Raw genomic sequence first — 98,999 nt, 5'->3', positions numbered from 1 at the left:
TAAGAGCGGAACCATAGGCGGCCGTTACCTAAATAACGGATAAACACACCCACCCAGCTCCACATTTTTGATAAGCGTATGTCAGGCGTGTACGCGAACCCACACGCTGACCAACACCGTAGCCGCCATCAACCACGCCACCGCTGCCACCGCCAGCGACGCCTCCAGCCGCATCCGGTCCACCATCACGTACAGCGTCGCCAGGTACACAAAGTACGGAATGATCGACCACATCCCGAACACGATGGTGGTCTTCAAATCCTCCACCGAGCGGCCCTTGCCGACGATGTAATGGGCGATCAGCGCAAACGTCGGAAACAGCGGTACCAAGCCTGCGATGTAATAGTTTTTGGTCTTGGCCAGCGCCGCCAGAATCAGCACCACCCCCGCACCCAATGCCGCTTTCAGCAATAAATCCACACTGCGCTCCTAGTGGCTCAAGCCGTATTTCTTGACCTTGTCGAACAACGTCGTCTTGGCCATGCCCAGTTCCTGGCTGGCCTGGGTCAGGTTGCCGCCGCTGCGTTGCAGGGCGTCGTTGAGCAGGTTGCGTTCGAAGGCTTCCACCGCTTCGGTGAACGCCAGGCCGTGGTTACCGCTGCTGTTGCCGCTCTTTTTGAACGCTGGCAACCCCAGGGCAAAGCGCTCGGCCACGTTGCGCAGTTCACGCACGTTGCCGGGCCAGTCGTGGCTCATGAGGTTGGACAAGGTCTGGTTGTCCAGGTCGGGCACGGTGCGGTCGAAACGCAGGGACGACTGCTGCAGGAAGTGTTCGAACAGCTGCAGGATGTCTTCGCGGCGTTCCCGCAGGGGGGGCAGTTCCAGGGTCACCACGTTGAGGCGGTAGTACAGGTCGCTGCGAAACTGGTTGGCGCGGCTCAGGTCGTCGAGGTCGGACTTGGTGGCGGCGATCACCCGGCAATCCACCGCCACGCTTTGGTTCGAGCCCAGGCGTTCCAGGGTGCGTTCCTGCAACACCCGCAGCAGTTTGATCTGCAGGTTCATCGGCATGCTTTCCACTTCGTCGAGGAACAGCGTGCCTTCGTGGGCGTGTTCGATCTTGCCGATGCGGCGTTTGCCGGCGCCGGTAAACGCGTTGGCCTCGTGGCCGAAGATTTCGCTTTCAAACAGGTTTTCCGGCAGGCCGCCGCAGTTCAGGGCGACGAACTGGTGGGAATGGCGCCGGCTGAAATCATGCAGGCAGCGGGCGACCAGTTCCTTGCCGGTGCCGGTCTCGCCTTCGATCAGCACGTTGGCCGAGGTGTCGGCGACGTTGGCGATCAGCTCCCGCAGGTTCTGCATGGCGGGGGAGCGGCCGATGATCCGGCCTTCCAGGGAGTCGCGCTCGGCCAGTTGCCGGCGCAGCGACCAGACTTCCCGGGCCAGGCCGCGCTGTTCCAGGGCGCGGCGGGCAACCTCTACCAGGCGCTCGGGGGAGAAGGGTTTTTCCATGAAGTCATAGGCGCCGTTGCGCATCGCGCCCACCGCCATGGAGATATCGCCGTGCCCGGTGATCAGCACCACCGGCAGGCTTTTATCCAGGGCCTTGAGCCGGGTCAGCAGCTCCAGGCCGTCGATACCCGGCAAGCGGATATCGCTGATGACGATGCCGGCGAAGTTTTCCCCGACACGGGTCAGGGCTTCTTCTGCGCTGGCCACGCCCACGCTGGGGATGTCTTCCAGGGCCAGGGCTTGCTGGCAGCCGAGCAATACATGGGGGTCGTCTTCGACGATCAGGACGGTCAGGTCGGTATTTTTTTCTGCGTTCATGTCGACTCGACGTGTGGAGGGCTTGCCAGCGGCAAACTCAGGACAAAGGCAGTACCACCGCTGGCCGGGTGCTCGACGGCGAGGTTGCCGCCGGTGGCGGCCGCAAGGCTGGCCGACAGCGTCAGGCCCAGCCCCAGGCCTTGCTCGCCGGGTTTGGTGGTAAAGAACGGTTCGAACAAATGCTTGCGTGCCTCGGGGTCGATACCGTGGCCGTTGTCGCGCACCTGCAGGCGGTATTTGCCGTCGACGATGTCGCCTTCCAGCCACAGTTCGGGGGCGGGTTGCGCCTGCATTGCGTCCAGGGCATTGCCGATCAGGTTGACCAGGATCTGCTCCAGGCGTGTCTGGTCGATCTGTAACTGCGCGTGGCTGAAGTGACGGTGCACCGTCAGCGGCAGGGCCTCCAGGCGACTGCCCAAAATCTGGAACGTGGCGTCCACCGCCTTGCACAGACTGGCTTCGCCCTGGTCATCCCCGCGCCGCGCAAAGGAGCGCAGGCTGGCGGTGATGCGGCCCATGCGGTCGATCAGTTCGTTGATGGTCTTGAGGTTGGCGCTGGCGGTGTCCAGGGCGCCACGCTCCAGGAAGCGCACGGTGTTGCCCGACAGGGTGCGCAAGGCGGCCAGGGGCTGGTTCAGTTCGTGAGCGATGCTGGTGGACATCTGGCCGATGGCCGCGAGTTTGCCGGCCTGTACCAGTTCGTCCTGGGCCCGGCGCAGGGTTTCCTCGGCCTGGCGCCGCTCGCGAATCTGGCTCTTGAGCCGCTCGTTGCTGGCCCGCAGGTCAGTGGTGCGTTCGGCAATCCGTCGCTCCAGCTGGTTGTTGGCTTCCTGCAAGGCTTCCCGGGCGGCGAGGCGGGTGGCGATCACCTTGCGGCGCTCGTTCCAGGCAATTAGCAGGAACGCCACCAGGGCGAAGGCCACGGCCACCAGGATGCCCTGGTTGATGGCGGCCCGGCGCAGGTCATTGAGCGGGGTCAGCAGGGTGAAGTTCCAGGGGGTGTCATTCAGCGGGCGGGTCTGGGCCAGGTAGCTCACCTCATGCTCGTCTGCCACCACTTCGCTGTTGGCCGGGAAGGTCAACTTCTCGGTGCCTTCGTTGAGGCGCTCGCGGGCCAGGGGTTCCAGCTCGTTGAGGGTCGCCCAGTAATATTGCAGGCTGTGGGCGAGGCGGTCCTTGGTGTCATCGCTCAGGGGGCGCACGGACTTGAGACGACGGGCCGGGTCACTGGAAAGAATGATGATGCCGTTCTCGTCACTCACGAAGGCCTCCAGGCGCGCCCGCTGCCAGCGCTCTTCCAGCGCTTCCAGGCGTACCTTGACCACGGCCACGCCGATGATCTTGCCGTGTTCTTCCAGGCCATGGGCCAGGTAATAACCGGGCTCGCCGTTGGTGCTGCCGATGCCGTAGAACCGGCCGGGCTGGCCGCGCACGGCATTCTGGAAATAGGCACGGAAGGACAGGTCTTCACCTTGGTAGCTGTCGGCATCGCGCCAGTTACTGGTGGCCAGCACACGGCCGGTGGTGTCCATGACGTAAATCGCCCGGCTGCGACTGCGCCGGTTCAGGCCTTCAAGGTAGTCGTTGACGGTTTTGCGGGTTTCCTGATTCGGGTCGGCCAATAGCCTGGAGACGCTGGATTCCAGCTCCAGGAGGCTGGGCAGGTAGGTGTATTTGCTGAGTTCGCTCTCGACGGTGCGGGCGTGCAATTCCAGCTGGCGTTCGCCGGTGTCGGTGAGGGTGCGGATCCCATAGAACTCACTGATCCAGAAGCCGACGTAACCCAGTCCGATCATCAGAGCGATGATCAGCGGCGGCAGGAACAATTGGCGAATCAGACGAGGCTTCACGGCAAGTGATGGCGGCGCGGCGCGAAAGAGGTTGGGGTCGCATTTCATCACAGATGCCTTGGGTCAGCTATCGCTCACTTGCCCGCTGTAGGAGCGAGCTTGCTCGCGAAAAACTCAAGGGCACCGCGCTCATCCAGGATGCTCGCGTTATCGTTGACGTCTTTCGCGCGCAAGCTCGCTCCTACAGAAGAGCAGCGAGCTGCGGCTTTTTAGTGCTGCAGGATTTTCTCAAGGAAGTGCTGCGCACGCTCGGAGCGGGCGCTGATGTCGCCGAAGAATTCCTCTTTCGGACAGTCTTCGATGATCTTGCCAGCGTCCATGAAGATCACCCGGTCAGCGACCTTGCGGGCGAAACCCATTTCGTGGGTCACGCACATCATGGTCATGCCTTCGTGGGCCAGTTGCACCATCACGTCGAGCACTTCGTTGACCATTTCCGGGTCGAGGGCCGAGGTCGGTTCGTCGAACAGCATGACGATCGGGTCCATCGCCAGTGCGCGGGCAATCGCCACACGCTGTTGCTGGCCGCCGGAAAGCTGGCCCGGATGCTTGTGGGCGTGGGCCGACAGACCGACGCGCTCCAGCAGTTGCAGGCCTTTCTTGGTGGCTTCTTCCTTACTGCGGCCCAACACCTTGATCTGCGCGATGGTCAGGTTTTCGGTGATGGTCAGGTGCGGGAACAGCTCGAAGTGCTGGAACACCATGCCCACGCGCGAGCGCAGTTTCGGCAGGTTGGTCTTCGGGTCGGCGATGGACGTACCGTCGACGACCACGTCACCTTTCTGGAACGGTTCCAGGGCGTTGACGCACTTGATCAGGGTGGATTTGCCCGAACCGGACGGCCCGCACACCACGATCACTTCGCCTTTTTTAACCTCGGTGCTGCAATCGGTCAGCACCTGGAAGTCGCCATACCACTTGTTGATATTCTTGATAGAGATCATACGGCAAACCTTTTTTGCAGACGCTTGACCAGCAGCGAGGCGGAAAAGCTGATGATGAAGTAGACGACACCGGCGAAGATCAGGAACTCATTGGAGCGGCCAATGATGTCGCCGTTGGAGCGGGCGGAGTTGAGGAAGTCCACCAGGCCCACGGTGTAGACCAGCGAGGTGTCCTGGAACAGGATGATCGACTGTTGCAGCAGCAACGGGGTCATCTTGCGGAACGCCTGGGGCAGGATGATCAGGCGCATGGTCTGGCCATACGTCATGCCCATTGCTTGCGCGGCGGCCATCTGGCCCTTGGGGATCGACTGCACGCCGGCCCGCACGATTTCACAGAAGTAGGCCGCCTCGAACATCATGAAGGCCACGACGCAGGAGGTGAACGCACCGATCGGGGTGTCTTCGCCGGTGATCCAGCGCAGCACGAACGGCACCGCCAGGTAGAACCAGGTGATCACCAACAGCAGCGGGATCGACCGGAAGTAGTTCACATAGGCACCGGCCAGGCGCGACAGCAGCTTGTTGGACGACAAGCGCATCAGCGCCAGTATAGTGCCGATGATGATCCCGCCGATCACGCCCATGACCATCAACTGCAAGGTCATGACCATGCCGTTCCACAGGCCCGGGATGGCGGGGATGATGCCACTGAAATCAAATTCCATTATTTACCCCCCACGGAGATCAGGCCGGGCACGGCGACTTTCTTCTCGACCACGCGCATCAGCAGCATCAGGCTCATGTTCAGGGTGAAGTAGATCAGCGTGGCCAGGGTGAAGGCCTCAAACAGGTTGGCCGAGAACTCGGCGGTCTGTTTGGTTTGCGCCAGCAGTTCCATCAAGCCGATCAGGGACGCCACGGAGGAGTTCTTGAAGACGTTGAGGAATTCGGAGGTAAGCGGCGGAATGATGATCCGGTAGGCCTGGGGCAGCAGCACGTTCCAGTAGATCTGTGGCAGCTTGAAGCCCATGGCGCGTGCGGCAGCTTCCTGGCCACGTGGCAGCGCCTGGATGCCGGTACGCACTTGTTCGCACACACGGGCGGCGGTGAACAGGCCCAGGCACACGACAACGCTCAGGTAGGCCGAGGTGGTCGGGTTGAGGTCTTGTTTGTACCAGTCCTGCAGGTTCTGCGGCAGCATGTCGGGTATCAGGAAATACCAGATGAACAGCTGAACCAGCAGCGGTACGTTACGAAACAGTTCCACGTAGCAGGTCGCGATGCCCGATACGATGCGGTTTGGCACGGTGCGCATGACGCCGAGTACGGAGCCCAGCAGCAAGGCGATAATCCATGCCACGACGGCGATGGCGATGGTCCAGCCCAGCCCGGAGATGTACCAGTCGAGATAAGTCTCGCTGCCAACGCCGGTGGACTTGAAGAATACGCCCCAGTCCCAGTTGTAATTCATTAGGGTCTCCCCTCGAGATCGATCGATGTACAAGCACCCGCTTGGGGAAGATCCTTTCCCGCCCGGCGGTGAACGCCAGGCACACGCGATCGGCTCGAAAACCGCCAGGTCGAGTGTTCCAAAATTAAAGCCAGCAGGTAGTAACAGACGCCTGGGGGAGTGTTGGCTCCCTCAGGACATAAGCTTAGTCAGGTATCAGATTTTTACGTCAGGCGCTGGCTTGTCGCTCGGAGTGGCGATCAGATCCTTTACCTTCTCGCTCATCGGGAAGTTCAGGTTCAGGCCTTTTGGTGGAATCGGGCTTTCAAACCACTTGCTGTAGATCTTGTTGATCTCGCCGGATTTGTACAGGCCAACGATCGCGTCATCCACGGCCTTCTTGAAGGCCGGGTCGTCTTTACGAACCATGCAGGCATAGGCTTCGAAGGACTGTGGAGTACCGGTGATCACCCAGTCGTCCGGCTTCTTGGCCTTGGCTTCTTCACCAGCCAGCAGGGCGTCGTCCATCATGAAGGCTACGGCGCGGCCGCTTTCCAGCATCTGGAAGGATTCGCCGTGGTCCTTGGCGGAGATGACGTTCATGCCCATCTGCTTGTCGGCGTTCATCGCCTTGATGATGCGCTCGGACGTGGTGCCGGCGGTGGTCACGACGTTTTTGCCTTTCAGGTCAGCGAAGTCGCTGTAGGACGGCTTGCCATCCTTGTCTTTCTTGACCAGCAGGCGGGTGCCGATTTCGAAGATGTTGACGGTGAAGTCAACTTGCTGGGCGCGTTCGGCGTTGTTGGTGGTGGAGCCGCACTCGATGTCCGCGGTGCCGTTCTGGATCAGCGGGATACGGGTTTGCGAGGTGACCAGGTTGTACTTGGTCTTCAGGTCGGGTTTGTTCAGGTCTTTTTTCAGGGCTTCAACGATAGCCAGCTGAATGTCGTGGGAGTAGCCCACGGGTTTGCCCGAACCATCCGCGATGTAGGAAAACGGAATGGAGCTGTCGCGGTGAGCGAGAGTGATCGTGCCGGAGTCGTTGATTTTCTTCAGTGTGCCGGTGAGTTCGGCGGCGAAAACTGGAGTGCTGATCAGAGCAGCAGCGATAGCTGCGCCCAAAATATGGGGAACGATACGCATCAATACTTCCTCGACATTTGTTTTTTTTATGAGACCGGTTAGGGCGGCCACGTTTTTATATAAACAGTACTGCGAAAGCCCGTGACGGCTCCTGAGGCGCCTCAGGCAATCGCCTACGAGTGTAGAGCATGACTCGTGCCATACCGGGGATAAAAGGTTAACTACATGATTTATATGCAGATTAACTTTGTGTGACGGGCTTTTTCGATCGACTTGGTCCGGCAAACCGAATAGCCAGGCGGATGGTGTTCGGAAAACCGAATGGAGGGATAACCCTGTATCACTCATGAAAAAGCCCCGGGCGTTTGGCGCCCGGGGCTTTTTTGGTAGGGCTCTGTCAGAACGTGTAGTCAGCCGACACGACCGCGGCGCGCCCATCACCCGGCACCGCCCAACCGTTGTTGCGGATGCGGGTGAGGTACTGTTTGTCGAACAGGTTGTTGACGTTCAACTGCAGGTTCAGCTGTTTGTTGACCTTGTAGCCGAGCATCGCGCGCTGCACCGCGTAGCCGGGTGACGTCGGTGCACCGGCGGCACTGGCCAGGTACTGCTTGGTTTGCGCCGTGATGCCGTAGCCCACCTGGAAGTCGTGCGGCAGGTCGTACACCGTCCAGATACTGGCGGCATGTTTAGGGGTGAAGGTCAGCGGCTCACCTTTCTGCACGTCGATGCCGGTGGTGGCCAGGGTGTAATCGCTGGCGCTGCGCAGCACGCGGGTGTTCAGGTAGGTGTAGTTGGCGAAGACCTTCCAGCGGTCAGTGATCGCGCCGCTCAGGCCCAGCGCCACGCCATCGGCACGGGCCTTGCCGTCGAGGGTTTGGGTGCCGCTGAGGTTGCTCGGGTCGTTATCGGCGACTTTGTAGTTGGTGCGGTCATTGCGGAAGATCGCGCCTGTCAGCGACAGGGCATTGTCGAGCAAGTCCCATTTGGTGCCGATCTCATAGCTGACGGCGGTTTCCGGGGACACGTCGCAGTTGTTGGTGGCGATGCTCGAGCTTTTGGCCGGGGTGTAGCAGCCACCATTGACGCTGGCTTGGGACGGCGTCTTGCTGTTGCCGTAGGCGATGTAGAAGCTGCCGTTTTCCGCCGGTTTATAGACCAGGGCCATGCGGTAGGACGTCAGGTCATCCGCCTGGCCGTAGCGTATGCCAGGCGTCTCCACGCCGGTGCTGGAGTAGGCATTGGTCACCGAGCTGCCCGCGTTGTGCTCGTAACGCAAGCCGCCATTGATTTCCCATTGCGGGTTGAGCTTGAGCGTGTCGAAGGCATAGACGGCACGGTTGTTCAGCGCACCATCGATGTGGGCCGCGCGGGTAAAGTTGACGGGGCCGGACCATTCGGAATTGGGATCGCTGTAGCTGACCGGCGGCGGGACGATCGTGCTGCCGTTGGCGTTGGTCAGCCATTTTCCGGTATCCGCCTCGTATTCCTCGCGGCTGATGGCGATGCCGGTCACCAGTGTGTGGTCGATGAACCCGGTGCTGAAGTGGCTGGTGACGTCAGTCTGGTTGGTGAACATTTTGTTCTGGGTGTTGCGCTCGTTGCCCAGTGAGCCACCGCTTGGCTGGAAATAGCCCGGCTGCAGGCCCGCGGCGCAAGGGGCGCCCGTGATCTGGGTGCCGCTGGCCAGGCAGCCGGTCAGCGCACCTTCAGGGCCCGAGGCGCGCAGGTCCTGGCGAACCCGCTCGACCCGGGTGAAGTTGCGTACAGACACCGCGTCGGTGAAGTCGTGCTCAAGCTTCAGGCTGAACGAATCCGAGGTGATCTGCTGGTCATTGATGTTGTGGTAGCCGTAGTAATCGCTCCAGCCCACACCCGGCATGGGTTTGCCGTTGTAGATGGGGATACCGTATTGCGGCGTGTTGTCGTCTTTCTGGTGCTCGTAACTGACGGTGACGCGCGTCGGCGTGCCCAGGCCAAAGGCAATAGACGGCGCGATGCCCCAGCGCTCGTAATCTTCATAATCGCGACCGGGCACATCGTTACCATGGGCCATCAGGTTCAGGCGGAATGCGGTGGTGTCGTTGAGCGTCTGGTTGGTGTCCAGGGTGGTGCGCTTGTAGTTATCGGTGCCGATGCCGGCACTGATGGTGGTTTTGTCGCGCAATTCTGGCTGCTTGCTCACCAGGTTGATGGTGCCTCCCACTGCGCCGGAACCGGAATACACCGAACTTGCGCCGCTGACGACTTCCACCTGTTCCAGGTTGAACGGGTCGGTACGGCTGTATTGCGCGCTGTCGCGCACGCCGTCCACGTAGATGTCGCCGCTGGCGGAAAACCCGCGCAGGTTGATGCTGTCGCCGTAGCCGCTGCCACCTTCGCCGGCACCGAACGTGATGCCCGGCACGGTGCTGAGCACGTCGCGCAGGGTCAGCAGGTTCTGGTCATGAATCACTTCCTTGGGCACCACCGTGATCGTCTGCGGCGTGTCCCGCAGGGCTTCGGTGTACTTGGGAGAAGAGGGGGCCACAGGGTTGTAGGTGCTCTGGGCCTGACCTTCGATGCTGGTGGCGCCGAGCTGGATGACGCCTGTGTTGTCATCTGGTGCGGTCTCCGCCGCATAACTGAATCCTCCCTGCGCAGCCACTGCCAGGCCCACTGCCGACGCGAGCAAATGCCGCGATGAAAGGGGGGCAGAACTGATCCCGGTAGCCATTGAGTAATCTCTTGTTGGTGTAAGTGAGATGCGATCGTAATTGATAAGCAGTCTCAAATGTAATACTTTGTAACCAAATAATTCATGAAATTTTTGCGGTCCTTGATCGCCACGCGGGGCAGTAATGCAGAGTGGGCAGCCAGGCAACGAGTCGTCTGACATCGGTGATAACCCGCGTGCCTATGTGCGTTGGGTGATGCATGCCGCTCAATTGGGTGATGCCGACGCGCAGGCGACCCTGGCCCAGCTGCTCCTTGACGGCCGCGGTGTACAGAAGGATGAGGCGCTGGCGTTGAGCTGGTTTCGCATCGCCGCCCGGCAGCGCCACCCCATGGCGATCAACATGATCGGGCGCTGTCTGGAGAATGGGTGGGGCTGCGAAGTCGATTTGGAAGACAGCGCGCAGCATTACCGCAAGGCCGCCGATCTGGGGCTGGATTGGGGTTTGTATAACTACGGCCAGTTGCTTACGCGCGGTCGCGGTGTGGAGCGTGACCTTGTTGCGGCCTACGAGCTGTTCGCTCGGGCTGCGGGCAAGGGGCACGCCAAGTCGATGAACCTGTTGGGGCGGTTCCACCATGAAGGCGTTGTGGTGCCCAAGAATGTTCAACTGGCGCGCCAGTGGTACCAGCGCTCGGCCGAGGCCGGGGATTTTCGCGGGCAATACAACCATGCCTCGGAGCTGGCTGAAGACGGCGACGAAGCGCAGGCCTGCCTATGGCTGGAGCGGGCGCTCACAACCGCTACGCCGGGTTTTCTGCAGGCGGCTTATCCGGTGCTGGTGGCCTCTGCCCTTGCCGGGATTCGTGAGATGGGCCTGCGCTACCAGCGCCATCTGCAGGCATGAAAAAGCCCCTGGACCTTACGGTGCAGGGGCCTTTTCACAACGGGTCGATCAGGCGGCTTCGATCTTGCCGCGATTGTGCTCAACCTTGGACAGGTAACGCTGCACGTTTTCCTGTTCTTCCGGTGTGGTGAACAAGCCCAGCTTGCTGCGGCGCCACAGGATGTCCTGGGGCTGCGTGGCCCATTCTTCGGCGCACAGGTAATCGACTTCGCGGGTGTACAGGCCGCCACCGAGGTGGTCGCCCATGTCGGCCAGCGACTGCACGCCTTCCAGCAGGCGCCAGGTGCGGCTGCCGTAGGTGGTGGACCAGCGCCGGGCAATCTCGCTCGGCACCCAGTCGAACTTGCTGCGAATCGCATCGGCCAGGGCTTCTGGCGTGCTCATGTTTTCGCCGCCGGGCAGGGTGGCCGTGGCGGTCCAGCTTGGGCGCATCTGGGTGAAGTACGGCGCCAGTTGCGCCATCGCCGATTCGGCCAGCTTGCGGTAGGTGGTCAACTTGCCGCCGAACACCGACAGCAACGGCGCCTCGCCCGAGGTGCCGGACAGCGCCAGGGTGTAGTCGCGGGTCACGGCCGACGGGTTGTCGGATTCGTCGTTGCACAGCGGGCGCACGCCGGAATAGGTGTGCACGATGTCATCGCGGCTCAGCTGTTTCTTGAAGTGCGCGTTGACCACGTTGAGCATGTAGTCGGTTTCACCTTCGGTAATCGCCACTTTTGCCGGGTCGCCGGTGTATTCGCGGTCGGTGGTGCCGATGATGGTCAGGTGGTTCAGGTACGGAATGGTGAAGACGATGCGCTGGTCTTCGTTCTGCAGGATGTGCGCGTGGGCGCCTTCGTACAGCTTCGGTACGATCAGGTGGCTGCCCTGAATCAGGCGGATGCCGTAGGGCGAATCCAGCTTCAGGTCATCCTTGATGAACTTGGCTACCCACGGGCCAGCCGCGTTCACCAGTGCCCGGGCGCGGATCGAGAACAGGCTGCCGTCGGCACGTTCCATGTTCATTTCCCACAGGCCTTTGCTGCGGTGCGCGCTGACGCAACGGGTCTGGGTGTGGATATGCGCACCCTTTTCCCGCGCGGCCATCGCATTGAGTACGACAAGGCGGGCGTCGTCTACCCAGCAGTCCGAGTATTCAAAGCCTTTGGTGATTTCGCTTTTCAGCGGGCTGTCGGGGCCGAACTTGAGGCTCTTGGAACCTTCGAGTTTTTCCCGCTTGCCCAGGTGGTCATAGAGGAACAGGCCGGCGCGAATCATCCATGCCGGGCGCAGGTGCGGGCGGTGTGGCAATACAAAGCGCATCTGCTTGACGATGTGCGGGGCCTTGGCCAGCAGCACTTCCCGTTCAGCCAGGGCTTCGCGCACCAGGCGGAATTCGTAATGTTCGAGGTAACGCAGGCCGCCGTGGATCAGCTTGCTGCTGGCGGAGGAGGTGTGGCTGGCCAGGTCGTCCTTTTCGCAAAGGAATACCGACAAACCGCGCCCGGCTGCGTCTGCTGCAATGCCGACGCCATTGATCCCGCCACCGATAACGGCGACGTCATAGACTTCAGCAAGCGGTGGGGCAGGCAAGGTAGAAGGGTTCATCGGCTGGCCTCGCGATCTTTTTCATATTGGAATTCGAACATAAATGTTCATTTGCGAAAATGGTAGCTTATAAACGCGGGCACAGCCAGTCCGCTTCGATTGAAAATACTGATCGAAGGGCGAATAAAGGAATATTTGTGAACTGATAGTTCCCACGCTCTGCGTGGGAATTCAGCCTGTGACGCTCTGCTTCGAACAGCGGACGCGGAGCGTCCAGCGAGGCATTCCCACGCGGAGCGTAGGAACGATCAGATAGGCTTACACCACTTCCAGCCGAATCTTGTGCTGATTCAACAGTTGCACCAGCGCCGGAACCGGCTGCTGATCGGTGACTAAACAATCAATCAAACTGATCGGTCCCAGGCGAATCATGGCGTTGCGCCCGAATTTGCTGGAGTCCGCCGCCAGGATCACCTTGCGTGCATTGGCAATGATCGCTTGAGAAACCCGCACTTCCTGATAATCGAAGTCTAACAGGCTGCCGTCTTCATCGATCCCGCTGATGCCCACCAGGGCAAAATCGACCTTGAACTGGTTGATAAAGTCGACGCTGGCCTGGCCCACCACACCGCCGTCACGGCGCACGTTGCCGCCGGTCAGGAGTACGTCGAAGTCGTCTTTGGCGCTGAGCATCATGGCGACGTTGAGGTTGTTGGTGATGATTTTCAGGTGGCTGTGGTTTAGCAGCGCACGGGCAATGGATTCGGTGGTGGTGCCGATGTTGATAAACAGCGAGGCGTGATCGGGGATTTGCGCGGCGATAGCTTCGCCGATGCGTTGTTTTTCATCACGCATCTGATCGGCACGCATGGCGTACGCGGTGTTTTCAACGCTGGAGTCATAGGCTGCGCCGCCGTGGTAGCGGCGCAACAGATTGGCTTCCGCCAGTTGATTGATGTCACGGCGGATGGTTTGCGGGGTGACAACGAAGAGCTGCGCCATTTCCTCAATACTCACATAGCCGCGTTCGCGAACCAGTTCGAGGATTTGTTGCTGGCGGGGAGGCAGATTCATGGTGCGTCCTTTGGGCTGCCGTAAAAAGTGGCCCATGATGACGCAGGAATCAGCTCCCTGCCAGTTACAACCCTATGAGGGTCCGGCGCTTGGCTTATTCAGCGCCTTCGTGAGGTTCCCAGTCGCGGGTGCGGCTGACTGCTTTTTGCCAGCCGGCGTAGAGTTTTTCCTTCGCCGCTTCTTCCAGTTGTGGTTCGAATTGACGCTCGATCACCGCCTTGCCGCGCAATTCGTCCAGGCTGCCCCAGAAACCGCACGCCAGGCCCGCCAGGTAAGCGGCGCCCAATGCGGTGGTTTCGCGCATTTGCGGGCGCTCTACCTGGGTGCCGAGAATGTCGGCCTGGAACTGCATCAGGAAGTTGTTGGCCACCGCGCCACCGTCTACCCGCAGGGATTTAAGGCGTTCGCCGGAATCCTGCTGCATGGCGTCGAGTACGTCGCGGGTCTGGTAGGCAATCGACTCCAGGGCGGCACGAATGATGTGGTCCACACGTACGCCACGGGTCAGGCCGAACAGCGCGCCACGGGCATACGGGTCCCAGTAGGGCGCGCCCAGGCCAGTGAAGGCGGGTACCAGGTACACGCCGTTGCTGTCCTTGACCTTGCTGGCGAAGTATTCGGTATCGGTAGCGTCGGCGATGATCTTCAGTTCGTCACGCAGCCACTGCACGGTGGAGCCGCCGTTGAATACGGCGCCTTCCAGGGCGTAGGCCACTTCGCCACGGGGGCCGCAAGCGATGGTGGTGAGCATGCCGTGCTTGGATTTCACCGCCTTGTCGCCAGTGTTCATCAGCAGGAAGCAGCCGGTGCCGTAGGTGTTTTTCGCCTGGCCCGGTTCTACGCACATTTGGCCAAACAGCGCCGCCTGCTGGTCACCGGCGATGCCGCCGATGGCGATGCCGCTTTTGGTACGGCCGTAGATTTCCGAGGAGGACTTCACTTCCGGCAACATTTCCCGCGGCACGTCGAGAATCTCCAGCATCTTCGCATCCCACTCCAGGGTGTGGATGTTGAAGAGCATGGTGCGCGAGGCGTTGGTGTAGTCGGTGACGTGGGTCTTGCCGCCGGTAAATTTCCAGATCAGCCAGCTGTCGATGGTGCCGAACAGCAGTTCGCCGTTACGCGCACGCTCGCGGCTGCCTTCGACGTTGTCGAGGATCCACTTGAGCTTGGTGCCGGAGAAGTACGGGTCTGTTACCAGGCCAGTGGTGTCGTTGATGTATTGCTCGTGGCCGTCGCGCTTGAGCTGCTGGCAGATCTCGGTGCTGCGGCGGCATTGCCAGACGATCGCGTTGTAGATCGGGCGGCCGGTGACTTTGTCCCAGACGACGGTGGTTTCACGCTGGTTGGTGATACCGATGGCCGCGACCTGGTCATGGTGCAGGCCGGCTTGTGCCAGGGCCTCGACCATCACGGCGCTCTGGGTGGCGAAAATTTCCATCGGGTCATGTTCGACCCAGCCGGCTTGCGGGTAATGCTGGGTGAATTCACGCTGGGCGGTGCACACCACGTTGGCGTCACGATCGAAGATGATCGCCCGGGAACTGGTGGTGCCCTGATCGAGGGCAATGATGTAGTTCTTATTCTGAATGTCGGTCATGTCGATTGCCTTGGACGGAGAATAGGGAAGTTAAGTAAACAGCCTGGGCCGCAAAAGGGCAGTGGGCCCAGGCTATCGCATCAGGACGTACGGGTTTTGCCGGTTGCGGCCGTTTCGGTGGCATCCGTTGTAGCCACTGCGGTGCTCGGCAAGTGGCGGGCAATCAACCCGCGATACGCGGCTGCGCCGAGGCAGGCACCGACAATCGGTGCAAAGATCGGAATCAGGAAATAAGGAATATCGCGCCCGCCCGTGAAGGCCATTTCACCCCAACCGGCGAAAAAGGTCATCAGCTTGGGGCCGAAGTCACGCGCCGGGTTCATCGCAAAACCGGTCAGCGGGCCCATGGCACTGCCGATCACGGCGATCAGCAAACCAATGAGCAGCGGCGCCAACGGGCCACGGGGCAGGCCGTTGTTGTCGTCGGTCAGGGCCATGATCACGCCCATCAGGATCGCGGTGATGACCATCTCCACCAGGAACGCCTGGGCAGTGCCGAGCAGTGGATGAGGGTAGGTGGAGAACACCGACGCCAACTCCAGGCTGGCCTGGGTGCCGCGAATCATGTGGTGGGTTTGTTCGTAATCGAAAAACAGGTTGCTGTAGAGCGTGTAAACCAACGCCGCCGAGCAGAAGGCGCCGGCGACCTGGGCGATGATGTAGAACGGCAGTTTACGCTTCTCGAAATCGGCAAAAATGCACAGCGCGATACTGACCGCAGGATTGAGGTGAGCCCCGGAAATACCGGCACTCAGGTAGATCGCCATGCTGACGCCGATCCCCCAGATGATACTGATTTCCCACAAGCCAAAGCTGGCGCCCGCGACCTTGAGCGCAGCAACACACCCGGTACCGAAGAAGATCAGCAGCGCAGTGCCCAGAAATTCGGCCATGCATTGGCTTGAGAGTGAAGGCTGTTGAAGAGCAGTTGTCATGGAAAACCTCTGTTTTTGTTGTTGTCTGGCGTTTTGCCTCAGCGGGCAATCGGCGATTTTCGCCGTGGCCAGGATCCCCATCCTGTTCGCGGCTTACTGCTTTGAATCCGTAGGTCTATTCCTACAGTATTCGTAAACGAAAAAATATAGACAAGAATGACGGCTGTCAAAGGTCGAAAGTGAACGATCGGTCATTTTGTAATTATTGGTGTGGTGAATGATCGTGGCGTGGACGCAGGGAGTGGCGGAAGAGGGTCGGGTGGGGGCGTCGCAGAGGGCATCGGACTAGAGCCTTTTGACGCGTGTTGGCCTAGAATTGGCCGTCTGTTTTTTTCACCGTTTTGCCAAGCCTGGAGCCCTCATGACGCCCGCATTGGACCTGTTGAAAAAAGTTCGCGCCGAACATCGAATCCACAGTTACGAACATGATCCCAAGGCGGCGTCTTATGGCCTGGAGGCCGCGGAAAAATTGGGGCTCGATCCGGCGCAGGTGTTCAAGACCCTGCTGGCCAGCAGTGAAAAAGCTGAGCTGCTGGTGGCCGTTGTGCCGGTCGTCGGAAGTTTGGATTTAAAAGCGTTGGCGCAGGCGGCGGGGGTGAAAAAGGTCGAGATGGCAGACCCGGCCGCGGCGCAGCGCGCGACCGGTTATTTGTTGGGTGGCATCAGTCCGCTGGGGCAGAAGAAGCGCCTGCGCACCTTTGTCGATGTGACGGCGCAGTCGTTTCCGACCATTTTTATCAGTGCGGGGAGAAGGGGGCTTGAAGTGGAGTTGGCAGCAGCGGTGCTGGCCGAACACACCCAGGCCAAGTTCGCGGAAATTGGCCGGGCGTGATGCTTTCTGTAGGAGCGAGCTTGCTCGCGAAAATCGTTTACGGTAACGCGGTTTTCCTGAATGAGTGTGGTGCTCTCAGGTTTTTCGCGAGCAAGCTCGCTCCTACATGGCTTGGAACAAGACCAGGTGCTCGGCCGCGACGCGAATCCCCACATCGGCACCGACCAAGTGGTCGGCATGGCTGGGAAAGATCGATTCCAGCTGCGCGCCTGTCGGCAGCTGCAGGCGATACAGGGTCGATGCACCGAGGAATGTCTTGCCGACAATCCGCGCTTTCAAGGCGCTGTCCGGTGCATAAACAATGTCGTCGGGGCGCAGCAATACATCCACGGCGCCGCCTGTAGGCCAGGTGTAGGCACGATTGCCGCGCAACTCGCCCAGTTCGGTGGTGACCGACTCCGGCGTATTCAGCTGCCCGCGAATGAAGTAACCCTGGCCAATAAAGCTGGCGACAAAGGGTGTCAGCGGTTCGTGGTAGAGGTTGTAGGGCGTATCCCACTGCTCCAGGCGACCTTCCTTGAACACACCCACATGGTCACTCACCGCGAAGGCTTCTTCCTGATCATGGGTCACCAGAATCGCACTGGTGCCCCGCGCCTTGAGGATGTCGCGCACTTCATGGCTGAGCTTGCGCCGCAGTTCACCGTCGAGGTTGGAGAAGGGTTCGTCCAGCAGCAACAGCTGTGGTTCCGGCGCCAGGGCACGGGCCAGGGCGACGCGCTGTTGCTGGCCGCCGGAGAGCTCGTGGGGGAAGCGTTTGCCCAGGTTCTTCAGGTTCACCAGTTCCAGCAGTTCGGCGACGACCCGCTCTTTTTGCGGGTGTTTGCGAATGCCGAAGGCGATGTTGTCGGCCACGCTGAGGTGTGGAAACAGCGCGTAGTCCTGGAACACCATGCCGATCCGACGTTTCTCCGGCGCCAGTGTGAAACCGGCACTGGAGATGACTTCGCCCGCCAGGCTGATCTCGCCTTCGTGCACTGGCTCAAACCCGGCTATGGCTCGCAGGGTGGTGGTCTTGCCACAGCCCGAGGAGCCCAGCAGGCAACCGATGTCGCCGGCGTTGAGGTGCAGGTTGAGGTTCTGCACCACCCGTTGGTCCTGATAACCGCATGCCAGATTGCGCAGGTTCAGCAGTAATGGCTGGCTCATGCAGGGCGGTACGCCGGTGCAACCAGAAATTCGAGCAGGGCCTTTTGTGCGTGCAGGCGGTTTTCTGCCTGGGCCCAGGCCACCGAGCGTTGATCGTCCAGCAGGTCGAGGCTGATTTCTTCACCGCGGTGAGCCGGCAGGCAGTGCATGAACAGCACGTCCGGTGCGGCCGCATCGAGCAGCGCGCGGGTGACCTGGAACGGTGCGAACAACGTGAGGCGTTTGGCGGTTTCTTCTTCCTGGCCCATGGAGGTCCAGACGTCGGTGCTCACCAGGTGCGCACCGATGACCGCCTCGCGCGGGTCGCGGACGATAGTCACGCGGTCGCCGGCCTGGGCCAGGAATTTTGCGTCCGGCTCATAGCCTTCAGGGCAGGCAACGCGCAACTGGAAGTCGAACTGGATCGCCGCTTCTATATAACTGTTGCACATGTTGTTGCCGTCGCCGATCCAGGCCACAGTCTTGCCCTGGATCGAGCCGCGCTGTTCGAGGAAGGTTTGCATGTCGGCCAGCAACTGGCACGGGTGCAGGTCATCGGACAGACCGTTGATCACAGGCACGCGGGAGTTGGCGGCAAATTCGGTGAGGGTGCTGTGGGCGAAGGTACGGATCATCACCGCATCCAGCATGCTCGACATCACAATCGCGCAGTCGCTGATGGGTTCGCCGCGGCCCAGTTGGGTATCGCGAGGCGACAGGAAGATGGCCTGGCCGCCGAGCTGGATCATGCCGGCTTCGAAGGACACACGGGTGCGGGTCGACGACTTCTCGAAAATCATCCCGAGCACGCGGTTTTTCAAAGGCTCGAACAGTACGCCGCGGTTACGCAGGTCTTTAAGCTCAATGCCTCGACGGAGCACGCTGACCAGCTCTTCGGGCGTGCAATCCATCAGGGAGAGAAAGTGCCTTGCGCTCATCATTAACTACCTTTTTGCAACAGACCGCAGATACTCAAAGCCTTGTTTATTTTGAAAACGGGCGAGACCTGCGGCGAAAGCCGCACGGGGCGACGAAATAGGGGAAGGCGCGATCTTATAATTAAATGTCGCGTCTTACCAATAGGGTGCTTGATTTATAGGGAATCTGGCTGGGCCAATGATGGGCCCAAACGACGAAATTACAGCTTGCCCGGTTCGGTCCCGTCGGAGGTGGAGCTAATCCACTTCGTATAGGTCGAGAGCAACATTTGTACACTGTGACCCGGCTGGTTTGCAATAAGCCCCGCGTTCCGGTTTGGCATCAGACGCGTCGTTGCCTGTGAACTTGGTGCAGTTACCTCTGAGCTTTCAATGCGGGCCCACCCTCCAGCCTTGGGGTGGTCTCAAATGATGATCCACTAGAGCAGTTTGGCACCCTTCAGGAGGCAGAGGTCGCAGTTTTCTTCCGGTGTCCGGCTGTTGATCTTTGGCGGCCTCAGGTCAAATTGCGAGTCGGCCAAGACCCACTGTGCTGGTATTTGCAGATGACAGCTGTTTTCGATTCGGCCGTGCAGAAACTGGCCACAGGGTTGGGCAAATACTCGCGCTTGCGGATCAAGCTTCGAATGGTTCGCCCTTATAGCTGGCGAACCCAGCCTGTATCGAAGTAGAACGGCAGCTGGGGTGTAGGTGCCAACCTACATCCCGACCGCGGTATCGGTAGATTTAACGTAGCGTTTGCAGTCCTGTACCCGACCGGATAGCGAATAAGAACGAGATAAATATCAGATGTGGAACGATGTTGTACACAACCTATAACTCAAGCCGCTGTGCCGTACAGAACCAAGTCGGCACCGTCGATGCCGTGGTAACGCAGAGTGATGCGGTAGCCGAGACGATGCAGTGACAGGGGGATTTCAATCATGTCCGGAGCGTGGTGGTACACGCTGACTGCAAGGATTGGTTTGCGGTCCCGCAGCAAGTCCTGAGAATGCTCAATAATTGAAGACTCGGCGCCTTCTACATCAAACTTCACATAACAAGGGTCGCCCACCTCTTTCATGAAGTGCTCCAGTGTGTAGCTATTGACAGTGATCTGCCCTTTTTCAGAGAGGCGCGCTGCCATGTCGCCGGTCGCATCGAATTTCAGGACGCCTTCCACCCCGTCCATCGCCGCATGATGGCTGCTTTGTTCGATGTCGAGTCCGTCCATGTACTCCTTAAGCTTGGCGTAATTAGTCGGGTCTGCTTCAACAGCAACTATTTTTCCAGGGCGTGGGAAGTGCTGGAGGAACAACTTCACTGTGTCGCCATCATAGGCGCCGGCGTCAATAAAGTTAACAGGGCTATCGAATGGAAGGCCGATGTCGTTCGGAAAGTATGGCGGTTCGGTGAACTCGCTGAAGTTCCATTCGAGCGTGAGACGGAAAGCCAGTTGTTCCAGAAACGTGCGGCGTGAGGTTTCGTCAGCGAGTGCTTCATACACTGCGATAATATCGTTCCGGTATTGTCGATAGCTATTCGGATGTGCAGCGTGAGCGATTGAAAGCTCCGGAAAAAGCCACGGGATATGCATGAACGAAAGTGTTTTTTCGCCAAACCTGTCCAAGGTGTTTTGATAGTTGTGGTGAGGATTATGGATGCATACAACGATAGACGAAGAGGCAGACACAGGTGCGCTAACGACCGGCAAGCCGTCGATCACCGTGCCTTGTTTGGCGGGTGTGTCGTCGATAAAGCCACGGGGCTCACATCCAACCTTGCGAAATAGGGCGAGTACCGCACGCCCCATGTTGCCGGAGCCATACAGATAAAAGTCGTTGCTGTCGAAGAACGCAATCTTGTCTGCTAATTCGCGAGAAGAACGTTCGAAGAGGGCGTCAATAGTTTCGCTGATATTAGTCATGGGCGGTCTATCCGGGATTGGCGCCATTCAGTGGCGGTGGAGGCGACCCCGCGTCCCTGCCCGAAAAAAACTCGCTCTTCGGACGTAGTAAGCTTGTCGCCGATCATGTTCGTGAAATCATATTGTTGTGCCATGAACGGCGGTACCAGAATATGGTTGATAGCGCGACGCTTGGCGTGGGACGAGTTCTTGCCGGTGCGGTGGTATAGCATGCTGTCGAATAGAATCCAGTCGCCCGGTTGTGCGTGTATGCACGTCTGGTTTCTGCGCACATAGCGGTCGGAAGGGAATTTCTCAACCTTATGAGTGGCCGGCAGTACATAAGTGCCACCCGTCACTGCGTCAAAAGGGTCAATGCATAACAAGGCACTTAACGCCAAGCAACGTGAAGAAGTCCAGTGCTGGTAATTAAGGTCGCGGTGCCAAGTAAATTGATAGTGATTTGTTGACGGTATATTAATAATTGCATTCTGAGAATACAGAATGAAGTTCTTTCCAAGAAGCGCATTTGCGACTTTGTGCATCTTGGGGTCCATTGCAATTTCTATGAATTCATCGAACTCAGCACAGGGAGCACGAGCGATATTGGCATCGTTGATCTTTAAGAGGTTCTGCTCGCCGCCAAGCTTCTCGCACTGCATCTCATAGGATAAGTCCGCGTACTGCGAAACTTTCGCTATCATCGCAGCGTCGAAGCTACTGCGTAGGATGGTGTAGCCCTTGGTTAAGATTTCCTCGACGCAGAAGTCTGTTTCGGTTTCACATGACCACCGTTCAGTAATGCCATGGCATATCACATGATCATCTAGCTCATTCATCGCAGCTCCATCCATGGGGACTAAGGTCATTTCAAAGATCTACTGACAGAACCGCCAAAGGCGTAATGGCACCGTTTCAGACTGAGCGTTACTTGGCAATGCCGAGCCGTTCAATTATTTGAACGCAGCCTGCAGCGAGGCGAAATACACACCCCCTGTGAGATCGCTTGGTTACTACATGTTGTGGGTGTGTATTACGCCATTTTTCGCTCTCGCTTTCGCTGGCTTAAGACGAGGAGAGTATCTATTAAGTTAAAGATATTCAAGATGAAGATGCGACCCTAAACCAGCCTGGAAACCGTGTCATGAGGGATCATCAAGGGACCTATTTCCTATCGCCTTGAAGGCGACGCTAGTGGAGCTTCTTCGGTTTAAGCCACGACGGCGTTTATGGGCAATTCGAACTCAAAGGCCGATCGCCCTGGCGATCTTGTAAATGATCAATAGGTCTACAGTTTTTAGGGCAGTTAAACGACGAGGGGGTGGGGCGCTGAAACGTTTCCTGATGTTTCCTCATGCCCTGGCCTGATGCCGCTGGATTCACACGACGAACGTTGCTGGCGCTGCTGCCGAGGGCGGGCCATAGTTTTTGTCCGAAGCGCTCAGCCCACAATAAAGAGACTGGCCATGACCAAGACTCTCCACCACCGTGCCTGTCATCTGTGCGAAGCCATCTGCGGCCTGACACTGGAAACCACCCAGGGCGAAGACGGGAGCCTCGCGATCACCTCGATCAAGGGCGATCCTCTGGACACCTTCAGCCGTGGTCATATCTGCCCGAAGGCCGTGGCCCTGCAAGACATCCAGAACGACCCGGACCGCCTGCACCAGCCCATGTTGCGGGTAGGCAGCGAGTGGCAACCAATCCCGTGGGACGACGCCTTTGCGCTCGTAGCCGAGCGCCTTGCGGGCATCCAGGCACGTCATGGGCAGAACGCGGTGGCGGTGTACCAGGGCAATCCGAGCGTGCACAACTATGGCCTGATGACCCACAGCAACTACTTCCTGGGCCAACTCAAGACCCGCAACCGTTTTTCTGCCACGTCGGTGGATCAGTTGCCCCACCACCTCACCAGTCACCTGATGTACGGCCACGGCCTGTTGCTGCCGATCCCGGACATCGACCATACCGATTTCATGCTGATTCTTGGCGGCAACCCGTTGGCGTCCAACGGCAGCATCATGACGGTGCCGGATGTGGAGAAACGGTTGAAGGCCATTCAGGCCCGGGGTGGCAAAGTGGTGGTGGTTGATCCGCGTCGCAGCGAGACAGCGGCGATGGCGGACCAGCATCTGTTTGTGCGCCCGGGCGGCGATGCCGCGTTGTTGTTCGGGTTGCTCAATACACTGTTTGCCGAGAACCTGACCCGTGACAGTCACCTGCCGGTGGACGGCCTGGAGGACGTGCGCCACGCCGTGGCCGGATTCACTGCCGAGGCCATGAGCCGTCAATGCGCGGTGCCTGCCGAGCAGATCCGCCAACTGGCGCGGGATTTCGCCGCGGCTGACAAGGCGGTGTGTTATGGCCGCATGGGCGTGTCGACCCAGGCGTTCGGCACCCTGTGCCATTGGCTGGTGCAGTTGATCAACCTGGTCACCGGTAACCTGGACCAAGTGGGCGGCGCCTTGTGCACCACGCCGGCGGTCGACCTGGTGGCTTCCACCTCCGGCGGGCATTTCAATCGCTGGCAGAGCCGGGTTTCCGGGCGGCCGGAATACGCTGGCGAGTTGCCGGTATCAGCACTGGCTGAAGAAATGCTCACCGAGGGCGAAGGGCAAATCCGCGCCCTGGTGACGGTGGCGGGTAATCCGGTGCTGTCCACACCCAATGGCCGGCAACTGGAGCAGGCGCTGGATGGCCTCGAGTTCATGGTCAGCGTCGACCTGTACATCAACGAAACCACGCGCTATGCCGACCTGATCCTGCCGTCCACCTCGGCGCTGGAAAACGATCACTACGACACCACGTTCAACATGTTCGCGGTGCGCAACGTCACCCGCTTCAACCGCGCGATCCTGCCCAAACCCGAGGGCGCGTTGCACGACTGGGAAATCTTCGTCGGTCTCGCCCAGGCGTTTGCCGAAAAAACCGGCAACGCGCTCAAGCCGACCATGCCACCCGCGCAGATGATCGACTTCGGGCTGCGGGCCGGGCCCTATGGCGACAGGTTGTCCATTGCCGCGCTGGCGGATCATCCCCACGGCCTGGACCTTGGGCCGCTGAAGCCCAACCTGGCCGGGCGCATGAAAACCGCCAATGGCCGTTTGCAGGCCGCTCCACCGGTGATCCTCGCCGACCTGGCGCGCTTTGCGGCGCAGCCAGTGCCCGAGGTGAACGAGCTGCTGCTGATCGGCCGCCGGCACGTGCGCAGCAATAATTCCTGGATGCATAACTACCACCGGTTGGTGAAGGGCAAGCCCCGCCACCAGTTGCTGATGCATCCCGACGACCTCGCCCATCGTCAGTTGAGTGACGGGCAACGGGTGCGGGTCAGCTCGCGTATCGGCATGATCGAAGTGGAAGTATTGGCCAGCCTGGACATGATGCCCGGCGTAGTCAGCCTGCCCCACGGTTGGGGCCACGGCCGCCCGGGCGTGCAGATGACCATCGCCAGCGGGCAGCCTGGGGCGAGCGCGAATGACCTGACGGATGAGCGGCAACTGGATGAGCTGTCGGGCAACGCGGCGTTGAACGGCGTGCCGGTGCAGGTGGCGGCGGCGTAAGGATTGTCTGTCGGGGAGTCCGAGCGTCACGCTAGGGTTTGCGTTACAATGCGCCACCGTGCCGACCCATGAGTCGGAAAGTTCCAGCCGAGGTGTTCCATGGATATCATCGAAACGATCAAAGAGCAGATTGCCAACAACACTATTCTGCTTTACATGAAGGGCGCACCTAACGCGCCTCAGTGTGGCTTCTCCGCAAAGGCTTCCCAGGCAATCATGCAATGTGGCGAGAAGTTCGCCTACGTGGATATCCTGCAGAACCCGGAAATCCGCGCCAACCTGCCGAAGTACGCCAACTGGCCTACCTTCCCGCAGCTGTGGGTAGCCGGTGAGCTGGTCGGCGGCAGCGACATCATCACCGAAATGGCGGCTGATGGTTCGTTGCAGGCACTGATCAAAGACGCAGCAGAAAAAGCCGCTGCGAAGACCGAAGCCTGATTTGTTTTAGGCTGCGGCAATAAAAAGCCCCGCTTCTCGACAGAGAGCGGGGCTTTTTAGTGGCCGGGAATTGAGGGTTATTCACCCATCTGCGATTGCAGGTAATTCTCGATAGTCACTTTGTCGATCAGGCCGATTTGAGTTTCCAGCCAGTCGATGTGCTCTTCCTGATCTTCAAGGATGTCTTCCAGCAGCTCGCGGCTGCCGAAGTCGCCCTTGGTCTCGCAGTGCGCAATGGCGGCCTTCAGGTCGGTGTGGCTCTTGCGCTCGAAGTTCAGGTCGCAGTTGATCATTTCCTGGGTGTGCTCGCCGATGTTCAGCTTGCCCAGGTCCTGCACGTTCGGCAGGCCTTCCAGGAACAGGATGCGCTTGATCAGCGCGTCAGCGTCCTTCATGGCCTTGATGGATTCTTTGTATTCACGCTTGCCGAGCTTTTCCAGGCCCCAATCGTCATACATGCGGGCATGCAGGAAGTACTGATTGATCGCGACCAGTTCATTGGCAAGGATTTTGTTGAGTTGCTGGATGACTGTAATGTCGCCTTTCATGATGGGGGTCCTGCCCTGTATTCGCTGTATATAGGGCGGAGTTTGAGCGGCGCATTGACTGCTGTCAAACCTAAGTTATTGAATAATAAATGAAAATTAATCGGAATAAGAATGTTTGTGTTCCGCGTCTTGGCGCTAACTATTTGAATTGCAGGCATAAAAAAACCGGACACTAAGTCCGGTTCTTTAAAACACGCTTATTAAGCGTGTGTAAATTCTGCTGAGTAGGGGATCGCAGCCTGGGCAGTTTGCAGCTGCGTCAGGGTTTCCCGTACCACTTGCTTGGCCAGGCAGGCACATTTGCCGCATTGGCTGGCAACGCCGGTGGTTTCACGTACTTCCTTGTAGCTGCAGCAACCTTCATAGATTGCTTCGCGGATTTGTCCGTCGGTGACGCCAGTGCAGAGGCAGACATACATAAGGGAGAACCATCGCGGTTTAAGGCTTAAGTGCGACGGATCTTAATGTTAACGAGAATGATTGTCAAAGTAGTTTCACAAGCCTTTGGTGTTTACGCGCGGGCTCACTGACGAACGGTTTTTTTCCGGTATGATGGTCGGTCTTCACGAAGCGTGATCGCGTCACAGGCCTGTCGTTTAGCTGCGGCACACTGGGGCGGATCCTTTTACTTCAGTCATCACCATCAGGAGATACCCAATGAGCGTACTCGTCGGCAAACAAGCCCCGGATTTCGACGTACCTGCCGTCCTCGGCAATGGCGAAATCGTAGACAGCTTCAAACTGTCTGAAGCCATCAAAGGCAAATACGGCCTGGTGTTCTTCTACCCGCTGGACTTCACCTTCGTCTGCCCTTCGGAGCTGATCGCTCTGGATCACCGCATGGACGACTTCAAGGCACGTAACGTTGAAGTGGTAGCCGTTTCCATCGACTCCCATTTCACCCACAACGCCTGGCGCAACACCGCCATCAATGATGGCGGCATCGGCAAAGTCAAATACACCATGGCTGCCGACATGAAGCACGACATCGCCAAGGCCTACGATGTTGAGTCCGAAGGCGGCGTGGCATTCCGTGGCGCGTTCCTGATCGACGACAAGGGCGTTGTGCGCTCGCAGATCATCAACGACCTGCCGCTGGGCCGTAACATGGAAGAGCTGATCCGCCTGGTCGACGCGCTGCAATTCCACGAAGAGCACGGCGAAGTCTGCCCTGCCAACTGGAAAAAAGGCGACAAAGGCATGAACGCTTCGCCAGAAGGCGTTGCGGCTTACCTGACCGAGAACGCTGGCAAGCTGTAAGCCAGATTCGCGGCACAAAAAAACCGGCCTGAGAGGGCCGGTTTTTTTATGCGCGGGGTTTAACTTCAGTCGCCGAAGTCTTCCCAGCCGCCCATCTGTTTCCAACGGTTGACGATGCCGCAGAACAGCTCGGCCGTCTTCTCGGTGTCGTAGCGGGCCGAGTGGGCCTCACGACCGTCGAAGTCGATGCCGGCAGCCTGGCAGGCCTTCGCCAGCACGGTCTGGCCATAGGCCAAGCCGGCCAGGGTCGCCGTGTCGAAGCTCGAGAACGGGTGAAACGGGTTACGTTTCATGTCCAGGCGCGTGACGGCTGCGTTGAGGAAGCCCAGGTCGAAGCTGCTGTTGTGACCTACCAGGATCGCGCGTTTGCAGCCATTGGCCTTCAACGCCTTGCGCACGCCACGGAAGATGTCGGTCAGCGCCGCTTCTTCACTGACCGCCATACGCAGCGGGTGATCGAGCTTGATCCCGGTGAACTCCAGGGCGGCCGCTTCGATGTTGGCGCCTTCGAACGGCTCGACGCGGAAGAAGTGGGTGTGTTCCGGGAACACGAAACCCTGCTCATCCATGCCGATGGTCGTGGCGGCGATTTCCAGCAATGCGTCGGTGGCGCAATTGAATCCGCCGGTTTCTACGTCGATGACAACCGGCAGGTAGCCACGGAAACGCTCGGCCATCGGGTGACGGGAACCGCCGCCACCGCCGCCGTGTTCCTGGTCGTCGTCGTAATGGTCTTCACTCACGGGTGTTCCTCCAGCAGGCGCCAGCGCAGTGTTTCACCGGCGCGCAGCGGGATAACGGTCAGCTCGCCAAACGGCAGACTGGTGGGGGCGGTCCAGTCTTCACGGACCAGGGTAATGCGGTCGGTATTCGCCGGCAGGCCGTAGAAGCGCGGGCCGTTGAGGCTGGCGAAACCTTCAAGCTTGTCCAAGGCGTTGCGTTGTTCGAACGCTTCGGCATACAACTCGATCGCCGCATACGCGGTGTAGCAACCGGCACAACCGCACGCGGCTTCCTTGGCGTGTTGGGCGTGGGGTGCAGAGTCAGTGCCGAGGAAAAACTTCTCGCTGCCACTGGTGGCGGCGTCGAGCAGCGCCACCTGGTGAGTGTTGCGCTTGAGAATCGGCAGGCAATAGAAGTGCGGCCGAATCCCGCCCACCAGCATGTGGTTGCGGTTGTACAAGAGGTGATGCGCGGTGATGGTCGCGCCGACGTTGGCCGAAGCCTCCGTGACGAACTGCACGGCATCGGCCGTGGTGATGTGTTCGAACACCACCTTGAGGGTCGGGAACAGCTCGACCACGCGGCGCATATGCTCGTCGATGAAGACCTTTTCACGATCGAACACATCGACATCGCCACGGGTAACCTCGCCGTGGATCAGCAACGGCATGCCCACTTCGGCCATGGCTTCGATGGCCGGCAGGATCTTGTCGATACTGGTCACGCCGGAATCGGAGTTGGTGGTCGCGCCGGCCGGGTACAGCTTGGCGGCGTAGACGAAACCGCTGGCTTTGGCCTGGCGAATTTCTTCGGGCTGGGTGCGGTCGGTCAGGTATAGCACCATCAGCGGTTCGAAGCGGCTGCCGGCCGGTCGTGCAGCGAGAATGCGCTGGCGATAGGCGTCGGCTTCCGCGGCGTTACGCACCGGAGGTACCAGGTTAGGCATGATGATGGCGCGGCCAAACGTGCGCGCTACATCGGCCACGGTTTGGGGCAACGCAGCACCATCGCGAAGATGAATATGCCAGTCGTCGGGACGCAGCAGGGTCAGGCGGTCGGACATTGGGGATTCCAGGCGGGTCAATCTGGTGGGAATGCTACCGGAAAAGACTCTTGCAGGCACTCGCTATCAAGTTTTGCAGGATGCGACCGATATCCCTGGGTATGCCTTAACGATGTATGACGCCTTGATGTGTTGTAGAAACCAGTGGAGCCTCCCGTGCGCCAGCATTATCTAGCCCTGCTCAGTGTGTTCGCCAGCCTGCCCGCGATGGCCCTCACGTTCCAGACACGTCTGGAGAATATTGAGTGGAAAGTGGAGGGCGACAAATTCGAGTGCCGCTTGAGCCAGCCGATCACCGATTTCGGCTCGGGCGAGTTCGTGCGCCGGGCCGGCGAGCAGGCGACATTTCGTCTCAAAGCGTTTAACGGCTCGTTGGGCGCCGGTTCCGCCACCTTGCTGGCGGCCGCCGCGCCCTGGCAGCCGGGGCGTGGTGATATCAACCTGGGGGCGGTGCGCGTCGGCAGCGGCGACGTGCTGTTTAACAGCTCCCAGGCCCAGGCCGGGCGCTTGTTCACCGGCTTGCTCGAAGGTCGCAGCCCGACGGTGCGGCACTATGGGCGCGAAGGCGGGTACTCCGAGATTCGCCTGCTGCCGGTGAAGTTCAGCCAGGCCTACAACGACTATCAGTTGTGCACCACCAAGCTGCTGCCGATGAACTACGAGCAGGTCAAACAGACTGAAGTGGGCTTCCCGGGCGGAGGGATCGAACTGGACGCGGCGGCCAAGAAGAAACTGTCGGTGATTATCGAGTTCATGAAAGCCGACCCCACGGTTAACCACATCGAGTTGAGCGGCCACTCCGACAACAGCGGCAATCGCCTGACCAACCGGGATGTTTCCCGGCGTCGCGCACTGGCGGTGATGGACTACTTCAAGGCCAATGGCATCCAGGAATCCGAGATCACCCTGCGTTTTTATGGTGAAAGCTACCCGTTGGCGCCGAACACCAACCCGGCCAACCGGGCGAAAAACCGTCGGGTGAATATTCAACTCGAACGGGTAGCCGCCCCCGAGAAACCGGCGCCCCAGGCCAAAGCCCCCGGCAACGCCGCCGCCACCTCATAAGGTGCGGCGTTTCGTCGCCCGCTCGACATAATCTGTCGCTTTATCTTCATTTGCTGTCGCGCCTCTGTAAATTCACGGTTTTGGTCGGTAGAATCGACGCCTTTCCGTACAACCCCGTGGAGTGATGGCATGGCCGACGTAAACAAGGTCGTTCTCGCGTATTCCGGCGGCCTGGACACTTCGGTGATCCTCAAGTGGCTGCAGGATACTTATAACTGTGAAGTGGTGACCTTCACCGCTGACCTGGGTCAGGGCGAAGAGGTCGAACCTGCACGTGCCAAGGCGCAAGCCATGGGCGTGAAAGAGATCTACATTGACGACCTGCGCGAAGAGTTCGTCCGCGATTTCGTTTTCCCGATGTTTCGCGCCAACACCGTCTACGAAGGCGAGTACCTGCTGGGTACTTCCATCGCACGTCCGCTGATCGCCAAGCGCTTGATCGAAATCGCCAACGAAACCGGCGCTGACGCCATTTCCCATGGCGCCACCGGCAAGGGCAACGACCAGGTGCGTTTCGAACTGGGTGCCTACGCCTTGAAGCCAGGCGTAAAAGTGATTGCTCCATGGCGTGAATGGGACCTGCTGTCCCGTGAAAAGCTGATGGACTACGCTGAAAAGCACAACATCCCGATCGAGCGTCACGGCAAGAAGAAGTCCCCGTACTCGATGGACGCCAACTTGCTGCACATCTCCTATGAAGGCGGTGTGCTGGAAGACACCTGGACCGAGCACGAAGAAGACATGTGGAAATGGACCGTCTCCCCGGAGAACGCTCCTGACAAGGCCCAGTACCTGGAACTGACCTACCGCAACGGCGACATCGTCGCGCTGGACGGCGTCGAAATGACCCCGGCCACCGTATTGGCGACCCTGAACCGTATGGGTGGCGAACACGGTATCGGCCGCCTCGACATCGTCGAGAACCGTTACGTGGGCATGAAGTCCCGTGGCTGCTACGAAACCCCGGGTGGCACCATCATGCTGCGCGCTCACCGCGCCATCGAATCCATCACCCTGGACCGTGAAGTGGCTCACCTCAAAGACGAGCTGATGCCCAAGTACGCCAGCCTGATCTACACCGGCTACTGGTGGAGCCCGGAGCGTCTGATGCTGCAGCAGATGATCGACGCTTCCCAGGCCCACGTGAATGGTGTTGTGCGCCTGAAGCTGTACAAGGGCAACGTGATCGTGACCGGTCGCAAGTCTGATGAGTCGTTGTTCGATGCCAATATCGCCACCTTCGAAGAAGATGGCGGCGCCTATAACCAGGCGGACGCGGCAGGCTTCATCAAGCTGAACGCGTTGCGCATGCGCATTGCGGCCAACAAAGGTCGCAAGTTGTTCTGAGTGTTTTAAGTTGTAATGAAAAATGGCCCCTTTAAGGGGCCATTTTTTTTGGGTTGAAAATACAACGACGGTCGTTCGGCGTCTCGGGATGTTTATTCTTTAACTTAAAAACTCTGCGTGCTTCAGGATCTGGCAGCGATGTTTATGTTTTTACGGTGGCAATGTTTATTAATTTTTGTTGATGAGTGATGCAATGTTGAAAGCGACTTTTTTCTTTTGCTCAGGAACTATGTACTACAGAAATTTCACACATAAGTGTACGGCGAATATGTCAGGTGCTGACATGGCGGTAGGATTTATGGAGCGAAGTTAAGCATGTCGAATGGAACTTTTAGAAAGTGGATTTCAGCTCGGTCTCACCGGCTTTTCGATGGGACACAAGGGGCATTTCCTGAAACTTGTGTGCGGCGCGTTTACGCTGCCCCCTGTAATCCTAGGATAATTCACTCAAAATATGTTTGCGCTCGGAAAGTTCTGAAAGCCTCAATAAAGCTGGATACCTCCTGGATGGCGTTTTTTTGTAGGTTAAATCCGATGTCTTTGTGGGTTGCGTCTCTGCTTGCTGTTGCTTGGGGGGGAACGCTATGCCAAGCGGGAAACGACTAGGCTATTGTGTTTGCTCTTAATAATTCGAACAGCGAAATTGGACTTACCCATGAATAAAGTGCTGATCGTGGATGATCATCCCGTCATTCGCCTTGCTGTGCGTATGCTAATGGAACGTCATAGTTATGAGGTCGTTGCCGAGACTGATAACGGTGTCGATGCCTTGCAACTTGCACGGGAGCATATGCCGGACATTGTCATACTGGATATTGGAATCCCCAAACTCGATGGCCTGGAAGTTATATGCCGACTGTCGTCTACCAAACAGGCCCATCCCTTCAAGGTGCTGGTGCTGACGTCCCAGGCCCCTGGGCATTTTTCGATGCGGTGCATGCAGGCGGGTGCCGCCGGCTACGTATGCAAGCAGCAGGACCTCACCGAGCTGTTGAGCGCCGTCAAGGCGGTGCTGTGCGGGTACAGCTACTTCCCCAACCAGGCGCTCAATTCAGTGCGTTCCACAATGGGCAATGCCAGCGAAGCCGACATGGTCGAGCGCCTGTCCGGCCGGGAGATGATGGTGTTGCAGCAACTGGCCCGCGGCAAGACCAACAAGGAGATCGCTGATGGTATGTTCCTGAGCAACAAAACCGTGAGTACCTACAAGACCCGCTTGCTGCTCAAACTCAACGCGCGCTCCCTGGTGGACTTGATCGAACTGGCCCAGCGCAACGGGTTGGTGTAGCCAGCCACAGGCTGGCATGCAGTCAGAAAAAAGCCTCCGTCAGGGAGGCTTCTGTTTGTCGTTGGGTCGATTAGAGGTCGAAGTCGTAATCGGCCAACTGTTTTTGCAAGCGCCGCTCTTCCAGAAGGTTGTCGATGGTGCGGCGTTTGCTCAAATTGGTCTTGGCCACCTCTACCGGTGCTTCCGCTGCCTCATCGTCGGATTCACCGCCAACAACGTCGTCTTCTACATCCAGTTGTTCTTTGCCAGTGCTCATAAGGTTAACTCCAGGCTAAGACTGCCGTTGGCGCTCCTTATAACGATAATCTCGGGCCCGGTAAAAAAGATTTTTTCAATCGACTCATCGAGAAAAGCAATGATGGCTCAATCGTCGGAAGTCTTTTCCTTGTATTCGCACAGGTCTTCGATGCGGCAACTGCCACAGCGTGGCTTGCGGGCCTGGCACACGTAGCGTCCATGAAGGATCAGCCAGTGGTGTGAATCCAGCAAATAGGGCTTGGGCACAAACTTCATCAGTTGTTTTTCCACCTCCACCACATTTTTTCCGCGGGCGATGCCGGTGCGGTTGCTGACCCGAAAGATGTGCGTGTCCACCGCCATGGTCAATTGGCGAAATGCGGTATTGAGCACCACGTTGGCGGTCTTGCGACCGACCCCGGGCAGGGCTTCGAGGGCTTCCCGTGTTTGCGGCACTTCGCTGCCGTGCAACTCCACCAGCAGTCGGCAGGTTTCGATGACGTTCTTCGCCTTGCTGTTGTAAAGCCCGATGGTCTTGATGTACTCGGACAACCCCTCAACTCCCAGGGCGTAGATCGCCGCCGGCGTATTGGCCACCGGATACAACTTGGCCGTGGCCTTGTTGACGCCGACGTCTGTGGACTGGGCCGAGAGAATCACCGCGATCAGCAACTCGAACGGCGAGGAATAGGCCAGTTCGGTTTTCGGTTCCGGGTTGTCTTCGTGAAGCCGGCGGAAAATTTCCAGGCGTTTTGCGGCGTTCATGGGGCGAGCGGTTCCTTGCAGACAGTCAGTGTGGTTATGAAAAACGGGCCCAGGCGTGTTGCTCGGCGGGCAATAACCGCAGCAGGATAAACGCGGCGGTCACCAGCAGTACATGCTTCATCGCGTGCGTCTCATGATCAAGGGGTTCAGGTGCGGGCATCAGCCACCACCAGTGCTGCAAGCGCCTGCTCTGCTGTTTCGAAGTGCTGTTGCAGAATGATCAACTGCGACTGCTGTTCAAAGGTCGGCGGGTGGCCAAAAGCTTTCAGGGATTTGTGCAACTGGGCACGGCTCATGGCCAGGTTGATCTTGGCCTTCTTCAAGGCGGCGTCCAGGGCGGCGGCTTTTTGTGCACGAACCCGCTCAATGGCCGCCTGGACCGGGTTAACCGTGGCCGCAGCTACCGGGGCGGCGCGCTTGATGCGTGCCAGGCGTTCGGCAAGTTGCCGTTCCTCCTCGCGTTGCAGCCTCGCGTTGCGCTGTTCAAACCGTCGGCGGGCCCGATCGCGCTTGAGGCTGCGTGCGTGGCGCTCATGATCATTGGAGGCCAGGCCGCCGACAATCGGTACCACCGTGGTCAACGGACGCATTTCGATGCAGTCCACCGGGCAGGGTGCCACGCACAGGTCGCAACCCGTGCACTCGTCGACAATCACCGTGTGCATCAATTTGGCAGCACCGACGATAGCGTCCACCGGGCAGGCCTGGATGCATTTGGTACAGCCGATGCACTCCGCTTCACGGATAAATGCGATCTGTGCGGGCGCCTCACCTCGGGATGTGTCCAGCTCCAGCACCGGGACCTTCAACAGGTGTGCCAGGCCGGCGATGGTTTCCCGGCCGCCCGGTGGACACTTGTTGATCGCCTCGCCTTGGGCAATGCCTTCTGCATAGGGCTTGCAACCAGGATGCCCACATTTGCCACATTGGGTTTGCGGCAACAGGGCGTCTATGCGTGAAATCAGGCTCATGGTTTGATCATTGCGTTGGAACCCGGAAAAGCCACGGTCAGCAGCATCTGCAGCGCGAAGTCGCTGATCAAGGCTGTGTTGACAAGGAGTAGCGGTGTATCGGTCATGGTCGTGCCGGGTTAAGCCAACAGAATCCGATTATCCGGCAAGCGAGGAGGGGGTACTAGCTGAAACCACCCCATGGCCGAGACCATGGGGCCGTTCGCAGTGTTACTTGATGCGCTGACCCGGCTTGGCGCCGCTGTCCGGGCTCAACAGGTAGATCTCTTCACCGCCAGGGCCGGCCGCCATCACCATGCCTTCGGAGATACCGAACTTCATTTTCCGTGGTTTGAGGTTGGCGATCATCATGGTCAGGCGACCATCGAGCTTGGACGGGTCCGGATAGGCGCTCTTGATCCCGGAGAACACGTTGCGTTGCTCGTCACCGATGTCCAGGGTCAGGCGCAGCAGCTTGTCGGCGCCTTCCACGGCTTCGGCCTTGATGATCAATGCCACCCGCAGGTCAACCGCGGCAAAGGCGTCGAAGTCGATTTCCGGCGACAGCGGATCTTTCGCCAGTTCGCCATTGCCCGCCGGGGCCGTTTCGCCGGTGTCGGTCTGGCTGGCCTCGAGGTCTTCCTTCGATGCGTCGCTCATGGCCTGGACTTTTACCGGGTCGATACGGGTCATCAGCGGCTTGAACTCGTTCAACTGATGGTTGCCGAGCAAGGTTGTGTGGTCATTCCAGGTCAGCGGCGGCACGTTGAGGAATGCCTCGGCGTCGGCCGCCAGCAGTGGCAGTACCGGCTTGAGGAAGATCACCAGTTGGCGGAACAGGTTGACGCCCGTGGCGCAGATGGCCTGGACTTCAGCCTGCTTGCCTTCCTGTTTGTTCAGCGACCACGGTGCCTTGTCGGCGATCCAGGCGTTGGCGCGGTCGGCCAGGCCCATGATCTCGCGCATGGCGCGGGCAAAGTCGCGGGCTTCATAGGCGTCGGCGATGCTTGGCGCGGCGGCCAGGAACGCGTCGGTCAGCTCCGGTGCGGCGTTTTCCGCCACCAGTACACCGGCATTGCCCTTGTGGATAAACCCGGCGCAACGACTGGCGATGTTGACGACTTTACCCACGAGGTCCGAGTTGACCTTCTGCACGAAGTCTTCCAGGTTCAGGTCCAGGTCGTCGACGCCACGGCCCAGCTTGGAGGCGTAGTAGTAGCGCAGGTATTCCGGCGACAGGTGGTCCAGGTAGGTACGCGCCTTGATAAAGGTGCCACGGGACTTGGACATCTTCTGGCCATTGACCGTCAGGTAGCCGTGAACCGCAATGCCGGTCGGCTTGCGGTAGCCCGAGCCTTCAAGCATTGCAGGCCAGAACAGCGCATGGAAGTTGACGATGTCCTTGCCGATGAAGTGGTACAGCTCGGCCGTGGAATCCTTGTTCCAGAACGCATCGAAGTCCAGCTCCGGCGTACGGTCGCACAGGTTCTTGAAGCTGGCCATGTAGCCGATCGGCGCGTCCAGCCACACATAGAAGTACTTGCCAGGCTCGCCCGGGATCTCGAAGCCGAAGTACGGCGCATCGCGGGAGATGTCCCACTGCTGCAGGCCGGCGTCCAGCCATTCGGCGATCTTGTTGGCCACGGCGTCTTGCAGGGTGCCGCTGCGGGTCCAGGTTTGCAGCATCTGCTGGAAATCCGGGAGCTTGAAGAAGAAGTGCTGGGAATCCTTGAGCACCGGGGTGGCGCCAGAGATGGCCGACTTCGGATTCTTCAGGTCGGTAGGTGCATAAGTGGCGCCGCATTTTTCGCAGTTATCGCCGTACTGGTCTTCAGTGCCGCACTTCGGGCAGGTGCCCTTGATGAAGCGGTCGGCCAGGAACATTTTCTTTTCCGGGTCGAAATACTGGGTGATCGAGCGCGTGTCGATGTGCCCGGCGTCTTTGAGACGCAGGTAAATCTGGCTCGACAGCTCGCGGTTTTCTTCGGAGTGGGTCGAGTGGAAGTTATCGAAGTCCACCAGGAACTCGGCAAAGTCGGCGCTGTGTTCAGCCTGAACATTGGCGATCAGTTGTTCCGGGGTGATGCCTTCCTTCTCGGCGCGCAACATGATGGCCGAACCGTGGGCGTCGTCCGCGCAGACATAAATGCATTGATTGCCGCGATGCTTCTGGAAGCGCACCCACATATCGGTCTGGATGTACTCAAGCATATGGCCAAGGTGGATAGAACCATTGGCATAGGGCAGGGCGCTGGTGACGAGGATCTTGCGTGGCTCGGACATGGGGCTCGGCTACTTGATGAAACGGAGGTCGGCCACTATAAAGCGCCGGGAAATTTATTTCACCCCGTGCGGCTGTTTCAGGATTTTCCTGGCGGCCGAAAGCGTGCCGCTGGAGCGCTGGAACGGTTAGGATAGCCGCCTGTTTTAGTCAGTCTTTTTCGGGAGTAGCCCATGAGCGCCGTCAATCGCGCAGCGGTGGAAGCCGTTCTTCGCCAGTACACCGACCCCTACCTGAACCAGGACCCGGTCAGCGCCGGGTGTGTGCGGGCCATCGACGTACAGGGTGACAAGGTGTCGGTCCAGCTTGAGCTGGGCTATGCCGCCGGTCTGTTCAAGAGCGGCTGGGCGCAGATGCTGCAAATGGCCATAGAAGGCCTGGACGGCGTCGGCTCGGCCAAGGTCGACATTCAGTGCGTGATCGCCCCGCACAAGGCCCAGGCGCAGATCCCGGGCCTGGCCAACGTCAAGAACGTGGTGGCCGTGGCCTCCGGCAAGGGTGGCGTGGGTAAATCCACCACCGCCGCCAACCTGGCCCTGGCCCTGGCCCGGGAAGGCGCGCGCGTCGGCATTCTTGACGCCGACATCTATGGCCCGAGCCAAGGCGTGATGTTCGGCATCGCCGAAGGCACCCGGCCGAAGATCAAGGACCAGAAATGGTTCGTGCCCATCGAGTCCCATGGCGTGGAAGTCATGTCCATGGCCTTCCTGACCGACGACAACACGCCGATGGTGTGGCGCGGCCCGATGGTTTCCGGCGCGTTGCTGCAACTGGTCACACAGACCGACTGGGGCAACCTGGACTACCTGGTGATCGACATGCCACCGGGCACCGGCGATATCCAGCTGACCCTGGCGCAGAAAGTGCCGGTGGCCGGTTCGGTAATCGTCACCACGCCCCAGGACCTGGCGCTGCTGGACGCCCGCAAGGGCGTGGAGATGTTCCGCAAGGTCAATATCCCGGTGCTGGGCGTGGTGGAAAACATGGCGGTGCACATTTGCTCCAACTGCGGCCACGCCGAGCACCTGTTCGGTGAAGGCGGCGGCGAGAAGCTGGCGACCCAGTATGGGGTTGAACTACTGGCGTCGTTGCCGCTGTCCATAGGGATTCGTGAGCAGGCCGACGGCGGCAGGCCGACGGTGGTTGCCGAGCCCGATGGCCAGATTGCCATGGTCTACCAGGAACTGGCCCGTCATGTAGGGGCGCGCATCGTCCTGCAGGAAGCCGAGGCCCAGGCGATGCCGACCATCACTGTCAGCGACGACTGATCCATCCGATGGGAAAGAAGCCTCGACTCTGTCGGGGCTTTTTCTTGCCCGGCGAATCCTTAAGGATCACTTTTTACCCTTTTGCGTAATTGCTGGTGTAAGCATTCACTTACTTTTTCGTAAGTGTTTGGGGGTTTTCGCCGGTGCGGACGCCTCGAATCAAGCGCCTATATTTCTATCTTATTGAAATATAACAATTATTTATTGTTTGTTGAGCGCAGGAACTTGTCGTTCCACGATTTGGATCCCGTTGAACTTCCCCGGGAACTCTCTAAGATCAGCCCTGTGTCCACGGATTGACACAGTCATCACGGAACGATGATTCAGGGAACCTCGCAGGATGCGATTCATCAGGACGATGAAAAGGAACACAGGGACTAGGGAAAAAATGTGGGCGGGTCATACCGCCCCTTTTTTTTGCCTGTAGAAAAGTGAAACCCGCTCCCTAGAAACGCAAAAAGGCCCGCAAGGGGCCTTTTGGAGGACGTCGAGGCTATCAGCGCTCGAGTTCAGCGATCTTGCCTTTTTTGCCATCCCACTCTGCCGCATCCGGCATCGGGTCTTTGCGCTCAGTGATATTTGGCCAGATTTCCGCCAGATCAACGTTCAGCTGAATAAATTCCTGCATCTCTGCCGGGACTTCGTCCTCGGAGAAAATCGCGACGGCCGGGCATTCTGGCTCACACAGGGCGCAGTCAATGCACTCGTCCGGGTGGATGACCAGGAAGTTCGGGCCTTCGTAGAAGCAGTCCACCGGACACACTTCTACGCAGTCGGTGTACTTGCACTTGATGCAGTTGTCGGTGACGACGAAGGTCATTTCTAATTTTCTCCTCAGGCGGCGGCAGCGAAACCCCTTGTGGCAGGGCTCGCGAGGTTCGGGAGCGATAGTCTGCAGGCCAGGCTAAAAGCCCGCAGCATCCCAAACCGCGCGAGAGTCTACCAGCTTGCAAGCGTCTGCGTTATATCCGAGTCTTCAGTGCATATAACATTTCGAGCGCTTTTCTCGGCGTCAAGTCGTCCAGATCAAGCTTAGCCAACTCATCCAGTACCGGGTGAGGCAGGCTGGCGAACATATCGCTCTGGTGCGGCGCGCTGGGTTTGTTGCTGGCTTTGGCCGGGCTGGCCACGGGAATCTCGTGGGGCAGGGCGGTTTCTTCCAGGCGGCTCAGGTGCTCGCGGGCGCGGGTGATCACCTCTGCCGGTACACCCGCCAGTTGCGCCACGGCCAGGCCGTAACTCTGGCTCGCCGGGCCGGGCAGCACGTGGTGCAGGAACACGATGCGCTCGTTGTGCTCGGTGGCATTGAGGTGCACGTTGGCCACCAGCGGCTCGTTTTCCGGCAGCACGGTCAGCTCGAAGTAATGCGTCGCGAACAGCGTATACGCCCGCAGGTGCGCCAGCCGCTCGGCCGCAGCCCAGGCCAGGGACAGTCCGTCGAAGGTGCTGGTGCCGCGGCCCACTTCGTCCATCAGCACCAGGCTGCGTTCGGTGGCGTTGTGCAGGATGTTGGCGGTTTCGCTCATTTCCACCATAAAGGTCGAACGGCCACCGGCCAGGTCATCGCTGGAGCCGATCCGGGTGAAGATGCGGTCCACCAGGGACAATTCGCAGCTGGCTGCCGGCACGAAGCTGCCGATATGGGCCAGCAGCACGATCAAGGCGGTCTGACGCATGTAGGTGGATTTACCGCCCATGTTCGGACCGGTGATCACCAGCATGCGGGTGTCGTCGTCCAGCGACAGGTCGTTGGCGACGAACGGCGTGGTCAACACCTGCTCCACCACCGGGTGGCGACCTTGCACGATGCGCATGCACGGTTCGCTGACAAACCGCGGGCAGTTCAGGTCAAGGTTCAGGGCGCGCTCGGCGAGGTTGCTCAGCACATCCAGTTCGGCCAGGGCGGCGGCGGTGTCCTGCAACGGCGCCAGCTTGTCGATCAGGCTTTCGAGCAACGCTTCGTAGAGCATCTTCTCCCGAGCCAAGGCGCGACTCTTGGCCGACAGGGCCTTGTCTTCGAAGGCTTTCAACTCTGGCGTGATAAAGCGCTCGGCACCCTTGAGGGTCTGGCGGCGCTGGTAATCGATCGGCGCCTGCTCGGCCTGCTTGCTCGGCAACTCAATAAAGTAGCCGTGCACGCGGTTGTAGCCGACTTTCAGGTTGGCCAGGCCCGTGCGGGCTTTTTCCCGGGCTTCGAGGTCGATCAGGAACTGCCCGGCGTTCTCGCTCAGGGATTGCAGTTCGTCCAGCTCGGTGTCGTAACCGGTCTTCAACACGCCACCGTCACGGATGATCGCGGGTGGGTTGTCGATGATGGCTTTTTCCAGCAGCGCCGCCAGTTCCGGGTAGGTGCTGGTGGTGACTGCCAGCTGCTGCAGGTGCGGCGCTTCCAGTTCGGTCATCGCCGCTTGCAGTTGCGGCAGGGCGCCAAGGGCATCCCGCAGGCGTGCCAGGTCCCGGGGCCGTGCGTTACGCAGGCCGATCCGCGCCAGGATCCGCTCGATATCGCCGATTTCCTTGAGCTGCGGTTGCAGCTTTTCAAAGCGATAGCGATCCAGCAGGCAGGTAATAGAGGTTTGACGGGCTTGCAGCACCGTCAGGTCCCGCAGTGGGCGGTTCAACCAGCGGGTCAACAAGCGGCTGCCCATGGCGGTCTGGCAACGGTCGACCACCGATTGCAGGGTGTTGTCGCGCCCGCCGGCCAGGTTGGTGTCCAGCTCCAGGTTGCGCCGGCTGGCGCCGTCCAGCACCACCGTGTCGTCCAGGCGCTCATGGCGCAGGCTGCGCAAATGGGGCAGGGCGGTGCGCTGGGTTTCCTTGGCATAACTGAGCAGGCAGCCGGCGGCGCCGATGGCCAGGGTCAGGGTTTCGCAACCAAACCCCTTCAGGTCTTGCACGGAGAATTGCTGGCACAGGCTTTTCAGCGCCGAATCACGTTCGAAATCCCACGGCGCGCGACGCTTGGTCCCACGGCGACGTTCCGCCGGCAGGTCCTTTGGCCAGTCATCCGGAATCATCAACTCCACCGGGTTGACGCGCTCCAGTTCCGCCAGCAGGTTTTCCCAGCCCTTGATCTCCAGCACCGTGAAATTGCCACTGGTGATATCCAGCACTGCCAGGCCGAACAGCCGCTCGTCCCCCAGTACCGCTGCGATCAGGTTATCGCGACGCTCATCCAGCAGCGCCTCATCACTCACCGTGCCCGGAGTAATAATGCGTACCACCTGACGCTCAACCGGGCCCTTGCTGGTGGCCGGGTCGCCGATCTGCTCACAGATCACCACCGACTCGCCCAGCTTCACGAGTTTAACCAGGTAACCTTCCAACGAATGATAGGGAATCCCGCACATCGGAATCGCCTGCCCGGCCGACTGCCCGCGCGCGGTCAGGGTGATGTCCAGCAACTTGGCGGCCTTCTTCGCGTCTTCATAGAAGATCTCGTAGAAGTCGCCCATGCGATAGAACATCAACTGATCAGGGTGCTGGTTTTTCAGGCGCCAGTACTGCTGCATCATCGGAGTGTGGCTGGAAAGGTCGGTCATACGGTGGTTTCAGCTCTGCCTGTCTATTTGAAGATGTACATCTGTCTAATACTACAGGGAAAATTTTCCGCATGCCTTGCCGGTCATGAGACGGCAAATCTGGTGTGTACTCCGGATTCATTCAGTCCATTGTGCACGACTCGCTTCGCTACACCAGGCACCGCGAGGTACTTCGCCTCGATCAGGCCGCGTGGGATGCCGTGCAGGACTTCCCGCAACACAACATGTCAGCCCTGGACTACGACCAGGCGGTCGACCGGCAGATCTCGCGCTGGCGCCAGACTCAGCACCCACTGGAACTGCAGCGCCATGGGGAAGAAAAAGCCCGGGCCGACCAATTCGAAACGACTGTTGAGCAGTCAGCCGAGCGCCTTGAACGTGTGAATTGAATTAATGCCTCGAGCGGCTTGATCAGGTCAGGTACTTGATCTTTGAGATCGCCGATTTGGTAACTACCAATTAACTATTGAATCATTTCAAAGCCCTAATAGATATCCAGCGATCCTCAACGCCATCATGGCAGTGAATAGAGTAAAAGTTATAAGCATCGGAATGATTAATAGTCTTTTGTAGAAAACGGGCAGTCTATTCATCTCGTTGATATCAATTATGCCTTTTTTGGCGCACAGATTCGGCATCATCATGACTATTGTCATCACCCCACCTCGAATAAGCTTTCCGAGTACGCCGCCACCTGACCATGCCTCTCTAATGGTTGATACAAAAGAGCAGTTTGGTAGATGGCTTTCTATGGTCTCAACATATTTATGCGCAATCACAGCTGTTACAATTAGATTAATAATCATCGGTAATATTATAAAAATACCAATCAGGCCTATTGGGATGTTTGTCATTCTGTAACTTTCCCATAAATATACTTTCCAATTTTCTCGCCGATCCACTTACCCCCTTCGCCTCCCACCCATCCACCCGCTGCACCTCCTATAACGGTGCAGGCCAATGCACCTGGACCTGTTGTGATACCTAGCCCCAGCAAACATATGCCTCCTGCTATGGGGCCGCCGAGAGCTCCGCCTCCCCCCGCTCCGGTTATACTCCCGACCAGAGAGCTCCCCTCAACATATTTTGCTCTCTTGCATTGCTCCTCGCGCCCTAACGCACAAGCTTTATGAATTGAAATTGCGGTGGAGCCTACTTCAAGCGCGGTCCCAATATAGGCTCCCCGTTTTATCCACTTGGAGGCCATTGCCACACCGGATACCTTATCTGTGTACCCCGCGAGTTCTGCAGTATGCATATAGCTTTTGGTTGAAAGCCCGAGCAGTCTTTTGATCGAGCCTTCCTTGCGCAGTCCGGAACCGTAGGCCAGAAAATTATCCAGCTGTTTATCAAGCTTCATGAACAACTCTGTTCGCTTCGCATAGAAAACGTCTCGTTGAGTAATGGTGCCTGAGCTGACGTGTCTCCGATAAAGATTTTCAATGTCCTGAAGCGTTTTTTTAATGTCGTCCATATGTTTGGCCCAGCTATCACTGGCCGCGCCTATCCCCATGGACGTGTAGGAGATCGCCTGCTTAAGCAGCTCAAAATGCTCAAGAAAAAAGTCATCTGCTCCCACCCCGTTAACCAACAACGCCGTATGCACTTCGGCAGCTTTTGCCATCAGGAAGGCTTCCTGAGCGGTAGACGATGGAGTGGAGGCGTCCCCGACGATCACGACCTCACCGGCAAGGACAACTCCGCTCGAGATGTGGGAGTTGAGGGAAATGAACTTGCCCTTGGTATTCTTTGGTAGTGCAAGGCTAGCTTTCTGAGAGTCGAAGGTCTGCGTTCTGGAGTTGATAAAGGAAAGTGCTTCGGCCATGGTCGAACCTCACGAATACTTTTTATTGCTGATTCGGTCCCATCCGCCGGTCGTGTTACCGCCTGCTGTGCCATCGACGCGCTTCTGCAGGGTATAGGTTGTTTTGATGCGACCGTAGTTGAGTTGTACGATTTCCATGGGGATGCCGGAACTGGCGCTCTGGGTGTAATCAGCGATGATCACTTCTTCAAGCACTACCTCGTAGTATTTGAGTTTATCGGTGCTTGCGCGGCATAACACCAGTTTCACTTCCTTCAAGTGCTGACCCGCGCAGCTGGCCTCCATTAGCTTGCAACTGGCGCTATCCAAGTGTTTTGTGAAGGTGAAATTGGTCATGGTGGTACGACCGGATGATGCGCCACCAGAGGAGCTGGCAGTGGCGGAGGTGCTTTGACTAACGCCGAAGTTATAGCCGGTAATTTCTATCCATTTATTGTACTTTTCGTCTAGCGCTTCGCCAGGGATATCTGCGATCTGAATAAAGGCGTCGAAAGCCATTTTGTACCTCTCCTTGGTAGCCAATGGGTTACTCGCTAATGTGGCGTAGAGCCAGCGTACGACAGTAAATCACGGCTGCAGTTCAGAAGTGATGCTGCTCAACTTGTGCGATCCAGGCGAATACCCGGTTGATCTTTTCGCGATATCGCAGCCGGCCGAGGACGTCGACCTATCAGTTTTGGTGTTAAGGCATGCCTCACCACTTGCTACGACAAGAAATCCGCCTGGGGCATCCGTAATTTTGGCGGTTGTGGTCAAACCTACACCTTGATTCTGGTTATCGGTCTCGTAGCCAACATTGGCTCCACGATTGCAGCTGACGCGAACGTTCAATGCATTAAATATGCAAATTAGCATTTGCCAAGCATCAAAACTGCCTGCACTATCCGCGTTATGCAAAAACGCAACGTTTCTATCGTCTTAAGAGAGCTGCTGGACCGCGACCGGATCTCCCCCACGGAGCTTCACCGGCGTACCGGCGTGCCTCAATCCACGCTGTCCCGGATCCTCAGCGGCAAGATCGTTGACCCGTCGGACAAGCACATCTCGCGCATCGCCGATTACTTCCAGGTCAGCACCGACCAGCTGCGCGGGCGCGCGGCCCTGGTGCCGGCGCGGTCGGACGAGCGCGACCCGATGCATTCGGAACTCAAGGACATAAGCCTGTGGGACGACGACACCCCCGTTAATGATGACGAGGTGTCGATCCCCTTTCTGCGCGAGGTTGAATTGGCTGCTGGATCAGGAAGATTCGTCATCGAGGAAAGCGAGAAGGCCAGCCTGCGATTCGGCAAGCGCAGTCTGCGGCATAACGGTGTGCAGTTCGACCAGGCCAAGTGCGTGACGGTGCGCGGCAACAGTATGTTGCCGGTGCTGCGTGATGGCGCGACCGTCGGCGTCAACGCGGGCAAGTGCGGGATCGGCGACATCGTCGATGGCGACTTGTATGCCATCAATCACAACGGCCAACTGCGGGTGAAACAGCTCTACCGCCTGCCCTCCGGGATTCGCCTGCGCAGCTTCAACCGCGATGAACATCCGGATGAGGACTACAGCTTCCAGGACATCCAGGATGAACAGATCAGCATCCTCGGTCATGTCTTCTGGTGGGGCATGTACGCCCGCTGACCCATTCGCGTAAGACAAAGCCCGCCCATGAGCGGGCTTTTTTTCGCCCATGCAAAACCTCCAAACCCCTTGCCCATCAGGCTGGAAATGCACTCATGCATAAGTCGAGCAAAAATAAATGCATTTGTGCATTGACTGTATATGCATACATGCATATTCTTCATCTCAAGCCAGCCAAGAAGGCCTGGTGGAGGCGGCAAGGATGCTGCCAAGGAAGACAAGGACGTTACGCAACACCGGCAAGGACGCCATCGAAGCGATGGCACGGATGCCAGGCAACACCGGCAAGGATGCCGACGCTCTTTAGTTTCAAACCGCTTCAAGAACAGGCAGCGATGAACCGGCCTTAACGGTTCAGAGGGTTGGCAACTGGCCCGGGTGTGCAGCGTAAAGCACCAGAAGCAGTTATCCGGCAGACAGGGATCGTGGTCGGAAAAACATTGAGGAAAGAACCGTACCGCGCCAGTAGCGCCGAACGTTCGAGGACATCATTACTGAAAAGCCCGGGCAACCGGGCTTTTTGGAATGCCTACCTATAAATGGAATTACCCAACACCCGGCACTGCGCCGGTAATGCTCAGCCAGGAGGCGTGACATGACAAACGAGCAGCAAGCGTTAGCGGAAATGCCTATCTGGCTGGTGATCGCACTGGCCCTGATCGGCGGTGTTTCCGGAGAAATGTGGCGCGCCGACAAGGAAGGCGCTCGAGGTTGGTCGCTGATACGGCGCCTGGCCCTGCGCTCCGGGGCGTGCATGGTCTGCGGGGTCTCAGCCCTGATGCTGTGCTACGCCGCCGGCATGTCGATCTGGACGGCCGGCGCCATTGGTTGCCTGACCGCCATGGCCGGCGCCGACGTGGCCATCGGCCTTTATGAACGCTGGGCGGCCAAGCGCATCGGCGTCAACGAAGGCACCCGTCAGGACCCGCAGTAACCGTTGCAAGGACGCTACTTAAATGACGCTTATCGAAAGACCCTCCCAACTGCCCCAGGCCATTAAAGATGCGCTGCAAGTTGCCTTCCCGGACCTTAAGGTCGGCAATCATCAGGACTTCCAGGGCACCGGGGATAACACCGGTGTATTGATCACCGTCGAAGGCAATGGCCCGGGCGTCCGTTCCCGTGAAGGGCGCAAGGCTCATGCCCTGGGGATCTCACTCAAGGCCATGGTCGCCCCGGGTGCCTTGCCCTTTGATGCCTGCGACCTGGCCAGCCAACTGATGGACCTGGTGCTGGATAACCGCTGGAGCCTGCCGCAGGACCAGTGCGACCTGCCGGCCAATATCGTCGCCGCGCCCTCAGTACGCACCACCGCAGAAACGGACTACGACACCTGGACCGTCACCTTCACCCAAACCCTCTATATCGGACCGCCGTTGCTCAACGATCCCACCGGCAAACCCCTGTTCGCCTGCACCTGGGAAGTCTCGAACATCGATGACCCCGACCAATACAAACCACTGGCGGAGTAGCCCATGTTCGACGCGCTGTTACGCATGCAACTGGGACCGATCATCGAGCGCCTGGCTGAAATGGAATCTCAGCTCGAAGACCTGTATCGCCGCGCCGACAGTTTCTGCCGCATCGGCGTGTGCCAGGAGGTCGACGCCGCCAGCAATACCTGCAAGGTCAGCCACGGCGACTTGCTCACCCCGGCGATCCGCTTTTTCAACCCCAGCGCCGGTGCACAGACGGAAACCCGCATCCCGTCAGTGGGCGAGCAATGCTTGCTGCTCAATTACGGCGGCGGGGAGGGCGGGGCGCAATCGGTGGCCTTGTTCGGTTTGAACAGCGACCGTTTTCCGCCGGTCTCCAGCGTTCCGACGCTGACCCGGCGGCGCCATCAGGACGGTACCCAAAGCGACTACGACGACGCCAGCCACACCTTCAACTGGGTCAATGGCCCCACCACGTTCATCGGTTCCCGCGAACAGGTCGACATCAAGGTCGGCGCCGCCGGCCTCACGATGAGCGCCCAGGGCATCACGCTGCAAGTCGGCGGTACGAGCCTGTTGCTGGATGCCGGCGGCGCGCACTTCACCGGCCCGGTGGTGGACCACCAAGGCCGGGTCATCAGCCCCTGATAAGGACATCCCATGATTGGAATCGATCGGAACACCGGGGCGGCCGTTGATGACTGGCTGCAATTCGTCCAGCGCGCCACCCGAGCGCTGACCACGCCGTTAGGCACCCGCCAGAAGCGTCCGCTGTACGGCTCGATGATCCCCCAACTGCTCGGGCAAAACCTTGGTGATGACTTGCTGATTCTCGCCCAGAGCCATGCCGCCCAGGCGTTCTACAACCCACAGAACGGCATCGCCGACTTCGAGCCGCAAGTCATCGTTGCCAACCGCCAGGGCGCCGGCCTGTTGTTGCGCTTTGCCGGCACCTGGAAAAACCGCAAACAATCCTTCGAGGTGGTGACATGAGCATGCTGATACCCGGCCAGAACCAGTTGGCCGAGCCGGCGATCATTGCCGTCGACGAGTTCGAACCGCTGTTGGCGGAGTTCAAGGCGTTTGTCGTTGATTACGTCGCCACCCGTGCGCCGGAAAATGCCGCCAAGCTCAAGGTCAGCCTGGAGAACGAAAGCGAGTTGCTGACGTTGGCGCTCGAAGCTTTTTGCGTTCGCCTGCAAACCCACGAGCGCAAATACAACGCCCGCATCAAGCAGATGCTGGCGTGGTGGGCCACCGGCAGCAACCTCGACGCACGCCTGGCCGACATGGGCCTGGAGCGCCAGGTGCTGGACCCCGGTGACCCGGCGGCTTTCCCGCCAGTGCCGCCGACGCTGGAGAGCGACGATGACGCCCGACTGCGTTACTACCTCGCGCCCCATGCTCCAGCGGCAGGCTCGCGCATGCAGTATCGCCGGGAGGTTTTCACCCTGGGTGAGCGTCCATCGGTGAAAGTGCAAAGTGCTACGCCCGGGGTGGTGACGGTCACTTATACCTTCGACCCGGACGGCTATGCGGCTCGGGTCAAGGATGGCAACGGCCGTCGCACCGCGCCGGGTGAAGTGATGGTGACGGTCTTGGCCCGAGACGGCGATGGCACGCCACCTGCTGATCTGCTCGACGGTGTACGCCGGCATTTCGCCCGGCCTGATGTGCGGCCGGAAACGGATCTCGTCACGGTGCAGGCGGCTCAGATCCTGCGCTACAAAATTCGCGTAGTGGCGAAGATCAACCCCGGCCCGGATTCCGGGCTCACTCAAGTCGCCGCCCAGAAACTGCTGCAAGACTATGCAGAGTCTTGTCATCGCCTGGAAGGCCGGGTGGACCCGAGCTGGATCGACTACGCCATCCACTCGGCAGGCGCTGCCCAACTGCAAATCCTTGAACCGCTGGAGCCGATTGTCAGCACGGCATTCCAGGCCCCGTATTGCACGGGTGTCGAGGTGGAGGTGCGCACGCTATGAGTGAGCGAAAAAGCAGCTTGCTGCCCGCTAACAGTTCGCCGTTGGAGAAGGCGCTGGACTTGGGGTTCGGGCAGTTGCTCGACCGGGTTACTCCGCCCTTCCCGGCATTGATGAACCCGTTGCAGACGCCGGTTGAATTCCTTCCCTACTTGGCCGCTGATCGCGGCGTCAGTGAATGGGATGCCGATGCCAGCGAATCGGAGAAGCGCCTCACCGTGGCCTTGTCCTGGCAGATCCAGCGTCAGGCCGGTACGCCCAAGGCGTTGAGCTACGCCGTCGAATCGCTGGGTTTCACCCCCAACCTCAGCGCCTGGTATCAACAGCGGCCAACCGGTTTGCCTTACACCTTTGACGTGCAGGCAATCATCGGTCGCAGTTGGTCCAGCGGTGATCACAACCGTTTGATCCGCCGCATCAACGCGGCCAAGAGCGAGCGGGACCTGGGCACGATCACCATCGTGCACGAGACCTCCCAGGGTTTACGTGTTGCCGCGGCCGCTGATCCGGCGTTGAACATCGGTGATGAAAGCCCGCCCGGCGCACTGCCCGAGGTGAAGTTACAGGGGGCACTGGTGTGCAGCAGCGTGGCTCACACACCACTAAGCGATGGTGAGTTGCAGCTGTGTGGCGTGCTGCCTGAATTCGGGCTGGCGGCCCGGCTTAACAGTGCCGGGGTTGCCCGGCACTACACCCTTAACGACTACGACCTCAGGGCGCAGACATGACAGATGAAATTACACGCCTGGTGCGCTTCACCTCCAAGGGATTGGATGAAGTGCTGCAGGCAAAGAACCAGGGCTTGAAAGGCGAAATCACCCACATCGGCGCCGGCACCGGCCGGTACAACCCCGACGGCACTGAAGTTGCCCTGCGTGATGAGCGCCAGCGGGTGGCGATTGTGGACTACGAGGACTTGGGCGACCGGCAACTCAGGATGGCCGCGCTGTTTGATGGTGAGGCTGAGTATGAGATTGGCGAGTTCGGTTTTTACCTTGCCAGTGGGACTTTGTTGGCGGTGTATTCCGTGGCGGGGAAGTTGCTAACGTATAAAGCTGCGGCGGCTCGGGTGCTGCAGAAGTTCACGTTGGATATTTCGCCGTTGCCGGCGGATAGCGTGATGATAGTTGTGGGGAGTGAAAACCTGAATGTATTGATGGCTGAAGAGATCGCAATCATGGCGGCGGCTTCGGTTGGCAATATGTCTCGTCACGTTGATCTGATGTTGCGGGTTATGCATCTCGAAACGAAGTAGCTGCACTGACAAAAGTGCTGGAAAGATTAATTGACAGGGAGTGGATGATGGGAATTGAAACGACTATCACGAAAGTTGTAGATGCGTGTAATAAGCTGACGGAAACGGTGACTAACCAGATTGGAAAAATTGATGCGCAAGTAGAGGCTGCATCGAGTCAGTTCACAGCTTGGCGTAATAGTGTGCAAGCCAAAGATATTAATGGTCGCGCGCTTTATAAACAGGAAATTGATCTAACAGGGCTACCGACCGATACGTTTTATCCTGTCTGGTGGACGATGCCAGGTAATGAGAGTGGTGAAACAGAAATTACTCTTTCCCGGATCTACAGTCGTGATCAAGAGTTAGAACCTTTTGGTAAGGGTGTCTATCATATCGCGGGGCTGAATTTGCAGATGGAGGGTTGCGGTTACATCTGGAACGGCGACGGTAATTTATTGAGTATTAAGCGTATTTCTCAAACTTACCGGGAGTCGGTTCGAGGTGTAAGTTTCGGGATGATCTGTGTTGCACGACATATCACGGGCGTCAGGCCGTTGTATCAAGATGTAGCAGACGGTCAAGTAATTCAGGCGGCAATGCATTCCGGTGTTTATTTGCGCGGAGGATTGGGGTACACGGTGACTAAATCGTTTGCCGGCGCTGTTGGTTTCAGCCGCTCCGATAGCGAGGTGGCTATTGGCGAAAGTACTCAAGGTGATTGGGAGATTCGTTGGTGCGTTCGACCGTATCGTTTGGTAGATGCTGACGCGGTCTTGGGAGCAACGTTGCCCGAGAAGCGGTTGGCGTACTCCTACGACAACGACAAAATCTATGCATCGAAGGGGGTTTGAATGACGCTTTCTATTAAAACTGCCGTGACACCTGCAGGTGAGCAGCTGATCAATATTCCAGCGGATGTTGAGATTCTCAAAAATCTTGGTTTTTCCGTCGAACAAGCAGAACAGCTTTGCATTGAGGCCGCGAAAACCACTCAGCTAGAGAGTTCCATCGCGGCGCGTCGCACCCTGTATGTGACTGAAGCTGACCCGCTGTTCCTTGAATGGCAATACGACGAAACTCCTGAAAAAGAAAAGGCGTGGCGCGACAAAGTTGCGGAGATCAAAGCACTTTATCCATTGCCTGATCGCACCTGAACCACACACCGCGAAAGCGGTTTTTTTTCGCCCGCCCAAAGCCCCTCTTCCAGGGGCTTTCGCGTTTTGCGTCTGGAGAATTTCGCAAATGCCAAACCGTCAGAAATACACCGTCCTCATCCCGTTCCCCACCGGCGCCGGCCATTGGTCCACCGTCGGTCAGGAACTCGACCTGCTGGATGTCGAAGCCTGCGCCCTGCGCACCGCTGGCCGCCTGGAGCTCACCAGCGTCCTCAACTCCACTCCCAAGAAGGCTGACTGATCATGGCTGAGGTTTTGAACTTCGAGCACAACGGCATCACCGTGAATGCCACTGAATCCCCCGAGGCCATGGGTGGCCTGGGTGATAACGTGATCGGCCTGGTGGGCACTGCCCCCAATGCCCACGCGTCGATCCCGAAAAACGCCCCGTTCCGCATCAACAGCTTCACCACCCAGGCGTTGCTGGACCCCACCGGCGCCGAGACCGGCACGCTGTTCCACGCCGTGTACCAGATCCTCAAAGTGGTCAAGGTGCCGGTCTACGTGGTGATCGTCGACGAGGGCACCACCCCGGCCGACACCCTCAATAACGTGATCGGCGGTGAAGAGCCGGTGACCGGCCGCAAACTGGGCCTCGCCGCCCTGGCCAGCGTCCCCGAAGACCTGACCATCATCGGCGCCCCGGGCTTCACCGGCACCAAGGCCGTGGCCGGCGAATTCGCTTCCTTCGGCAAGCGCATCAAGGCCCGTGTGGTGCTGGATGGCAAGGACGCGTCCGTTGCCGACCAAGTGACCTACAGCGGCGAACTGGGCGGTGCCGACCTCGGTTTCGACCGTTGCCTGCTGGTGCACAACATGCCGTCGGTGTACTCCAAGGCTGCGAAGAAAAATGTGTTCCTGGCGCCGTCGTCCCTGGCCATCGCGGCACTGGCCAAGGTCAAGCAATGGGAAAGCCCGGGCAATCAGGTGACGTTCGCCGAAGACGTTTCCCGCGTGGTTGAGTACAACATCCTCGACACCTCCACTGAAGGCGACCTGCTTAACCGCTACGGCGTGAGCTACTACGCCCGCACCATCCTCGGCGGCTTCTCGCTGCTGGGTAACCGCTCCATCACCGGCAAGTTCATCAGCTACGTGGGCCTGGAAGACGCCATCAGCCGCAAGCTGGTCAAGGCCGGCCAGAAAGCCATGGCCAAGAACCTCACCAAGTCCTTCATGGACCAGGAGGTCAAGCGCATCAACGACTGGCTGCAAACTCTGGTGGCCGACGAAACCATCCCCGGCGGCAGCGTGTACCTGCACCCGGAACTGAACAGTGTCGAGAAGTACAAGAACGGCACCTGGTTCATCGTCATCGACTACGGCCGCTACGCGCCGAACGAACACATGATTTATCAACTCAACGCCCGTGATGAAATCATCGAGCAGTTCCTGGAGGACGTTCTCTAATGTTTACCAACCGAGTCAGACAGGCCATTGCGGCCACCCTCCAAGGCCTGCCGTTGTCGGCCACCGTGGAAGAATTCACCCCGCCGAAAATCGAGTTCGACATGGAACTCATGACGGGCGGGCGTTTTATCGTCGAGGAAATGGCCAAGAGCGCCAAGGCGCTGGGTGCCAAGTTGATCCTGCAAGGCGCCGGCCCGGAAATCATGCTGGCCTTGGGTGTGCGGCTGGGTGACGACATCCTGCTGAACGTGCGTGAAGCCGGCCAGGATCAGGATGGCCGGACCTATTTCACCTATCACACCGTCGGCGGCAAGCTCAAAATCCTTGAGGAGGGCAAGTTGAAAATGGGTGAGAAAGCAACCACCACCCTGGAGCTGTCCTGCCGCACCTACACCCGCCTGGAAAACGGCATCCCGGTGATCGACATCGACGTGCGCACCCAGAAGTTCGTGCTCAACGGCGTCGACATCCTCGGTGATGCCCGCCGCGCAGTGCTGATGCCCTAAGCCTCCACGGCGCCTGAAGTGAACACCGACAGGGTGGGGGCGGGCTTGCTCGCGAATGCGCAGGGTCAGTCAATACAGGTGTGACTGACAGACCGCATTCGCGAGCAAGCCCGCTCCCACATGGACCGGTGTTGCTTTGCAGATATTTTCTCATCAAGGAATAGCCCCATGGCCTGGATGCCACCGCTGCACATCCTGCTGTCCCCGATCACCGCCGACACCGGCGCGACAATCGAGCAGGTGCAACTCAAGCCGCTGTACTACGCCGCGCAGAAAGACGCGCTGGCCCGGGCCGGTGACGACGAGGACGGCCAGTTTTTTGAACTGGCGAAACTCGCCACCGGCCTGTCGGAAAAAGAGCTCGACCAGCTCAAGCGCCCGGACTACGTGACCATCGCCCAATACGTGCATGACATGTCAACCCGTCCGGCCTCGTTCTTCCTGGACGAAGCCCGCGAACCAAGCGACTCAATCACCACCGAACAGGTGAAGCTGCTGCTGCCGCTCAACGCGGCCGGCCGCACACTGACCGCGGTGACCCTGGAAATGCCCGCCCTGCGCGCCACCAAAGTGATGAAAAAACTCACCACGGCCAAAGAGCGCGCCGAGTTCATCACCGCTCATTGCAGCGGCTTGATGATCCCCGACCTGGCGGACCTGACCGTGCCCGACTGGACCGAACTGCAGGAGCGCATCGACGATTTTTTAAATCAACCGGCGGCCTTCTTTCGGAGCGCGATATCGAAGTAATCCTCGACGTCGTGCCGCTGGTTTACTTGGTAAACGAAGCGGAGATCCTGGACTGGGAAGTCGGAAAAGCCTTACGCCGCTACGACATCGCGATCACTCGCCTTGGCATCAAACAGGAGTAGAGCGGGATGCAAATTAACTATGCACTGGCGTTTGCCGGGCAGACGTATGACCGAGGGCTTTCGGCGGACCTGTCACCGGCGGCCCAGGACTTGACTGGACCCTCCTCCCTTGATGCGGTGCCTGCCGGGCAGACTGATCTTGTCCTGGCGCTGGCCAGCGCCAGCCTGGAAATCAACGGCTTGGCCCTGGAGCAGGTACGGCTGCGCGAGACCCTGGAAACCCTCAACAGCACGTTGTTCATTAACGGGGATTCGCTGGCGACCAAGACAGCTGATGCCGCCTCTAATGCACCGAAAAGCGAACAGAAAGAACCGGCACTGACGACCAATTCCTGGGTGGACAAGGGCCTCAAGGCAGGGGCCGATCTCGGGAAGGACTTGGGGTCGAGCCTGTGGGATACGATCAAGACCCGAGTGATGGGCAATGTGGTCGATGTGACCCTCGGCAAGATTCCCGGAGTCGGGAAACTGTTCAAGGACGGGGGGCTTGATAAAGGCAAGGACAAGGGCGGCGACAAGCAATGTTGCCCTGGCACAGCCGGCCTCCTTGAAACGGCGACTGCACAGCTTCCCGAAAGCATTGGAGAGACGCTCCGGAAGAAAGACAAAGCTCGCCCCCCCGGGAATATGAAGAACCGGCGCGTCAAGCTTCCCAAACCAGGGCAAACAGTTCCACGTGGACCGGCGGCATCCGTCGATGGCAAGTTGGCGGATCTCAAGCAGCAACGTCTTCCTCCCTCGGCAACTGCCACACCCCAGCTCAACGCCATGGGCCAGCCGCTTGCTCCGTTCTCTGCCAAACAGGCGGCCCAGGCGTCGACCCATCTCCCTGGCAGTTCGTTTGCCTCCTACGCGGCGCCGCCGGCCAGCCGGCCTATGGCGCGCGGTGCGGGCAAAGGGCTCGCCGCGAGTTTGTCGGGAGCGTTTGCCAAGCTGGAATCGGCAGGCACCCGCCGCCTCGGTCCGTTGAAGTACGTCGACACCGCCATGGATGTGGTACAGGGCGTACGCAATGGCGACGCAAAAGCGGTCGCCTCCGGCCTCAGTACCGCAGGCGGTGCCTGGGCGGGCGCCTCCGCTGGCGCCGCTGTCGGTACCTTGATTTTCCCTGGTGTCGGCACCGCTGTCGGCGGTGTAATCGGTGGTTTGCTGGGCAGTGAGGCGGGCACTTGGCTTGGCGACAAATTGTTCGGCCCAAGCGATCGTCTGCCAGCGCCGAATGCGCTGAGCAAGGAACTCAACAGCGCCAGCGCCGACAACCTGCAGATCACCCTCGCGCCTAGCATCCAGATCAGCGGTGTAAACCTTGCCGATGCCCAACCCATCATCGATGGCGTGATTCAGGCGCTGCAATACCAAGCCATACCGACACTGACCGACGCCTTGAGCACACGGCGTAACGCGGCGCTGACAGATTTAGGGGGATATGCCTGATGCGACAGCAAATGGTACTGGGGGATTTTATCTTCGGGTTGTCACGCGGGTTTGCCTATTCCGGCCTCAACCGACTCGCTGACGGAGGCTGGGAAAATCTGGAGATCATTGCCAGCAAACCCCTGTCGCGGCAGAAGGGGCAAAGCCTGGAAAAACTTACGTTCACAGGTAAAGCCGCCTATGCCGTGGGCATGCAACGGCTGGATGAGTTGCGTGCCTTGCAGAATGGTCGAGCGCCACTGCCGCTGGTGGACGGTATCGGTCGCAACTGGGGCTTGTGGCGCATCATGACGGTGTCGGAAGATCAGTCCTGCGTGATCGATGACGGCACCGCGCTGGTGATCGGCTGGACACTGGTGCTGGAGGAATTCGTCAATGCGTAGAGTACGAAGTCTTGCCGGTGATTCGGTCAACCTGCTGCTCTACCGTGAGCTGGGTCGCTGCGACGACATGGCTGAAGAAAACCTCTGGCGCTTGAATCCCGACCTCGCCGAGCAGGGTCCGGTCTTGCCGGCGGGTGTCTGGGTCATCGTGCCCGAAGTGGAGTCCCGGCCGGCGGCAGTGCGCCCGGTTCTGGCCTGGGATTAAGGAGGTTTCATGGCAATGGGATTTACCCCGGTCGTCGAGTTCTACGGCGCCAATGCGGCGCTGCTCAACGAACGAATCATGCAGTGGAACCATACGGATACCACCGGCATTGAATCTGACCAGTTGGAACTGACCCTCAACATCGAGGGCCTGGAAGGCTTGCCGAGCCTGAGCGGGAAGATCGGTTTCCGGGCCGGCTACCTGGAAACGGGGCTGGTGGAAAAGGGCGAGTTTGTGGTGACCCATCTAACGCCGTTCCTCTTTCCCATGCGCCTGGTGGTGGGGGCCACGGCAGCCCCCTTCAGCGTGCTGGATGAAACCGGCTACCGGCAGCGCCGGTCTGCCAGTTATGGGCCGACAACCCTGGGAGCACTGTTTCGCCAACTGGTGACCCGCCACGGCTTTTCACCCCGTGTTGCGCCGAGCCTGGAGGGTATTTTCATTCCCCATATCGATCAGTCCAACGAAAGCGACATGGCCTTTATCACGCGGCTCGCCGGGAAATACGGTGGGGTCAGCAAGCCCTTCAACGAGCTGTATGTATTGGCCGACAGCGGGCAGGTCAAAACGCTGTCTGGCCAGATGCTGCCGGAGGTAAAACTCTCCGTGACCCAGAGCAACCGTCCCGGCGAGCAGGCCTTTATCAGCGCCAAGTTTGAGGAAAAAGCCCGCGCCAAATACGCAGGCTGCCAAACCAGTTGGTGGGATGCGGCGGCAGCAAAACTGCGGGTGGTCCAGGTTGGCGTTGCCCCGTTTACCGTCTTGCGCCAGCGCTACCAGAGCGAAAATGAAGCCCGGGTGGTGGCGGAGCGCGAGTTGGGTCGGGCCAGCCTTAAGGGGCGAACACTCACCATTGATTGCCCGGGTAACCCATTGCTGGCGGCCGAAGGCCTTTTGCTGCTGGACGAGACCTGGCCGACGTATATGCAAGGGCGATGGTCGATCAAAACGGTGACGCATAGCGGGGTGCCGAAGACGGGCTATCGCAGTTCGATTGTCGCCAGTGGCTTGACTGTCTAGCGGCACTGCTTCGGCAAACCATCCGCGAGCGCTTTGGCGAGGTGCTACTGGCAACCTCAAGAAGCGGAGGCGGTACCGAGTCGCGTTGAACCGGATTGACCAACAGTTTCCTGCGGATGTCAGTTGGCCGGTAGCACCTGCCTGAGATCCTCATATCAGTTAGTTGGGAAATTCATGTCAATGACACAACAGCAACTCCAGCAGATATTCCAGAACGCCGGCCGCCTCGCCGGCGTTTTTGTTTCTGCTCTAAACGAGGCAATGGTTAAACATCAGATCACAGGTCCAAAACGCATCGCCGCCTTCCTCGCCCAAATCGGCCACGAATCCGGCGAACTGCGTTACTTGCGTGAACTGGGTAGCGATCAATACCTCAGCAAATACGACACCGGCACCCTGGCAGCCCGCCTGGGCAATTCACCTGAAGCCGATGGCGACGGCCAGAAGTACTGCGGCCGCGGTCTGATCCAGATCACCGGACGGCGTAACTACCTGACGTGCAGCCAAGCGTTGTTCGGTGATGAGCGTCTGTTGCAGCAGCCGGAGTTGCTGGAACAGCCGCAATGGGCGTGCGAATCCGCCGCGTGGTTCTGGCAGAGCAATGGCTTGAACGAGTTGGCTGACAAGGACCAGTTCACCACCATTACCCGGCGCATCAATGGCGGCCTTAACGGTCTGGAGAACCGTATGCAGTTGTGGGCGCGAGCGAAGGCGGTGCTATGGGTAGCCTGAGTTCGTATCGCCTGCTGGGCTTTTTGCTGTTGTTGGCTGTGTCGGCGGGTATTGCGTGGCAGGTGCAAGCCTGGCGGTATGGCCTGCAACTTGAGCACCAAGAGGCGCTGCACGCTGAAATCCTCAGCCAGCAAAACGAGGCGGCGGTACGTCAACACAAGGCCGAACAGGACAAACGGCTAGCACTGGAGCAACAGCTCAGCGCCAGCGACCAACAACACACCCGGGAGCTTTCCGATGCGCAACGCGATCAGGCTCACCTGCGGGATCGCCTGGCCAATGCTGATGTGCGGTTGTCAGTCCTTCTCGACCCCAACGACGGCTGCCCAATGCCAGCCACCACCACCCCCGGCAGCGTGGTTCATGCAGCCACGCGAGCCCGACTTGACCCGGCGCATGCTCAACGAATTATCGGCATCACCGACGACGGTGATAACGCGCTGATCGCCTTGCGTGCCTGCCAGGCGTATGTCCGGGCTGTCGCGCGTTAGTCTCTTGTAACTTGCATGGCCCATCGTCTCCTGTAGGGTAGGCAAACGCCCGCCCACTCCAGGAGACGACCGTGAAGGAAATTACTCAACTCGCCGCAGAACTTGGCCGACGCTTGCAGGTACTCAATGCCCACGTCACCACGGCCGAGTCCTGTACCGGCGGCGGTATCGCCGAGGCGATCACGCGGATTCCCGGGAGTTCGGCCTGGTTCGAAGCGGGCTATGTCACGTATTCCAATCGGCAGAAGACCCGGCAGTTGAATGTGCCGGAAGCCCTGTTTCCCAAAGTCGGGGCCGTCAGCCGCGACGTGGTGGAGGCCATGGTGCGGGGGGCCCAGGAGAAAAGCCTGGCGCGTTTTGCCGTGGCGGTCAGCGGTGTGGCCGGCCCCGATGGCGGTTCGCCGGACAAGCCGGTGGGCACGGTATGGCTGGCCTTTGGGGTTGGCGAGGAGATAACCGCCGAGCTCGAACACTTCCCCGGCAACCGCGACGAGGTCCGCCGACAAACGGTAAAGGCCGCGCTAGAGGGCTTGTTGCGACGAGCTGCAGCAGAAATAGAAAATCAGGGGTAGGCGATCACGGATCTTTGTGGAACAATACTGTCTACTTATACAGGTGTTGGCCGCCAGGCCTTATTGATTACGTGAGGACTTTAATGGACGACAACAAGAAGAAAGCCTTGGCTGCGGCCCTGGGTCAGATCGAACGTCAATTCGGCAAGGGTGCCGTAATGCGTATGGGCGATCACGACCGTCAGGCGATCCCGGCTATCTCCACTGGCTCTCTGGGTCTGGACATCGCGCTCGGCATTGGCGGCCTGCCAAAAGGCCGTATCGTTGAAATCTACGGTCCTGAATCTTCCGGTAAAACCACCCTGACCCTGTCGGTGATTGCCCAGGCACAAAAAATGGGCGCCACCTGTGCGTTCGTCGATGCCGAGCACGCCCTGGACCCGGAATACGCCGGCAAGCTGGGCGTCAACGTTGACGACCTGCTGGTTTCCCAGCCGGACACCGGTGAGCAAGCGCTGGAAATCACCGACATGCTGGTGCGCTCCAACGCCATCGACGTGATCGTCATCGACTCCGTGGCAGCCCTGGTACCCAAGGCTGAAATCGAAGGCGAAATGGGCGACATGCACGTAGGCTTGCAAGCGCGCCTGATGTCCCAGGCCCTGCGTAAAATCACCGGTAACATCAAGAACGCCAACTGCTTGGTGATCTTCATCAACCAGATCCGGATGAAGATCGGCGTGATGTTCGGCAGCCCGGAAACCACCACCGGTGGTAACGCGCTGAAGTTCTACGCTTCGGTCCGTCTGGACATCCGTCGTACCGGCGCGGTGAAGGAAGGTGACGAGGTTGTCGGTAGCGAAACCCGCGTTAAAGTCGTGAAGAACAAGGTGGCTCCGCCGTTCCGTCAGGCCGAGTTCCAGATTCTCTACGGCAAGGGTATCTACCTGAACGGCGAGATGATCGACCTGGGCGTGCTGCACGGCTTCGTCGAGAAGTCCGGTGCCTGGTATGCCTATAACGGCAGCAAGATCGGCCAGGGCAAGGCCAACTCGGCCAAGTTCCTGCAGGACAACCCTGAGATTGCCACGGCGCTTGAAAAGCAGATCCGCGACAAACTGCTGACCCCGACTGCCGACGTCAAATCGACGGCCACCCGGGAAACGGCTGACGACATGGCCGACGCTGACATCTGAGCCAAACGATGAGCGTTGTACTGGATACACCCGTCGCCGTAAGGCGCACTGCAATGGACCTGCTCGCACGACGCGAGCATGGTCGAGTCGAGTTGACGCGTAAACTGCGTCAGCGCGGCGCAGATCCCGAGATGATCGACGCAGCCCTCGACCGCTTGACGGAAGAAGGGCTGCTGTCGGAATCCCGTTACCTCGAAAGTTTTGTTTCCTACCGAGCCCGTTCCGGCTATGGCCCTGCGCGAATTCGCGAAGAGCTGAGCCAACGTGGCCTGCAACGTGCTGATATCGAACTTGCCTTGCGTGAGTCCGGCATCAGTTGGCAGGCGCAATTGGAAGATACCTGGCGTCGCAAGTTTGCCGGTCATCTGCCCATTGATGCGCGGGAACGGGCGAAGCAAGGTCGCTTCCTGAGTTACCGTGGATTCTCGATGGAGATGATCAGCCGCTTGTTGAGCGGTCGGGATATGGATGACTGAAGGCTGTGCCTGGTAAATGGTTGCTCTGATTATTACGGGGCTTGGTGTGGCGAGGGAGCTTGCTCCCGCTGGGCTGCGCAGCGGCCCCAACCTGCGCATCGTCCTACCTGACACAACCCAAAAGGCCCGCTACGAAAGTAGCGGGCCTTTTTTGCGTTTCAGGGTCACGCCGTCTCCGTCACCCGCTGCTGCGTTTTCCCCTGAGCCTGGGCCCAGTTTTCCGGCAAGTTGATGTAGTCCACCAACTCCCGCAGCCGCCCCTGGTCGCGCCCATTGAAGTTGAACACCAGCCGCGTCAGGTGGCTGAAGCTTGGCTCGTCATGCTCCTCGCCAACGTACGCCGTTTGCTGGAACTCCCCACTCAGCCGCAGGCTGGCAAACGCCTCCTGCAAGTGGGCCAACGCACGGTCACTCAGCGGATGATGCATGCGAATCACAAACTGACGCTTCAGCCAGCGAGTGGAGTGGAAGTTGGCGTAGAACTGGTTGATCTCTTCCACCGCCGCTTCAGCGCTGTATACCAGGCGCACCAACTTGAGGTCGGTGGGCAGGATGTAGCGATTGGCTTCAAGCTGGCTACGGATAAAGTCCAGGGCACCTTGCCAGAAGCTGCCACCCGGTGCGTCCAGCAGTACCACTGGAACCAGCGGGCTTTTGCCAGTCTGGATCAGGGTCAGCACTTCCAGCGCTTCATCCAGCGTGCCAAAGCCGCCCGGGCACAAGATCAGGGCGTCGGCTTCCTTGACGAAGAACAGCTTGCGGGTAAAGAAGAAGTGGAAGGACAGCAGGTTCTCGGTGCCATCGATGGTCGGGTTGGCATGCTGTTCAAACGGCAGGGTGATGTTGAACCCCAGGCTGTGTTGCAGGCCGGCCCCTTCGTGGGCCGCCGCCATGATGCCGCCGCCGCCACCGGTAATCACCATCAGGTCCGAGCGGGCCAGGACCGCGCCCACTTCTCGGGCCAATGCGTACAGTGGGCTCTCCACCGGTGTACGCGCCGAACCGAACACCGTGACTTTACGTCGGCCCTTGAACTGCTCCAGCACGCGGAAAGCGTGGTCCAGTTCCCGGATCGCTTGCAGGGTGATCTTGGCGTTCCAGCGGCTGCGGTCGTCTTGCGCCATGCGCAACACGGTGAAGATCATGTCGCGATAAAGGGGGATGTTCGGGCTGCTGGGCGCAATCAGGTTGAGTAGCGCGTCGACCTGCTGCGTGAGGTCGGTGCCGTTTTCTTGAAATTGGCGGATCAGGAGTTCATTCGGTTCGTAAGGCATTCAACTTCTCCTTCTTCACAGAACCCTGGGTGCCGGCGAGAAATTCGACGGGACCACGACACTGCATGTGTCGTTGCCTCTGATTAACGAGGTGGGCGAAACCGGTTCTGTATATTCCTTATGTTTAAAAACCTTTGCACTGCACGCACAGAAGGGCAACCTTCTTTTGCCCTGAAAATGTTACAGAACGGTGTGAAAACCCAATGTTCCGGGCTTTCCGGATGAATTGATCATGAGCCCATAAAGTCTTGGCTGGCAACCGCTTATTGATCACTTGTAAGGGAGTTTAGACGCTGCCGCGAGCGGGCGAGGCCGGAGGGTTCAGAGGGGCATAGTGCGCGCCGCTGATCAGCGGCGCGCGACAGGGAGCATCGCTTACTTTTTCTTTTTGGCGGCAGCCGGCGCCGGGCAGTCGGCTTCCTGGAACTTCACCGACGCCACTGGGCGGTTGGTTTTGTTCTCGGTGATTTCGTAGCGCATCACGGCACCTTTGGCCATCAGCTCGCGATAGCCCTTGTTCAGGCACACGCTTTGCCCCAGCTGGAAGTACACAGCCTTGGGGTTGGCACGCATTTGCTCTGCACGGTCTGGCTGTACGCTGAGATGGTCAATCAGCTGCAAGCCTTCAACGGTGTAGGCCACTTCCAGGGTTTTTTCGTCAATTTCCCGTGGCAGGTCTTTGTTGCTTTCTTGGGCGACGCTCTGCAGCTTCTTGTTCAGTTGAGCCTCCAGCAGCGAGGCTGCCTGGGCACCCAAAGGCAAGGCCAGCGCCAGGGCGACGGACGGAACGACAACACGCAGCATAAAGCGTGGCATAAGACGCAGCATGAAACTCTCCTGATTCGGTTACTGGTGCATAGACCAGCCACTGCGCTGTGCGTTCAGTGGCGCGGGATTATAGGTGACCCCGGGCCACTACGGCCAGCGTATTGCCGGGAAGTGCAGGTGGGTACGGGCGCCTCTGGTAAACTGCGGCAACTTTTTGCCTTCCCGAGTTCTATCCGTGTCGATTTCCACGTTCCTGCGGCGCCGCCGATGAGCCATGCCGTCTCCCGTTTGCGCACCCAGCGCCTGGCGCGCGCCGTAAAACCGTTTGTTGCACGGGGCTCGCGTGCCGAGCGCTGCCCCGGCTGCAGGGTGATTCCCGAGTATTGCCTGTGCGCGTGGCGGCCCAAAGTTGAGGCGAAATCCGGCATGTGCTTGTTGATGCATGACGTAGAGCCCATGAAACCCAGCAACACCGGCTGGCTGATTGCCGATGTGATCAACGACACCACTGCGTTTCCCTGGTCACGAACGGAGGTTGAACCGGCGTTGTTGGCCTTGCTGGCCGACCCGCAATGGCAGCCCTACATCGTGTTTCCCGGCGAGTTTGTGGCGCCGGAGCGGGTGGTTAACCAGGTCAGCCTGGAGGAGGGCAAGCGCCCGCTGTTCATTCTGCTGGACGGGACCTGGAGCGAGGCGCGCAAGATGTTCCGCAAGAGCCCGTACCTGGAGCACCTGCCGGTGCTGAGCCTGGCGCCGGAGCAACTGTCGCGTTACAAGCTGCGCCGCTCCAAGCGCGATGATCACTTCTGCACGGCCGAAGTGGCGGCCCTGTGCCTGGAACTGGCGCAAGACCTGGCCGCCAGCGAAGTGCTGGACGCCTATCTGGACGTGTTCAGCACCCATTACCTGGCCGCCAAGTTTCAGTTGGTCCTGGACCCGGCCGACATCGTCCATACTCGCCTTGCACCTTATCTATAGGGGTCATGGCCAGCCGACCTTTGCATGATGGCCGCGTAAACGCGCAGCCCGCTAAAATAGCCACGGGCGTAGCGCTTGACCACCCAGGCTACGCTGGGCATGCTTGGCGCCGATTGGGGCGCTGTCACAGATTGGATACGTCGTTTTTTGACGTTGAGCGCGCCCTTGGGTGACTGCTGGCCTGGCAGCCACCTTGCGTGTTGGCGGGCACTGAACCCATCGGTGCCCCCATAAAAAACAGGATCATTTAATAAATGGCCACATACGAAATCCTGATTGCCGATGACCACCCGCTGTTTCGCAGTGCGCTGCACCAGGCGGTCACGCTGGGCCTGGGGCCGGATGTACGCCTCGTCGAAGTCGCCAGCATTGCCGAGCTGGAAACCCGCCTCACCGAAAAATCCGATTGGGACCTGGTCCTGCTGGACCTGAACATGCCCGGCGCCTATGGTTTTTCCGGGCTGGTGCTGCTGCGCGGGCAATACCCGCAGATTCCGGTGGTGATGGTCTCGGCGCAGGAAGAGGCCTCCGTGGTGGTGCGCTCCAAGGAGTTCGGTGCCAGCGGCTTCATTCCCAAGTCCAGCTCCATGGAAGACATCCAGAACGCCGTGCGCACAGTGCTGGATGGCGATGTCTCCTGGCCGCCGCAAGCCTTTGAAGAGATTAATGTCTCCGACGAAGCCAAGGCCGCCCGTGATGGCCTGGCCAGCCTGACGCCCCAGCAGTTCCGCGTGTTGACCATGGTCTGCGAAGGCCTGCTGAACAAGCAGATTGCCTACGAGTTGAGCGTGTCGGAAGCGACCATCAAGGCTCACGTCACGGCGATTTTCCGCAAGCTGGGTGTCCGAACGCGGACCCAGGCAGCGCTGCTCTTGCAACAACTTGAGTCAATTTCGCAGCATTAAGACGCTGTTCATTCACGTTTTTTTGACTTTGCTTACTCTAGTTTCCCCACACCTTTTTGCTCAGTTGCCTACTCTATGTCGCCTTTCAAAGGTCAAACCGGTATCAAACGTATCTTCAACGCGGGGGGATATTCCCTGGATGGCCTGCGTGCGGCTTTCACCGGCGAGGCGGCTTTTCGTCAGTTGGTGTTGCTCAATGTCATCCTGATCCCGCTGAGCTTCTTCCTGAATGTCAGCCGGGTGGAGCGGGCGTTGTTGATTGCAGTCTGCCTGCTGGCATTGATCGTTGAGTTGCTCAACTCGGCCGTCGAGGCGGCGATTGACCGGATTTCCCTGGACCTGCATCCCTTGTCGAAAAACGCCAAGGACATGGGCAGCGCCGCCCAATTCGTCGCGCTGACCATGATTACCCTGGTGTGGGCCGTTATCCTAATTTAAGCGATGGTTGGCAGCACGATCTCGTCGCTGCGCTGCACCCCGGCGGTAAAGGAACGGCACAGTTCAAGAAACTCACGCATCGCCGAAGTCTGGTACTTCTGCTTGTGCCAGATGAAGTAGAACTGCCGGGCCAGGTCCAGGTCCGGTGTTTCCACTGGTACCAGGCTGCCACGCCGGAAGGCGTCGCGCAGTGCCAGCCGGGAGATGCAGCCAATCCCCAACCCTGATTCCACTGCCCGTTTAATCGCCTCGGTGTGCTCCAGCTCCAGGCGAATATTCAGCGCGCTGCGGTGATGACGCATGGCCTGGTCAAAGGTCAGGCGTGTGCCGGAGCCTTGTTCCCGCAGGATCCACGCCTCATGGGTCAGTTCTTCCATGGTGGCCTGGCCGCGCTTGGCCAGGTGATGCTGGGGCGCGCAGAACACCACCAGCTCATCTTCCACCCAGGTTTGCACCTCGATGTCGGGGTGGCTGCAGTCGCCTTCGATTAGACCCAGATCAATTTCGTAGTGCGCCACCTGATGCACGATATGCGCAGTGTTCTGCACATGCAGCTTCACCTGGCTCTCGGGATGCTGCTGCATGAAGCTGCCGATCAGCAGCGTCGCCAGGTAATTGCCGATGGTCAGGGTGGCGCCCACCGCCAGGGAGCCGAAGCCGGACTTGCCGTTGAGCAGGTCTTCGATCTCCTTGGCCTGGTCCAGCAGCGCTACCGCCTGGGGTAATAGCTGGTGGCCAAGGGCGTTCAGGCTCAGGCGTTTACCGGCGCGGTCGAATAATTGGCAGCTGGATTGGCGCTCCAGCTCGGTAATCGAGGTGCTGGCGGCGGATTGAGATAAGGCCAGAAGGCCAGCAGCGCGCGAGACGCTTTCCTGCTGGGCGACGGCGACGAAGACTTGCAGTTGACGTAGAGTAAATCGCATATCGATATAACCGATAACCCTTATCTTAATAATCCAGTTAACAGATATTGTCGCCGCCATTAGAATGCTGTGCAATTGCGCATCCAACAGTTGGCGCAGACCCATTTCCAGGAGTCCCCCGTACATGAGCAACATGAACCACGAGCGTGTCCTCAGTGTTCATCACTGGAACGACACTCTGTTCAGCTTCAAGTGCACCCGCGATCCGGGCCTGCGCTTCGAGAACGGTCAGTTCGTGATGATCGGCCTGCAACAGCCTAATGGCCGCCCGCTCATGCGCGCTTACTCCATTGCCAGCCCGAACTGGGAAGAGCATCTGGAGTTCTTCAGCATCAAGGTGCCTGATGGCCCGCTGACTTCCCAATTGCAGCACTTGAAGGAAGGCGACGAGATCATCATCAGCAAAAAACCGACGGGCACCCTGGTGCTTGACGATTTGAAACCTGGCAAACACCTGTACCTGCTCAGCACCGGTACTGGCCTTGCGCCCTTTATGAGCGTGATCCAGGACCCGGAAACCTACGAGCGTTTCGAAAAAGTGATCCTGTGCCACGGCGTGCGTTACGTCAACGAAGTCGCCTACCGCGAATTCATCACCGAGCACCTTCCGCAGAACGAGTTCTTCGGCGAGGCCCTGCGTGACAAGTTGATCTACTACCCGACCGTGACCCGCGAGCCGTTCGAAAACGAAGGCCGCCTGACCGACCTGATGCGCAGCGGCAAGCTGTTCAGCGACATCGGCCTGCCGCCGATCAATCCTGAAGACGACCGTGCCATGCTGTGCGGCAGCCCGAGCATGCTGGATGAAACCAGCGAAGTGCTGAACAGCTTTGGTCTGAAGGTTTCCCCGCGCATGCGTGAGCCGGGCGACTACCTGATCGAGCGTGCGTTCGTCGAGAAATAAGGGAACCGATTTGCTTTTGTGGCGAGGGAGCTCGCTCCCGTTGGACTGCGAAGCGGTCCCGGCGAGGCCACCTGGTTGTTCCAGATAAAATGGGGGGGCAGGTTTTGGGGCCGCTGCGCAGCCCAACGGGAGCAAGCTCCCTCGCCACATGACTTTGGTGCGACTAAAAAGCCCGCGTTGCCTTCACAGGCAGCGCGGGCTTTTTCGTTTCCGGGATTTACTTGGCGGCAATCACTTCCAGCACACAAATCATCCCGGCCTCGGGATAGTGCCAGCGCACATCCACATCCCAGAACTGTGCCCCGTACTCCCGCTCCGGCCCTGGGGTCTGGTACGCAGGCCGTGGGTCCTGCGCCAAACATTGCTCGATCAACGCCACCAATGGCTCCCCAAGGCGCTGAGCATGGCCCTCTGCCTGTAGCAGCGCAGTCTTCAGCCATTGCACGGGGATCAGCGCTGGCGCGGCGCTGGCGATGCGGTTGGTGGCGGTGTCAACGATGTCCGCGTACGGCACGTACGGCTTGATGTCGAGGATTGGCGTGCCATCCAGCAGGTCGATGCCGGATATCCACAGGCGGCCGTCTTCCACCTTGTCCAGCTTGACCACCGACTGGCCAATCCCGTTGGGCCGGTGTGTTGCGCGGGTGGCAAACACGCCCATGGACGTGTTGCCCCCCAGGCGAGGCGGGCGCACTTTCAGCCGTGGCTTGTCTTCCAGCGCCTGGTGGAACAGGAACAGCAGCCACACATGGCTGACCTGCTCCAGACCTTGCACGGCCTCACCCTGATCGAACGGTGCCACCAGTTCCAGCACGCCACGGGCGGCGGGCGCCAGTTGTGGCTGGCGCGGGATGGCGAACTTCTCCTTGAAACAGGAGCGCACAAAGCCGATGGGCGAGACGCTGTAGGTCACGGGCTTACGCGAACGCGCAGGGTCAGGCCCTTGAGGAAGTTGCGCAGCAACTGGTCACCGCAGGTGCGGTAGTTGGTGTGGCCGAACTTGCGGAACAGCGCGCTCAGTTCCGGCTTGGACACCGGGAACTCGGAAGCCTTGAGGATGGCGTGCATGTCGTCTTCCTTCAGTTCGAAGGCCACGCGCAGTTTTTTCAGGACGATGTTGTTGGTCACCGGCAGGTCGATCGGCTGGGGTGGACGGCTCTCGTCCTTGCCGCGCTTGAAGATCACCAGGCCATCGAGGAAATGCGCCATGACTTCATCCGGGCAGAACACGAAGCCTTCTTCCTCGTCTTTCTTGAGGTAGGTCAGCAGGTCGTCCTTGGTGACGTCCATGCCGCCGAGCTTGGTGATCTCGACCATCTTGTTGTCGCTGATGTCGAGCATGTAGCGCACGCTGCGCAGTACGTCGTTGTGAATCATGTGGGCAATCCTGGTCATTCAACTGTGGACACCGCCCAGGCAGGCGGTATCGAGAGATTCGGCGGCGAAAAAAGTCTTAGAACTTTTCTTTACCGGACAGATAGCGCCATTGGCCTACCGGCACTTTGCCGATGGACACTCCGCCGATGCGGATGCGTCGAATGGCGACGACTTTCAGGCCAACGGCTTCGCAGAACAAGGCAATCACACCCGGTTGCGGGTTTTTCAACGCAAAGCGCAGGCGGTTCTCGTTCTGCCAGCTGGCTTTCACCGCTGGCAACTCCTTACCTTTGTAGGTCAGGCCGTGGTTGAGGCGGTTCAGGCCGTGCGCGACCATGTCGCCGGACACCTCCACCACGTATTCCTGTTCGATCTTGTTCACATCAGCGGTCAGCTTGCGCAAAATCTTCCAGTCCTGGGTGAACACCAGCAGGCCGCTGGCCTTGGCTTGCAGGTCGCTGCTGGCGGTCAGGCGCAGGAAGTGGCCTTTGAGCGGGCGCTTGCTGAAGCGGTGTTCTTCCGACAGGGTCTCGGCGCTGATTGACGCCATGGCCGTCTCGGTATCCACACCGGCAGGCGCGTGGAACAGGATGGTCACCGGCTCCGGCGCTGTGGCCTTGGCCTCAGGGTCAAGCTCGACCTTCTGGGTGGTGACCTTGAACTGCGGCTCGTCGATCACTTCGCCATCCACCGTGACCCAGCCGCCTTCGATGAACAGCTCAGCCTCCCGACGGGAGCAACCGACCAGTTCGATGAGGCGTTTGGAGAGGCGTAGGGGTTCAGTCATGACAAGGGCCGAAACAAAAGGGGGCGGCTATTGTACCTGTGTGGCGCCGGTTAATCCCGGCTCCATTTTGCCGCTGGGGCTTTTTGTGGGAGCTGGCTTGCCTGCGATGGCGTCAACGCGGTTTACCTGAAAAAGCCAGTCGCCCGCATCGCAGGCAAGCCAGCTCCCACATTTGATCCGTGTTGTGTCAGCCACGGCGTGCGTGTTGGATCTGTTTCAGGCGCATATGCAGCAACGGATAAGGCTGCCCCATACCGTCGTGCTCCGTGCGTCCGATCACCTCAAAGCCCTGCTTGAAGTAAAAGCCCAGGGCCTGCGGGTTCTGTTCGTTGACGTCCAGTTGGTCGGCATTCATGGACTCGATGGCGTAGCGCAGCAATTGCCGGCCCAAACCCTGGCCACGGTGCGCGGGGTCGATAAACAGCATCTCGACCTTGCCCGCCGCCACCCCGGCAAACCCGGTGATGCGCTGGCGTGAGTCCTTGGTGCAGATCAGCATCACCGCGTCGAGGTAGCGGGTCAGCACCAGGGTTTTCAGCAATTCGATGTAGCTGTCCGGCAGGAAGTCATGGGTGGCCCGCACTGAAGCCTCCCAGATACGGGTGAGTTCCTGATAGTCGCTGGATTTGGGTGTATGGATAACCGAATGCTGACGCATGACCGCTGCCCTTCGCCTTGATTAACGGTGATGGGCAAAACGATAGACCTAAAAAAGCCCCGCATCTTGTCCAGAGGCAGGGCTTTTTCAATTCTTTACATCTTATGCACGCTTTTCAGCCCACAGGTCGTACTCGTCGGCGTCGGTCACGGTGCACCAGACCTTGTCGCCCGGCTTCAGGCCGCTGGCATCGTCGATGAATACGTTACCGTCGATTTCCGGTGCGTCGAAGAAGCAACGGCCCACAGCGCCTTGTTCGTCGACTTCGTCGATCAGTACTTCGATCTCCCGGCCGATGCGCAGTTGCAGGCGCGCCGAGCTGATCGCCTGTTGGTGCGCCATGAAACGCTCCCAACGGTCCTGCTTGACGTCGTCCGGAACAATGGCAGCGTCCAGCAGGTTGGCCGGAGCACCTTCCACCGGCGAGTACTGGAAGCAGCCGACGCGGTCCAGTTGGGCCTCGGTCAGCCAGTCCAGCAGGTACTGGAAGTCCTCTTCGGTCTCGCCCGGGAAGCCGACGATAAAGGTGGAACGGATGATCAGGTCCGGGCAGATCTCGCGCCAGTTCTTGATGCGCGCCAGGGTCTTGTCTTCGAAGGCCGGGCGTTTCATGGCCTTGAGGATTTTCGGGCTGGCGTGCTGGAACGGGATGTCCAGGTACGGCAGGATCTTGCCGGCGGCCATCAGCGGGATCAGCTCGTCAACGTGCGGGTACGGGTAAACGTAGTGCAGGCGCACCCATACGCCGAGGCTGCTCAGGGCTTCGCAGAGTTCGGTCATGCGGGTTTTCACCGGCGCGCCGTTCCAGAAGCCGGTGCGGTATTTGACGTCGACACCATAGGCGCTGGTGTCCTGGGAGATCACCAGCAGCTCTTTCACGCCGGATTTGACCAGGCGCTGGGCCTCGTCCAGGACGTCGCCCACCGGGCGGCTCACCAGCTTGCCGCGCATCGACGGGATGATGCAGAAGCTGCAGCTGTGGTTGCAGCCTTCGGAAATCTTCAGGTACGCGTAGTGGCGCGGGGTCAGCTTGATGCCTTGTGGCGGCACCAGGTCGATCAGCGGGTTGTGGTCCTGGCGCGGCGGCACCACTTGGTGCACGGCGTTGACCACCTGCTCGTACTGCTGCGGGCCGGTCACGGCCAGCACGCTCGGGTGCACCTTGCGGATGTTGCCTTCTTCCACGCCCATGCAACCGGTGACGATCACCTTGCCGTTTTCCTTGATGGCTTCGCCGATCACTTCCAGGGACTCGGCCTTGGCGGAGTCGATGAAGCCACAGGTGTTGACCACCACCACGTCTGCGTCCTGGTAGGTGGACACGACGTCATAGCCTTCCATGCGCAGTTGCGTAAGGATGCGTTCGGAGTCGACCAGGGCCTTTGGGCAACCCAGGGATACAAAGCCGACCTTGGGGTTGGCTTTTGCGATGGTGGTGGACATGTCTAACCTCGGTATTGAATGACGCCGCCAGTCGTGCACGAAAGGCGGCGGACGGGCACTTAGCGTGCCTCTGATCAAAAAGTGCGCAATTCTATCGACGGGAATCGCTCTTGACCAGCTTTATGCAGGGAAATACGACGAGTGCTGCGCTATGCTTCGCGCCGTTGCACCTGAGTGAATTTCCTCGGTCAATAAATCGTCTGTAACGAGAAGTAAAACGGCGCATGCTGTGGACAGCATAGGCGTCCGCAGCAGGCGCGCTGTTTATAAAAGACCGCAGGTCAAAGGGCAGGAGTGGTTGATGGGTCAGGCAAGTAGTCAGGCGGCAGGTGCCGAGCATTCCAATGCAAAGCCGATCGGCATGCTGGTGGCGGCAGTGGGGGTGGTTTACGGCGATATCGGCACCAGCCCGCTCTACACCCTTAAAGAGGTGTTTACTGGCGGTTATGGGGTTCAGGTCAACCATGACGGCGTGCTCGGGATCCTGGCGCTGATCTTTTGGTCGCTGATCTGGGTGGTATCGATCAAATACATGCTGTTCGTGCTGCGTGCCGATAACCAGGGCGAAGGCGGCATCATGGCCTTGACCGCGTTGGCGCGCCGGGCGGCGGGGGAGCGCAAGCGATTGCGCAGTTTCCTGGTGGTGTGTGGCCTGTGCGGCGCGGCGCTGTTCTACGGCGACAGCATGATCACCCCGGCGATTTCCGTGTTATCGGCGGTGGAAGGCCTGGAGCTGGCGTTCGATGGCCTGGAAAAATGGGTCGTGCCGGTGGCCCTGGTTGTGCTGGTGGCCCTGTTCCTGATCCAGAAACACGGCACCGACCGCATCGGCAAGTTGTTCGGGCCGGTGATGGTCACCTGGTTCCTGGTGCTGGGCGGCCTCGGCGTGTATGGCATCACCCAGCATCCGGAAGTACTCAACGCCATGAACCCGATGTGGGGCGTGCGCTTCTTCCAGGCTCACCCGGGCATTGGTGTGGCCATCCTTGGCGCCGTGGTGCTGGCGTTGACCGGTGCCGAGGCGCTGTACGCCGACATGGGCCACTTCGGCCGTAAACCCATTGCCCGCGCCTGGTTCATCCTGGTGTTGCCGGCGCTGGTACTCAATTATTTCGGGCAGGGCGCCTTGCTGCTCGGCGATCCTGAAGCCGCGCGTAACCCGTTCTACTTGCTGGCGCCGAGCTGGGCACTGATCCCGCTGGTGGTGTTGTCCACACTGGCCACGGTGATCGCGTCCCAGGCAGTCATCTCCGGTGCGTTCTCCCTGACTCGCCAAGCCATCCAGCTCGGTTACATTCCGCGCATGCATATCCAGCACACCTCCAGCGCCGAGCAGGGCCAGATCTACATCGGCGCGGTGAATTGGTCGCTGATGGTCGGTGTGATCCTGTTGGTGTTGGGCTTTGAGTCGTCCAACGCACTGGCGTCGGCCTACGGCGTCGCGGTCACCGGCACCATGCTGATGACCACCATCCTGGTGTCGGCGGTGATGCTGCTGCTGTGGAAATGGCCACCGATACTGGCGGTGCCGGTATTGGTCTGCTGCCTGTTGGTGGACGGGCTTTACTTCGCGGCCAACGTGCCGAAGATCGTCCAGGGCGGTGCTTTCCCGGTACTCGCGGGGATTGTGCTGTTCGTGCTGATGACCACGTGGAAGCGCGGCAAGCAGTTGCTGGTGGACCGCCTCGACGAGGGTGGCCTGCCGTTGCCGATCTTTATCAGCAGTATCCGCGTGCAGCCGCCCCATCGTGTGCAGGGTACGGCAGTGTTTCTCACCGCGCGGCCCGACGCCGTGCCCCACGCGCTGTTGCACAACCTGCTGCACAACCAGGTGTTGCACGAGCAGGTGGTGCTGTTGACGGTGGTCTATGAAGACATTCCGCGTGTGCCTGTCTCACGCCGCTTCGAGGTGGATGCCTACGGCGAAGGCTTCTTCCGCGTGATCCTGCACTTCGGCTTTACCGATGAGCCGGACGTGCCCGAGGCGCTGAAGCTGTGCCATCTGGATGACCTGGACTTCAGCCCGATGCGCACCACCTACTTCCTCAGTCGTGAAACCGTGATCGCTTCCCGCATCAAGGGCATGGCGCGCTGGCGTGAAGGGTTGTTCGCCTTCATGCTCAAGAACGCCAACGGCAACCTGCGCTTCTTCAAGCTGCCGGTTAACCGGGTGATCGAGCTGGGAACCCAGGTAGAAATGTAAGCCCAACAAAAAGCCCCCGGTGCCTTACGGCAGCGGGGGCTTTTTTGTGGGCGCTTACTCGGCCGGGGTCTTGCCCTGGCGCTTATCGATGATGTCCACCAAACGCTTGGCCAGCGCCGGGTAGTTCTCGTCGAAGTGATGGCCGCCAGGCAGCTTCACGGCTTCGCCAACGGCCGTCTTCTCGGTGCAGCCGCTCTCGTCGGTTTCTTCGGCACCGTAGATGCACACCACTTTGGCCGGTGGCAGCTTGGCCATTTCCGGGCCGGTAGCGGCTTCTTTACCCGCGTTGCCCAACCAGCCTTCCACTTCGATCTCGAAGCTGCCGGTGCGGGCGAACGCCAGCAGGATGATTGCGTCTACACGCTGCTGCTCGCTTTCCGGCAGGCGGTTGTAGATGGCCGGCAATACGTCGGCGCCGAACGAGTAGCCGGTCAGCACGAAACGCTTGGTGCCCCACTTCTGCCGGTAGTGCTGCATCAGCTCGGTGAGGTCCTTGGCGCTTTGTTCCGGGGTCTTGTGCTGCCAGTAGTAGCGCAGGGTGTCGATGCCGACCACCGGGTAGCCGATCTTGGCCATTTCCCCGGCCACGTCGCGGTCCAGGTCACGCCAGCCGCCGTCACCGGAGAGGAACAGGGTGACGGTGTCCTTGGCCTGGCCAGCAGGCACTTCGACCACCGGGATCGCCAGGCCGCCGTTGTCCGAACCCACCAGTTGCTTGCGCAGTTCGTTGTTCAGCACTTGCGGGTAGTGAACGTCGTAGTCGCTGATGCTGGTGGTGGCGCGCGGCGTATCGCGTACGAAGCTGGCGGCATCGTCGTCAGGGTTATCGTTCCAGGCCACCAGCCAACTGCCGTGGGCCGAGGTTTTCGGCAGCGGGTCGTTGCAGCCAGGTTGTGCCAGGGCGAAGCCGACGGAGATGGCGTTGGCCTTGTCGTCGTTCTGTGCGGCCAGCCAGCGCCAGGCGAGGGACGCGCCAGGGCCGATGCCGCTGACCAGGGTCGGCGGGCCAGTAAGCTGGCCCAGGGCCGCTTTCAGGGCTTGTTCCTGCAGCTTGCAGTCGTCCTTGGGCAAGATCACCTGCACGATCTGCGCTGCGCCGCCTTGGCTGAGGGCGATCAGTTGGCTGTCGGTCAGGGTTTCGTCGGCCAGCACGGCCACCGCTACGCGGGCCTTGGGGGTGGTACCCGGTGTTACCCGAGTCATGACCGAGCCATCGGCCTGGGGCAATTGCTCCAGGGTGGGCTGTGGGGCAGGGCGGTTCCAGTACCAATAGCCGCCACCCAGCACCAGGGCGAGCAGCACTACAAAGGCCAATACATACCGCCAGGAGCGTCGAATCATCAGCGTTTCACCAATCCAGTCAAGCCGCCCGCAATCAGGGCGGCGGTATCGGCCAGTGCCACCAGCGGATCAAGTCCTGCGGGCACGGCCATGTAACGGGGTTCCCAGTCAGGCTGGAACTTGTCTTTGAAGCGGCGCAAGCCTTGGAAGTTATACAGTTGCTCGCCACGGCGGAACACCATCGAGCCCAGGCGCTGGGTCAATGGGGCGCCACGTCGTGGTTGCAGGCCCGACAACGGCACCATGCCGAGGCTGAAGCGGGCGTAGCCATGGTTCTTATAATGTTGAATCAGGCCGACCATCATGAATTCCATGGTCAACTTCGGCGCGTCCGGGTGCGCACGCATCAGGTCGAGACTCGCCAGGTCGTGGCTGTAGGTCTCCAGCAGGTTCGCAAACGCGACCGGGCGCCCTTCGAAGCGAATGATCGCAATGCGAAAGTGCTTGAGGTACTCGTCGCTGAATCGTCCCAGGGAAAAACCTTTTTCCCGCACGTTCTTGCCGGTCAGCCACGCGTCGGAGATGACCCTCAGCTCCTCCATCGGGGCCTGGCCGGGTTCGTGGATCTCCAGGGACAGGCCATCGCGGCTCCCGCGGTTCCAGGTGTAGCGCAGGTCCTTCATCTCTTTGCCCTTGGCTTCCAGGTCAAAGCGTTTCAGGTCGACCCGGGCTTCTTCACCCAGCTTGATCGCGGTCAGGCCGATGTCCATGTAGTACGGCAGGTTCTCCGCGCGCACCTGGTAGAACACCGGGCGGGCGTGGTGAATGTCGCACAGGTCGCGGAACTGCCAGATCATCTCGGCCCGTTGCAGGGTCGGGCCGATCGGGTCATACAAGGCCACCAGGCTGCGGCCGCGACGGGCGTACATCAGGAACGCTTCGTCGTTGGGGTGAAACAGCAGCGCCTTGTCGCCGGTCAGCGCCAGGCCGCCATCGGGTTGCGCCGAGTTCATCAGGATCTTGGTGGCACGCTCCAGCTCGTCGGGTGTCGGCAAGTGAATGATCGGGCGTGCGGTGCGCAGCAGCCAGGTCAGCGATACCACCACCAGCACCACGGCAGCACCCAGCAGGGAGCGCAGGCCGCGCGGGGCGTTGGCGTCGAGGGTGAACTGCCACCACAGCTGATGGCTGTAGGGCACGTCCTGGTAGGCGAAGAGCAGCAGCCAGATCGACGCGCCCAGCACGCACACGCTGGCGACAAGGTACAGCGGCGAGAACGGCAGTTCGGTCAGGCGGCTGGCACGATAGAACGAGCGCCGGAAGATCGCCAGCAGCACTGCCGTCATGGTCATCAGGCTGGCTTCTTCCCAGTCGAAACCCTTGAGCAGCGAGAGCAGGGCGCCGGTCAGCAGCAGCACCATGGTCAGCATCCACGCGGCGGACAACCGGCGACGCAGGCCCTGGGCCAATAGCAGGCACAGCACGCCGATCAGGCTGGCACCAAAGTGCGAAGCGTCAATCAGGCGATGAGGAATCAGGAAGCCGATGTTTTCCAGGCGTGAGTCGATTTCCGGGGTTGCGCCGGAAAACAGCAGGACCACGCCGGACAAAAAAACCAGTACGGCCAGGATCGGTGCCGCGAGGCCGGAGGCCGCCCGCAGGCTTTGTTGTGTCTGGAACAGGCGCTGGGCTTCATTGACCAGCAGGAACACGCAGGCGATCAACAGCGGCAGCACCACATAGATCATGCGGTACAGCAGCAACGCAGCGGCCAGTGGTGCGGCGCCAAGCTTGTCGGCAAAGGCCGCCAGCAGGATCGCTTCGAACACGCCAACGCCACCCGGTACATGGCTGAGTACACCGGCGGCCAGGGCCAGCAGGTACACCAGCAGGAACGGGCCGAATGGCGGCGCTTCCGGCAGCAGCATATACAGCACGGTGGCGGCCGCGGCGACGTCGAGGGCGGTGATGATCAGTTGCAGGAACGTCAGGCGACGACCCGGCAGGCGCAGGGTGCGGCGGCCGGCCTTGACCAGCAGGTTGTCCGGGTAGGGCTGTTCCGGCAGGCGGCGGCGGTAGATGCCGATGCACAGTGCAACCGTCAGTAGCAGCACCGCGCCTGCGATACCACCGAGCAGGCTGGCCGGTAAATGCAGCGCGTTGGAGGCAGCAGGCAGGTTGCTCAGGGTGGCCAGGGCAGCCAGTGGCGGCAGGGCACAGCCCAGGGCCAGGCTGGCGAATACGGTCATGCGGGCCACTTCCGAGGCGCCGATGCCATACCGTGCATATAAACGATAGCGTACCGAACCGCCCGAGAGCATCGACAGGCCAATGGCGTTGCCGATGGCGAATGCGGTGAAGCCGCCGTAGGCCAGGGTCTTGGCTGGCAGTTTTACGCCGGCATAGCGGGCGCCGGAAAACTCATAACCCAACAAAATGATAAAGCCGGCGACAGCGGCACCGAATGCGCCCAGCAGTGCGGGCTTGGGCACTTCCAGGATCGAATCGTGGAGCGCGTACAGGTCCAGCTCAAGCAGCAGGTGGCGACAGGCAATAAGGGCGATTGCGAACAGCAACAAGGTAACGGCCAGCCCGATGGGTTGGCGGTATTTGCTCAACAGATCCAGCCAGCGCAAACGGGTGGGAGTGATCGGTTGTGTCGCTGTGACAGTGTCTTGTGGTTCAGACGAGTTGGCGCGCATCAATCACCTCGTGGATTGTGCGCGACAGGATGGAGGTATCCAGCCAAGTTACCAATCCCTATGGACAAAATAATTACAAATATTAACGCGTATCGCGCAGTGCAGCGACAGCGCCCAATGGTCGTAGAAGGACAGTGCTTGAAGACTTAGCATAGCTTGCAATGAGATGGACTCTACAAACCGTGTACGGTTTCATGAAAGATGCCATGCCATTGTTTCAAAAGGACTTTTTCGTCAGATACAAAAAAGGCCACTCTTTCGAGCAGCCTTTTTTGATGTTTGGTTGCGGGAGCCGGATTTGAACCGACGACCTTCGGGTTATGAGCCCGACGAGCTACCAGACTGCTCCATCCCGCGTCTGTGTGGCGGCATTCTACAGAGCAACGGCAGGGTGTCAACCGTTAATCGGCCGACGGGTCAAATAAGTGCGAATTAGCCTCGGATTGTCATGCGCGTGCGGTAAGTGCGCGATTGGGAAAGGTTTTTTGTCAGACAATCAATAAGAGGGGCTAAAACAGACAGGCACAAAAAAGGCCACTCTTTCGAGTAGCCTTTTTTGATGTTTGGTTGCGGGAGCCGGATTTGAACCGACGACCTTCGGGTTATGAGCCCGACGAGCTACCAGACTGCTCCATCCCGCGTCTGTGTGTCGGCATTCTACAGAGGAACGCGGGTGTGTCAACCGCTGATTCAAAGAAAAGCGCTTGTGGTTCAATCGGTTAGCTCTCCAAGGTGGCCCCTTGATAGGCCTCGGGGCCAGTCTGGCCAAGGCTTTCAGCTCTATTGGGGGGTGGCTTTCGATTGAGAAAATGAATTCATCGAGGAATTTTCCTACCGCTTAGGCGGAAGATTCAAACTACTGGTGCTATATACAGGTGTCAGTGAGATACTGCCCACCTGTTCGTTTTCTGCCCTGAACCACTGCCTTATATATGACGCAGCGCAAAATCATCCACGTCGACTGTGATTGCTTCTACGCCGCCATCGAGATGCGCGACGACCCGACCCTGGCGCAAAAGCCCCTGGCGGTGGGCGGCTCGGCAGACCGTCGTGGCGTGATCGCGACCTGCAACTATGAAGCCCGGGCTTATGGTGTGCGTTCGGCCATGTCGTCCCGGCACGCGTTGAAGCTGTGCCCGGACCTGACCATCGTCAAGCCGCGCATGGATGCCTATAAAGAAGCGTCTAAGGAAATCCAGACGATCTTTCGCGATTACACCGACCTGATCGAGCCTTTGTCCCTGGACGAAGCCTACCTGGACGTTTCCGACAGCCCGCACTTCGGCGGCAGCGCCACGCGCATTGCCCAGGACATTCGCCGGCGGGTCTCCAACCAATTGCACATCACCGTTTCTGCCGGCGTGGCGCCGAACAAGTTTCTCGCCAAGATCGCCAGCGACTGGAAAAAACCCAACGGGCTGTTTGTGATCACCCCTGACCAGGTGGAAGACTTCGTCTCGGCGTTGCCGGTGAAAAAGCTCCACGGTGTGGGCAAGGTGACGGCCGACAAACTGACGCGGCTGGGAATTGAGGATTGTCTGCAACTGCGGGAGTGGAACAAGCTGGCGCTGGTGCGGGAATTTGGCAGCTTCGGCGAGCGGCTTTGGAGCCTGGCCCGTGGGATCGATGACCGGGTGGTGCAGAACGACAGTCGCCGGCAATCCATCAGCGTGGAAAACACCTACGATGTCGACCTGCCGGATTTGCCCAGTTGCCTGGAAAAGCTGCCCGAGCTGATGGACACCCTGGCGGGGCGCATGGCGCGTATCGACAGCAGCTATCGGGCGGGCAAGCCGTTCGTCAAAGTGAAGTTTCACGACTTTACCCAGACCACCCTGGAACAGGCCGGGGCAGGGCGGGATCTTGAGAGTTATCGGCAGTTGCTGACCCAGGCGTTCAATCGTGGCGGCAAGCCGGTGCGATTGCTGGGGATTGGGGTTCGATTGCTGGATTTGAGCAGCGGCAACGAGCAGCTCCAATTCCCCTGGTAGAAACCGAAAACCAGATGTGGGAGCAGGCTTGCTCGCGAATGCGGTGTGTCAGTTGATGCATATGCTGGCTGACACGCCGCATTCGCGAGCAAGCCCGCTCCCACATTTAAAGGCTTCAGCGTGCCTCAGGATCCGCCACCAGACGCCCCGCGTCCTTGGTCAAGGCCTGCAGGAATTCCTGCTGTAGCTCAGGATCATTGCGGGTCAGCTCAATGAGGCTTTGTTCCAGCTCACTGGCTTCTTCTTCCAGGCCCAGCTCCGACAGACGTTTGACCCGGTGTACCCACTCGTTGACTTCGTCGTCTTCCAGGTCGTCGTAGATCAGCGCATGAGCTTCGAGCAATTTGCCCCGCAGGGTGCTGCTGATGGCCAGGGATGAGTCCGAGTGCACGTCGTCCTGGGCATCTTCAACGCTGATCTTCAGGGTGCTGATGCGGTTCAGGTCCTGCTCGGCAAACGGGCTGTCCAACAGGTTCAGGCGCAGTACGCCATTGCGATCGGTGGTCAGGTCAAAGGTCTGCTTGCCGGCGGTCACCTGCACCGGGCGCTCGCTCCAGGGCAGGCTTGAATACTCCACGCGCTTGTCGCGCTGGACTTCATCGATACCCGCCAGGTTCTGTTGTGCGCGGCCGTTGGATTGCACGTTCATGAACGGGTTGATCCCGTCCACGCCGTAGGTGAGCCAGTCCCGGGTCATGCTGGCAGGCAGGTTGCCCAGGGCAAAGATATTCGCCACGTTGGCGCCGACCCCTGCCACCAGCGCGACCGCGCCAAGAGGCATCTCATAGAGCTTGCGCCAGGGCTGGTAGGGCGTGTAGCGGTCGTAGCGCCGGCTGACTTCGAATTCGGTGACCTCGAAGGTCTTTTGCTCGTGAATGCGAACCCGGCGTTGCGGCAGCTCCAGCACCTTAGGCTCGCCCACATCGATCTGCAGGCTGTGATCGAGCAATTTGCGCTCGATACGTTCCTCGTGTTCGCTGCGTTGGGACATTTGGTTGGCGCAGCCGCTGACCAGCAGGGCGCCACATAACGTGGCGCCCCCCAGGGCTATGGTGTTTCGCTTGAACATGACGACTCTTGATCTGGTTTTCAGCGACGAATACGCGCCTGAAGGAAAGACAGCACGTCAGCCACCGGCAACGGTTGGGCTTCGGCTTCGGTCCGGCTCTTGTATTCCAGATTGCCATCGGCCAGGCCGCGGTCACTGACCACGATCCGGTGTGGGATGCCAATCAATTCCATGTCGGCGAACTTGATGCCCGGGCTGGTTTTCTTGTCCCGGTCATCCAGCAGCACTTCAAAACCGGCAGCCGTCAGTTCGGCGTACAGCTTGTCGGTGGCTTCGCGCACTTGCTCGGTTTCGTAGCGCAGCGGTACCAGGGCAACCTGGAACGGCGCCAGGGCGTCGCTCCAGATGATGCCCTTCTCGTCGTTGTTCTGCTCGATCGCCGCCGCTACCACACGGGAAACACCAATGCCGTAGCAACCCATTTCCAGGGTGATCGGCTTGCCGTTCTCGCCCAGCACTTCGCACTTCATCGCCTTGCTGTACTTGTTGCCCAGCTGGAAGATGTGCCCGACTTCGATGCCGCGCTTGATTTCCAGGGTGCCCTTGCCGTCCGGGCTTGGGTCACCGGCCACCACGTTGCGCAGGTCGGCAACGGTGGGTACCGGCAGGTCACGTTCCCAGTTCACGCCGAAGTAGTGCTTGTCGTCGATGTTGGCACCGATGCCGAAGTCGCTCATCAGCTCTACCGAACGGTCGATGATGATCGGCAGCGGCAGGTTCAGCGGGCCCAGGGAACCGGCGCCGGCGCCAATGGCGTCGCGCAGTTCGGCGTCGGTGGCCATCACCAGCGGGCTGGCAACGCCTGGCTGCTGGGCGGCTTTGATTTCGTTGAGCTCGTGGTCGCCACGGATCACCAGGGCGATCAGCTTGCCTTCTTCCTCGGCGCGCACGATCAGGGTCTTGATGGTCTTTTCAATCGGCAGATTGAATTTCTCCACCAGGGCCGCGATGGTCTTGGTCTCCGGGGTATCCACCAGGCGCAGCTCTTCAGCCGGCGCAGGGCGGGAGGTTTCCCGTGGCACGGCTTCGGCTTTCTCGATGTTCGCCGCGTAGTCGGAACCGTTGCTGAACACGATGTCGTCTTCACCGGACTCGGCCAGCACGTGGAATTCGTGGGAGCCGGCACCGCCGATGGAACCGTTGTCGGCTTCTACCGGGCGGAACTTCAGGCCCAGGCGTGTGAACACGTTGCAGTACGCGGTGTGCATGCGGTCGTAAGTGACCTGCAGGGACGCCTGGTCCGGGTGGAACGAGTAGGCGTCCTTCATGATGAATTCGCGGCCGCGCATCAAACCGAAGCGTGGGCGGATCTCATCACGGAATTTGGTCTGGATCTGGTACAGGTTGAGGGGCAGCTGCTTGTAGCTGCTCAACTCGTTGCGCATCAGGTCGGTGATCACTTCTTCGTGGGTCGGGCCCGCGCAGAAGTCGCGGCCATGACGATCCTTGAAGCGCAGCAATTCAGGGCCGTACTCTTCCCAGCGCCCGGATTCCTGCCACAGCTCAGCCGGTTGGGTGCTCGGCATCAACACTTCCAGAGAGCCGGCCGCGTTCATTTCTTCACGAACGATGGCTTCGACCTTGCGCATCACCTTCAAGCCCATGGGCAGCCAGGTGTACAGGCCCGAGGCCAGTTTGCGGATCATGCCGGCGCGCAGCATCAACTGATGGCTGATCACGACCGCGTCGGAAGGCGTTTCTTTCTGTGTGGCGAGCAAATATTGACTGGTGCGCATGGTAGGCCGTTGTCGGTTGCTTGGACTTGAAATGACGTTGGATTGTACGGGCGCTTGCTGCCGACGTACAGGCATCAGGATGCAGAGCTGTCTGTAGGAGCGAGCTTGCTCGCGAAGATCGTCAACGATTACACGGGAAACCGGGGTAAATGCGGTGCCTGTGAGTGCTTCGCGAGCAAGCTCGTTCCTACAGGGGGGAGGTGTCCTCGGGAGGATTCAAGCGAATCCGCCGGCTTTCCTGGAACCAGTGCACGGCAATCAGGATCAGCGTCGGTACACCCAGCAGGCAGGTGATGAGGAAGAAGTTGTGGTAACCGAACTTCTCGACCATCACCCCCGAATACCCACCGATCAAGCGGGGCAGCAAGAGCATGATCGAACTGAGCAAGGCGTATTGGGTGGCGGAGAACTTCAAGTTGGTCAGGCTCGATAGATACGCAACAAACGCTGAAGTCGCCATGCCCGAACTGAAGTTATCCAGGGAGATGGTGAAAATCAGCATCTGCAGGTCCGGGCCCCTGTCGGCGAGCATCACGAACAGCAGGTTGGTACCGGCCGATGCAATGCCGCCGATAAACAGGATCGGCAGGATCCCGAAGCGCACGATCAGCAGGCCGCCCATGCCGGCACCCAGCAGGGTCATGATCAGGCCGAAGACCTTGCTGACGCCGGCGATCTGGTCCTTGGTAAAGCCCTGGTCGATATAGAACACGTTGGCCATGACGCCCATCACGGTGTCCGACATGCGATAGGTGGCAATCAGCCCCAGCAGCAGGAACGCCTGCCAGCGGTAGCGCAGGATGAAGTCGTTGACCGGCGTGAGTACCGGCGCCAGGCCCCGGCGGCCCATGGTCGACAGGCACAGGGCGGTAAGGATGATATAGAGGATGGCCCGCAGGAACGCGCGGTCTTCCAGCAGCAGATCCAGCAGGCTGACACCATGGAATAGCACGCTGGCGAAGTCTGTGTTGTAGAGCTGGGTAAACATCGCCGGCACCGACACCAGCAGCACGATCAACACGAACACCGACACCAGTTGATGCGCAAAACTGTAGCGCCCGGCCTGCAATTGGGTGCGCAGTGGCACATTGGGCTCACGCATGAACAGGGTGGTCAGCAGCGCAGGCACCATCAGTGCGCCGAACAGCACGTACGTGCCGGCCCATGCCGAGTGCTTGTAATTGAAGCCGGTGGAGCCGAAGCCTTCAGCGAAAAACAGTGCGCCGGCGGTGGCCAGCAGGGCGGCCACGCGATAACCGGACATATAGCTGGCGGCAAGCGCGGCCTGCTGGCTGTCGCTGGCGATTTCCAGGCGGTAGGCGTCGACGGCGATATCTTGCGTGGCGGAAGCGAAGGCGACGATAACCGCGATGGCGATCAGCCAGGACAGGTGCTTTTGCGGATCGCAGAACCCCATGCCGATCAATCCGAGGATCACCAGCGTCTGGGACAGTACCAACCAGGAACGACGACGTCCGAGCTTGCCCAGCAGTGGCAGGCGCCACTGGTCGAGCAAGGGCGACCAGACCCACTTGAAGGCATAGGCCAGGCCGATCAGGCTCGCGTAACCGATGGTTTCGCGGGCCACACCGGCCTCACGCAACCACACCGAGAGCGTCGAGAACACCAACATGTAAGGCAAGCCGGCAGCAAAGCCGAGCAGCAACAGCACTAACGTCGAGGGGCTGGCATAGGCGGCGAGCGCGGCGCGCCAGGTTTTACGGGGCATGGGCTGGAGTCTGCCTCAGAATTACGCAAATAAAGCGCGCACTCTAACCGCTGTGCTCTACCGGGCGCCAGCCATGACGCTGAATATCAACACGATTGTTCAGGATGCTGACGCCTTCGCCGCGCAAACGCGCGCGTTGCTCGTCACCTGAGGCACTGCCCACCGGCAGACTTATCCGACCACCGGCACCCAACACGCGATGCCAGGGCAGTTTGGTGTCCTCGGGCAGTTGGCTCAGCGTGCGGCCCACCCAGCGTGCGGCGCGACCCAAACCGGCGAGGTGCGCCAGCTCCCCGTAGCTGATCACGCAGCCTTCGGGCACTTGGGCGAGGGTCAGGTACAGCACGGTGCGGCGCATTTCAGCGGGGCTCTGCGGGGCGTCGGTTGATTCGATCACGGTGGGCATGTCCGAAGGAAATATCCGTCTGTTCGTAGGAAATGTCTGCAAATGTAACCCTGAGAATGGAACTCGATACAAATACCCGAGTCAGTCCTTGCTAAGAAGTTATCCAACCCGATAATGCCCGTTTTTTCGCCAAACTCGAGCCCCATATCCGCTTATGTTGTCCAGAACCCTGCTGTGCCTCGCTGTTTTCAGCGCCTCCACGCCGTTGCTCGCCGATACCGTCTGGTTGAAGAACGGTGACCGCCTGACCGGCAAAATCAAGGTTTTCGACGGAGGCAAACTGCTGATCCAGACCGACTACGCCGGCGCCATCCCGGTGGACTGGAAGCAGGTGAAGACCCTGGAAAGCGATCAGGAGTTGCTGGTCAAGCAGGACGCCTACACCGGTGAGAAGGCCAAGTCCCTGCAGGCGGCCGATGACGGCAAAGTCACCCTGGCCAACGGCGAGGCGCCCAAGACCGTCGAACTGGCCAGCATCCAGCAGATCATCAAGCCCAAGCCTGTGATCGAAGACCTGGTGTGGAAGGGCAATGTCGACATGGCGCTGGACTACAAGCGTGCGGAAAAAGACACCAACGACTACGACATCGACTTCAAGACCACCGCCCGTCATGGCCAGTGGCGTCATACCGCCCAGGGCGAATACAACCGCGAATTCCAGGACGACGTGACCACCACCGACAACTGGGCGCTGGAATACGACCTGGACCGGTTTCTTACCGAGCACTGGTTCTGGCAGGGCCGCCTGACCTACAAGCGTGACAAGGTTGAAGACCTGTCCCGCCAACGCACCGTGGGTACCGGCCCGGGCTATCAATTCTGGGACGATGAACTGGGGGCGTTCTCCCTTGGCTCGCTGGTCAACCGCACCGATTACGAATATCAGGAAGGCGGCACCGACAACTTCTACTCGCTGGCCATGAAGTGGAACTACAACCGCTTCCTGGTGGGCAAGACGGTGGAGTTCTTCACCAACGGCGAGGTGGGCAAGCCGCTGTCAGGTCCGTCCGCTTATTCCCTGGATGCAGAAATGGGCCTGCGGTACAAAGTCACCGAATGGGCCTCCCTCAACCTCAAGGCCGAGCGCGACATTATTAGTGGCGACTCGGAAAGCGCGTTGAGCAAGACCCGCTACACCGCAGGGTTCGGCGTCACCTGGTAGTTTAGAGGCGCAAGCCGCCGTCCATTTCCAGAATCCGCCCGGTGTAGTAATCGTTCTCGAAGATATACGCCGCCGAATGGGCAATCTCCTCAGGCCGCCCCATACGCTTGAGGGGAATGCCCGACGTCATTTTCTCCAGGGCCTCGGGCTTCATGCCCAGGGTCATCTCGGTCTCTATAAACCCCGGAGCAATGCCCGCCACGCGGATGCCATAGCGCGCCAGCTCCTTGGCCCAGGTCACAGTAGCGGCCGCGACACCCGCCTTGGCGGCGGAGTAGTTGGTCTGGCCGACGTTGCCGGCGCGGGAGATCGACGAAATATTGATGATGGTGCCCTGGTTCTTCAGCTCCACCATTTTTGCCGCCACTTCGCGGGTGCACAGGAACACCCCGGTGAGGTTGACGTCGATGACCGCCTGCCACTGGGCCAGGCTCATCTTGGTCATCTCGCCGTCCTTGACCTTGAGCAACAGGCCGTCGCGCAAGATCCCGGCGTTGTTGATCAGCCCGTTGATCGCACCAAAGTCTTCGGCGATCTGCGCTACGGTCTGGGTGACCTGTTCTTCATTGGCCACGTTGCACAGATAGGCCCGAGCCTTCACGCCGTGGGCCTTGCAGGCGGCCACCGCCTGGTCGAGCTTTTCCTGATTGAGGTCCACCAGCGCCAGGTGAGCGCCTTTGCCTGCAAAATACTCGGCCATGGAACGGCCCAAACCCTGGCAACCGCCGGTGATAATGATTACTTTGTCGTTGAGATGCATTCGCAAGTCCTGTGGGCAGAATTAAGCGGCTATCCAAGTTTGTTTTTTGACGAAATTTATCAAAGGAGTCATAAGTTGAGCGCGCACGTTGCCAAGAATGCCCGAGAACTACTGCTCAAGGAATACCGTGGGGCACTCTCCACCTTGTCCAAGGCCATGCCCGGTTTCCCGTTTGGCTCAGTGGTGCCGTACTGCCTGGACGCCGAGGGCCGGCCGCTGATCCTGATCAGCCGAATCGCACAGCACACCCATAACCTGCAGAAAGACCCCAAGTGCTCCCTGTTGGTGGGTGAGCGTGAGGCGGACGATGTGCAAGCCGTAGGGCGCCTGACCTACCTGGCCGAAGCCGAAAAGCTCGAAGACAGTGCTGCGATTGAAGCCGCCGCCGAGCGTTATTACCGCTACTTCCCGGACTCTGCGAACTACCACAAGGCCCATGATTTTGACTTCTGGGTGCTCAAGCCGGTGCGCCACCGTTACATCGGCGGGTTTGGCGCGATCCACTGGGTCGACAACTTGACCCTGGCCAACCCGTTCGCCGGCAAGGCCGAGCTGAGCATGATCGAGCACATGAACAGCGACCACACCAAGGCCATCGCTCACTACGTCGAGCTGGCTGGGCTACCGACTTCCGAGCCTGCGCAATTGGCCGGTATCGACAGCGAAGGCATGCACCTGCGCATTGGCCAGGCCCTCTATTGGCTGCCCTTTGCAGAGCCTTGCAACACGCCGACACAAGTACGCGAAGCCTTGGTTTTCCTGGCTCACGCCGAGGTCTGGCCGAAAAAAGCAGCCGCTGAAGCTTGAATTCACGAAACGGCGACGTCATCTAAGGTGAAGTAGCAAGGCATTCTTGCGTTGAGGAACCATTTGATGCGCCCTTTTTTGTTGCTCTTTTTGTTGTTTCCGGTGCTGGAGCTGTTCGTATTCGTACAAGTCAGCGGGGCAATCGGGTTTTTCCCGGCGCTGCTGCTGATCATTCTCGGCTCGATGCTCGGCGTTCTGGTGCTGCGCGTCGCCGGCCTGGCCACGGCGCTGCGTGCCCGTGAAAGCCTGAATCGCGGCGAACTGCCGGCCCAGACCATGCTGGAAGGCCTGATGATGGCGTTGGCCGGTGGCCTGCTGATCCTCCCGGGTTTCATCAGCGATGTGGTCGGCCTGGTGATGCTGCTGCCTTTCACTCGCAAGCTGCTGGCGGGCAAGATGCGCCAGCGTGCCGAAGAGGCGGCGATCCGCCAGCGCGCCTTTGCCGACGACCTGCAACCCCGCGGCGGCCCGGCTCCGCGCCAGCCCCTGGGGCGTGAAGGTGACGTGATCGAAGGCGAGTTCGAACACCGCGACCCCAAGTAATCTCCTCACTGGCACGGCACCTTCGGGTGCCGTGTGGCTTTTAAAGACGCTCCCGACACAAAAATTTTCATCTCTGCACCCTTGTAATAAGCTTATGCGCCCTTATGTAACGGTCACCGCAAGGTTTCTGGTGGCGACATCAGACAGACTTCCGCGTTTCGCACCGCGAACCGCGACCGGCACCGCCGGAATTTAACTAGCCGGAATTGACACCGGCCGATGAAAAACACAATTAGGAGAGATCGACAATGAGCAAGCTTCGTCCTCTGCATGACCGCGTCGTCATCCGTCGCAGTGAAGAAGAAAAGAAAACCGCTGGCGGTATCGTTCTGCCAGGTTCGGCTGCTGAAAAAGCCAACCACGGTGTGATTCTCGCTGCTGGCCCAGGCAAAACCCTGGAAAACGGTGAAGTACGTGCGCTGGCTGTGAAAGTGGGTGACAAGGTTGTTTTCGGCCCTTACTCCGGCAGCAACACTGTGAAAATCGACGGCGAAGACCTGCTGGTAATGGCTGAGAACGAGATTCTCGCTGTTCTGGAAGGCTGATTTCCCCGCTCATCTTCCCGTTACTACAAAGTATTTAAGGAATATCGATCATGGCTGCTAAAGAAGTTAAATTCGGCGATTCCGCCCGTAAGAAAATGCTCGCCGGTGTCAACGTCCTGGCTGACGCAGTAAAAGCGACCCTGGGCCCTAAAGGCCGCAACGTGATCATCGAGAAGAGCTTCGGCGCTCCGACCATCACCAAGGACGGCGTTTCCGTCGCCAAAGAAATCGAGCTGAAAGATCGCTTCGAAAACATGGGCGCGCAGCTGGTCAAAGACGTTGCCTCCCGTGCCAACGATGACGCAGGCGACGGCACCACCACCGCCACCGTTCTGGCTCAGTCGATCGTCAACGAAGGCCTGAAAGCCGTCGCTGCCGGCATGAACCCGATGGACCTGAAACGCGGCATCGACAAGGCGACCATCGCCATTGTCAAAGAGCTGAAGTCCCTGTCCAAGCCATGCGCTGACACCAAGGCAATCGCTCAGGTCGGCACCATCTCGGCCAACTCCGACAGCTCCATCGGCGACATCATTGCCGAAGCCATGGAAAAAGTCGGTAAAGAAGGCGTGATCACCGTTGAAGAAGGCTCGGGCCTGGAAAACGAACTGTCGGTTGTTGAAGGCATGCAGTTCGACCGTGGCTACCTGTCCCCGTACTTCGTCAACAAGCCAGATACCATGACCGCCGAGCTCGACGGCCCGCTGATCCTGCTGGTTGACAAAAAGATCTCCAACATCCGTGAACTGCTGCCAGTTCTGGAAGCTGTTGCCAAAGCCGGCCGCCCACTGCTGATCGTTTCCGAAGACGTTGAAGGCGAAGCCCTGGCGACCCTGGTTGTGAACAACATGCGCGGTATCGTGAAAGTGGTTGCTGTTAAAGCACCTGGTTTCGGCGATCGTCGCAAGGCCATGCTGCAGGACATCGCTGTTCTGACTGGCGGTACCGTTATCTCCGAAGAGATCGGCCTGAGCCTGGAAAGCGCTACCCTGGAACACCTGGGTAATGCCAAGCGCGTCACCGTGACCAAGGAAAACACCACCGTGATCGACGGTGCTGGTGTTGAAGCTGACATCCAGGCACGTGTTACCCAGATCCGCGCTCAAGTGGCTGATACCACTTCCGACTACGACCGTGAAAAACTGCAAGAGCGTCTGGCCAAGCTGTCCGGCGGCGTTGCAGTGATCAAGGTTGGCGCCGGTTCCGAAGTTGAAATGAAAGAGAAGAAAGCCCGCGTTGAAGACGCCCTGCACGCTACCCGTGCAGCCGTTGAAGAAGGCGTGGTACCTGGCGGTGGCGTGGCACTGGTTCGCGCTCTGCAGGCTATCTCCGAGCTCAAAGGCGACAACGCTGACCAAGACGTCGGTATCGCTCTGCTGCGTCGTGCTGTTGAAGCACCGCTGCGCCAGATCGTTGCCAACTCCGGCGACGAGCCAAGCGTAGTGGTCGACAAGGTCAAGCAGGGTTCGGGTAACTTCGGTTACAACGCTGCTACCGGCGAATACGGCGACATGATCGAAATGGGCATCCTGGACCCGGCTAAAGTGACTCGTTCGGCTCTGCAAGCGGCTTCGTCGATTGCCAGCCTGATGATCACCACTGAAGCAATGATCGCCGAGATCAAAGATGACGCTCCAGCTGGCGGCGGTATGCCAGATATGGGCGGTATGGGCGGTATGAGCGGCATGATGTAAGCCAGCCTTACCCCGATACTGAAAAACCCCGCCTGCAGCGATGCAGGCGGGGTTTTTTTTTGATCGTTCCCCCGCGCTGCGTGGGAATGCCGCCACCGACGCTCCGCGTCTCGCTTTATGTACGTGCTTCAACTGACGCCACGGCGCCCCAGGAGTTTCTTGAACATGAAGCCGCGGGCCAGCATCAGGTGCGAGGCGGGCGGCAAAGATGCCACGGGTCCCGGTGCCGCAGTGCCGGATGACGGATGGACAGGCATGTGTGCGGCTTTTTTGATGGGCGCAGGTTGGGGCCGCTCCCAATGGCCAGACATGATGACCATGCCCAGCAGTTTGAGGGTGTTGCCGTAGTAGTCTTGGTCTCGGAGGGACCGGCGCTGCAGGTTGTCCCAAATGTTATTGAGCCACGGCTGATTGTCGGCGCTGATCATCGCGCTGACCCCGAGTGCCGACACAAAGGCCGGCTCATTCTGCTCTTCCTCGATGACGCTGCCGTCGATCCGATAGCCACTGTTGAATGCGCCAGGCTCATCGTGAGTGGTGGAGCGCGCCCAGCGGTTGAAGGTGGTCAAGGTGGCCAAGGCCCTTGGATCACCGTACATCAGGTAATCCAGGCCGATGCGCCACGGATAGCGGGCGGCATTCCACGCGTAAGCGCCGTCGTATTTGCCTTCCATCAGCTCAGGCCGCGCGGGGGTGATCGAGGTGTCCAGGTGGCTGATAAAGTCCGGTACCAGGGCGCTGTTGGCACTGTAGCGTTGGGTAAAGGTGTTGATGATCGAATAGGTCTTGTCGCGAACCGCCTGCCAGCGTTTATCCCCGGTCATGGCAAAAAAGCTGTAGAGGTGCGACGGCATGAAATCCGAGCTGCGGGTGGTGTACTCCAGTTCAGCGTCGCCGTCGGTGCCGGCCCAGTCGCCGAGCATCACATGGTGGGTCTTGGGGTGCACCTCGTGTTTCATGATCGCCGCCATCACCGTGTTGGCCTCGCTGCGATAATCCACAGTGCCTTGGCTGCCCCATTTCTGGTCGGCCAGCAGCAAGGCGTAGGCGATGTCCAGGTCGCCGTCGGTGGCGCTGACGTCACCGCGAAAGCGGTCGGGAGCGTCACCGCAGCCCTCGACCTGGTTCCAGGCCATCAAGCCCGGGTCGGACGCTGCCGGATGGTCCTGGAAGTAGCGCACCATGCCGTCGAAGGTTCTGTGGGCGTCGGTGTCATAGTCCGCCATCATCACCGTGAGCAGCATCCCGTAGCCATGGGCTTCGGACACCGTGATAGTGCCAGGCGCCGTGCCGCCGCCCACGGGTTTGTGGTCGGCGTTGACCTTGACGAAATACCGGCCGCTGCCGCATTCCCCCGACAGATAAACCGCCTTCCAGTCTTTGTAGAACGTGACCAGCTGTTGATCCATGATCGCCTGCGGCTGGCGATTGGGCAGGATGGTGCCGGGGTAATAGGGCGCATGAACACTCTGGGCCAAGAGGCTGCCCGACCATGAGCCGGCGGCCATGCACAGGGATAACACCAGCGTGGGCAGATGCCGTTTAGGGTGATGCATGAAGTGACTCTCCAACCTGATCCAAAGGGCATGGGTTCAGGATGGCGCGCGCGATCCTGAATCAGGTCGCGAGGTTAGCGACCGCGTGCACATTCCACTGTCACAGGCTGTAACAGCCTAACCCGGGCGTAGCGCCAGGGTCAGGGTCAGGCGTGCACCGCCCAACGGGCTGCGGGTAATCGACAGTTCGCCACGGTGCCAATGGGCGGCACGCTTGGCCAGCGCCAGGCCCAGGCCGAACCCGCTGGGTTCGTCGCCGCCCATGGCCAGGCGAACGAAGGGCTCGAAGATTTTTTCGCGGTTTTCCGGCAGCACACCGGGGCCGTCATCGTCCACATGCAGCACCAGGTGCTGAGCCTGGCGCGACGCGCTGACGTTCACCCGCTCGCGGGCGTAGTTGATGGCATTGCTCAGCAGGTTGCGCACGATCAGGTGCAGCAGGGCGCGGTCGCCGATCAGTTCCAGGTCGGCCGGGTCGGTGTCCAGGGTGAGCAGGCGATGGTGCCCGTCCAGCAGGGCGAACTCTTGCTGCAGCCAGTCATGGATATTGATCGGCTCATGCTGCAGATCGCTGGGTGCATCGGCCAGCCGGGCAAAAGCGAGGCTGGCGCGAACCAGCGATTCCAGCTCTTCGATGTCGGTTTGCAAGCGGTCCTGCAGGCGGGTGCGGGTGTCGGGGTCGGCGCTTTTGCTCAGCAGTGCCAGGGCAAACCGCATCCGGGCCAGTGGCGTGCGCAGTTCGTGGGAAACCGCCTGGGAAACCTCCCGGTGGCGTTCGCCCATCGAGGTAATGTCCTGGGCATGCCGTCGCAGGGTCTGCAGCAGCGGCGCCCACTCCTGGCTCATCGCCGGCAGCAAGGTGTTGGGCGTGCGGGCGAGGGCGCCAAGGCTGGCATTGAGGGTGTTGAGGTCGTGGCGGTATTTGCGTCGGGTGCGTAATGCGACCCAGAGAAACACCATCACCGGCAGGCCGGCCACACAGGCGGTCACCCAATACACGGGAAATTGCAGCAGGTCCTTGGTTTCGGCGGTTCCCCACATGGGGCCGAATTGAATCACCGTGTCATCGTCCAGCGGGAAGTAGGTGACATCCTCATCACTGTTCTGCGCCGGTTGATGGTGCTCCAGCATCACCATGGCTTCGGGCGGCAGCTCGATATCATCCTTTTTCACCAGGCTGACCGGGTACTGGAAGCGGGCTTGCAGCGACTCGATACGTGCCTCCCGCTGTTCGACGGGCAAGGCGTTGAGTTGCTCGGCCACCAGATAACCCGGACCGGCCATCAGGCGCAGAAAGCTGTACTCGCCGACAAACACCGAGGCGTTTGTGCACAGCCACAACAGGTAAAGGGTGAGGGCCGCCCAACCGGTGCCGGCCGCGATTGCCATCCAGGGACGCACGTTAGACAGCATGCTCGCTCCCCGTCGGGACTTCGACGAACAGGTAACCCTGCGCCGTGATGGTCTGGATGGTCACGGGGCACTCAAGGCTCATCAGTTTTTTGCGCAAGCGCGACACCCGCATATCAATCGAACGATTCAGCCCGTCGTACTCCAGGCCGCGCAGGCGTTGCAGCAGTTTTTCCCGGGTGAGCAATACGCCGCAGTGGCGGGCGAAGATGGCGAGCAACTCGAATTCGGCCACCGAGAACTGCAAGGATGCTTCGCCAAGCCAGGCGAAGTGGTTGTTCAGGTCCAGCCGAAACGCGCCCCACTGGTAGTAGCTGCGGGGTGCCTGGGGGTGGCGGCGCAGCAGCGAGCGGATCCTCGCCAACAACAGCTGCGGGTCGATCGGCTTGACCACGTAGTCGTCGGCCCCGGCGGCAAACCCCACCAGTTGCTCGGCGTTCTCGTCCAGGGCGGTCATCATCAGAATCAGCCCGGGGTAATGGTCGCGAATCTGCCGACACAGGGTAAAACCGTCGATGCCTGGCAGCATCACGTCGAGGATCAACAGTGCCGGCTGCTCATCGCGGATGCGTTGGGCGGCGCGGTCGCCACGGTGTTCTACCGCCACGGTAAAGCCCTCGGCGCGCAGGAACTCGGCCGTGAGTGCCGCCAGGGGCAAGTCGTCTTCGATCAGCAGCAGGGTATCGGACATGGCTCAGCGGGATCGTTGCCGGAAAAGTGCGCAGAGTGTTGCGCCCTTGCCCCCGGTGAGGCAAGGGCTGTTCATCAAGCGGTTGCGGCCTGCATCGGCGATGTTTTCACGGGCCGGTACAGTAAAAAATAATACGCCCCCAAACAGATCAGCCAGCTGAAAATTGCCGTCCACACGTTGTGGGAAAGAAAGTGTGCCCCTTGCATTGTGCGGCTCACCGAAAGCACCGTGCCGAGCCCCAGGGCAAACATAAACGCCCCACGCGCCATCCGCGGGCGGCGATCCCTCAGGGCAAAAAACAGCGCAAACAAGGCAAACCCGGTCGCCGCATGCCCGCCGGGCCAGCAACGCCCCGGCTTATCGGTGGGCGGCCGGGGGCTCAGCAATTCGCTGTAAGTTTCCTGGCCGCCAAACTCCTTGACGCTCCACGGGCATTGCACCCCGGTCACCGTCTTCAACGGCGAAACAAACGAAGTGGCCAACGCCAGGGACAGCACCAGGCAGCCCAGTTCCCGGCGATAGGGTTTAAGCCGCTCAACCATAAATGCCCCGGCAAACCCGGCGATTGCCAGCACCGAAAACACAATCACCATCTGCTTGGCGCGATCGTGAAGAATGTCTTCCAGAAAAAAACTGTGTCGGCCCACAAAGCCGCCTTCGGCAGCGTTGTAAAACAACTTGGCCACGTCCATGTCCAGCGACGTCAGTTCCAGCAGCAGCATGGCCACCGCCAGAATGGCAGGCACGCCGAGGCCCAGCCAAAAGTTGAGGGGTTTGGAAACCGGACGAAAAGCAGGGGTGTGCATGGCGAACTCAGACTCTAAAAAAAGCCCCGGCCAGACCTGGCCGGGGCATTTTGGTTAGCGTGCACTCACCTGGGGAACCTCGTCCTTGGGCGCCCTCCAGCTCAGCAATTGTTGTTTGTAGCCATAACTGGCGCCCTGGTAGTAAGTGATGGCCCGCTGGATCAAAGGGTCATCGCTACCCACACGGGTTTCATGGCTGTCGCCCAGTGCCTGGTCATGGCGACGCAGGCCTTGGCGTGGGCTGAGGATCGCCAGGTCGTTACCGTCGAACAAGCCCAGGTATTGGTAGTTACCGACCACTACCCGTGGCGGCAGCGGGTTGTCCTGCAGCAGGTTGCGGCCAAAAAACGTCGATTCGTAGCTCAGGTTGAGCAAGCCCAGCAGCGTCGGCGCGAGGTCGATCTGGCTGGCCAGCTTCGCGTTTTCACCGGCGTCGATCAGTTTGGGCGCGTAGATGAACAACGGGATCTGGTAATTGACCATCGGCAGGTCTTCCTTGCCCGCGCTGCCGGCCGTGTGGTCGGCGACGAAGATGAAGATCGTGTTGTCGAACCACGGTTTCTGGCGCGCCGCCTCCAGGAACTGGCCGATGGCGTAGTCGGTGTACTTCACCGCGCCATTGCGCCCGTCGCCGGATTTGATATCAACGCGGCCTGCCGGGTAGGTGTACGGCCGGTGGTTGGAGGTGGTCATCAATTGCAGCAGGAACGGTTGCTGTTTGGCGTAGTCGGCGTCCGCCAGTTTCAGCGTCTGTTTATAGAGGTCTTCGTCGGCCATGCCCCAGGCGTTTTTGAAGCTGATTTCAGCTTCGGGCACGCTGCTCTGGTCGACCACGCGGTAACCGTTGCCGCTGAAAAACGCGTTCATGTTGTCGAAGTAGCCACGGCCGCCGTAGACAAACACGCTGTCATAGCCGATGGCGTTGAGTTGTTGGCCCAGGCTGCCGAAGCCGCTTTCCCGGCCGATGCGCTTGACGATGGAGCGCCCCGGTGTTGGCGGAATGGCCAGGGTGATGGCTTCCAGGCCGCGGTCGGTGCGGGTGCCGGTGGCGTAGAAGTTATTGAAGTACAGGCTTTGTTTGCGCAGCGCATCGAGGTTGGGCGTGAGGTTATTCGCGTCGCCGTTGCTGCCCATGTACTTGGCACTGAAGCTTTCGATGGTCACCAGCACGATATTGGGTTTGCGCAGGGTGCCCGGGTTGGTGATGGCACGACGGATATCCAGCGGATCGGTGCCGATAAACCGTGCATTGGGCTCGCTGAGTTCGGCGCGCAATTGCTTGGCGACCACATCGGCCGGCAGGCTTTGGTAGAACTGGTTGTAGTCCAGTTCGTTATTACGGAAGGCCGCGAAGAACTGATAGGGGCCGTTGCTCGCCAGTTCGTTGTTGTAGGCGTTGCCGCCATGGCTGCGCGGGCTGTCCTGGTTGATCAGTTGCAGGCTCAGGCCGGCTACCACCAACAAACCCAAGGCGTTGAGCAGGCGTTTGCGCATCACCGGCAGTGGCGCATGCATGGCCGCGTTGAATGGTTTGCGCAAGGCCAGGCTCAGGACAATCGCCGTCACCGCCAGCAGGCTCAACAGCTTGCCGATCGGATACGACTCCAGCAGGTTGTTCAGCACCTCTTTGGAGTACACCAGGTAATCCACGGCAATGAAGTTGAAGCGCACGCCGAACTCGTCCCAGAACAACCATTCGGCAACGCTGGTAAACAGCATGGCGAACAGGCTGACGGTCAGTACCGCCTGCAGGAACCAGCGATGGCCTCGGCGGCGCCATAACGCCGGTGGGCATAACAGTAAGTAGAGGCCAAGGGGCAGGGCGGCATAGGCGAGGAAACCGAGGTCATAGAGCAGGCCCACGCCAAAGACCGGCAGCAGGTTGCCACTCACTTCGTCCAGATGGGTCACCAGCAGCAGAATGCGGGTCAGTAGAAAAACAACCAGCCAGGCACCGGTTACCAACAGCAAATAGCGCATTGGCGCCGTTTTTGGAAAACCCATGTCAATGTTCCTTATTATCGATGGGCGCGATCTTCGCGCTGACACTGTAGTCAGGTTGTGAACCTATAGTGAAAAACTCGTTAAGTCTCGCAATCAGTTGAAAACAGTAATCGACGCGGCCTTCAGGCCTAGCCGTGAGCCATACTTGGCCTTAAGCTGCGCGAGCCAACACGGCCGTTACCGCGTACGGAGACACTGCCCATGCGAATTTTATTGGTTGAAGACAACCGCGATATTCTGGCCAACCTGGCCGATTACCTGGGGCTGAAGGGCTACACCGTGGACTGTGCGCAGGACGGTTTGTCGGGCCTGCACCTGGCTGCCACCGAACACTACGACCTGATCGTGCTCGACATCATGCTGCCTGGCATTGATGGCTACACCCTGTGCAAACGCCTGCGTGAAGACGCGCGTCGCGACACGCCGGTGATCATGCTCACCGCCCGCGACCAACTGGATGACCGGCTGCAGGGCTTCAAGTCCGGCGCCGATGACTACCTGCTCAAGCCGTTTGCGCTGTCGGAATTGGCCGCACGCATCGAAGCGGTGCTGCGGCGTGCCCAGGGCGGCGGTCGCCGTGCCTTGCAAGTCGGTGACCTGAGCTACGACCTCGATACCCTGGAAGTCACCCGCGAAGGGCGCCTGCTCAAACTCAACCCGGTCGGCCTGAAGCTGCTGGCGGTGCTGATGCAAAAAAGCCCTCACGTGTTGCGCCGCGAGATTCTCGAAGAAGCCCTGTGGGGGGATGACTGCCCGGACAGCGACAGCTTGCGCAGCCATGTCCATCAACTGCGTCAGGTGATTGATAAACCCTTCGCCAAGCCGTTGCTGCAAACGGTGCACGGTGTGGGTTATCGCCTGGCCGAGGGTCGTGATGGAGTTTAAGCAAAGCCTTGCCCAACGGATCATCATTGCCTTTGCCTTGATGAGCGCGTTGGTGGCGGGGGCCTTCGCCATGGGCATCGTCGCGACCGTGCACCTGGTGGAAGAAAAACTCATTTCGGCAGGCCTCGGCGGTGACTTGCAGCGCCTGCTGCTGATGGACAGCGTCGAGGACTGGAGCCACCGTCCCGAGCCCGACCAGTTGTTCTACTTCAGCGGCGGCCCCGGCGATTTCGAACTGCCCAAGGACTTGCGCCACCTGGAGCCTGGGTTTCATGAGGTGTTCCGCGAGGCGCTGTCCTACCACGCCATGGTCGAGGTGGTCGATGGCCGCCGTTATGTCCTGCTGCAAGACCAGAGCGATTTCGAAGAGCGCGAGCGCGTGCTGTTTGCCGTGGTGCTGGTGGGGTTTGTGCTTAGCCTGGCGCTGGCGGTATTCCTCGGCTGGGTCCTGGCTCGCAAGGTCATGGCGCCGGTGGTACGCCTGGCGCGTCAGGTGCGGCATCGCGACCAGCTACTTGGCCTGGCGCCGCCCCTGGCGCCGGATTACGCGGCGGATGAAGTCGGTGAACTGGCGGTGGCCTTCGATGCGACGTTGGGCCGTCTGCGCCAAGCGTTGTCCCGGGAGCAGCTGTTTACCAGTGACGTCAGCCACGAGTTGCGCACCCCGCTGATGGTGCTCGCCAGTTCCTGCGAACTGTTGCTGGAGAACCCGGCGATTGATGAGCGCGGTCGCAAACAGGTTGAGCGGATCGCTCGGGCCTGTGAGGAAATGCGCGAACTGGTGCAGACCTTCCTGATGCTGGCCCGTGCCCAGCGCGAAGAGGCCGGCATGTCGCCCCAGGCCAATCTGGCGCAGGTGGCCGAAGACCTTCTGGGGATATGGCGTGAGCCTATCGAGCGCAAAGGCCTGGAGCTGATCTATCAACCGGGTAATCCGCTGGACACCCGCTACAACGCGACCTTCCTGCACGCGGTCATGGGCAACCTTCTGCGTAATGCCCTGCACTATACCGAGCATGGCTTGATCCGCCTTACCCTGGAGCCGAATGGTTTTGTGGTAGAAGACACGGGCGTGGGGATTCCCGAGGACAAGCGCGAAGCGATGTTCGAGCCGTTCGTGCGTGGCAGTGAAAAACGCGGCGAAGGTCTGGGGTTGGGTTTGTCCCTGGTCCAGCGCATCTGCGAGAACCAGGGCTGGAGCGTCAGCCTCAGCACCATGGAGCCCAACGGCTGCCGCTTTCACGTCGAGTTGAGTCAGGTCAACGCCTGATGCCCGCGCTGCCGCTACCCTGCGGCAGACTCCCTGTTTTTCGCCGAAGATGGCACCATGCCACGACTTGTGTCTGCAAAGTTTTGTAATGTATACGATTCGACAGGACAAGTTTTTCACAATGTGTTGACCTGTTGATCACAGGATTCTGCTTAAGGTTGTAGGCATCAGCAACTGGAGACCCGTTGATGCCTACTCCGATCAAGCTCGAATTTTCCGAAAAGTACGACGATCAGCACGCGCAGAATTATTTGCTCAAACATCAGGACAATCTGGCTCGCCGGTTGTCCCACAAGCGCGACGAGCAATTGGCGCGCGGCGCGCTGGCCATGGCCGGTGAGCCTGGCCTGGTGTTGGACTTGCCGTGTGGGGCCGGGCGTTTCTGGCCGTTGCTGGCCGAAAAGCCCAACCGCGTGATCATCGGCGCCGACAATTCGGAGTCGATGTTGAAGATCGCCACCGTCGCCCAACCGGCGGATGTGGTGAAACGGGTACGCCCCTTGCAAACGTCTGCCTTTGATATCGATTTGCCAGATAACGCGGTCGACAGCATTTTCTGCATGCGCTTGATGCACCACATTGGTGACCCCGAGCACAGGCTGGCAATACTGCGCGAATTTCAGCGGGTTACCCGCGACAGCGTGATTATCTCGTTGTGGGTGGACGGCAACTTCAAGGCCTGGAAACGCAAGCGTGCTGAAGTGCGGCGTCGCAATAAAGGTGAGCAGGAAGGTTACCAAAATCGGTTCGTGTTACCGGCTGCTACTGTTGAGGCAGAGTTTGAACAGGCCGGTTTCCGTGTTCAGGAGTCTCTGGACTTCATACCGCTCTACGCCATGTGGCGAGTGTATGTATTGCGCAAGAGGTAACAGGATGGCTGTTGAGTGTTTAGCAGGTAGTGAAGTAGCTCCCGAGGAGCGATTTGATTATTTCTGGCGTCAGGAGGGTGAGTGGGTTGAGGAACCCAATCGTCGTCGTGGCGGTGAAAGTGGCGTGCAACGGGTGATGGGCACCAATGGCCGTTTGCTCTACAGCAAGCGCCAGACCGGCCATATCTACCGCAGTTGGCTCCATCCTTTTGGACGCCCCACCGTGTTACGTGAGCGTGACGCCCTCAAGGGCCTGCGTTTGCTGGATGTGCGAGTGCCGGAAATGGTGTTCTGCGAAGCCCGTCGCGACCCGGAGCACCAATGGAAGGCGTTGTTGGTGACGGCGTCGCTGGACGGTTTCGACGAGATCGAAAACTGGTACGCCGCGGGTGGTCGTGAGCAGTACGGTGAGCGGGTGCATGAGCGCCTGCTCAAGGAACTCGCCGGGACCCTGGCGCGGATGCACAAGGGGCGTTGGCAGCATGGTTGCCTCTATATCAAGCATATCTTCGTGCGGGTGACGGGCGAGGGCGATGGGGCCAAGGTTGAAGTGGCGCTGCTGGATTTCGAGAAGTGCCGTCAGCGGTTGACCGCGTTGCGGGCGGCGCGGCATGACATGTTGCAACTGCGCCGCCATTCGTCGTGGAACCCTACGGACTGGAAGAAACTGAGCTACTTTTACGAGACGGCGTTTGGCAGCGCTATCAAGGGTTTAACGTAATGAAGCTAGAAATTGCACGAGGTTTGTTTCTGTTGGGGGCGTTGGGCATTGCTGCCCTGGCCCTGGCTGCGTGGGAGCAGCCCCGGACACAAGTCCTCAGTGCGGTGCAGGGTGTCGGGCAGCAGTGCCCGATGCCGCGGATCGCCAAGGTCGGTGTTGCGGCCAAGCCTGATCATGATTTGTTGTTGTTCATGTTTGGGATGTCCCAAGGGATGAGGCCACAAAGTTGAAGAGATTGAAGCCCAAAGAAAAGGCCTCGCTGGTTCGAGGCCTTTTCTTTGGGCTTGGGTTTGTGAAGGGGGGGATTGTGTGCATATCCGTTGCTG

General features: G+C 59.6%; 99 protein-coding genes, 2 tRNA genes and 1 pseudogene. 50 read left to right on the top strand and 52 right to left on the bottom strand.

From position 1 onward, the window contains the following. Positions 1-81: 81 nt before the first annotated feature. The 8 genes from HX855_RS24135 to HX855_RS24100 form a co-directional block, all read right to left on the bottom strand. Positions 82-411 (bottom strand): GlpM family protein, encoded by a 330-nt coding sequence (locus HX855_RS24135; protein ID WP_167410176.1) that lies wholly within the window; start codon positions 409-411, stop codon positions 82-84. Between the two features lie 18 nt (positions 412-429). Then, entirely contained in the window at positions 430-1,770 is a 1,341-nt protein-coding gene (locus HX855_RS24130; protein WP_177084724.1) for a sigma-54 dependent transcriptional regulator, read from the bottom strand. After that, complete coding sequence (locus HX855_RS24125; RefSeq protein WP_177084726.1) at positions 1,767-3,668, bottom strand: sensor histidine kinase; 1,902 nt, start codon at positions 3,666-3,668, stop codon at positions 1,767-1,769. Before HX855_RS24125 ends, HX855_RS24130 begins: the two co-directional genes overlap by 4 nt. A gap of 161 nt (positions 3,669-3,829) precedes the next feature. Then, positions 3,830-4,564 (bottom strand): amino acid ABC transporter ATP-binding protein, encoded by a 735-nt coding sequence (locus tag HX855_RS24120; RefSeq protein ID WP_010170183.1) that lies wholly within the window; start codon positions 4,562-4,564, stop codon positions 3,830-3,832. Next, positions 4,561-5,232: an amino acid ABC transporter permease gene (locus HX855_RS24115; RefSeq protein WP_177084728.1), complete on the bottom strand. Its 672-nt coding sequence runs from the start codon at positions 5,230-5,232 to the stop codon at positions 4,561-4,563. The genes HX855_RS24120 and HX855_RS24115 overlap by 4 nt, the downstream gene beginning before the upstream one ends. Further along, positions 5,232-5,978: an amino acid ABC transporter permease gene (locus tag HX855_RS24110; RefSeq protein ID WP_177084729.1), complete on the bottom strand. Its 747-nt coding sequence runs from the start codon at positions 5,976-5,978 to the stop codon at positions 5,232-5,234. The genes HX855_RS24115 and HX855_RS24110 overlap by 1 nt, the downstream gene beginning before the upstream one ends. 195 nt (positions 5,979-6,173) lie before the next feature. Continuing rightward, the gene (locus HX855_RS24105; protein ID WP_177084731.1) at positions 6,174-7,100 is read right to left on the bottom strand and encodes a glutamate/aspartate ABC transporter substrate-binding protein; all 927 of its coding nucleotides are present in this window, start codon (positions 7,098-7,100) and stop codon (positions 6,174-6,176) included. A 337-nt stretch (positions 7,101-7,437) separates the two neighbouring features. After that, positions 7,438-9,756 (bottom strand): TonB-dependent siderophore receptor, encoded by a 2,319-nt coding sequence (locus HX855_RS24100; protein WP_177084733.1) that lies wholly within the window; start codon positions 9,754-9,756, stop codon positions 7,438-7,440. A 124-nt stretch (positions 9,757-9,880) separates the two neighbouring features. Here HX855_RS24100 and HX855_RS24095 point away from each other — a divergent pair, with 124 nt between their 5' ends. Beyond that, complete coding sequence (locus HX855_RS24095) at positions 9,881-10,603, top strand: tetratricopeptide repeat protein (protein ID WP_177084735.1); 723 nt, start codon at positions 9,881-9,883, stop codon at positions 10,601-10,603. A gap of 48 nt (positions 10,604-10,651) precedes the next feature. On the opposite strand, the gene glpD is transcribed toward HX855_RS24095, so the two are convergent. From glpD to HX855_RS24075, 4 genes are all read right to left on the bottom strand, one after another. Next, a complete protein-coding gene (gene glpD / locus HX855_RS24090) occupies positions 10,652-12,190 on the bottom strand; it encodes a glycerol-3-phosphate dehydrogenase (RefSeq protein ID WP_177084737.1) in 1,539 nt (512 codons plus the stop codon). Between the two features lie 258 nt (positions 12,191-12,448). Further along, on the bottom strand, positions 12,449-13,204 hold the full coding sequence (locus HX855_RS24085; RefSeq protein ID WP_003208723.1) for a DeoR/GlpR family transcriptional regulator: 756 nt from the start codon (positions 13,202-13,204) through the stop codon (positions 12,449-12,451). A gap of 94 nt (positions 13,205-13,298) precedes the next feature. Continuing rightward, positions 13,299-14,804: a glycerol kinase GlpK gene (gene glpK / locus HX855_RS24080; RefSeq protein WP_177084739.1), complete on the bottom strand. Its 1,506-nt coding sequence runs from the start codon at positions 14,802-14,804 to the stop codon at positions 13,299-13,301. 80 nt (positions 14,805-14,884) lie between these two features. Continuing rightward, positions 14,885-15,739: an MIP/aquaporin family protein gene (locus HX855_RS24075; RefSeq protein WP_177084741.1), complete on the bottom strand. Its 855-nt coding sequence runs from the start codon at positions 15,737-15,739 to the stop codon at positions 14,885-14,887. Positions 15,740-16,100: 361 nt separating this feature from the next. Between HX855_RS24075 and ybaK the strand changes: the two genes are divergently transcribed. Beyond that, positions 16,101-16,571: a Cys-tRNA(Pro) deacylase gene (gene ybaK, locus HX855_RS24070; protein WP_010170166.1), complete on the top strand. Its 471-nt coding sequence runs from the start codon at positions 16,101-16,103 to the stop codon at positions 16,569-16,571. Between the two features lie 102 nt (positions 16,572-16,673). On the opposite strand, the gene HX855_RS24065 is transcribed toward ybaK, so the two are convergent. From HX855_RS24065 to HX855_RS24050, 4 genes are all read right to left on the bottom strand, one after another. Then, positions 16,674-17,720 (bottom strand): ABC transporter ATP-binding protein, encoded by a 1,047-nt coding sequence (locus HX855_RS24065; RefSeq protein WP_177084743.1) that lies wholly within the window; start codon positions 17,718-17,720, stop codon positions 16,674-16,676. Then, positions 17,717-18,637 carry an ornithine carbamoyltransferase gene (gene argF, locus HX855_RS24060; protein WP_177084745.1) on the bottom strand — a complete coding sequence of 307 codons (921 nt, stop codon included), beginning with the start codon at positions 18,635-18,637 and terminating at the stop codon, positions 17,717-17,719. Before argF ends, HX855_RS24065 begins: the two co-directional genes overlap by 4 nt. An 820-nt stretch (positions 18,638-19,457) precedes the next feature. Further along, complete coding sequence (locus tag HX855_RS24055) at positions 19,458-20,543, bottom strand: FkbM family methyltransferase (RefSeq protein WP_177084747.1); 1,086 nt, start codon at positions 20,541-20,543, stop codon at positions 19,458-19,460. After that, complete coding sequence (locus HX855_RS24050; protein WP_177084749.1) at positions 20,540-21,361, bottom strand: phytanoyl-CoA dioxygenase family protein; 822 nt, start codon at positions 21,359-21,361, stop codon at positions 20,540-20,542. Before HX855_RS24050 ends, HX855_RS24055 begins: the two co-directional genes overlap by 4 nt. Positions 21,362-21,988: 627 nt before the next feature. Here HX855_RS24050 and HX855_RS24045 point away from each other — a divergent pair. Together HX855_RS24045 and grxD are read left to right on the top strand one after the other, a co-directional pair. Next, on the top strand, positions 21,989-24,085 hold the full coding sequence (locus HX855_RS24045) for a molybdopterin oxidoreductase family protein (RefSeq protein WP_177084751.1): 2,097 nt from the start codon (positions 21,989-21,991) through the stop codon (positions 24,083-24,085). 99 nt (positions 24,086-24,184) lie between these two features. Beyond that, positions 24,185-24,523 (top strand): Grx4 family monothiol glutaredoxin, encoded by a 339-nt coding sequence (grxD, locus tag HX855_RS24040; RefSeq protein ID WP_034118308.1) that lies wholly within the window; start codon positions 24,185-24,187, stop codon positions 24,521-24,523. Positions 24,524-24,600: 77 nt separating this feature from the next. Here grxD and bfr read toward each other — a convergent pair whose 3' ends face one another. Together bfr and HX855_RS24030 are read right to left on the bottom strand one after the other, a co-directional pair. Then, positions 24,601-25,071 (bottom strand): bacterioferritin, encoded by a 471-nt coding sequence (bfr, locus tag HX855_RS24035; protein ID WP_010170157.1) that lies wholly within the window; start codon positions 25,069-25,071, stop codon positions 24,601-24,603. 200 nt (positions 25,072-25,271) lie between these two features. After that, complete coding sequence (locus tag HX855_RS24030) at positions 25,272-25,490, bottom strand: bacterioferritin-associated ferredoxin (RefSeq protein WP_003208706.1); 219 nt, start codon at positions 25,488-25,490, stop codon at positions 25,272-25,274. A gap of 238 nt (positions 25,491-25,728) precedes the next feature. On the opposite strand from HX855_RS24030, the gene HX855_RS24025 reads away from it, so the two are divergent. Next, positions 25,729-26,331, top strand: coding sequence for a peroxiredoxin (locus tag HX855_RS24025; RefSeq protein WP_003172097.1), 603 nt, complete (start codon positions 25,729-25,731; stop codon positions 26,329-26,331). Between the two features lie 65 nt (positions 26,332-26,396). Here the strand turns inward: HX855_RS24025 and rnt are convergent, their stop codons facing one another. Both rnt and pyrC read right to left on the bottom strand, forming a co-directional pair. Further along, positions 26,397-27,074 carry a ribonuclease T gene (gene rnt / locus HX855_RS24020; protein WP_076015417.1) on the bottom strand — a complete coding sequence of 226 codons (678 nt, stop codon included), beginning with the start codon at positions 27,072-27,074 and terminating at the stop codon, positions 26,397-26,399. Beyond that, positions 27,071-28,117, bottom strand: a complete 1,047-nt coding sequence (gene pyrC, locus HX855_RS24015) for a dihydroorotase (protein WP_177084753.1) — start codon at positions 28,115-28,117, stop codon at positions 27,071-27,073. The genes rnt and pyrC overlap by 4 nt, the downstream gene beginning before the upstream one ends. Positions 28,118-28,273: 156 nt before the next feature. Here pyrC and HX855_RS24010 point away from each other — a divergent pair, with 156 nt between their 5' ends. The 3 genes from HX855_RS24010 (at position 28,274) to HX855_RS24000 (ending at position 31,817) form a co-directional block, all read left to right on the top strand. After that, complete coding sequence (locus HX855_RS24010) at positions 28,274-29,182, top strand: OmpA family protein (protein WP_177084755.1); 909 nt, start codon at positions 28,274-28,276, stop codon at positions 29,180-29,182. A 129-nt stretch (positions 29,183-29,311) separates the two neighbouring features. Further along, entirely contained in the window at positions 29,312-30,529 is a 1,218-nt protein-coding gene (locus HX855_RS24005; protein ID WP_177084757.1) for an argininosuccinate synthase, read from the top strand. 655 nt (positions 30,530-31,184) lie between these two features. After that, the gene (locus tag HX855_RS24000; protein ID WP_003208698.1) at positions 31,185-31,817 is read left to right on the top strand and encodes a response regulator transcription factor; all 633 of its coding nucleotides are present in this window, start codon (positions 31,185-31,187) and stop codon (positions 31,815-31,817) included. 70 nt (positions 31,818-31,887) lie between these two features. Here HX855_RS24000 and HX855_RS23995 read toward each other — a convergent pair whose 3' ends face one another. The 5 genes and pseudogenes from HX855_RS23995 to metG form a co-directional block, all read right to left on the bottom strand. Next, positions 31,888-32,073 carry a PA3496 family putative envelope integrity protein gene (locus tag HX855_RS23995; RefSeq protein ID WP_177084759.1) on the bottom strand — a complete coding sequence of 62 codons (186 nt, stop codon included), beginning with the start codon at positions 32,071-32,073 and terminating at the stop codon, positions 31,888-31,890. A 107-nt stretch (positions 32,074-32,180) separates the two neighbouring features. Further along, positions 32,181-32,819, bottom strand: a complete 639-nt coding sequence (gene nth, locus HX855_RS23990) for an endonuclease III (RefSeq protein WP_177084761.1) — start codon at positions 32,817-32,819, stop codon at positions 32,181-32,183. 34 nt (positions 32,820-32,853) lie between these two features. After that, positions 32,854-32,979, bottom strand: a complete 126-nt coding sequence (locus HX855_RS33480) for a hypothetical protein (RefSeq protein ID WP_256352974.1) — start codon at positions 32,977-32,979, stop codon at positions 32,854-32,856. A gap of 10 nt (positions 32,980-32,989) precedes the next feature. Then, positions 32,990-33,790: pseudogene (gene rsxB, locus HX855_RS23985) on the bottom strand (electron transport complex subunit RsxB); the annotation flags it as partial. Positions 33,791-34,000: 210 nt separating this feature from the next. After that, the gene (gene metG, locus HX855_RS23980; RefSeq protein ID WP_177084765.1) at positions 34,001-36,052 is read right to left on the bottom strand and encodes a methionine--tRNA ligase; all 2,052 of its coding nucleotides are present in this window, start codon (positions 36,050-36,052) and stop codon (positions 34,001-34,003) included. Between the two features lie 171 nt (positions 36,053-36,223). On the opposite strand from metG, the gene apbC reads away from it, so the two are divergent. Further along, a complete protein-coding gene (gene apbC, locus HX855_RS23975) occupies positions 36,224-37,318 on the top strand; it encodes an iron-sulfur cluster carrier protein ApbC (protein ID WP_177084767.1) in 1,095 nt (364 codons plus the stop codon). Between the two features lie 496 nt (positions 37,319-37,814). Here the strand turns inward: apbC and fdxA are convergent, their stop codons facing one another. Together fdxA and mutS are read right to left on the bottom strand one after the other, a co-directional pair. Further along, positions 37,815-38,138 (bottom strand): ferredoxin FdxA, encoded by a 324-nt coding sequence (fdxA, locus tag HX855_RS23970; protein WP_177084769.1) that lies wholly within the window; start codon positions 38,136-38,138, stop codon positions 37,815-37,817. A 142-nt stretch (positions 38,139-38,280) separates the two neighbouring features. After that, positions 38,281-40,860, bottom strand: coding sequence for a DNA mismatch repair protein MutS (gene mutS / locus HX855_RS23965; protein ID WP_177084771.1), 2,580 nt, complete (start codon positions 40,858-40,860; stop codon positions 38,281-38,283). A 131-nt stretch (positions 40,861-40,991) separates the two neighbouring features. Here mutS and HX855_RS23960 point away from each other — a divergent pair, with 131 nt between their 5' ends. Then, a complete protein-coding gene (locus HX855_RS23960) occupies positions 40,992-41,249 on the top strand; it encodes a hypothetical protein (RefSeq protein ID WP_177084773.1) in 258 nt (85 codons plus the stop codon). 87 nt (positions 41,250-41,336) lie between these two features. On the opposite strand, the gene HX855_RS23955 is transcribed toward HX855_RS23960, so the two are convergent. The 3 genes from HX855_RS23955 to HX855_RS23945 are packed head-to-tail and all read right to left on the bottom strand — an operon-like array spanning position 41,337 to position 43,183. Further along, positions 41,337-41,714: a hypothetical protein gene (locus tag HX855_RS23955; RefSeq protein WP_177084775.1), complete on the bottom strand. Its 378-nt coding sequence runs from the start codon at positions 41,712-41,714 to the stop codon at positions 41,337-41,339. Then, positions 41,711-42,685 (bottom strand): hypothetical protein, encoded by a 975-nt coding sequence (locus HX855_RS23950; RefSeq protein WP_177084777.1) that lies wholly within the window; start codon positions 42,683-42,685, stop codon positions 41,711-41,713. The genes HX855_RS23955 and HX855_RS23950 overlap by 4 nt, the downstream gene beginning before the upstream one ends. A 9-nt stretch (positions 42,686-42,694) precedes the next feature. After that, positions 42,695-43,183: a type VI secretion system tube protein Hcp gene (locus tag HX855_RS23945; protein WP_177084779.1), complete on the bottom strand. Its 489-nt coding sequence runs from the start codon at positions 43,181-43,183 to the stop codon at positions 42,695-42,697. Positions 43,184-43,576: 393 nt separating this feature from the next. On the opposite strand from HX855_RS23945, the gene HX855_RS23940 reads away from it, so the two are divergent. The 24 genes from HX855_RS23940 (at position 43,577) to recX (ending at position 59,378) form a co-directional block, all read left to right on the top strand. Continuing rightward, complete coding sequence (locus HX855_RS23940) at positions 43,577-44,311, top strand: XRE family transcriptional regulator (protein ID WP_177084781.1); 735 nt, start codon at positions 43,577-43,579, stop codon at positions 44,309-44,311. Positions 44,312-44,906: 595 nt separating this feature from the next. Beyond that, a complete protein-coding gene (locus HX855_RS23935; protein WP_177084782.1) occupies positions 44,907-45,245 on the top strand; it encodes a phage holin family protein in 339 nt (112 codons plus the stop codon). A gap of 22 nt (positions 45,246-45,267) precedes the next feature. Beyond that, entirely contained in the window at positions 45,268-45,783 is a 516-nt protein-coding gene (locus tag HX855_RS23930) for a hypothetical protein (protein WP_177084784.1), read from the top strand. Positions 45,784-45,786: 3 nt separating this feature from the next. Beyond that, positions 45,787-46,395, top strand: a complete 609-nt coding sequence (locus HX855_RS23925) for a phage baseplate assembly protein V (protein WP_177084786.1) — start codon at positions 45,787-45,789, stop codon at positions 46,393-46,395. A gap of 12 nt (positions 46,396-46,407) precedes the next feature. Beyond that, positions 46,408-46,740, top strand: coding sequence for a phage baseplate protein (locus tag HX855_RS23920; protein ID WP_003208675.1), 333 nt, complete (start codon positions 46,408-46,410; stop codon positions 46,738-46,740). After that, on the top strand, positions 46,737-47,732 hold the full coding sequence (locus tag HX855_RS23915; RefSeq protein ID WP_177084788.1) for a baseplate J/gp47 family protein: 996 nt from the start codon (positions 46,737-46,739) through the stop codon (positions 47,730-47,732). Before HX855_RS23920 ends, HX855_RS23915 begins: the two co-directional genes overlap by 4 nt. Beyond that, positions 47,729-48,457 (top strand): phage tail protein I, encoded by a 729-nt coding sequence (locus HX855_RS23910; RefSeq protein ID WP_177084790.1) that lies wholly within the window; start codon positions 47,729-47,731, stop codon positions 48,455-48,457. Before HX855_RS23915 ends, HX855_RS23910 begins: the two co-directional genes overlap by 4 nt. Then, positions 48,454-48,984 (top strand): hypothetical protein, encoded by a 531-nt coding sequence (locus HX855_RS23905; protein WP_177084792.1) that lies wholly within the window; start codon positions 48,454-48,456, stop codon positions 48,982-48,984. The genes HX855_RS23910 and HX855_RS23905 overlap by 4 nt, the downstream gene beginning before the upstream one ends. 47 nt (positions 48,985-49,031) lie before the next feature. Continuing rightward, positions 49,032-49,817 (top strand): phage tail protein, encoded by a 786-nt coding sequence (locus tag HX855_RS23900; RefSeq protein ID WP_177084794.1) that lies wholly within the window; start codon positions 49,032-49,034, stop codon positions 49,815-49,817. Then, complete coding sequence (locus HX855_RS23895) at positions 49,818-50,120, top strand: hypothetical protein (protein ID WP_177084796.1); 303 nt, start codon at positions 49,818-49,820, stop codon at positions 50,118-50,120. It begins immediately after the preceding gene. A gap of 88 nt (positions 50,121-50,208) precedes the next feature. Beyond that, positions 50,209-50,382: a hypothetical protein gene (locus HX855_RS23890; RefSeq protein WP_177084798.1), complete on the top strand. Its 174-nt coding sequence runs from the start codon at positions 50,209-50,211 to the stop codon at positions 50,380-50,382. A 2-nt stretch (positions 50,383-50,384) separates the two neighbouring features. Next, on the top strand, positions 50,385-51,551 hold the full coding sequence (locus HX855_RS23885) for a phage tail protein (protein WP_177084800.1): 1,167 nt from the start codon (positions 50,385-50,387) through the stop codon (positions 51,549-51,551). Next, positions 51,551-52,057, top strand: a complete 507-nt coding sequence (locus tag HX855_RS23880; RefSeq protein ID WP_177084802.1) for a phage major tail tube protein — start codon at positions 51,551-51,553, stop codon at positions 52,055-52,057. The genes HX855_RS23885 and HX855_RS23880 overlap by 1 nt, the downstream gene beginning before the upstream one ends. Before the next feature lie 168 nt (positions 52,058-52,225). Next, complete coding sequence (locus HX855_RS23875; protein WP_177084804.1) at positions 52,226-52,807, top strand: phage tail assembly protein; 582 nt, start codon at positions 52,226-52,228, stop codon at positions 52,805-52,807. A gap of 128 nt (positions 52,808-52,935) precedes the next feature. After that, complete coding sequence (locus HX855_RS23870) at positions 52,936-54,363, top strand: tail tape measure protein (RefSeq protein ID WP_177084806.1); 1,428 nt, start codon at positions 52,936-52,938, stop codon at positions 54,361-54,363. Continuing rightward, positions 54,363-54,746, top strand: coding sequence for a phage tail protein (locus tag HX855_RS23865; protein ID WP_177084808.1), 384 nt, complete (start codon positions 54,363-54,365; stop codon positions 54,744-54,746). Before HX855_RS23870 ends, HX855_RS23865 begins: the two co-directional genes overlap by 1 nt. Then, on the top strand, positions 54,739-54,951 hold the full coding sequence (locus tag HX855_RS23860; protein ID WP_177084810.1) for a tail protein X: 213 nt from the start codon (positions 54,739-54,741) through the stop codon (positions 54,949-54,951). The genes HX855_RS23865 and HX855_RS23860 overlap by 8 nt, the downstream gene beginning before the upstream one ends. 9 nt (positions 54,952-54,960) lie before the next feature. Beyond that, on the top strand, positions 54,961-55,971 hold the full coding sequence (locus HX855_RS23855; RefSeq protein ID WP_177084812.1) for a contractile injection system protein, VgrG/Pvc8 family: 1,011 nt from the start codon (positions 54,961-54,963) through the stop codon (positions 55,969-55,971). After that, the gene (locus HX855_RS33930) at positions 55,964-56,116 is read left to right on the top strand and encodes a tail fiber assembly protein (protein ID WP_177084868.1); all 153 of its coding nucleotides are present in this window, start codon (positions 55,964-55,966) and stop codon (positions 56,114-56,116) included. The genes HX855_RS23855 and HX855_RS33930 overlap by 8 nt, the downstream gene beginning before the upstream one ends. 29 nt (positions 56,117-56,145) lie before the next feature. Further along, complete coding sequence (locus tag HX855_RS23845) at positions 56,146-56,703, top strand: glycoside hydrolase family 19 protein (protein ID WP_177084814.1); 558 nt, start codon at positions 56,146-56,148, stop codon at positions 56,701-56,703. Further along, the gene (locus HX855_RS23840) at positions 56,691-57,194 is read left to right on the top strand and encodes a lysis system i-spanin subunit Rz (RefSeq protein WP_177084816.1); all 504 of its coding nucleotides are present in this window, start codon (positions 56,691-56,693) and stop codon (positions 57,192-57,194) included. The genes HX855_RS23845 and HX855_RS23840 overlap by 13 nt, the downstream gene beginning before the upstream one ends. 71 nt (positions 57,195-57,265) lie before the next feature. Further along, positions 57,266-57,766, top strand: a complete 501-nt coding sequence (locus HX855_RS23835) for a CinA family protein (RefSeq protein ID WP_177084818.1) — start codon at positions 57,266-57,268, stop codon at positions 57,764-57,766. 83 nt (positions 57,767-57,849) lie between these two features. Continuing rightward, positions 57,850-58,902, top strand: coding sequence for a recombinase RecA (gene recA, locus HX855_RS23830; protein ID WP_177084820.1), 1,053 nt, complete (start codon positions 57,850-57,852; stop codon positions 58,900-58,902). An 8-nt stretch (positions 58,903-58,910) separates the two neighbouring features. After that, on the top strand, positions 58,911-59,378 hold the full coding sequence (recX, locus tag HX855_RS23825; protein ID WP_076015386.1) for a recombination regulator RecX: 468 nt from the start codon (positions 58,911-58,913) through the stop codon (positions 59,376-59,378). A 164-nt stretch (positions 59,379-59,542) separates the two neighbouring features. Here the strand turns inward: recX and HX855_RS23820 are convergent, their stop codons facing one another. Both HX855_RS23820 and HX855_RS23815 read right to left on the bottom strand, forming a co-directional pair. Beyond that, entirely contained in the window at positions 59,543-60,652 is a 1,110-nt protein-coding gene (locus HX855_RS23820) for a TIGR00730 family Rossman fold protein (protein ID WP_177084822.1), read from the bottom strand. 375 nt (positions 60,653-61,027) lie between these two features. After that, entirely contained in the window at positions 61,028-61,468 is a 441-nt protein-coding gene (locus HX855_RS23815; RefSeq protein ID WP_177084870.1) for a PA3611 family quorum-sensing-regulated virulence factor, read from the bottom strand. 219 nt (positions 61,469-61,687) lie between these two features. Between HX855_RS23815 and HX855_RS23810 the strand changes: the two genes are divergently transcribed. The 3 genes from HX855_RS23810 to HX855_RS23800 all read left to right on the top strand — a co-directional run bounded on the left by HX855_RS23810 (position 61,688) and on the right by HX855_RS23800 (position 63,741). Further along, complete coding sequence (locus HX855_RS23810) at positions 61,688-62,398, top strand: tRNA-uridine aminocarboxypropyltransferase (protein WP_177084824.1); 711 nt, start codon at positions 61,688-61,690, stop codon at positions 62,396-62,398. A gap of 254 nt (positions 62,399-62,652) precedes the next feature. Continuing rightward, complete coding sequence (gene erdR, locus HX855_RS23805) at positions 62,653-63,303, top strand: response regulator transcription factor ErdR (protein ID WP_177084826.1); 651 nt, start codon at positions 62,653-62,655, stop codon at positions 63,301-63,303. 75 nt (positions 63,304-63,378) lie between these two features. Next, on the top strand, positions 63,379-63,741 hold the full coding sequence (locus tag HX855_RS23800; protein WP_003208635.1) for a diacylglycerol kinase: 363 nt from the start codon (positions 63,379-63,381) through the stop codon (positions 63,739-63,741). On the opposite strand, the gene HX855_RS23795 is transcribed toward HX855_RS23800, so the two are convergent. Continuing rightward, the gene (locus tag HX855_RS23795; protein WP_003208633.1) at positions 63,738-64,664 is read right to left on the bottom strand and encodes a LysR family transcriptional regulator; all 927 of its coding nucleotides are present in this window, start codon (positions 64,662-64,664) and stop codon (positions 63,738-63,740) included. The two genes, HX855_RS23800 and HX855_RS23795, sit on opposite strands and share 4 nt — an antisense overlap. Positions 64,665-64,788: 124 nt before the next feature. On the opposite strand from HX855_RS23795, the gene fpr reads away from it, so the two are divergent. Continuing rightward, the gene (fpr, locus tag HX855_RS23790) at positions 64,789-65,568 is read left to right on the top strand and encodes a ferredoxin-NADP reductase (RefSeq protein ID WP_003189055.1); all 780 of its coding nucleotides are present in this window, start codon (positions 64,789-64,791) and stop codon (positions 65,566-65,568) included. Between the two features lie 217 nt (positions 65,569-65,785). Here fpr and tsaA read toward each other — a convergent pair whose 3' ends face one another. The 5 genes from tsaA to rimO all read right to left on the bottom strand — a co-directional run bounded on the left by tsaA (position 65,786) and on the right by rimO (position 69,833). After that, positions 65,786-66,481, bottom strand: coding sequence for a tRNA (N6-threonylcarbamoyladenosine(37)-N6)-methyltransferase TrmO (tsaA, locus tag HX855_RS23785; RefSeq protein ID WP_177084828.1), 696 nt, complete (start codon positions 66,479-66,481; stop codon positions 65,786-65,788). Beyond that, the gene (locus HX855_RS23780; protein WP_177084830.1) at positions 66,478-66,945 is read right to left on the bottom strand and encodes a DUF1456 family protein; all 468 of its coding nucleotides are present in this window, start codon (positions 66,943-66,945) and stop codon (positions 66,478-66,480) included. The genes tsaA and HX855_RS23780 overlap by 4 nt, the downstream gene beginning before the upstream one ends. Before the next feature lie 76 nt (positions 66,946-67,021). Then, entirely contained in the window at positions 67,022-67,732 is a 711-nt protein-coding gene (locus HX855_RS23775) for an rRNA pseudouridine synthase (RefSeq protein ID WP_177084832.1), read from the bottom strand. Positions 67,733-67,919: 187 nt separating this feature from the next. Continuing rightward, a complete protein-coding gene (locus tag HX855_RS23770; RefSeq protein ID WP_177084834.1) occupies positions 67,920-68,390 on the bottom strand; it encodes a GNAT family N-acetyltransferase in 471 nt (156 codons plus the stop codon). A gap of 102 nt (positions 68,391-68,492) precedes the next feature. Beyond that, on the bottom strand, positions 68,493-69,833 hold the full coding sequence (rimO, locus tag HX855_RS23765) for a 30S ribosomal protein S12 methylthiotransferase RimO (RefSeq protein WP_218175800.1): 1,341 nt from the start codon (positions 69,831-69,833) through the stop codon (positions 68,493-68,495). A 301-nt stretch (positions 69,834-70,134) separates the two neighbouring features. Here rimO and HX855_RS23760 point away from each other — a divergent pair, with 301 nt between their 5' ends. Continuing rightward, positions 70,135-72,036 (top strand): potassium transporter Kup, encoded by a 1,902-nt coding sequence (locus HX855_RS23760; RefSeq protein WP_177084836.1) that lies wholly within the window; start codon positions 70,135-70,137, stop codon positions 72,034-72,036. Between the two features lie 54 nt (positions 72,037-72,090). Here HX855_RS23760 and HX855_RS23755 read toward each other — a convergent pair whose 3' ends face one another. The 4 genes from HX855_RS23755 to HX855_RS23740 form a co-directional block, all read right to left on the bottom strand. Further along, positions 72,091-73,377 (bottom strand): virulence factor family protein, encoded by a 1,287-nt coding sequence (locus tag HX855_RS23755; RefSeq protein ID WP_177084838.1) that lies wholly within the window; start codon positions 73,375-73,377, stop codon positions 72,091-72,093. Beyond that, on the bottom strand, positions 73,377-76,019 hold the full coding sequence (mprF, locus tag HX855_RS23750) for a bifunctional lysylphosphatidylglycerol flippase/synthetase MprF (RefSeq protein WP_177084840.1): 2,643 nt from the start codon (positions 76,017-76,019) through the stop codon (positions 73,377-73,379). Before mprF ends, HX855_RS23755 begins: the two co-directional genes overlap by 1 nt. A gap of 280 nt (positions 76,020-76,299) precedes the next feature. Beyond that, positions 76,300-76,376 (bottom strand) — tRNA-Met (locus HX855_RS23745). A 207-nt stretch (positions 76,377-76,583) separates the two neighbouring features. Beyond that, positions 76,584-76,660, bottom strand: a tRNA-Met gene (locus tag HX855_RS23740). 291 nt (positions 76,661-76,951) lie between these two features. Between HX855_RS23740 and dinB the strand changes: the two genes are divergently transcribed. Continuing rightward, positions 76,952-78,010, top strand: coding sequence for a DNA polymerase IV (gene dinB, locus HX855_RS23735; protein ID WP_076015374.1), 1,059 nt, complete (start codon positions 76,952-76,954; stop codon positions 78,008-78,010). A gap of 115 nt (positions 78,011-78,125) precedes the next feature. Here dinB and HX855_RS23730 read toward each other — a convergent pair whose 3' ends face one another. From HX855_RS23730 to HX855_RS23715, 4 genes are all read right to left on the bottom strand, one after another. Then, a complete protein-coding gene (locus tag HX855_RS23730) occupies positions 78,126-79,079 on the bottom strand; it encodes a hypothetical protein (RefSeq protein WP_177084842.1) in 954 nt (317 codons plus the stop codon). Between the two features lie 20 nt (positions 79,080-79,099). Further along, positions 79,100-80,815: a proline--tRNA ligase gene (locus HX855_RS23725; protein WP_177084844.1), complete on the bottom strand. Its 1,716-nt coding sequence runs from the start codon at positions 80,813-80,815 to the stop codon at positions 79,100-79,102. A gap of 187 nt (positions 80,816-81,002) precedes the next feature. Further along, positions 81,003-82,544 carry an AmpG family muropeptide MFS transporter gene (locus tag HX855_RS23720; protein ID WP_177084846.1) on the bottom strand — a complete coding sequence of 514 codons (1,542 nt, stop codon included), beginning with the start codon at positions 82,542-82,544 and terminating at the stop codon, positions 81,003-81,005. A 43-nt stretch (positions 82,545-82,587) separates the two neighbouring features. Then, positions 82,588-82,950 carry an MGMT family protein gene (locus HX855_RS23715; RefSeq protein WP_177084848.1) on the bottom strand — a complete coding sequence of 121 codons (363 nt, stop codon included), beginning with the start codon at positions 82,948-82,950 and terminating at the stop codon, positions 82,588-82,590. 154 nt (positions 82,951-83,104) lie between these two features. On the opposite strand from HX855_RS23715, the gene HX855_RS23710 reads away from it, so the two are divergent. Further along, positions 83,105-84,112: a DUF481 domain-containing protein gene (locus tag HX855_RS23710; protein WP_177084850.1), complete on the top strand. Its 1,008-nt coding sequence runs from the start codon at positions 83,105-83,107 to the stop codon at positions 84,110-84,112. Between the two features lies 1 nt (position 84,113). Here HX855_RS23710 and HX855_RS23705 read toward each other — a convergent pair whose 3' ends face one another. Next, positions 84,114-84,872, bottom strand: coding sequence for an SDR family oxidoreductase (locus tag HX855_RS23705; protein WP_177084852.1), 759 nt, complete (start codon positions 84,870-84,872; stop codon positions 84,114-84,116). A 75-nt stretch (positions 84,873-84,947) separates the two neighbouring features. Here HX855_RS23705 and HX855_RS23700 point away from each other — a divergent pair, with 75 nt between their 5' ends. From HX855_RS23700 to groL, 4 genes are all read left to right on the top strand, one after another. Next, complete coding sequence (locus HX855_RS23700) at positions 84,948-85,679, top strand: HugZ family protein (protein ID WP_010170017.1); 732 nt, start codon at positions 84,948-84,950, stop codon at positions 85,677-85,679. A 66-nt stretch (positions 85,680-85,745) separates the two neighbouring features. Then, positions 85,746-86,222, top strand: coding sequence for an FxsA family protein (locus tag HX855_RS23695; protein WP_008433587.1), 477 nt, complete (start codon positions 85,746-85,748; stop codon positions 86,220-86,222). A 248-nt stretch (positions 86,223-86,470) separates the two neighbouring features. Continuing rightward, complete coding sequence (gene groES, locus HX855_RS23690) at positions 86,471-86,767, top strand: co-chaperone GroES (RefSeq protein WP_003208599.1); 297 nt, start codon at positions 86,471-86,473, stop codon at positions 86,765-86,767. 50 nt (positions 86,768-86,817) lie between these two features. Further along, complete coding sequence (groL, locus tag HX855_RS23685; RefSeq protein ID WP_177084853.1) at positions 86,818-88,461, top strand: chaperonin GroEL; 1,644 nt, start codon at positions 86,818-86,820, stop codon at positions 88,459-88,461. Between the two features lie 128 nt (positions 88,462-88,589). Here groL and HX855_RS23680 read toward each other — a convergent pair whose 3' ends face one another. From HX855_RS23680 to HX855_RS23660, 5 genes are all read right to left on the bottom strand, one after another. Beyond that, positions 88,590-90,017 (bottom strand): glycosyl hydrolase family 8, encoded by a 1,428-nt coding sequence (locus HX855_RS23680; RefSeq protein ID WP_177084854.1) that lies wholly within the window; start codon positions 90,015-90,017, stop codon positions 88,590-88,592. 117 nt (positions 90,018-90,134) lie between these two features. Further along, entirely contained in the window at positions 90,135-91,430 is a 1,296-nt protein-coding gene (locus tag HX855_RS23675) for a HAMP domain-containing sensor histidine kinase (RefSeq protein ID WP_177084855.1), read from the bottom strand. Further along, entirely contained in the window at positions 91,420-92,118 is a 699-nt protein-coding gene (locus HX855_RS23670; protein ID WP_177084856.1) for a response regulator transcription factor, read from the bottom strand. Before HX855_RS23670 ends, HX855_RS23675 begins: the two co-directional genes overlap by 11 nt. 74 nt (positions 92,119-92,192) lie before the next feature. Further along, on the bottom strand, positions 92,193-92,924 hold the full coding sequence (locus tag HX855_RS23665) for a phosphatase PAP2 family protein (RefSeq protein WP_177084857.1): 732 nt from the start codon (positions 92,922-92,924) through the stop codon (positions 92,193-92,195). Positions 92,925-92,978: 54 nt separating this feature from the next. Next, complete coding sequence (locus HX855_RS23660; protein ID WP_177084858.1) at positions 92,979-94,928, bottom strand: LTA synthase family protein; 1,950 nt, start codon at positions 94,926-94,928, stop codon at positions 92,979-92,981. Positions 94,929-95,129: 201 nt separating this feature from the next. On the opposite strand from HX855_RS23660, the gene colR reads away from it, so the two are divergent. The 5 genes from colR (at position 95,130) to HX855_RS23635 (ending at position 98,903) form a co-directional block, all read left to right on the top strand. Continuing rightward, entirely contained in the window at positions 95,130-95,813 is a 684-nt protein-coding gene (colR, locus tag HX855_RS23655) for a two-component system response regulator ColR (RefSeq protein WP_003175870.1), read from the top strand. Then, complete coding sequence (locus HX855_RS23650; protein WP_177084860.1) at positions 95,803-97,083, top strand: HAMP domain-containing sensor histidine kinase; 1,281 nt, start codon at positions 95,803-95,805, stop codon at positions 97,081-97,083. Before colR ends, HX855_RS23650 begins: the two co-directional genes overlap by 11 nt. A 188-nt stretch (positions 97,084-97,271) precedes the next feature. Continuing rightward, the gene (locus tag HX855_RS23645; RefSeq protein WP_177084861.1) at positions 97,272-97,952 is read left to right on the top strand and encodes a class I SAM-dependent methyltransferase; all 681 of its coding nucleotides are present in this window, start codon (positions 97,272-97,274) and stop codon (positions 97,950-97,952) included. Between the two features lie 4 nt (positions 97,953-97,956). Further along, a complete protein-coding gene (locus HX855_RS23640) occupies positions 97,957-98,673 on the top strand; it encodes a lipopolysaccharide kinase InaA family protein (protein WP_177084863.1) in 717 nt (238 codons plus the stop codon). Further along, positions 98,673-98,903 carry a hypothetical protein gene (locus HX855_RS23635; protein WP_177084866.1) on the top strand — a complete coding sequence of 77 codons (231 nt, stop codon included), beginning with the start codon at positions 98,673-98,675 and terminating at the stop codon, positions 98,901-98,903. The genes HX855_RS23640 and HX855_RS23635 overlap by 1 nt, the downstream gene beginning before the upstream one ends. Positions 98,904-98,999 lie beyond the last annotated feature (96 nt).

Origin of the sequence: Pseudomonas sp. IPO3778 (assembly GCF_013386825.1) — a bacterium.
Lineage (GTDB): Bacteria > Pseudomonadota > Gammaproteobacteria > Pseudomonadales > Pseudomonadaceae > Aquipseudomonas.
This window is presented reverse-complemented; position numbering and strand designations above follow the sequence as displayed.

Coding starts and splice junctions, on each gene's coding strand:
- HX855_RS23780 (WP_177084830.1), bottom strand. CDS start 66,945: ATGATTCACAACGACGTACTGCGCAGCGTGCGCTACATGCTCGACATC.
- fpr (WP_003189055.1), top strand. CDS start 64,789: ATGAGCAACATGAACCACGAGCGTGTCCTCAGTGTTCATCACTGGAAC.
- HX855_RS23895 (WP_177084796.1), top strand. CDS start 49,818: ATGACGCTTTCTATTAAAACTGCCGTGACACCTGCAGGTGAGCAGCTG.
- argF (WP_177084745.1), bottom strand. CDS start 18,637: ATGAGCGCAAGGCACTTTCTCTCCCTGATGGATTGCACGCCCGAAGAG.
- HX855_RS23670 (WP_177084856.1), bottom strand. CDS start 92,118: ATGTCCGATACCCTGCTGCTGATCGAAGACGACTTGCCCCTGGCGGCA.
- HX855_RS23720 (WP_177084846.1), bottom strand. CDS start 82,544: ATGCCCCGTAAAACCTGGCGCGCCGCGCTCGCCGCCTATGCCAGCCCC.
- pyrC (WP_177084753.1), bottom strand. CDS start 28,117: ATGTCCGACCGCCTGACCCTGCTGCGTCCCGACGACTGGCATATTCAT.
- HX855_RS23775 (WP_177084832.1), bottom strand. CDS start 67,732: ATGACTGAACCCCTACGCCTCTCCAAACGCCTCATCGAACTGGTCGGT.
- HX855_RS23820 (WP_177084822.1), bottom strand. CDS start 60,652: ATGCCTTACGAACCGAATGAACTCCTGATCCGCCAATTTCAAGAAAAC.
- HX855_RS24100 (WP_177084733.1), bottom strand. CDS start 9,756: ATGGCTACCGGGATCAGTTCTGCCCCCCTTTCATCGCGGCATTTGCTC.
- HX855_RS23640 (WP_177084863.1), top strand. CDS start 97,957: ATGGCTGTTGAGTGTTTAGCAGGTAGTGAAGTAGCTCCCGAGGAGCGA.
- HX855_RS23755 (WP_177084838.1), bottom strand. CDS start 73,377: ATGATTCGACGCTCCTGGCGGTATGTATTGGCCTTTGTAGTGCTGCTC.
- HX855_RS33480 (WP_256352974.1), bottom strand. CDS start 32,979: ATGCCCGCACCTGAACCCCTTGATCATGAGACGCACGCGATGAAGCAT.
- HX855_RS23725 (WP_177084844.1), bottom strand. CDS start 80,815: ATGCGCACCAGTCAATATTTGCTCGCCACACAGAAAGAAACGCCTTCC.
- HX855_RS23840 (WP_177084816.1), top strand. CDS start 56,691: ATGGGTAGCCTGAGTTCGTATCGCCTGCTGGGCTTTTTGCTGTTGTTG.
- HX855_RS23995 (WP_177084759.1), bottom strand. CDS start 32,073: ATGAGCACTGGCAAAGAACAACTGGATGTAGAAGACGACGTTGTTGGC.
- HX855_RS24065 (WP_177084743.1), bottom strand. CDS start 17,720: ATGAGCCAGCCATTACTGCTGAACCTGCGCAATCTGGCATGCGGTTAT.
- bfr (WP_010170157.1), bottom strand. CDS start 25,071: ATGAAAGGCGACATTACAGTCATCCAGCAACTCAACAAAATCCTTGCC.
- grxD (WP_034118308.1), top strand. CDS start 24,185: ATGGATATCATCGAAACGATCAAAGAGCAGATTGCCAACAACACTATT.
- HX855_RS24075 (WP_177084741.1), bottom strand. CDS start 15,739: ATGACAACTGCTCTTCAACAGCCTTCACTCTCAAGCCAATGCATGGCC.
- HX855_RS23710 (WP_177084850.1), top strand. CDS start 83,105: ATGTTGTCCAGAACCCTGCTGTGCCTCGCTGTTTTCAGCGCCTCCACG.
- HX855_RS24095 (WP_177084735.1), top strand. CDS start 9,881: ATGCAGAGTGGGCAGCCAGGCAACGAGTCGTCTGACATCGGTGATAAC.
- apbC (WP_177084767.1), top strand. CDS start 36,224: ATGAGCGCCGTCAATCGCGCAGCGGTGGAAGCCGTTCTTCGCCAGTAC.
- HX855_RS23865 (WP_177084808.1), top strand. CDS start 54,363: ATGCGACAGCAAATGGTACTGGGGGATTTTATCTTCGGGTTGTCACGC.
- HX855_RS24130 (WP_177084724.1), bottom strand. CDS start 1,770: ATGAACGCAGAAAAAAATACCGACCTGACCGTCCTGATCGTCGAAGAC.
- erdR (WP_177084826.1), top strand. CDS start 62,653: ATGGCCACATACGAAATCCTGATTGCCGATGACCACCCGCTGTTTCGC.
- HX855_RS23910 (WP_177084790.1), top strand. CDS start 47,729: ATGAGTGAGCGAAAAAGCAGCTTGCTGCCCGCTAACAGTTCGCCGTTG.
- glpD (WP_177084737.1), bottom strand. CDS start 12,190: ATGAACCCTTCTACCTTGCCTGCCCCACCGCTTGCTGAAGTCTATGAC.
- HX855_RS24005 (WP_177084757.1), top strand. CDS start 29,312: ATGGCCGACGTAAACAAGGTCGTTCTCGCGTATTCCGGCGGCCTGGAC.
- colR (WP_003175870.1), top strand. CDS start 95,130: ATGCGAATTTTATTGGTTGAAGACAACCGCGATATTCTGGCCAACCTG.
- HX855_RS23810 (WP_177084824.1), top strand. CDS start 61,688: ATGAGCCATGCCGTCTCCCGTTTGCGCACCCAGCGCCTGGCGCGCGCC.
- HX855_RS23795 (WP_003208633.1), bottom strand. CDS start 64,664: ATGCGATTTACTCTACGTCAACTGCAAGTCTTCGTCGCCGTCGCCCAG.
- HX855_RS24085 (WP_003208723.1), bottom strand. CDS start 13,204: ATGAATCTGCCTCCCCGCCAGCAACAAATCCTCGAACTGGTTCGCGAA.
- HX855_RS23635 (WP_177084866.1), top strand. CDS start 98,673: ATGAAGCTAGAAATTGCACGAGGTTTGTTTCTGTTGGGGGCGTTGGGC.
- glpK (WP_177084739.1), bottom strand. CDS start 14,804: ATGACCGACATTCAGAATAAGAACTACATCATTGCCCTCGATCAGGGC.
- mprF (WP_177084840.1), bottom strand. CDS start 76,019: ATGCGCGCCAACTCGTCTGAACCACAAGACACTGTCACAGCGACACAA.
- HX855_RS23770 (WP_177084834.1), bottom strand. CDS start 68,390: ATGCGTCAGCATTCGGTTATCCATACACCCAAATCCAGCGACTATCAG.
- HX855_RS23660 (WP_177084858.1), bottom strand. CDS start 94,928: ATGGGTTTTCCAAAAACGGCGCCAATGCGCTATTTGCTGTTGGTAACC.
- metG (WP_177084765.1), bottom strand. CDS start 36,052: ATGTCCGAGCCACGCAAGATCCTCGTCACCAGCGCCCTGCCCTATGCC.
- HX855_RS23900 (WP_177084794.1), top strand. CDS start 49,032: ATGGGAATTGAAACGACTATCACGAAAGTTGTAGATGCGTGTAATAAG.
- HX855_RS23665 (WP_177084857.1), bottom strand. CDS start 92,924: ATGCACACCCCTGCTTTTCGTCCGGTTTCCAAACCCCTCAACTTTTGG.
- HX855_RS24120 (WP_010170183.1), bottom strand. CDS start 4,564: ATGATCTCTATCAAGAATATCAACAAGTGGTATGGCGACTTCCAGGTG.
- HX855_RS23730 (WP_177084842.1), bottom strand. CDS start 79,079: ATGTTCAAGCGAAACACCATAGCCCTGGGGGGCGCCACGTTATGTGGC.
- HX855_RS24050 (WP_177084749.1), bottom strand. CDS start 21,361: ATGAATGAGCTAGATGATCATGTGATATGCCATGGCATTACTGAACGG.
- nth (WP_177084761.1), bottom strand. CDS start 32,819: ATGAACGCCGCAAAACGCCTGGAAATTTTCCGCCGGCTTCACGAAGAC.
- rimO (WP_218175800.1), bottom strand. CDS start 69,833: ATGTCCACCACCATCGCAAAAGCCAACCCCAAGGTCGGCTTTGTATCC.
- HX855_RS23885 (WP_177084800.1), top strand. CDS start 50,385: ATGGCTGAGGTTTTGAACTTCGAGCACAACGGCATCACCGTGAATGCC.
- groL (WP_177084853.1), top strand. CDS start 86,818: ATGGCTGCTAAAGAAGTTAAATTCGGCGATTCCGCCCGTAAGAAAATG.
- HX855_RS23890 (WP_177084798.1), top strand. CDS start 50,209: ATGCCAAACCGTCAGAAATACACCGTCCTCATCCCGTTCCCCACCGGC.
- recA (WP_177084820.1), top strand. CDS start 57,850: ATGGACGACAACAAGAAGAAAGCCTTGGCTGCGGCCCTGGGTCAGATC.
- HX855_RS24125 (WP_177084726.1), bottom strand. CDS start 3,668: ATGAAATGCGACCCCAACCTCTTTCGCGCCGCGCCGCCATCACTTGCC.
- HX855_RS23945 (WP_177084779.1), bottom strand. CDS start 43,183: ATGGCTTTCGACGCCTTTATTCAGATCGCAGATATCCCTGGCGAAGCG.
- HX855_RS23875 (WP_177084804.1), top strand. CDS start 52,226: ATGGCCTGGATGCCACCGCTGCACATCCTGCTGTCCCCGATCACCGCC.
- HX855_RS23870 (WP_177084806.1), top strand. CDS start 52,936: ATGCAAATTAACTATGCACTGGCGTTTGCCGGGCAGACGTATGACCGA.
- HX855_RS23855 (WP_177084812.1), top strand. CDS start 54,961: ATGGCAATGGGATTTACCCCGGTCGTCGAGTTCTACGGCGCCAATGCG.
- HX855_RS23860 (WP_177084810.1), top strand. CDS start 54,739: ATGCGTAGAGTACGAAGTCTTGCCGGTGATTCGGTCAACCTGCTGCTC.
- HX855_RS23915 (WP_177084788.1), top strand. CDS start 46,737: ATGAGCATGCTGATACCCGGCCAGAACCAGTTGGCCGAGCCGGCGATC.
- HX855_RS24045 (WP_177084751.1), top strand. CDS start 21,989: ATGACCAAGACTCTCCACCACCGTGCCTGTCATCTGTGCGAAGCCATC.
- HX855_RS23760 (WP_177084836.1), top strand. CDS start 70,135: ATGGGTCAGGCAAGTAGTCAGGCGGCAGGTGCCGAGCATTCCAATGCA.
- HX855_RS24025 (WP_003172097.1), top strand. CDS start 25,729: ATGAGCGTACTCGTCGGCAAACAAGCCCCGGATTTCGACGTACCTGCC.
- HX855_RS24055 (WP_177084747.1), bottom strand. CDS start 20,543: ATGACTAATATCAGCGAAACTATTGACGCCCTCTTCGAACGTTCTTCT.
- HX855_RS24030 (WP_003208706.1), bottom strand. CDS start 25,490: ATGTATGTCTGCCTCTGCACTGGCGTCACCGACGGACAAATCCGCGAA.
- HX855_RS23920 (WP_003208675.1), top strand. CDS start 46,408: ATGATTGGAATCGATCGGAACACCGGGGCGGCCGTTGATGACTGGCTG.
- HX855_RS24000 (WP_003208698.1), top strand. CDS start 31,185: ATGAATAAAGTGCTGATCGTGGATGATCATCCCGTCATTCGCCTTGCT.
- HX855_RS23645 (WP_177084861.1), top strand. CDS start 97,272: ATGCCTACTCCGATCAAGCTCGAATTTTCCGAAAAGTACGACGATCAG.
- HX855_RS23650 (WP_177084860.1), top strand. CDS start 95,803: ATGGAGTTTAAGCAAAGCCTTGCCCAACGGATCATCATTGCCTTTGCC.
- HX855_RS23815 (WP_177084870.1), bottom strand. CDS start 61,468: ATGCCACGCTTTATGCTGCGTGTTGTCGTTCCGTCCGTCGCCCTGGCG.
- HX855_RS23905 (WP_177084792.1), top strand. CDS start 48,454: ATGACAGATGAAATTACACGCCTGGTGCGCTTCACCTCCAAGGGATTG.
- fdxA (WP_177084769.1), bottom strand. CDS start 38,138: ATGACCTTCGTCGTCACCGACAACTGCATCAAGTGCAAGTACACCGAC.
- HX855_RS24115 (WP_177084728.1), bottom strand. CDS start 5,232: ATGGAATTTGATTTCAGTGGCATCATCCCCGCCATCCCGGGCCTGTGG.
- HX855_RS23880 (WP_177084802.1), top strand. CDS start 51,551: ATGTTTACCAACCGAGTCAGACAGGCCATTGCGGCCACCCTCCAAGGC.
- HX855_RS23675 (WP_177084855.1), bottom strand. CDS start 91,430: ATGCTGTCTAACGTGCGTCCCTGGATGGCAATCGCGGCCGGCACCGGT.
- HX855_RS24110 (WP_177084729.1), bottom strand. CDS start 5,978: ATGAATTACAACTGGGACTGGGGCGTATTCTTCAAGTCCACCGGCGTT.
- HX855_RS23845 (WP_177084814.1), top strand. CDS start 56,146: ATGTCAATGACACAACAGCAACTCCAGCAGATATTCCAGAACGCCGGC.
- HX855_RS23800 (WP_003208635.1), top strand. CDS start 63,379: ATGTCGCCTTTCAAAGGTCAAACCGGTATCAAACGTATCTTCAACGCG.
- dinB (WP_076015374.1), top strand. CDS start 76,952: ATGACGCAGCGCAAAATCATCCACGTCGACTGTGATTGCTTCTACGCC.
- HX855_RS23935 (WP_177084782.1), top strand. CDS start 44,907: ATGACAAACGAGCAGCAAGCGTTAGCGGAAATGCCTATCTGGCTGGTG.
- HX855_RS23950 (WP_177084777.1), bottom strand. CDS start 42,685: ATGGCCGAAGCACTTTCCTTTATCAACTCCAGAACGCAGACCTTCGAC.
- mutS (WP_177084771.1), bottom strand. CDS start 40,860: ATGACCGACCTTTCCAGCCACACTCCGATGATGCAGCAGTACTGGCGC.
- groES (WP_003208599.1), top strand. CDS start 86,471: ATGAGCAAGCTTCGTCCTCTGCATGACCGCGTCGTCATCCGTCGCAGT.
- HX855_RS23705 (WP_177084852.1), bottom strand. CDS start 84,872: ATGCATCTCAACGACAAAGTAATCATTATCACCGGCGGTTGCCAGGGT.
- HX855_RS23955 (WP_177084775.1), bottom strand. CDS start 41,714: ATGACAAACATCCCAATAGGCCTGATTGGTATTTTTATAATATTACCG.
- HX855_RS23930 (WP_177084784.1), top strand. CDS start 45,268: ATGACGCTTATCGAAAGACCCTCCCAACTGCCCCAGGCCATTAAAGAT.
- ybaK (WP_010170166.1), top strand. CDS start 16,101: ATGACGCCCGCATTGGACCTGTTGAAAAAAGTTCGCGCCGAACATCGA.
- HX855_RS23940 (WP_177084781.1), top strand. CDS start 43,577: ATGCAAAAACGCAACGTTTCTATCGTCTTAAGAGAGCTGCTGGACCGC.
- HX855_RS23715 (WP_177084848.1), bottom strand. CDS start 82,950: ATGCCCACCGTGATCGAATCAACCGACGCCCCGCAGAGCCCCGCTGAA.
- HX855_RS23695 (WP_008433587.1), top strand. CDS start 85,746: ATGCGCCCTTTTTTGTTGCTCTTTTTGTTGTTTCCGGTGCTGGAGCTG.
- HX855_RS23680 (WP_177084854.1), bottom strand. CDS start 90,017: ATGCATCACCCTAAACGGCATCTGCCCACGCTGGTGTTATCCCTGTGC.
- HX855_RS23925 (WP_177084786.1), top strand. CDS start 45,787: ATGTTCGACGCGCTGTTACGCATGCAACTGGGACCGATCATCGAGCGC.
- recX (WP_076015386.1), top strand. CDS start 58,911: ATGAGCGTTGTACTGGATACACCCGTCGCCGTAAGGCGCACTGCAATG.
- HX855_RS24105 (WP_177084731.1), bottom strand. CDS start 7,100: ATGCGTATCGTTCCCCATATTTTGGGCGCAGCTATCGCTGCTGCTCTG.